Source organism: Rivibacter subsaxonicus, from assembly GCF_004217215.1.
Lineage (GTDB): Bacteria > Pseudomonadota > Gammaproteobacteria > Burkholderiales > Burkholderiaceae_C > Rivibacter > Rivibacter subsaxonicus.
Genome location: NZ_SHKP01000009.1, coordinates 1 through 109,797, shown reverse-complemented (window position 1 = coordinate 109,797; position 109,797 = coordinate 1). Strand labels below are relative to the sequence as shown.

Annotated in this window: 103 protein-coding genes, 3 tRNA genes and 1 pseudogene; 32 read left to right on the top strand and 75 right to left on the bottom strand. The window is 68.8% G+C overall.

Annotated features, from left to right (window positions below; all coding sequences use genetic code 11):
* Nucleotides 1-552: 552 nt before the first annotated feature.
* The 4 genes from EV670_RS17765 (at nt 553) to EV670_RS17750 (ending at nt 4,000) form a co-directional block, all read left to right on the top strand.
* The gene (locus tag EV670_RS17765) at nt 553-1,206 is read left to right on the top strand and encodes a glutathione S-transferase family protein (RefSeq protein WP_130434644.1); all 654 of its coding nucleotides are present in this window, start codon (nt 553-555) and stop codon (nt 1,204-1,206) included.
* 483 nt (nt 1,207-1,689) lie between these two features.
* Nucleotides 1,690-2,874: an MFS transporter gene (locus EV670_RS17760; protein WP_130434642.1), complete on the top strand. Its 1,185-nt coding sequence runs from the start codon at nt 1,690-1,692 to the stop codon at nt 2,872-2,874.
* Nucleotides 2,875-3,142: 268 nt separating this feature from the next.
* Complete coding sequence (locus EV670_RS17755) at nt 3,143-3,334, top strand: DUF3606 domain-containing protein (RefSeq protein ID WP_130434640.1); 192 nt, start codon at nt 3,143-3,145, stop codon at nt 3,332-3,334.
* Nucleotides 3,335-3,487: 153 nt separating this feature from the next.
* The gene (locus EV670_RS17750) at nt 3,488-4,000 is read left to right on the top strand and encodes a GNAT family N-acetyltransferase (RefSeq protein WP_130434638.1); all 513 of its coding nucleotides are present in this window, start codon (nt 3,488-3,490) and stop codon (nt 3,998-4,000) included.
* A 111-nt stretch (nt 4,001-4,111) separates the two neighbouring features.
* Here EV670_RS17750 and EV670_RS17745 read toward each other — a convergent pair whose 3' ends face one another.
* Complete coding sequence (locus tag EV670_RS17745) at nt 4,112-4,303, bottom strand: hypothetical protein (RefSeq protein ID WP_130434636.1); 192 nt, start codon at nt 4,301-4,303, stop codon at nt 4,112-4,114.
* 376 nt (nt 4,304-4,679) lie between these two features.
* Between EV670_RS17745 and EV670_RS17740 the strand changes: the two genes are divergently transcribed.
* The gene (locus tag EV670_RS17740) at nt 4,680-5,438 is read left to right on the top strand and encodes a class I SAM-dependent methyltransferase (RefSeq protein WP_130434634.1); all 759 of its coding nucleotides are present in this window, start codon (nt 4,680-4,682) and stop codon (nt 5,436-5,438) included.
* A gap of 255 nt (nt 5,439-5,693) precedes the next feature.
* On the opposite strand, the gene EV670_RS17735 is transcribed toward EV670_RS17740, so the two are convergent.
* Nucleotides 5,694-6,062 carry a DUF1428 domain-containing protein gene (locus EV670_RS17735; protein ID WP_130434632.1) on the bottom strand — a complete coding sequence of 123 codons (369 nt, stop codon included), beginning with the start codon at nt 6,060-6,062 and terminating at the stop codon, nt 5,694-5,696.
* A gap of 399 nt (nt 6,063-6,461) precedes the next feature.
* Here EV670_RS17735 and EV670_RS19025 point away from each other — a divergent pair, with 399 nt between their 5' ends.
* Both EV670_RS19025 and EV670_RS17725 read left to right on the top strand, forming a co-directional pair.
* A complete protein-coding gene (locus tag EV670_RS19025; protein ID WP_479725212.1) occupies nt 6,462-6,650 on the top strand; it encodes a hypothetical protein in 189 nt (62 codons plus the stop codon).
* A 30-nt stretch (nt 6,651-6,680) separates the two neighbouring features.
* Nucleotides 6,681-7,754 carry a DUF2252 family protein gene (locus EV670_RS17725; RefSeq protein WP_130434630.1) on the top strand — a complete coding sequence of 358 codons (1,074 nt, stop codon included), beginning with the start codon at nt 6,681-6,683 and terminating at the stop codon, nt 7,752-7,754.
* A 448-nt stretch (nt 7,755-8,202) separates the two neighbouring features.
* Here EV670_RS17725 and EV670_RS17720 read toward each other — a convergent pair whose 3' ends face one another.
* Nucleotides 8,203-8,982 (bottom strand): alpha/beta fold hydrolase, encoded by a 780-nt coding sequence (locus EV670_RS17720; RefSeq protein WP_130434628.1) that lies wholly within the window; start codon nt 8,980-8,982, stop codon nt 8,203-8,205.
* A gap of 126 nt (nt 8,983-9,108) precedes the next feature.
* Nucleotides 9,109-9,840, bottom strand: coding sequence for an oxygen-binding di-iron domain-containing protein (locus EV670_RS17715; protein WP_130434626.1), 732 nt, complete (start codon nt 9,838-9,840; stop codon nt 9,109-9,111).
* A gap of 98 nt (nt 9,841-9,938) precedes the next feature.
* On the opposite strand from EV670_RS17715, the gene EV670_RS17710 reads away from it, so the two are divergent.
* Both EV670_RS17710 and EV670_RS17705 read left to right on the top strand, forming a co-directional pair.
* Nucleotides 9,939-10,520: an RNA polymerase sigma factor gene (locus EV670_RS17710; protein WP_130434624.1), complete on the top strand. Its 582-nt coding sequence runs from the start codon at nt 9,939-9,941 to the stop codon at nt 10,518-10,520.
* Nucleotides 10,517-11,092 carry a hypothetical protein gene (locus EV670_RS17705; RefSeq protein WP_130434622.1) on the top strand — a complete coding sequence of 192 codons (576 nt, stop codon included), beginning with the start codon at nt 10,517-10,519 and terminating at the stop codon, nt 11,090-11,092. The genes EV670_RS17710 and EV670_RS17705 overlap by 4 nt, the downstream gene beginning before the upstream one ends.
* 387 nt (nt 11,093-11,479) lie before the next feature.
* Here EV670_RS17705 and EV670_RS17700 read toward each other — a convergent pair whose 3' ends face one another.
* Entirely contained in the window at nt 11,480-13,231 is a 1,752-nt protein-coding gene (locus tag EV670_RS17700) for a carboxypeptidase-like regulatory domain-containing protein (RefSeq protein ID WP_130434620.1), read from the bottom strand.
* Nucleotides 13,232-13,872: 641 nt separating this feature from the next.
* Between EV670_RS17700 and EV670_RS17695 the strand changes: the two genes are divergently transcribed.
* Together EV670_RS17695 and EV670_RS17690 are read left to right on the top strand one after the other, a co-directional pair.
* The gene (locus EV670_RS17695; RefSeq protein WP_130434618.1) at nt 13,873-14,571 is read left to right on the top strand and encodes a TetR/AcrR family transcriptional regulator; all 699 of its coding nucleotides are present in this window, start codon (nt 13,873-13,875) and stop codon (nt 14,569-14,571) included.
* A 338-nt stretch (nt 14,572-14,909) separates the two neighbouring features.
* Complete coding sequence (locus EV670_RS17690; protein ID WP_130434616.1) at nt 14,910-15,404, top strand: methyltransferase family protein; 495 nt, start codon at nt 14,910-14,912, stop codon at nt 15,402-15,404.
* 677 nt (nt 15,405-16,081) lie between these two features.
* Here the strand turns inward: EV670_RS17690 and ggt are convergent.
* Nucleotides 16,082-17,806, bottom strand: coding sequence for a gamma-glutamyltransferase (gene ggt / locus EV670_RS17685; RefSeq protein ID WP_130434614.1), 1,725 nt, complete (start codon nt 17,804-17,806; stop codon nt 16,082-16,084).
* 435 nt (nt 17,807-18,241) lie between these two features.
* Between ggt and EV670_RS17680 the strand changes: the two genes are divergently transcribed.
* From EV670_RS17680 to EV670_RS17670, 3 genes and pseudogenes are all read left to right on the top strand, one after another.
* Complete coding sequence (locus tag EV670_RS17680) at nt 18,242-18,631, top strand: hypothetical protein (protein ID WP_130434612.1); 390 nt, start codon at nt 18,242-18,244, stop codon at nt 18,629-18,631.
* A 46-nt stretch (nt 18,632-18,677) separates the two neighbouring features.
* Nucleotides 18,678-19,241, top strand: coding sequence for a metallophosphoesterase (locus EV670_RS17675; RefSeq protein WP_130434610.1), 564 nt, complete (start codon nt 18,678-18,680; stop codon nt 19,239-19,241).
* Nucleotides 19,151-19,501 (top strand): annotated as a pseudogene (locus EV670_RS17670) (site-specific integrase); the annotation flags it as partial. The gene EV670_RS17675 and the pseudogene EV670_RS17670, both read left to right, overlap by 91 nt.
* A gap of 3 nt (nt 19,502-19,504) precedes the next feature.
* Here the strand turns inward: EV670_RS17670 and EV670_RS17665 are convergent.
* The 9 genes from EV670_RS17665 to EV670_RS17625 form a co-directional block, all read right to left on the bottom strand.
* Nucleotides 19,505-19,580: transfer RNA gene (locus EV670_RS17665), tRNA-His, on the bottom strand.
* Nucleotides 19,581-19,645: 65 nt separating this feature from the next.
* Nucleotides 19,646-21,568 carry a SurA N-terminal domain-containing protein gene (locus tag EV670_RS17660; RefSeq protein ID WP_130434608.1) on the bottom strand — a complete coding sequence of 641 codons (1,923 nt, stop codon included), beginning with the start codon at nt 21,566-21,568 and terminating at the stop codon, nt 19,646-19,648.
* A 183-nt stretch (nt 21,569-21,751) separates the two neighbouring features.
* Nucleotides 21,752-21,827 (bottom strand) — tRNA-Val (locus EV670_RS17655).
* A gap of 40 nt (nt 21,828-21,867) precedes the next feature.
* The gene (locus EV670_RS17650; RefSeq protein WP_130434606.1) at nt 21,868-22,137 is read right to left on the bottom strand and encodes an HU family DNA-binding protein; all 270 of its coding nucleotides are present in this window, start codon (nt 22,135-22,137) and stop codon (nt 21,868-21,870) included.
* 250 nt (nt 22,138-22,387) lie between these two features.
* Nucleotides 22,388-23,272, bottom strand: coding sequence for a DMT family transporter (locus tag EV670_RS17645; RefSeq protein ID WP_130434678.1), 885 nt, complete (start codon nt 23,270-23,272; stop codon nt 22,388-22,390).
* Between the two features lie 11 nt (nt 23,273-23,283).
* A complete protein-coding gene (gene pgsA / locus EV670_RS17640) occupies nt 23,284-23,850 on the bottom strand; it encodes a CDP-diacylglycerol--glycerol-3-phosphate 3-phosphatidyltransferase (protein ID WP_130434604.1) in 567 nt (188 codons plus the stop codon).
* Between the two features lie 46 nt (nt 23,851-23,896).
* Nucleotides 23,897-24,418: a hypothetical protein gene (locus tag EV670_RS17635; protein WP_242617037.1), complete on the bottom strand. Its 522-nt coding sequence runs from the start codon at nt 24,416-24,418 to the stop codon at nt 23,897-23,899.
* The gene (gene uvrC, locus EV670_RS17630; protein WP_130434674.1) at nt 24,405-26,420 is read right to left on the bottom strand and encodes an excinuclease ABC subunit UvrC; all 2,016 of its coding nucleotides are present in this window, start codon (nt 26,418-26,420) and stop codon (nt 24,405-24,407) included. Before uvrC ends, EV670_RS17635 begins: the two co-directional genes overlap by 14 nt.
* 25 nt (nt 26,421-26,445) lie before the next feature.
* Nucleotides 26,446-26,937: a DUF2214 domain-containing protein gene (locus EV670_RS17625; protein ID WP_130434602.1), complete on the bottom strand. Its 492-nt coding sequence runs from the start codon at nt 26,935-26,937 to the stop codon at nt 26,446-26,448.
* A gap of 61 nt (nt 26,938-26,998) precedes the next feature.
* Between EV670_RS17625 and earP the strand changes: the two genes are divergently transcribed.
* The 4 genes from earP (at nt 26,999) to mnmC (ending at nt 31,763) form a co-directional block, all read left to right on the top strand.
* Complete coding sequence (gene earP, locus EV670_RS17620) at nt 26,999-28,117, top strand: elongation factor P maturation arginine rhamnosyltransferase EarP (protein WP_130434600.1); 1,119 nt, start codon at nt 26,999-27,001, stop codon at nt 28,115-28,117.
* A gap of 103 nt (nt 28,118-28,220) precedes the next feature.
* A complete protein-coding gene (gene efp / locus EV670_RS17615; protein WP_130434598.1) occupies nt 28,221-28,772 on the top strand; it encodes an elongation factor P in 552 nt (183 codons plus the stop codon).
* A 67-nt stretch (nt 28,773-28,839) separates the two neighbouring features.
* Nucleotides 28,840-29,778: a heme-dependent oxidative N-demethylase subunit alpha family protein gene (locus tag EV670_RS17610; protein WP_130434596.1), complete on the top strand. Its 939-nt coding sequence runs from the start codon at nt 28,840-28,842 to the stop codon at nt 29,776-29,778.
* Nucleotides 29,775-31,763, top strand: coding sequence for a bifunctional tRNA (5-methylaminomethyl-2-thiouridine)(34)-methyltransferase MnmC2/FAD-dependent 5-carboxymethylaminomethyl-2-thiouridine(34) oxidoreductase MnmC1 (mnmC, locus tag EV670_RS17605; protein WP_130434594.1), 1,989 nt, complete (start codon nt 29,775-29,777; stop codon nt 31,761-31,763). The genes EV670_RS17610 and mnmC overlap by 4 nt, the downstream gene beginning before the upstream one ends.
* On the opposite strand, the gene EV670_RS17600 is transcribed toward mnmC, so the two are convergent.
* The 17 genes from EV670_RS17600 to rpsB form a co-directional block, all read right to left on the bottom strand.
* Nucleotides 31,760-32,407 carry a hypothetical protein gene (locus tag EV670_RS17600; RefSeq protein WP_130434592.1) on the bottom strand — a complete coding sequence of 216 codons (648 nt, stop codon included), beginning with the start codon at nt 32,405-32,407 and terminating at the stop codon, nt 31,760-31,762. The two genes, mnmC and EV670_RS17600, sit on opposite strands and share 4 nt — an antisense overlap.
* 3 nt (nt 32,408-32,410) lie before the next feature.
* Complete coding sequence (locus tag EV670_RS17595; RefSeq protein ID WP_130434590.1) at nt 32,411-33,205, bottom strand: TrmH family RNA methyltransferase; 795 nt, start codon at nt 33,203-33,205, stop codon at nt 32,411-32,413.
* Nucleotides 33,202-33,843: a ribonuclease HII gene (gene rnhB / locus EV670_RS17590; protein ID WP_130434588.1), complete on the bottom strand. Its 642-nt coding sequence runs from the start codon at nt 33,841-33,843 to the stop codon at nt 33,202-33,204. The genes EV670_RS17595 and rnhB overlap by 4 nt, the downstream gene beginning before the upstream one ends.
* Nucleotides 33,836-34,966 (bottom strand): lipid-A-disaccharide synthase, encoded by a 1,131-nt coding sequence (gene lpxB / locus EV670_RS17585; RefSeq protein WP_130434586.1) that lies wholly within the window; start codon nt 34,964-34,966, stop codon nt 33,836-33,838. The genes rnhB and lpxB overlap by 8 nt, the downstream gene beginning before the upstream one ends.
* Nucleotides 34,967-34,992: 26 nt before the next feature.
* On the bottom strand, nt 34,993-35,784 hold the full coding sequence (lpxA, locus tag EV670_RS17580; RefSeq protein WP_130434584.1) for an acyl-ACP--UDP-N-acetylglucosamine O-acyltransferase: 792 nt from the start codon (nt 35,782-35,784) through the stop codon (nt 34,993-34,995).
* A 17-nt stretch (nt 35,785-35,801) separates the two neighbouring features.
* Nucleotides 35,802-36,242 (bottom strand): 3-hydroxyacyl-ACP dehydratase FabZ, encoded by a 441-nt coding sequence (fabZ, locus tag EV670_RS17575; protein WP_130434582.1) that lies wholly within the window; start codon nt 36,240-36,242, stop codon nt 35,802-35,804.
* 17 nt (nt 36,243-36,259) lie between these two features.
* Nucleotides 36,260-37,354, bottom strand: a complete 1,095-nt coding sequence (lpxD, locus tag EV670_RS17570; RefSeq protein WP_130434580.1) for a UDP-3-O-(3-hydroxymyristoyl)glucosamine N-acyltransferase — start codon at nt 37,352-37,354, stop codon at nt 36,260-36,262.
* Between the two features lie 41 nt (nt 37,355-37,395).
* Nucleotides 37,396-37,917, bottom strand: a complete 522-nt coding sequence (locus EV670_RS17565; protein WP_423213594.1) for an OmpH/Skp family outer membrane protein — start codon at nt 37,915-37,917, stop codon at nt 37,396-37,398.
* Entirely contained in the window at nt 37,914-40,247 is a 2,334-nt protein-coding gene (gene bamA, locus EV670_RS17560; protein ID WP_130434578.1) for an outer membrane protein assembly factor BamA, read from the bottom strand. Before bamA ends, EV670_RS17565 begins: the two co-directional genes overlap by 4 nt.
* A 10-nt stretch (nt 40,248-40,257) precedes the next feature.
* Nucleotides 40,258-41,676: an RIP metalloprotease RseP gene (rseP, locus tag EV670_RS17555; protein WP_130434576.1), complete on the bottom strand. Its 1,419-nt coding sequence runs from the start codon at nt 41,674-41,676 to the stop codon at nt 40,258-40,260.
* Entirely contained in the window at nt 41,673-42,863 is a 1,191-nt protein-coding gene (gene ispC / locus EV670_RS17550; RefSeq protein ID WP_130434574.1) for a 1-deoxy-D-xylulose-5-phosphate reductoisomerase, read from the bottom strand. The genes rseP and ispC overlap by 4 nt, the downstream gene beginning before the upstream one ends.
* Nucleotides 42,860-43,729, bottom strand: coding sequence for a phosphatidate cytidylyltransferase (locus EV670_RS17545; protein WP_130434572.1), 870 nt, complete (start codon nt 43,727-43,729; stop codon nt 42,860-42,862). Before EV670_RS17545 ends, ispC begins: the two co-directional genes overlap by 4 nt.
* A gap of 8 nt (nt 43,730-43,737) precedes the next feature.
* Nucleotides 43,738-44,481, bottom strand: coding sequence for a polyprenyl diphosphate synthase (gene uppS, locus EV670_RS17540; protein ID WP_278044433.1), 744 nt, complete (start codon nt 44,479-44,481; stop codon nt 43,738-43,740).
* Between the two features lie 44 nt (nt 44,482-44,525).
* On the bottom strand, nt 44,526-45,086 hold the full coding sequence (gene frr / locus EV670_RS17535) for a ribosome recycling factor (protein ID WP_130434570.1): 561 nt from the start codon (nt 45,084-45,086) through the stop codon (nt 44,526-44,528).
* A 32-nt stretch (nt 45,087-45,118) separates the two neighbouring features.
* Entirely contained in the window at nt 45,119-45,829 is a 711-nt protein-coding gene (gene pyrH, locus EV670_RS17530; RefSeq protein WP_130434568.1) for a UMP kinase, read from the bottom strand.
* Nucleotides 45,830-45,918: 89 nt separating this feature from the next.
* Complete coding sequence (tsf, locus tag EV670_RS17525) at nt 45,919-46,797, bottom strand: translation elongation factor Ts (RefSeq protein WP_130434566.1); 879 nt, start codon at nt 46,795-46,797, stop codon at nt 45,919-45,921.
* A gap of 138 nt (nt 46,798-46,935) precedes the next feature.
* Nucleotides 46,936-47,679: a 30S ribosomal protein S2 gene (gene rpsB, locus EV670_RS17520; protein WP_130434564.1), complete on the bottom strand. Its 744-nt coding sequence runs from the start codon at nt 47,677-47,679 to the stop codon at nt 46,936-46,938.
* A 213-nt stretch (nt 47,680-47,892) separates the two neighbouring features.
* Between rpsB and EV670_RS17515 the strand changes: the two genes are divergently transcribed.
* Genes EV670_RS17515 through EV670_RS17505 form a run of 3 tightly spaced genes read left to right on the top strand, consistent with a single transcriptional unit; the run spans nt 47,893 to nt 52,155 of the window.
* Nucleotides 47,893-49,251 (top strand): amidase, encoded by a 1,359-nt coding sequence (locus tag EV670_RS17515; RefSeq protein ID WP_130434562.1) that lies wholly within the window; start codon nt 47,893-47,895, stop codon nt 49,249-49,251.
* On the top strand, nt 49,248-50,600 hold the full coding sequence (locus EV670_RS17510) for an FAD-dependent oxidoreductase (protein WP_130434560.1): 1,353 nt from the start codon (nt 49,248-49,250) through the stop codon (nt 50,598-50,600). The genes EV670_RS17515 and EV670_RS17510 overlap by 4 nt, the downstream gene beginning before the upstream one ends.
* A 34-nt stretch (nt 50,601-50,634) precedes the next feature.
* Nucleotides 50,635-52,155 (top strand): NAD(P)H-hydrate dehydratase, encoded by a 1,521-nt coding sequence (locus EV670_RS17505; RefSeq protein WP_130434558.1) that lies wholly within the window; start codon nt 50,635-50,637, stop codon nt 52,153-52,155.
* 12 nt (nt 52,156-52,167) lie between these two features.
* Here the strand turns inward: EV670_RS17505 and rnr are convergent, their stop codons facing one another.
* Nucleotides 52,168-54,474, bottom strand: coding sequence for a ribonuclease R (rnr, locus tag EV670_RS17500; RefSeq protein ID WP_242617040.1), 2,307 nt, complete (start codon nt 54,472-54,474; stop codon nt 52,168-52,170).
* A 70-nt stretch (nt 54,475-54,544) separates the two neighbouring features.
* Here rnr and EV670_RS17495 point away from each other — a divergent pair.
* Nucleotides 54,545-54,629, top strand: a tRNA-Leu gene (locus EV670_RS17495).
* A 149-nt stretch (nt 54,630-54,778) separates the two neighbouring features.
* Here the strand turns inward: EV670_RS17495 and EV670_RS17490 are convergent.
* The 20 genes from EV670_RS17490 to EV670_RS17395 form a co-directional block, all read right to left on the bottom strand.
* Nucleotides 54,779-55,300 carry a phosphoribosyltransferase gene (locus EV670_RS17490; protein WP_130434553.1) on the bottom strand — a complete coding sequence of 174 codons (522 nt, stop codon included), beginning with the start codon at nt 55,298-55,300 and terminating at the stop codon, nt 54,779-54,781.
* Nucleotides 55,301-55,327: 27 nt separating this feature from the next.
* Nucleotides 55,328-56,665, bottom strand: coding sequence for an adenylosuccinate synthase (locus EV670_RS17485; RefSeq protein ID WP_130434551.1), 1,338 nt, complete (start codon nt 56,663-56,665; stop codon nt 55,328-55,330).
* 47 nt (nt 56,666-56,712) lie between these two features.
* On the bottom strand, nt 56,713-57,879 hold the full coding sequence (locus tag EV670_RS17480) for an ATP phosphoribosyltransferase regulatory subunit (protein WP_130434549.1): 1,167 nt from the start codon (nt 57,877-57,879) through the stop codon (nt 56,713-56,715).
* 90 nt (nt 57,880-57,969) lie between these two features.
* Entirely contained in the window at nt 57,970-58,158 is a 189-nt protein-coding gene (locus EV670_RS17475) for a DUF2065 domain-containing protein (RefSeq protein ID WP_130434547.1), read from the bottom strand.
* A 44-nt stretch (nt 58,159-58,202) separates the two neighbouring features.
* On the bottom strand, nt 58,203-59,087 hold the full coding sequence (hflC, locus tag EV670_RS17470; protein WP_130434545.1) for a protease modulator HflC: 885 nt from the start codon (nt 59,085-59,087) through the stop codon (nt 58,203-58,205).
* 26 nt (nt 59,088-59,113) lie between these two features.
* On the bottom strand, nt 59,114-60,436 hold the full coding sequence (hflK, locus tag EV670_RS17465) for an FtsH protease activity modulator HflK (protein WP_242617036.1): 1,323 nt from the start codon (nt 60,434-60,436) through the stop codon (nt 59,114-59,116).
* 2 nt (nt 60,437-60,438) lie between these two features.
* A complete protein-coding gene (gene hflX, locus EV670_RS17460) occupies nt 60,439-61,722 on the bottom strand; it encodes a GTPase HflX (RefSeq protein WP_242617035.1) in 1,284 nt (427 codons plus the stop codon).
* A 49-nt stretch (nt 61,723-61,771) separates the two neighbouring features.
* Entirely contained in the window at nt 61,772-62,020 is a 249-nt protein-coding gene (gene hfq, locus EV670_RS17455) for an RNA chaperone Hfq (protein WP_130434543.1), read from the bottom strand.
* 68 nt (nt 62,021-62,088) lie between these two features.
* Complete coding sequence (gene der, locus EV670_RS17450) at nt 62,089-63,435, bottom strand: ribosome biogenesis GTPase Der (protein ID WP_130434541.1); 1,347 nt, start codon at nt 63,433-63,435, stop codon at nt 62,089-62,091.
* A 39-nt stretch (nt 63,436-63,474) separates the two neighbouring features.
* Nucleotides 63,475-64,605 (bottom strand): outer membrane protein assembly factor BamB, encoded by a 1,131-nt coding sequence (gene bamB, locus EV670_RS17445; RefSeq protein WP_242617034.1) that lies wholly within the window; start codon nt 64,603-64,605, stop codon nt 63,475-63,477.
* Nucleotides 64,602-65,288, bottom strand: coding sequence for a YfgM family protein (locus EV670_RS17440; RefSeq protein ID WP_130434539.1), 687 nt, complete (start codon nt 65,286-65,288; stop codon nt 64,602-64,604). The genes bamB and EV670_RS17440 overlap by 4 nt, the downstream gene beginning before the upstream one ends.
* A 53-nt stretch (nt 65,289-65,341) precedes the next feature.
* On the bottom strand, nt 65,342-66,658 hold the full coding sequence (gene hisS / locus EV670_RS17435) for a histidine--tRNA ligase (protein ID WP_130434537.1): 1,317 nt from the start codon (nt 66,656-66,658) through the stop codon (nt 65,342-65,344).
* 42 nt (nt 66,659-66,700) lie between these two features.
* Nucleotides 66,701-68,146 carry a flavodoxin-dependent (E)-4-hydroxy-3-methylbut-2-enyl-diphosphate synthase gene (gene ispG, locus EV670_RS17430; RefSeq protein WP_242617033.1) on the bottom strand — a complete coding sequence of 482 codons (1,446 nt, stop codon included), beginning with the start codon at nt 68,144-68,146 and terminating at the stop codon, nt 66,701-66,703.
* Nucleotides 68,143-69,060 (bottom strand): helix-turn-helix domain-containing protein, encoded by a 918-nt coding sequence (locus tag EV670_RS18950; protein WP_130434660.1) that lies wholly within the window; start codon nt 69,058-69,060, stop codon nt 68,143-68,145. Before EV670_RS18950 ends, ispG begins: the two co-directional genes overlap by 4 nt.
* Nucleotide 69,061: 1 nt before the next feature.
* On the bottom strand, nt 69,062-69,895 hold the full coding sequence (gene pilW / locus EV670_RS17420; RefSeq protein WP_130434535.1) for a type IV pilus biogenesis/stability protein PilW: 834 nt from the start codon (nt 69,893-69,895) through the stop codon (nt 69,062-69,064).
* The gene (gene rlmN, locus EV670_RS17415) at nt 69,892-71,121 is read right to left on the bottom strand and encodes a dual-specificity RNA methyltransferase RlmN (protein ID WP_130434533.1); all 1,230 of its coding nucleotides are present in this window, start codon (nt 71,119-71,121) and stop codon (nt 69,892-69,894) included. Before rlmN ends, pilW begins: the two co-directional genes overlap by 4 nt.
* Before the next feature lie 47 nt (nt 71,122-71,168).
* Nucleotides 71,169-71,594 carry a nucleoside-diphosphate kinase gene (ndk, locus tag EV670_RS17410; protein ID WP_130434530.1) on the bottom strand — a complete coding sequence of 142 codons (426 nt, stop codon included), beginning with the start codon at nt 71,592-71,594 and terminating at the stop codon, nt 71,169-71,171.
* A gap of 82 nt (nt 71,595-71,676) precedes the next feature.
* Entirely contained in the window at nt 71,677-73,788 is a 2,112-nt protein-coding gene (locus tag EV670_RS17405; protein WP_242617032.1) for a pseudouridine synthase, read from the bottom strand.
* A complete protein-coding gene (gene scpB / locus EV670_RS17400) occupies nt 73,785-74,441 on the bottom strand; it encodes an SMC-Scp complex subunit ScpB (RefSeq protein ID WP_423213593.1) in 657 nt (218 codons plus the stop codon). The genes EV670_RS17405 and scpB overlap by 4 nt, the downstream gene beginning before the upstream one ends.
* A 315-nt stretch (nt 74,442-74,756) precedes the next feature.
* Nucleotides 74,757-75,788: an RluA family pseudouridine synthase gene (locus tag EV670_RS17395; protein ID WP_130434526.1), complete on the bottom strand. Its 1,032-nt coding sequence runs from the start codon at nt 75,786-75,788 to the stop codon at nt 74,757-74,759.
* 110 nt (nt 75,789-75,898) lie between these two features.
* Here EV670_RS17395 and EV670_RS17390 point away from each other — a divergent pair, with 110 nt between their 5' ends.
* Nucleotides 75,899-76,696: an outer membrane protein assembly factor BamD gene (locus tag EV670_RS17390; RefSeq protein ID WP_130434656.1), complete on the top strand. Its 798-nt coding sequence runs from the start codon at nt 75,899-75,901 to the stop codon at nt 76,694-76,696.
* Nucleotides 76,697-76,741: 45 nt separating this feature from the next.
* Here EV670_RS17390 and yoaA read toward each other — a convergent pair whose 3' ends face one another.
* Nucleotides 76,742-78,769: a DNA repair helicase YoaA gene (gene yoaA, locus EV670_RS17385; RefSeq protein WP_130434524.1), complete on the bottom strand. Its 2,028-nt coding sequence runs from the start codon at nt 78,767-78,769 to the stop codon at nt 76,742-76,744.
* A complete protein-coding gene (locus tag EV670_RS17380; protein WP_130434522.1) occupies nt 78,766-78,969 on the bottom strand; it encodes a YdcH family protein in 204 nt (67 codons plus the stop codon). Before EV670_RS17380 ends, yoaA begins: the two co-directional genes overlap by 4 nt.
* 95 nt (nt 78,970-79,064) lie before the next feature.
* Here EV670_RS17380 and EV670_RS17375 point away from each other — a divergent pair, with 95 nt between their 5' ends.
* Nucleotides 79,065-79,832, top strand: coding sequence for a PP2C family protein-serine/threonine phosphatase (locus EV670_RS17375; protein ID WP_130434520.1), 768 nt, complete (start codon nt 79,065-79,067; stop codon nt 79,830-79,832).
* Here the strand turns inward: EV670_RS17375 and EV670_RS17370 are convergent.
* From EV670_RS17370 to EV670_RS17335, 8 genes are all read right to left on the bottom strand, one after another.
* On the bottom strand, nt 79,829-80,410 hold the full coding sequence (locus EV670_RS17370; protein ID WP_130434518.1) for a hypothetical protein: 582 nt from the start codon (nt 80,408-80,410) through the stop codon (nt 79,829-79,831). The two genes, EV670_RS17375 and EV670_RS17370, sit on opposite strands and share 4 nt — an antisense overlap.
* Nucleotides 80,407-81,504: a cell division protein ZapE gene (zapE, locus tag EV670_RS17365; RefSeq protein ID WP_130434516.1), complete on the bottom strand. Its 1,098-nt coding sequence runs from the start codon at nt 81,502-81,504 to the stop codon at nt 80,407-80,409. The genes EV670_RS17370 and zapE overlap by 4 nt, the downstream gene beginning before the upstream one ends.
* A gap of 669 nt (nt 81,505-82,173) precedes the next feature.
* On the bottom strand, nt 82,174-83,601 hold the full coding sequence (lpdA, locus tag EV670_RS17360; RefSeq protein ID WP_130434514.1) for a dihydrolipoyl dehydrogenase: 1,428 nt from the start codon (nt 83,599-83,601) through the stop codon (nt 82,174-82,176).
* 55 nt (nt 83,602-83,656) lie between these two features.
* Nucleotides 83,657-83,974, bottom strand: coding sequence for a PspC domain-containing protein (locus EV670_RS17355; protein WP_130434512.1), 318 nt, complete (start codon nt 83,972-83,974; stop codon nt 83,657-83,659).
* A 14-nt stretch (nt 83,975-83,988) separates the two neighbouring features.
* Nucleotides 83,989-85,260 (bottom strand): 2-oxoglutarate dehydrogenase complex dihydrolipoyllysine-residue succinyltransferase, encoded by a 1,272-nt coding sequence (odhB, locus tag EV670_RS17350; RefSeq protein WP_130434510.1) that lies wholly within the window; start codon nt 85,258-85,260, stop codon nt 83,989-83,991.
* Nucleotides 85,261-85,324: 64 nt separating this feature from the next.
* On the bottom strand, nt 85,325-88,183 hold the full coding sequence (locus tag EV670_RS17345; RefSeq protein WP_130434508.1) for a 2-oxoglutarate dehydrogenase E1 component: 2,859 nt from the start codon (nt 88,181-88,183) through the stop codon (nt 85,325-85,327).
* 189 nt (nt 88,184-88,372) lie between these two features.
* On the bottom strand, nt 88,373-89,347 hold the full coding sequence (hslO, locus tag EV670_RS17340) for an Hsp33 family molecular chaperone HslO (protein ID WP_130434506.1): 975 nt from the start codon (nt 89,345-89,347) through the stop codon (nt 88,373-88,375).
* A 41-nt stretch (nt 89,348-89,388) separates the two neighbouring features.
* Nucleotides 89,389-89,913, bottom strand: a complete 525-nt coding sequence (locus EV670_RS17335; protein ID WP_130434504.1) for a gamma carbonic anhydrase family protein — start codon at nt 89,911-89,913, stop codon at nt 89,389-89,391.
* A gap of 39 nt (nt 89,914-89,952) precedes the next feature.
* Between EV670_RS17335 and EV670_RS17330 the strand changes: the two genes are divergently transcribed.
* Nucleotides 89,953-90,750, top strand: coding sequence for a ferritin-like domain-containing protein (locus EV670_RS17330; protein WP_242617031.1), 798 nt, complete (start codon nt 89,953-89,955; stop codon nt 90,748-90,750).
* Here the strand turns inward: EV670_RS17330 and EV670_RS17325 are convergent.
* The 5 genes from EV670_RS17325 to EV670_RS17305 form a co-directional block, all read right to left on the bottom strand.
* Nucleotides 90,747-91,349, bottom strand: coding sequence for a MarC family protein (locus EV670_RS17325; RefSeq protein ID WP_130434502.1), 603 nt, complete (start codon nt 91,347-91,349; stop codon nt 90,747-90,749). The genes EV670_RS17330 and EV670_RS17325 overlap by 4 nt on opposite strands.
* 42 nt (nt 91,350-91,391) lie before the next feature.
* Complete coding sequence (locus tag EV670_RS17320) at nt 91,392-91,835, bottom strand: phage tail protein (RefSeq protein WP_130434500.1); 444 nt, start codon at nt 91,833-91,835, stop codon at nt 91,392-91,394.
* 1 nt (nt 91,836) lies between these two features.
* The gene (locus EV670_RS17315; RefSeq protein WP_130434498.1) at nt 91,837-92,280 is read right to left on the bottom strand and encodes a phage tail protein; all 444 of its coding nucleotides are present in this window, start codon (nt 92,278-92,280) and stop codon (nt 91,837-91,839) included.
* 84 nt (nt 92,281-92,364) lie between these two features.
* Complete coding sequence (xerD, locus tag EV670_RS17310; protein WP_130434496.1) at nt 92,365-93,297, bottom strand: site-specific tyrosine recombinase XerD; 933 nt, start codon at nt 93,295-93,297, stop codon at nt 92,365-92,367.
* Nucleotides 93,298-93,376: 79 nt separating this feature from the next.
* A complete protein-coding gene (locus EV670_RS17305; RefSeq protein WP_423213592.1) occupies nt 93,377-94,375 on the bottom strand; it encodes a tripartite tricarboxylate transporter substrate binding protein BugE in 999 nt (332 codons plus the stop codon).
* Between the two features lie 495 nt (nt 94,376-94,870).
* On the opposite strand from EV670_RS17305, the gene EV670_RS17300 reads away from it, so the two are divergent.
* The gene (locus EV670_RS17300) at nt 94,871-95,761 is read left to right on the top strand and encodes an AEC family transporter (RefSeq protein WP_130434494.1); all 891 of its coding nucleotides are present in this window, start codon (nt 94,871-94,873) and stop codon (nt 95,759-95,761) included.
* A 78-nt stretch (nt 95,762-95,839) separates the two neighbouring features.
* Here the strand turns inward: EV670_RS17300 and EV670_RS17295 are convergent, their stop codons facing one another.
* A complete protein-coding gene (locus tag EV670_RS17295; protein ID WP_207225099.1) occupies nt 95,840-96,499 on the bottom strand; it encodes a TOPRIM nucleotidyl transferase/hydrolase domain-containing protein in 660 nt (219 codons plus the stop codon).
* Between the two features lie 118 nt (nt 96,500-96,617).
* Nucleotides 96,618-97,676: a tRNA epoxyqueuosine(34) reductase QueG gene (queG, locus tag EV670_RS17290; protein WP_130434650.1), complete on the bottom strand. Its 1,059-nt coding sequence runs from the start codon at nt 97,674-97,676 to the stop codon at nt 96,618-96,620.
* A gap of 57 nt (nt 97,677-97,733) precedes the next feature.
* Between queG and tsaE the strand changes: the two genes are divergently transcribed.
* The 4 genes from tsaE to EV670_RS17270 all read left to right on the top strand — a co-directional run bounded on the left by tsaE (nt 97,734) and on the right by EV670_RS17270 (nt 100,923).
* A complete protein-coding gene (gene tsaE, locus EV670_RS17285; protein ID WP_130434490.1) occupies nt 97,734-98,255 on the top strand; it encodes a tRNA (adenosine(37)-N6)-threonylcarbamoyltransferase complex ATPase subunit type 1 TsaE in 522 nt (173 codons plus the stop codon).
* A 68-nt stretch (nt 98,256-98,323) separates the two neighbouring features.
* A complete protein-coding gene (locus EV670_RS17280; RefSeq protein ID WP_130434648.1) occupies nt 98,324-99,652 on the top strand; it encodes an N-acetylmuramoyl-L-alanine amidase in 1,329 nt (442 codons plus the stop codon).
* 124 nt (nt 99,653-99,776) lie between these two features.
* The gene (locus EV670_RS17275) at nt 99,777-100,457 is read left to right on the top strand and encodes a hypothetical protein (protein WP_130434488.1); all 681 of its coding nucleotides are present in this window, start codon (nt 99,777-99,779) and stop codon (nt 100,455-100,457) included.
* Between the two features lie 94 nt (nt 100,458-100,551).
* Nucleotides 100,552-100,923: a VOC family protein gene (locus EV670_RS17270; RefSeq protein WP_130434486.1), complete on the top strand. Its 372-nt coding sequence runs from the start codon at nt 100,552-100,554 to the stop codon at nt 100,921-100,923.
* 37 nt (nt 100,924-100,960) lie between these two features.
* Here the strand turns inward: EV670_RS17270 and EV670_RS17265 are convergent, their stop codons facing one another.
* From EV670_RS17265 to EV670_RS17255, 3 genes are all read right to left on the bottom strand, one after another.
* Nucleotides 100,961-102,919, bottom strand: coding sequence for a serine hydrolase (locus EV670_RS17265; protein WP_130434484.1), 1,959 nt, complete (start codon nt 102,917-102,919; stop codon nt 100,961-100,963).
* 166 nt (nt 102,920-103,085) lie between these two features.
* A complete protein-coding gene (locus EV670_RS17260) occupies nt 103,086-104,876 on the bottom strand; it encodes an NAD(P)/FAD-dependent oxidoreductase (protein ID WP_130434482.1) in 1,791 nt (596 codons plus the stop codon).
* Between the two features lie 114 nt (nt 104,877-104,990).
* Nucleotides 104,991-105,641 (bottom strand): DedA family protein, encoded by a 651-nt coding sequence (locus EV670_RS17255; RefSeq protein WP_130434480.1) that lies wholly within the window; start codon nt 105,639-105,641, stop codon nt 104,991-104,993.
* Between the two features lie 225 nt (nt 105,642-105,866).
* On the opposite strand from EV670_RS17255, the gene EV670_RS17250 reads away from it, so the two are divergent.
* A complete protein-coding gene (locus EV670_RS17250) occupies nt 105,867-106,481 on the top strand; it encodes a dihydrofolate reductase family protein (protein WP_130434478.1) in 615 nt (204 codons plus the stop codon).
* A gap of 53 nt (nt 106,482-106,534) precedes the next feature.
* Entirely contained in the window at nt 106,535-106,927 is a 393-nt protein-coding gene (locus EV670_RS17245) for a YybH family protein (protein WP_130434476.1), read from the top strand.
* 366 nt (nt 106,928-107,293) lie between these two features.
* Here EV670_RS17245 and EV670_RS17240 read toward each other — a convergent pair whose 3' ends face one another.
* Nucleotides 107,294-108,247, bottom strand: coding sequence for a LysR family transcriptional regulator (locus EV670_RS17240; RefSeq protein ID WP_130434474.1), 954 nt, complete (start codon nt 108,245-108,247; stop codon nt 107,294-107,296).
* A 166-nt stretch (nt 108,248-108,413) separates the two neighbouring features.
* A complete protein-coding gene (locus tag EV670_RS17235; protein WP_242617030.1) occupies nt 108,414-109,190 on the bottom strand; it encodes an alpha/beta fold hydrolase in 777 nt (258 codons plus the stop codon).
* Between the last annotated feature and the right edge of the window lie 607 nt (nt 109,191-109,797).

The window sequence follows — 109,797 nt, the reverse complement described above, 5'->3', positions numbered from 1 at the left end:
GCGCCCACGATGAATCTCGACATCACAAACCCTCCTGCGGCTTGCTATGTCGTAGCAAGAATCAAGCAGGATTCAAGGCGTTTTCACACGGCCTCCAGCGATTGCAGTCGCTGACCGCCGCGGTCTGAACGCACGGTGTCGGCCACACAGCTGTCGTCCGGTGGCCCGCGATAGCCCTGACGCGAGGTTCCACTTCTGCTCCACCTGCGGATCGACCGTCTACTACGAGCCGCTGGGACTGCAGGCGTACCTTGCAATTTCATCGGGGCATTCGCTGATCCCAGCTTTCCCTCGCCGACGTTCTCCATCTATGAAGAGCGCATGCACTCCTGGGTGGGCCTGCCAGAAGGCATCGAGCACCTGGCGTAGACAGCGACGTCTGAGGAGAAAGGCGACCGCGAATCGGGCGGCACCATGCGCTGCCTAGGGCGTAGGAATCTGCGCCAGGTCATTCGTCCCAAGCTGACAAAACACTTGGCGTCCACGTCGAAACGGCACCCTCCCGTTCGTCGTGAAAATAGGCCAACGAACCTGCCTTTGGAAGACTTCTACATGCAGCTCTACTACCACCCGTTCTCGTCGTACAGCCAGAAGGCGTTGATCGCCTTCGACGAGTACGCCATCGACTTCGACCCGCGATCGCTTGACGGTCCCGACAACCCAGCGATGCGCGAGCTGGCGGCGCTGTGGCCGATGAAGCGCTTCCCGGTGCTTGTCGACGGCGCTCGCACCGTTCTTGAGGCCAGCTGCATCATCGAATACATCGGCCTAAGGGTGCCGGCTGCAGAGCGCCTGATCCCAGAAGATCCTGTGCTTGCGCTCGAGGTTCGCATGCTGGACCGTGTGTTCGACAACTACGTTTCAACGCCGCAGCAGAAAGTCGTCTTCGATGCCTTGCGCCCGCAACACCAGCGCGACGCACATGGCGTCAATGAGGCACGCCGTACCCTTGAGACCGCCTATGCCTGGCTCGACGCGCGGATGGCGATGCATACATGGGCAGTTGGCGAGCGCTTCACCCTTGCAGACTGCGCCGCGGCCCCGTTTCTCTTCTACGCGCACTGGACGCACCCCATCGCACCGGAACACACACACCTGCTCGCATACCGGCAGCGGCTGCTGCAGCGTTCGTCGTTCGCTCGAGCTGTCGATGCCGCGCGACCTTACAGGTCGTACTTCCCGTTGGGCGCGCCCGCCGAGGACTGACAAGCGCAAGGCGCGGCATCCCAGTGGTCCAAAGCGGTGGCGGCAGCCCTGGCGCGATGCCATGCCTACAGCGGTCACTCGTGAACGGCTCCTCATGGCCGACTCGAGCCGTTCGCGAAGTGCGCCCACAGCAGCCGTTGCCCAACCAGGCGATCCACTCGAGGGACGACCGGCCCGCTCAGCCTCGGATCTGCGGTCCCGGCCATCAACGATCGTTGCTGAAAGGCGGCTCGCGGGCGTCTCCTCTGCCAGCCGTGGGCCGAGCCACAAGGCGTTGACCACAGGGCCGAGCCGGATGCGAAGGGGAAGTGCCTGGCGCGCTGCGGCGGCTGCAGGACGCAGCGGTCACCGATTGGATCGCCTCGGCCCTCGTGCTTGCCACTGCGTCTTGACCCAGCGAGCGCGATCCCGCGCGGGTCGCCGCCTCCCTCGTACGCGGCGCTTGAACTTCCCGTCCGTTGTGGGCGGTCAGAATGGGCGCCGATGAAATCCGAGGCCCCAGCCGCACCGCAGCGCGTGCTGCCCGCCATCGTGATCGCGCAGCTGTTGGGCGCGTCGCCGTGGTTCGCGGTCAACGCGGTCATGCTCGACCTACAGCGTGCCACCGGCTGGGTCGACACCGCCGTGGCCACGCTGACCTCGGCGCTGCAACTGGGATTCATCGCCGGCACGCTGGTGTTCGCGCTGCTGGCGGTGGCGGACCGATTCGCCACGCGCAGCGTGTTCCTCTGGTGCGCCCTGGCTTCGGCCGCCTGCACGCTGGCAGCGGTGCCGGCGGCGGCATCGTTCGAGGCGCTGTTGGCCAGCCGTGCCCTCACTGGTTTCTTCCTGGCCGGCATCTATCCCATCGGCATGAAGCTCGCCGCGCAGTGGTTCCCGCGCGGCCTGGGGACGGCGCTGGGCTGGTTGATCGGGGCCCTCGTGCTGGGCAGCGCCAGCCCGCACGCCTTGCGCGCGCTGGCGGCATCGGGCGCGGCCTGGCCCTGGCACAGCGTGTTCTTCGGCGCGGCACTGGCGTCGGTGGTCGCGGGGCTGATGGTCATCCTCGCTGTTCCGGCGGCGCCGAAGACGGTCGGCCGGCCGGCTGGCCTGCACCTGAGCGCGCTCGCCTCGGTGTGGCACGACCGCCGCTTGCGCGCCTCGGCGTTCGGCTACTTCGGTCACATGGTCGAGCTCTACACGATGTGGGTGCTGGTGCCGCTGATCCTGGCGACGCGACTGGCCGGTGCTGCCCTGTCATGGTGGGCCTTCGCCGTTCTCGGGGCTGGGGCGCTGGGCTGCGTTGCCGGCGGTGTGCTGGCTCGGCGTTGCGGCAGCGCGCGGGTGGCCGCCGCGCAGCTCGCCACCAGCGGCCTGTGCTGCCTGCTCGCACCGCTCGCGCTGGCGGCACCGCTCGCGCTCTTCCTCGCTTGGCTGTTGCTGTGGGGGGTGACGGTCGCTGGCGATTCGCCGCAGTTCAGCGCGCTGACCGCGACCAACGCCCCGCCCGCGGCCGTGGGCAGCGTGCTGACCTTGGTCAATTCGATCGGCTTCGCAATCTCGGTGCTGTCGATCGAGTTCTTCGTGCGGCTCGCGGCTGCACAGCCGCTGGCGGCAACCTTGCCGTGGATCGCGATCGGGCCTGCGCTCGGGCTCGTGATGCTGCGGCCCTTGCTGCGCCGACGCTGAATCTGCGGCGCCACCACTCGGCCTCCCAGACGCCAGTTCCCCCAAAATGCGCGACACCGGTCGGTGCCGCCGCCAAGGTCAGCTGCCGGGCTTGACAGCGACCTGACAGCCCCGGCCTAGAGTAGAACTGCGCCCCCGACCGCTGTATGGCGTCATACTTCCCTGGCGCCACGCGCTGCTGGGTGTGGCTGCTCTGACGAGTCACAGCGTTTCTGCCGGTCAAGCGCGGTGACACCAAGGTGCTGCTAGGTGGCTTCAGGAGGCAACCATGCACGACGATCGCTCAGGCTTCAAGCCGCTGGATCCAGGGCGGATCCATGCCCTCGACCCGCTCGAGGTGGAATATTGGTGCAAGGAGTTGGACTGCACCGAGCGAGATCTGATGGCGGCCATCGAAAAGGTGGGCGAGCATGTGACCGAGGTCAGGCAGGCGCTGAAAGAACTGCAACATCGCCGGTGACGCGGGGCTTGGGGCCGGGAGCCATCACCGGGGGCGGCTTGCTGCGTACCGTTCGGCGCGCCGCTACAAATACGGCATTCAGACCTCGCAGGTCACGCCATCGTGCGTCAACGATGGGCGCCGTACAGGAGTCCCTTTGCTTCGTTAGACGGCATGTTGATCGAGCCTGCCACTTCGGAAGACTGTCACGCCATAGCAGAGGCACACGTTGAATCGTGGCAGCATGCCTACAAGACCCTGCTCCCCGCGCCGTACCTTGCCTCGTTGTCTGTGGCCGAGCGTGAGGCTATGTGGCGTCGCTTGCACGAGCGTCAGCCCTCGCATCTTCTGGTGGCCCGCAGCGCTGGCCAGGTTGTCGGCTTCGTCGCCTTCGGTGCTTCCCGTGACGAAGTCGCGCCTTCTGATCGTGCTGAGGTGTGGGCTATCTACGTTAGGCCTGCCTTCTGGTCAGTCGGGGCTGGCCGGCTGCTGTGGCTGGCCGCGCTGCAGCAGGCTCTCGCGGAAGGCTACAAGACAGTCAGTCTCTGGGTCATTGCCGGCAATGAGCGCGCGATCCGGTTCTACGAGCGTGCGGGCTTTGTCGCCGAGCCACAGTCACGCAAGCAGTTCGAGCTTGGCGGCGCGACGCTCGAGGAGGTTCGGTATGTCCTCACGCCTGCCGTCTAACCCTTTACAGGGACTTCCCCGCGCGTCAAGCCGGTGATCGCATGTTGATTCTTCGCACTTGAATGACGTGGCAGTTTGAAGACCTGCCGAGACAGAGAACAGACTGCCCCTCTAGAGACGGCCTTGGTCGAGCGGTCGGCGGATTCCGCGAGCCTTGACGACCGCTGGCCAGCGGGCCGGCTCCTTCGCTTCCGTCGGAATCGCGGGATCGTCGAGCGTCCAGCGCAGGATGCCGGACATCTCACTGTCCGGGAGACACAGCGGTGGGTAGTGGGTGATACCCAGGCCAAGGATCTCTGCCATGGTTCTTCCCCTCCTCAACGATCAGGCTCGATTCGACCCATGTCCGACAGCCGCCGACGTCTAGCTGTCGGGGGCGCACGCGCGCAAGACAGGCTCGCGGAGCCGGGCAATTGTGGGCCCTGGCGCCTAAAGCTTCCGCTGACGAGGTCGCGCACGATCGTCCGTTCACGGCCGGGACCGCGAGCTCTCGAGCGCACCGGGAAGCTGACTTTGGACGCGCGCGGGCCTGACCTGCCAAGCGCTGTCAGCGAAGACCGGGACCTCACACTACCGACCGTTCGACCGCTCGGCGCCATGCCCGCAGCCATGGCCGGTTGACGGGGCGGTCTGCTGTCGGGCGATACGAGTTGGCGTTGGGCAAGCCTATATTCGAGCCATGAGCTTCGATGTAGCTGCCGATGCCTACGATGGTTTCATGGGCCGCTACTCGCGCCTGCTCTCCAGCCAGATGGTGGACTTGGCGTCGGTGTGCGCAGGGCAACGGATCCTCGACGTCGGCTGCGGCACCGGCGCACTCACGAGCGAACTGGTCGCCCGGTTCGGACCTGCGGCGGTGGCGGCTGTCGATCCGTCCGAGCCGTTCGTTGCGGCGACCCGGGAACGCCATCCGGGCGTCGACGTCCGCCGATCGGTAGCCGAGCAACTGCCTTTCCCGGACAGCGCGTTCGACGCCACATTGGCTCAGCTCGTTGTTCACTTCATGAAGGATCCGGTGGCGGGGCTCACCGAGATGGGTCGCGTGACCCGGCGGGATGGTGTCGTCGCCGCATGCGTCTGGGATCACGGCGGCGGCGAAGGCCCGCTCCGGATCTTCTGGGACGCGGCACGGACACTCAACCCGGAGATCGACGATGAGTCTCACCTCCCCGGCGCCCGCAAAGGCCACCTGGCCGAGTTGCTCGAGGCTGCTGGGCTGCGCGAGATCGAGGCGACCGCGCTCTCCGTGACCCTCGAGCACCCGACCTTCGACGCGTGGTGGGAGCCGTTCACGCGCGGTGTGGGCCCGGCGGGCGCGTACCTGGCCAGCCTCGACGCGGACCAGGGCACGAGGCTACGCGAGGACTGCCGGCGGCGGGTGCCCTCCGAGCCATTCACCGTCACCGCCATCGCGTGGGCCGCACGCGGACTGGCATAACGGGCAACGTCGACCCGCTCGTGGCTTGTTTTCCTCGCGCGTCGAGGGCCGCTGCTGGCCGCAAGTGTGAAGCCATGCGGGATCCCAAGAGCCGACATACGCGACTGTGTCGGGGAGGTGCGCGGCGTCTTGCTGGTCCCGGAGCGCGCGCCCTGCGCGACGTCCCGGGGCCACCTGCCTGCGGGCCGACAGAGTTTGCGCCAGACGCCCGCCGTGACGCGTGGCGCGTCCAGGGGGCGGCGTCGCCCCCGCCGCTCAAGCCTTCACTTCGACCACCTGTTCGAAGCCGCCGAAGATCATGCGTTTGCCGTCGAAGGGCATGGGCGGGTTGCCGGGTGTGGACGGATCCATGCGCGGGTCTTCCATCATCTTCTTCATGCCGGCGTCGCGCGTGGCCTTGTCCGGCCATTCGATCCACGAAAACGCTACCGTCTCTTCGGCCGTGGCCTGGACGGCGCGACGGAAGTCGGTGACTTTGCCGTCGGGGACGTCGTCGCCCCAAGCCTCGATCACACGGATCGCGCCCAGCTCGATGAATATCGGGTCGAGCTGGCGCGCGTGCTCGATGAACTTCTGCTTGTTGGCGCTGGGCACCGCGATCACGAAACCATCGATGTATGACATGTCTTCACTCCTGTTGGGTTGACCGGTCGGCGCGCCCGCCTGAGAGCGCCTCGTATCCCATCCCATCGACGAACGACAGGTAGCCAAATCGACATGACCTGCCCGGCAGGAGCACACGCGCCCTGTGGCGGCGCTGGAGCAGCATCGTTGCAGAATGCATGCCGGGTCAGCCGCTGCGGCGCTCTCAGCGTAGACCCCTTGGCCCCGCAGGTCGCTGGAGCAACCCGAGCACTTCCTTTCAGCAGTGCCCGCTCCTGGCCGGGACTGTGAGTTTGCGAGCGCCTCAGAGAGCTGGCGTCCGATGCCGATTGCTGGCCGGCGATCGGGCTGAGCGAAGGCATGGGACTCTGCATCGACGAGGCGCATGTTTGTGGTCCCTCAATTCGATGGGAGACCATCATGGGAATCCCAGCCAGCGCCAATCATCGCGAGCCATGGAACAAGGGCAAGCTCGTGGGCCAGAAAGCGCCGTTCAAGCTCAAGGACATCTGGGCACTTCGAGCGCTGGATCCGGAAGGGCCCGAGGAAATGTTTGAGGCGTTCACCAAGCGCGGTCTTTTCCGCGGGCTGCTGCGCACGCGCCTTTGAGACTGCTTCTCCATCAGCGGGAATCCTCACATGACCACCGTCAAGCAACACATTGCGGCGTATGAAGACTGGCTGCGCGAGCAGTGCGAAGTCGTCGAGGACGATCTGGACAAGAAGCATCAGCGCATGCGTCGCAGTGCCTTCGACTTCCTGCGCGCCAGCTTCTTCCGCTGGGCCGCGACCATCGAGGGCATTTGCCCCTCACTTCTGGACGCACCGAAAACGCGATGCGTCGGTGACATCCATGTCGAGAACTTTGGTACGTGGCGGGACGGGCAGGCACGCTTGGTCTGGGGCATTAACGACTTCGACGAAGCGGCCTCGATGCCTTACGTGCTGGACCTCGTACGGTTGGCGACCAGCGCCCGTCTGGCACCAAGGCTTCGCATCGACAGCGTAGATGCCGAGCAGGCGCTGCTCGAAGGCTACTGGCAGGGGCTTGAGCAGCCGCGGCCGCTGCTGCTGGATGAGCACGAACCCTGGTTGAAGCCGCTGGTCTCTGGGGGACGCAATGCCGCCCGCGAGTTCTGGAAAGACATCGATGGATGCGCGCAGACGACACCGCCGGCGCCCGTTCGCAAGGCACTGATCCGAGCACTCCCGAAGGAGGCGCGCGTCTTCGGGTTTGCCAAGCAAAGCAAGGGGAGCGGCAGTCTCGGGCGACCGCGCTTCATCATCACGGCTGAGTGGCAGGGCGGCCGCATCGTGCGAGAGGCCAAGGCGGTCGTGCCGTCGGCGTGGCACTGGGCCCATTCGCGAAAGTCGCGCCCTTCCCGGCTCCTCGATCTCGCGTTCGGCGAGTTTCGTGCCGCCGATCCGAGCCTGACGATCAGCGCAGGATTCGTGCTGCGCCGCGTCGCGCCGGACGCACACAAGGTCGAACTTGACGATGTGACTGGCCGGCAGCTCGGCGCCGATCTGTTGGCGGCGATGGGTCGAGACTTGGCCGCGGTGCACGCAGCACATAAGCGGCGCGGCCGGACAATCCTCGACGACTTGAGTTCGCGCGAGCCGGGTTGGCTTCATGCCGCGACGGATGCTGCGGAGAGCGCGCTCCAGCGAGACTTCGACGTTCTTCGGCTTGCTGGCGTTGACGGCGCATAGCACCGAGACCCTAGGCCCGCAGTTCTCCAGGTCGACCGCTCAGATCGACTCGCGACCGTTGGAAGCCAGCGTCCGTGCGGCGGCTTTAGGCCCCTGATGAGCGCGCGCCTGAATTCGGCTGTGTCCGAAGTGCCCCGGGACCTGTCGTCAGAGCTGCGACTCGCCGCTCGTTTGCACGTCAGCAGTGCAACGAAGACCGACATTTCAGGATGCGACGGTGACGTATCGCAACCGCTGCATCGCTCACGCTCGGGCGCCGCGACGATGGACAGTAGAAGGTCGGGAGTTCTAGGTGGCACCCTCGGTCAGCAGACGTTCGGGCGACCCCAACCTGCTGTCGCGCCGGCAAGGTCAGGTGTACCCTGAAACCGGCCATCGGGCTCAAGAGGTCGCTGACCCGGTCGATCGCCGTGGCCAGACAGTCTCAGTTCACGGCGAGCGCCAGCACTTAGACCTGCAACAGGAATCGCGACACGGCGTCGCAATACAGTTCGGGAGCAGTGGTCATGCCTTCGTGCGCCTGGCCCGGCAGGGCTTCGACGCGCACGTCGGGCAACACCGCCGCGAGCGCATCGGTGACGTAGATCTCGCGCGGGCTCTCGCTGCCGGTCTGCAGCAGCACCGGCACACGCAATGCACGGAAGCGCTCGGCGTCGAACGCGTACCGGGTCAGGGCACGAAGGTCACCGAGCGTGGCCTTGGCATCCGCGATGATCGGCGGCCACAACTCGCTGGCTCTCAGGCCCTCCAGTTCCGCGGCTGGCACGGCCAGCAGGTCGCCGAAGAAGGTCAGCGCGAAACGCTCCCAGTCGCCGGCCCGGCCCAGTGCTTCGAGCCCGGCCATTGCCTGCGCGTCGATGGCGTTGGGCCAAGGCGCTTCGTAGAGCACCAGCTTGCGCAGGCGACCCGGCAGTTCGAGTGCGGCGGCGAGCGCCACCTGTGCACCGTAGGAATGGCCCAGCAGAAACACCGGCTCGTCGATCGAGCGCACGATCGCCGCCACGTCCTGCGCTTCGTCCTCCAGGCGATGGCCGATGGTGGCATCGGTCTGCCCGCGACCGCGTCGCGCCACGGCATGCACCATGAACTGCCGTGAGAGCAGCGGTGCCACGAACTCCCAGTTGCTGCGCTGGTCGCTGAACGAGCCGTGCACGAGCAGCAGAGGCGGCCCGCTGCCGTAGACCTCGAACGTTACGCGGGTGCCATTGGTCGATGTGACGTGTCGCATGCTTCGATCTCCAATCAAGTGGTGGGATCGAATCTTGGGCGGGCCCGACCTGACCGGCCGCTTTGGGTCGGTCTGAGCCCCTTGGTCGACGGACGCTGACCAGAGGCCACCTCCCCTGCGGCTCGGTCAGCGCGCTGCAGAGACCGCCTCGGCCAAATGTCGCAGCAGGACGCTGCCGTCCCCGCGCCAAGCGCTGCCATGCATGCAGGCCAGGGTACGCGGCTTCAGCTGTGCCAGACGGGTGAGGATCGTCGCCGTCTGCGGCGCGTGCGCAAAGTAGTCCATCGGCTGGCGGAATGCCTCGCTCGGGCCCAGGATGTCGGCCTCGGTCAGTGCCTGCTCGCCGTGGCCCGGCTGGGTAAACAGATCCCCACAGAAGAACGTACCGGTCGCCGAGTCCATCAGCAGACCGCAGTCCCACCCGTGCGGCACATGCGGCGTGTCGAACCATTGCACGGTGTGGCGGCCGAGCGCGAGCTGTTCGCCGTCGGCCAACGCACGTGGCGGTCGGTCGGCCAGGTCGTTGATCGACACCATCGCGGCGATCTGGCTGCACAACGGAACGGCCGTGGGCGCCACCGCCAGCCATTCATTGAGCGACCCGCACTCGTCGGCCTCCACGTGTGACAGGCCAACGTAGCGCAGCCGCTCGACCGCCATGACGGAAGCCACCGCTTCGCGCACCAACGGGAACATGGCGCGGGGACCGGTGTGGAACAGCAGGGGCTCGTCGTCCACCAGAAGGTACTGGTTGAAACTGAAGGGCTGCCCGCCGGGCAACTCGACGGGAGTGCTGATCCGGTAGATGCCGTCGGCGATTTCGTGGACGTTGGTGCCGGTCTGCGGGTTGGTGATCATGGGAACGCCTCGCGTGGTGGGTGGAAGGAAGCAGGTTGTGGCGTCACCCGGGCTGGCGTTACAAGACTTTCTACGTTTTGCTTGGGTATGCTCGCCGCATGGAAGCCTTGGACGCGTCCGCCGCCGACGGACCGGAAGTCCGAATCGCGCGGCAGATCGCCGGGTCGGCGCCCGGCGAGGCGCGCGACGCAGAAGCCGAGCTCTACCGGCTGCTTGCGCCGCGAGCCCGCCGCTACGGCCTGCGCCACCTGCGCGATGCCAATGCCGCGGCCGACCTGATGCAGCAGGTCATGGCACTGACGATCGAGCAACTGCGCGGCGGCCAGATGCGTGAGCCAGAGCGCGTGCTCTCCTTCGTGCTCGGCGCGTGCCGGCTCACCGTAATGGACCAGCGCCGCGGCGAACGTCGACGCGAAGAACTGCTGCAGCGCTATGCGGACGCCCTGCCGATGGCCGATCTACACATCGCGCCCCGTTTGGACCACCAGCGCGTGGCCGCGTGCCTCGAGCGCCTACCAGCGCGCGAACGTTCTGTGCTGGTGATGACCTTCTACGATGACCAGCCCTCCGAAGCGGTGGGGATGCAGTTGGGCCTCTCGCCGGGGAATGTTCGAGTGATCCGCCATCGTGGCATCGACAAGCTCAGGCGATGCGTCGATGCGGGCAGGAGATTCCAATGAACGCAAACCCGAGTCATCCGTCGCTCGACGCGCTGTTGGACTATTGGCTGGATGACATCGATGCCGCCGCCGTCGACGCGATGGACGAGCATCTGATGCGGTGCGATGCCTGTGGCCAGGTGCTCGACGGGCTGGTCACCCTGCGCGACGGAGTACGGGAGGCCTTTCGCGCCGGTGCTGTGTCGGCCGTGACGACCAGCGCCTTCGTGCAGCGCTTGGTCGGACAGGGGCTGAAGATTCGAGAGTACCGACTGCCATTCAACGGCAGCGTGAACTGCACCGTGGCGCCTGAGGATGAGCTGCTGGTGAGTCGCCTCGAAGCGCCGCTGCTGGGGGTAGAACGGCTGGACGCAGTGGCGCAGCTGTCGACCGAGCCCGACGTGCAGCACCGGCTGGAGGACATTCCCTTCGACCCGCAATCGGGCGAGGTGCTCTACCTCCCAAGACTTGCAGAGGTTCGGCGCATGCCAGCTCACACCATGCAGGTCACGCTGCTGGCAGTTGAGCCCGGCGGCAATCGCGAGGTGGGGCGATACACCTTCTGCCATCGGCCGTGGCCCGGCCAGGGATGACGTTGACAGCGTCCTTCCGAAGCGATCGCTCGGTTGCCCAACGGCAGGTTTAAGCGCGCATGGGAATGGGCGTTCCCGGCCAGTTTCGGCCATTCAGGGCCTGACTGCGAAAGCAGACGCTCAATTGACAGTCTCCTGCCAAGACTAGAGGCAACAAATCGCACCTGATCAGCCGCGTGGCGCACGGCGCCGCATCGGCTGCTCTGGCGCGAGCGCTCAGGGGGACCTGGTAGAGGCCGCGCCACGGAAAGTCCTGGATGAGTGCATGCGTTTGTGCATGTACTCATCCAGGATGGCCCCTTCGTGCTGGCGGTACTCGTGGTCGTCAGCGGCGTCAGGCCCGGCACCGGTGTGCCGACCGAGGCGGGCCTGAGAGCGTCTCGGGATCTACTGGCGGACCGACAGCGCGAAGAAGGCCGGTGCTGCCGCGGTGGCGGGCATGTAGAGCGCCGTCAGGCCGACACCCAGCAGCGGCAGGGCGTGGAAGGGGCGCACCGTGGCGCTGCCGGTACGGGTCAGGTAACCGATACGCGCGTCGTTGTAGACCAGGGTCTCCGGGTGCGTGGCCGCATCGCCAGGCGCTGCGCTGTTGCGCACCACGGTACTTCCGTCGACGCTCGCAATGGTGTGCGACGACGATGACATGGCCGGGCCTGCCACCAGGTTCGGATCGACCAGGACCGTGTAGGTGGTGCTGGAGGCAGCCACCGCCGGCAGCGGTAGCGCGCGCTGGCGGGTACCGAACGAGAACTCGCCGAAGTTGTTGATCTGCAGCAGCATCAGCTCGCCGTTGCCTGCCTTGACGGCGTAGATGCGGTCGACCCAGGGGTCGGAAGCATCGCCAGACGACAGGGTGAAACCACCATCAGCGTGAGCCGCGATCGTGGGGAACGGGCCAGACTCGGGGGTGCAGTTCGCGTCTGCAGTGGCGAGAGTGTTCTCGAAGCAGCGTCCGCCGGTGATCGTGCCGTTGGCAGCGATCGTCGCGGTGCCCGCGACCGGGATGGTCGTGACTTCGCGGTCCATGCCCATGAAGTTCCAGGTGCCGGCCAGGTCGCCGACCGTCAGCGTCGATTGCACCGGCAGGCCGACGATCAAGTGGTAGCGGCCTCGGTCACTCGTGCCCACGGTGTCGTCGTCCGCGCCGACCATATGGCGAATGACCATCACACCGGCGGGAGACACCGCAGCATCGCCCTCGGGCAGCGTGTAGCGGCAGTTGCCATTGGCCACCAAGGTCATCGTCGACTGGTCGCCGAAAGTGGCCGTGAGCGTCGTGGCGTTGATGCTCATCGTCTCCGTGGCGGTGAACGGCGAGGTGTCGGTGGCGTTGGCCGAGCTGGCGATCTTGATGAGGCGGTAGTTGGTGCTGCGCAGTGCCTCGCAGTTGCTCGCCTGGGGAAGCAGCAGCAGGTTGGCGGGCAGCGGGTTGCTGCTCTCGGCCACGGGGGTGTTGCTGCCTTGCGAGCCAGCGGAGGTGTTGGCCACCGTGGTGGTGAGTTCGGTCAGCGTGGTGCCGGCCGTGGTGAGCGTGGCGGCCAGTGTGTCGAGCACGCCGTCGTAGCCGGTGCCGGAGCCCGCCACGAGCGGGCCGGTGAGCATGCTGGCGCTGCTGAGGGCCGAGGTGTCGATACCAGCGGCGGTGAGCGTGCCCAGCACGGCGGTTTGCGCCGAGCCGACCTTGGCGGGCGTGATAGCCGTGGCCAGGCTGCTGGCGGGCGCGCTGGTCATGTAGGCAGCGGGATCCTGGCCGGTCAGCTGGGCCACCAGCAGTTCGGTGAGGGGGGTGATGTTGGCCGTGGTCGTGGTGGCGCCGGGGGCGGCCACCGAATGCAGCACCATGCCGCCATCGGCGGCGCTGGCGACGGCTTCCAGAACGCAGGGCAACGCGCCGTTGGTGATGGTGATGGTGTAGCTGCCGGTGGAGCCGGTCGTCACGGGCGTGGCCGTGCTACCGGTGGCGCACTTGGCGGTGACGCTCGCACCCGCCAGGGCCGCGCCCTTGGCCACCACGCCGGTGAGCGTGATCGAGTTGGTGGTGCCCACGCTCGAAGTGGGAGTGGTGTCGGTCGAGCCACCGCCACAGGCGACGAGCAGGCCAGCACCGGCAAGAGCGACAACGAGAGATAGACGACGCATGGATTGTCTTTGTTGCTGAAACGAGGTTGAAGATCGAACTGAAACGAGAACGGGGAAACGCTGGAATGGAGACGCAAGCCTTGCGGATGGGCGCATCGCGGAAGAACTACTACTTATAAGCTTACACGTACGTTTACGCGCACGCAGAGCGATAAGTGCCAACGAAGTCTCAACGCAATGGTTCCCGTGGCAGCTCCGCTATTGCGCTCGACCTTTGCAGGGGCGCGCCAGAGCCTCAAAGCAATGGAGCCGACAAAGAACGCAAGGAGGCTTGTATTGCTGCCGCGAGTTGGACTCGGCAAGTCGGGCGATGCCCAGCGAATGCGCGGCGTGACCGACGCAGCCTTTGCGTCCTTCTCGGAGGACGGGCTTGACGCGGCGCCTAGTCTTGCCAAGAGGTCTCAGCGCGGGTGGTTTGGTCGGCTTTGGGCTGTTCGGCACCTCGCGCGCGAAGGCGGCGCTGCTGCGCGCCGCGAAGGGACGTCTTCGACAGTGGCGCCAGAAGGACGCTGCCGTGACTCGGTCAGGTGCCGCATGGCCCACCACGCACAAGGCGGCGATGTGTATGTCTACGCGCAAGTTGTTCTGGAGTGCCGGGCGGCGCCGGATCGAAGTCAGCCCGCCATAGACTCTGTGCACAGATGGTGACCAAGACTGCCCGCGCCAAGAAGCCGATGACCTTGCCTCGCGTGAGGCGCGGCAACGTGGAAGACGCTCAGCGAATGCGCGCGGCGCTGACCGAAACGGCCTTGACCCTATTTTCCGAGGGCGGACTCGACGCGGTGTCCATGCGCGGCCTGTCGGCACGGCTGAGCATCTCTGCGATGACGCCGTACCACTACTTCGCCGACAAGGCAGAGCTTCTGAGCGCGCTATGGCAGCACGTGCTCAAGGATCTCCACGAGGCCGTGTCCCGAGCCATCGCCGCGCGGGTCGGGGCGCGGGCTCGGCTGAGGGCGTACATCGACGCCTTCCTCCTCTACTACGAGTCTCATCCCGACGAATACCGCCTCGTCTTCCTGACGCAGCACGCGGCCCACCATTCCGAAAACCCCGGTGCGGATCAGGCGAGCATCTTTGTCGAACTGAGAAGTCTCTTCCGACGCGTTACGAGCGAGTTTGCCGCCGACCTTGGGGCGGGCGTCACTCACCTGAAGATCGCGGAAGACCTCGTGTTCATTGCCCAACTGGGCTACCTGCAGGCTGCGCTGCTCAACAGACGCTACCCGTGGAGCGAGCGCGCCGTGTTGCGTTCGGCCTGCGTAGCCCAGGCATTGCTGATGGTCGAGCGGTGTCTGGTTGATGGTGCCGACGGTACCGAGGCGGCATCTCGTTCCTGAGCCGGAACGGAACTCGCCACAGGTATTCGCCGCTCAACCGAGATCGCACTGGGTCGCCTGGCCGGATGCTTCTTCTCGGTTGAGGGAAGCGAGTGGTCGGCAGCGTGAGGTCGCCGGCGCGCAGTGAGCTGCGCTTCGGCATGACGGCCTGGCTGACGAATGGCGGCTTTCCGCGGCCATCGGTGAGTGACGCTCACAGCCAGGAGCGGCCAGTCGAGCCGGAGGACTGAACCAGACGTCTCAGCTTCGTTCTCCACGGCAGGTCAACCGTAATAGTCCGACGACGGCCCTTGTTGACTGAGCCGCGCCAGACGTCTACGAGGTTGTAAGCTCCCATCGTGCAGCGCGCCGCCGCGATCATCGGTTCAGCGATCTTCCTGGTCATCGCTCCGGGCACGCTCGCCGTGTACGTCCCTTGGTACCTCACGCACTGGCACTTCGCGCCTCCGCTATTCCCGATCGCGCGCGTGCTCGGCACCGCCCTGATCGTCGCCGGGTTGCCCATCTTGCTCGATTCGTTCGCGCGCTTCGCGCTGCAGGGCCTCGGCACACCGGCGCCCGTGATGCCTCCCAAGCGCCTCGTCGTCACCGGGTTCTATCGCTACGTCCGTAATCCGATATACGTCGCAGTCACGGCGTTGATCGCCGGCCAGGGCCTCCTGTTCGGGAGCGTCACGGTGCTGGGGTACGGCGCGATCGTGTGGGCCGGATTCTTTTTGGTCGTTGTCGCCCAGGAAGAACCTGCGCTGGGCGAGCAGTTCGGCGACGAGTACAAGCGCTACCGGGCGAACGTGAGGCGATGGTTACCGCGCATCACCCCATGGCGCGGGTAGGTGGCAAGAACGCTGCGTGCGCGTCGTCGTCCAGCATCGCAGCCGCTACCACTATCCGAGACTCTACGAGGTGGTGAAGCAAGCCGAAGGCAACGCGCCAAGTCTGGCCCTCGCAGTCAAGCGTTGCCGTTCGCATCATGGCGAGCTGGTTGGTTTGCGTTGATCAGTCACAGCTCGTTGCGATGTTGGATGCACACCGTGCTTAGATGCCGCTCTGTGCCCATCTCGCTCATCGCAACTGACGACCGAGTCCATTTCGACTGAGCGTGCGGCGTGGCGGGAGCGTCACATGGTCATCTCACCGGTGTCCGCTCTTGCCCTGGTTGAATCTCGGGTCCATTGCGGTCATTGAGCCACTCAGCTTGCAGCGGCGCCAACGCCCGGCATCCAAGGTGCTGCTGACATAGCAAGTCGGCGCTGGGCCGCCCCCAGCACCATCCACGGCCTGTCAATGGCCGCTGCTCACGGCGCCGAACTCACGCATCCGAACCGAACCTGACGTGCCTGACCGCAGAGCCGCAAACCTGCCGTTCGCGCGACTCCGTGAACGGACGTTCCACAAGGCTCAGATCGCCGCTGACTGGCTGGGCAGAAGGCGGCAACGGCCACTGGGACACCCCAGCACCGTGCTCGGCAGCACGGCCAGACCGAGGCGCGCCTGCGTAGACATTCGCGGCTCAGTACCCGAGGGCCAGCCCCGAATTGCGGCGCGGATCGTTCGCTCCGTAGAATCGGTTGTTACCCACGGGCTGGCCACCCAGCGACGGCGCGCCGACGAGGATCACCGCCAGGTGGTTCGCCGGTTGGGGGTTGCCAAGCTTGTGCCCCATGCCTTCGAGGATCTTGCGCGTATCTGGGCTGAGAGCAAATGCCTCTACGTTGGTGATCTCGGGCAGCCATTGCTGGTGGAACTTGGGCGCGTCGACCGCCTCCTGCGCGTTCATTCCGTAGTCGATCAAGTTGATGATGGTGTGCAGCACCGCGGTGATGATGCGGCTGCCGCCCGGCGTGCCGACAACCATCACAGGCTTGCCGTCCTTGGTGACGATGGTCGGGCTCATCGAGCTGAGCGGGCGCTTGCCCGGGGCGATCGCGTTCGCCTCACCCTGCACCAGGCCGTACAGATTGGGCACGCCGATTTTCGCGGTGAAGTCGTCCATCTCGTTGTTCAGGATCACGCCGGTCTTGGCCGCGGTCACCTTCGCGCCGAACCAATCGTTCAGCGTGTAGGTCACCGACACCGCGTTGCCCCATTTGTCGACGATGGAGTAGTGCGTCGTGTTGCTGCCTTCGTGCGGCGCGACGCCAGGCTTGATGTCCTTGGACACACCAGCTCTGTTCGGATCGATCACGGCGCGCAGTTTCGCGGCGTAATCCTTCGAGAGCAGACGATCGAGCGGGTTGTCGATGAAGTCCGGGTCGCCGAGGTAACTGTTGCGATCGACGTAGGCGTGGCGCATCGCCTCGATCTGGTAGTGCACGGCCTGCGCCGAGCGGAAGCCGAGGTCCTTCAGCGGATAGCCTTCCAGCACGTTCAGGATCTCGCAGATGATCACGCCGCCCGAACTCGGCGGCGGCGCGGACACGATGCCGTAGCCGCGGTAGTTGCACTCCACCGGCTTGAGCTCGCGGGTCTTGTATTGGTCGAGGTCGGCCTGAGTGAGGATGCCCTTGCCGGCCTGGCTGGATGCGGCGATCGCCGCGCCGACCGCGCCCTTGTAGAAGCCGTCCTCGCCCTTGTCGCTGATGACCTTCAGCGTCGTGGCGAGGTCTTTCTGGATGAGCTTCTGGCCGGGTGCGAACGGCTCGCCCTTGCTCAGGAAGATGGCGCCGGTGGCCGCGTCTTTCTTGAAGTCCTCGGTCGCGGTGTGCAGCATGTCGACGTCGCCCTGTTCGAGCACGAAGCCATCCTGCGCGTACTTGATGGCGGGCGCCATCAGCGTCGCGCGCTTTTGCGTACCGTACTTAGCCAGCGCCATCTCCAAGCCCGACACCGTGCCGGGCACGCCGACGGCCAGGTGTCCGGTGGTGCTCGCACCCTTGATGACGTTGCCGTCCTTGTCGAGGAACATGTTGGCGGTGGAGGCCAGCGGGGCCTTCTCGCGGAAATCGAGGAAGGTCTTGCGCCCGTCGGCGAGCTGGATCGTCATGAAGCCGCCGCCGCCGAGATTGCCGGCCGCAGGATAGACAACGGCCAGCGCATAACCGACTGCCACCGCCGCGTCGACCGCGTTCCCACCATCCTTGAGCACGTCGACGCCGACTTTGGTGGCCAGGTGCTGCGCACTGACGACCATGCCGTTTTCCGCCGCGACGGGTGCCTGCGAAGCGGCCTGGGCGATGGACAGTGCAAACGTGAGCGCAGCCGCCAGCAGTGTCCGACGATGAGCTTGGCTGGACATGGTTCTGTCTCCAGTGGATCGTTGTCAAGAACCGAACTGTGGAGCAGATCGCCTTGTGGGCAGAACGTTGCAGCATATACACCCCGCCCCAGCTGAGCGACTGCAGTCGTTCGACCGCCGAACCTGACCGGCCGCACCCAGCCTGGAGCAGGCATTAGCCAAGGGGGCTCTGGTCGTCGGCCTATGGCCGTGAGCGCCAATTCCCGGCCGCGCCCGGAAGCCGCCCTTCAGGCTAAGCGCACGGCAATCGAAGCTGTCCGGCCGGCCTTGATTGATTGGACGCCCGGACAGCCCTCAGTGAACGACGGCTGAACGCTCACGACCGGCTCTTTGTGACACCGCCGGCTGCCGGCAGCCATCGATGGCTCACTCTGCGAGCCCCAGACCGACGATGCTCAAGACATGGGCATCCCGCCCGCTTTGGGGAGAGAGAAGATGATGCGCAAGGAATGGGCCTTCGACTACGCCGCCGGCACGCTGGCCGAGGCCGCCAGCAAGAAGCTCGCGTTTCACCACGAGCGGCTCGAGTTCTGGAAGCAGAGCAAAGACGAGACGATGACCACGATCCGGTCCGAGGGCCTGGAGATCGACGAAAAGCTTGCCCTCGGCTACCGTAGTCCGAAGTCTGCCGACTGGGAGCGAGGTGCCAAGGTGGTGGTGCGCAACGACTTGCGCGACCGGCTCGACGAGTGCCTGTCCAAGCTCTCGCACCACAGCGACTTGATCCAGCAGTACGACGGATGGCTCCAGGCGCTCCTGGCCAATCCGCAGGCACGCATGCAACTCGACATCGAAGACTGGCTGTTCTTCTTCGGCAAGCATTGAACGGCCTTGCGCCACCAGTCGATTCATCACGAGGCAAAGGACCGCAATGGGCTATGACCTGATCGGCGACATCCACGGTCACGCGGCCAAGCTCGACGCATTGCTTGCGCGCCTCGGTTACTCGAGGCGCGGTGAGCGCTGGATCCCGCCGACCGGCCGTCAAGCCATCTTCCTCGGCGATCTCGTCGACCGGGGGCCGCAGCAGATCCCCGTGGTGCGCACCGTGCGCGCGATGGTTGAGGCCGGCGATGCGCAATGCGTCATGGGCAACCACGAGTTCAATGCGATCGGCTTCGTCACCGAGCGTCGTGGTGAGTCTGGCGCCTTCCTGCGCCGTCACAGCGCCAAGAACCGCACTCAGCATGCCGAGTTCCTGCAGCAGGTTGGAGAAGGTTCGGCATTGCACCTGGAGCTGATTGGCTGGTTCCGAACCCTGCCGCCGGCGTTGGACCTGGGCGGAATTCGCGTTGTCCACGCTTGGTGGCATCAGCCGCATGTGGATCTGATGACCACACGCTGGCCGGCAGGCACGTCTGGCTCGATCCGCGCTACGGCGAGCCGTGGGTCGAGGAGCGGGCGTTTCGGCGCAGCCACTGGACCCCGACCTTGAAGCGCCTGGGCATCCGCTACCGGCGGCCCTACAACATGCGCCACACCTACGCGACGATGATGCTGATGGCCGGGATGGCGCCGGCCTTCTGCGCCGGCCAGATGGGGCACAGCGTCGAGGTGTTCCTGGGCACCTACGCGAAGTGGCTCCCTGGGGCGGGCGATGCGGCGGAAATGGCGAAGCTGGAAAACGCCATCGGCCCCGATTCTTCCCTGGTTCTTCCCCGGCGCCATGAAAAACGCCCCTTGTCCGGGGCGTAGAGGTGGGGTGGCTGATGGGACTCGAACCCACGACGACCAGAATCACAATCTGGGACTCTACCAACTGAGCTACAGCCACCGCTGAAGAGGCGAGAGTATAGCGGAGGACGCGGCCCTTTTCGGGCCGCGCCGCCGCCATGTCGATCAGTTCGACGCGCCGCCGGCAGCGGCCGGGTCGACCGGCGGCTTGGCCTCGATCTTGACCTTGTAGCGCTGCTTGAGGGCCTCGTAGTAGCCAAGCGCCTCGGCCTGGGCCCAGGCTTGCGTCAGTTGTCCGCGCGCCTGCTTGGGGTCGATGCCGGTCGCGTCACGCGGCAGCACCTTGTCGATGCGCGCCACCGAGTAGCCACCGGCGCCCAGATCGACGCCGACCCAGGCCGGCAGCGCCTGACTCGGCGCACGCAGCACCGCGTCGATCAGCGCGCGCGGCAGGCCGGCGGTCTGCTGGCGCGAAACCACCAGCGGAGCGTCGAGCGCGGCGGCGTCGCCGCCCTGCTTCCACTCGGCCAGCCTGGCTTCGCCTTCCTTGCGCGCCAGCGCAGCGGCGCGCTGCGCCACCAGCAGCGTGCGGGCCTGGTCCCTGACTTCGTCGAACGGGCGCTTGCGCGCCGGTTCGTACTGCGTCACGCGGCCCGCCACCAGCTGGTTCGGCGCGATCTCGAGCGCCTCGGTGTTGCGCTTGTTCTTGAGCGTCTCGGCGCCGAACAACGCCTCGATGAACTTCGGGTTGGCCAGCGCGCCCTGCGCATCGGGCGCCGGGCTGCGGCGCACGCCGGCGGCGGTGCGGATCTGCAGGCCCAGCTTGTCGGCCACCGGCTTGAGACTGTCGGACTGTTCGTAGACCAGGTTGCTGAAGGTCTCGGCGCTCTCGGCGAACTTGCGCTGCGCGAGTTGCTGCGCGACCTCGGCACGGATCTCGGCCTGCACCGCCTCGAAGGGCTTCTTCTCGCCGCCGCGCACGTCGGCGAGCTGGATGATGTGGAAACCGAAGTCGCTCTCGACCACGCCCGAGATCTCGCCCTTCTTCAGCGCGAACACCGCATCCTCGAAGGGCTTGACCATCGCGCCGCGGCCGAACCAGTCGAGGTCGCCGCCCTTTTGCGCGGAGCCGGGATCGTTGGAGTTCGTCTTGGCCAGCTCGGCAAAGCGCTTCGGGTCGGTCTTCAGCTCGGCGAGCAGGCTCTCGGCCTTGGCGCGCGCCTGGTCGCGCTCGGCGGCCGGCTTGGACTTGTCGGCCGCGATCAGGATGTGGCTGGCGCGCCGCTCCTCGGCCGCCATGAAGCGCGCCGCGTTCTGCTGGTAGTAGCTGCGCAGCTCTTCGTCGCTGACGTTGATGCCGCCCTTGATCGAGTCGATGTCGAGCAGCACGTACTCGACGCTGGCCTGCTCGGCGGCCTCGAAGGCGCGGGCGTTGGCCGGGTCCTCGTAGAAGGCCTTGAGCTCCTCGTCGGTGGGCTGGACCCGGGCCGCGAAGCTGGTCGGATCGAAGCGTGCCACGCGCACCTCGCGCCGCTGCAACAGCGCGTCGAGCGCGGTACCCACGCTGGCCTCGGGCACGAAGGGCGTGCCGGCCACGCCGAGCATCACCTGGCGCACGCCGATGTCCTGGCGCAGGCGCTGCTCGAACTGGGCCACGCTCATGCCCTGGGCCTGGATCAGGTCCTTGTTGATGGTGCCGTCGGGCTTGCGCAGCACGGCGAACTGCGGGTCGTCCTGGAACAGGCGCGCGATGCGCTCGTCGCTGGCGCCGAGGTGTAGCTTGTTGGACGCGACCAGCATGACCCGCTCGCGCACCAGCTCGTCGAGCGTGCGCTGCTTCATCTGCGGGGTATCGAACAGCTTCATGTCGAGACCCGGCGACTGGGCGCGCACCCGCTCGGCCTGGTTGCGGTGCGCCGCGTCCCATTCGGCCTGCGTGATCGACTGGCCGTCGACCTTGGCAACGGACTGGCGGCCCTCGGTGAAGCCGGTGTAGCCCTGGATGCCGAAGAACACGAACGACGGCACGATCAGCACCATCAGGACGAACATGAAGATCTTGTTGTGCGATCGAACGAAATCAAACATCGAGGGCCTCGAAACGACAGGGGGCCGAAACGGCAGAAGCGACCAACCCAGATGCGACAAAGGCGAACCAGGGTTCGCCTTGTAGGGTTGCCTTGCTGGGCCGGCGCGCTTGCGGCAAGCGCCGCAAGGCAGTGATTCTATCGGCCGGCTGCAGCGACGCGCGATCTGCGGGTGCGGCGACGGTGGTGGGCGCTGAGGGGCTCGAACCCCCGACCTACTGCGTGTAAGGCAGCCGCTCTACCAACTGAGCTAAGCGCCCGCGCCACGTGCCATGTGTACCCGAGAGTCGCGCAAGAAGATCAGAGCGCTTCCTTGAGCGCCTTGCCCGGACGGAACTTGGGCACCTTGGCCGCCTTGATCTTGATCGTGGCACCGGTGCGCGGATTGCGGCCGGTACGAGCGGCGCGCTTGGTCACGGCAAAGGTGCCGAAACCGACCAGCGAGACGCTGTCGCCCTTCTTGAGCGTCTTGGTCACACCACCAATCAGCGCCTCCAGCGCGCGGCCGGCCGCGGCCTTGGAGATGTCGGCTTCCTTGGCAATGTGTTCGATCAGATCAGTCTTGTTCACGTAGGGGCCCCTCAAAAATGGTATCGGTTCGGGTTCGAGCGGTCTCGACAAAGCGGTCACGCGAATGCGAGCGGGCGGGACTGCTGGTTTCCGCACTCGGAGCAATCACTGCGCGACCTCGAAGCGGAAGCGGATTCTATGCCCGCGGATGCCGTGCGCCGGGGCACCACGCCACGTGAATTCCACGCTTGACAACACGAGCCGAGCGTTCGCTTTCACCGCTCGTGACACATGACACACGGCGCTCACTTCAACGTGTCGATGCACCCCGCACGACCAGCGCCACGCCGGTCGCGCTCAGCGCGAGGCCGGCCAGAACCAGCGGTCCGAGCGACTCGCCGAACAGCGCCCATGCCATCAGCGCGGTGCATGGCGGCACCAGGTACAGCAGGCTCGTCACCTCGGTGGCGGCGCCGCGCTGGATCAGCATGTAGAGCAGCGAACTGCCGCCAAGCGTCAGCACCAGCACCGACCAGGCCAGCGCGCCCACCAGTTCCGGATGCCAGTGCATCGGCTCCTGCTCCAGCCACGCCAGCGGCAGCATCACGACCAGTGCGGCGAGCAGTTGCACCAGGCTCGCCGCGCGAACATCGCACGCGTGCAGGTAGTGCTTCTGGTACAGCGTGCCGGCGCTGATCGACAGCAGCGCCAGCAGGGCCAGCCCGAGGTTGGCCGCGTTGACCTCGCCCGCACCGAGGCGAGGCCCGACCACCAGCAGCAGGCCCGCCACGCCGCAGGCCAGCCCGGCCCACTGGCGCGGGCGCACCGCGCCGACACCCAGGCTGGCGCTGAGCCAGACCGCGGTCAGCAAGGGCTGCAGCCCGACCAGCAGCGCCACCGTGCCGGCGCCGATACCGAGCTTGACCGCGGCCCAGACGCCGCCCAGGTAGCCGGCATGCATCAGGACGCCGGTCACCGCGAGGTGGCCGAGTTGCGCCCGGTCGCTCGGCAGGCGCACGCGCGCCAGCAGCATCCACAGCGCGAAGCAGGCGATCGACAGCGCAAAGCGCAGCGCCAGAAACTTGAAGGGCGGCGCATGCGGCATGCCGTAGCGCGCGACCACGAAGCCGGTGCTCCAGATCAGCACGAACAGCGCCGGCATCGAAGCGAGCCAGCGGCTCGGCCGCTCGGCCATGGTGGCGTGGTTCAACGGGCTCTGGCGCGGATCTCCGGCAGCGCCTTCTGCAGGTAATAGACCATCGACCAGATCGTCAGCAGCGCCGCCAGCAGGATCAGCACCGTGCCCCACAGGTGGGTGTCGATCAGCCCGAAGAGCTTGGCGTCGTAGAGCAGGAACGGGATCGCCACCATCTGCACCATGGTCTTGAGCTTGCCGACCATGTGCACCGCGACGCTCGACGACGCGCCGATCTGCGCCATCCATTCGCGCAGCGAGGAGATCGCGATCTCGCGACCGATGATGACCAGCGCGATCAGCGCATGCAGCCGTCCCAGGTGCACCAGCACCAGCAGTGCGGCGCAGACCAGGAACTTGTCGGCCACCGGATCGAGGAAGGCGCCGAAGGACGAGGTCTGCTTGAGTCTGCGCGCAAGGTAGCCGTCGGCCCAGTCGGTCATGGCGACGACGATGAACAGCACGGTGGCCAGCAGGTTCTGCAGGGCCGGCTCGATCGGCAGGTAGAACACGCCGACGATCAGCGGAATCGCGACGATTCGGGCCCAGGTCAGCAGGTTCGGCAGCGTGAAGAACATGGGGCCATTGTGCCTGCCGATGCGGCCCCGGCCCGGCATGCCCGGATCACTGGTCCAGCGTGCGCAACTTGAACTTGCGATCCTCGGTGAAGAGGAAGGTCTCGGTGAACTTCCAGGGCCGCGGCAGCTTGGACACGTCGCCGTAGGGCGCGCCGCGGCGCACCGCATCCGACGCCAGCTTGATGGTGTCCTGCGCCTGCGGGTTGCTCGGCTTGCGCAGCACGTCGATGCGACGCACGCTGCCGTCGGCGTTGAGCTCGACCTCGAGCACCGGAATGCCGAGCAGCATGTCCGGCACCGTGCCGTCGTAGTGGCGATCGGCATTGGCGGCGCGGATGCGCATGGCCGCCAGCGCGCGCAGCTCGCTCAGGGACTTCGGCGTCGCCGGCGCCATCCAGCGCGCGCCGGTGTCGGGCAGCGCGGCCGGCCGCGCCGGCGCGGGAGCCGGGGCCGGTTGGGGCGCAGGCGCCTGGGTCGGCGCGCAGCCGCTCGTCAGCACGCCGGCCAGCAGGGCGGCGGACGCCGTCAGCGCGGCAGCACGAGTGCTAGTTCGTTCAATGAAGCGCACGATAGATCTCCTCCGCTAGTTCTTTTGAAATGCCTTCGACCGTGGCCAGGTCGTCCACGCTGGCCGCTCCCACCCCGCGCACGCCGCCAAAGCGCTGCAGCAGCCGGGCCCTCTTCTTCGGACCGACGCCGGGAATCTCCTCGAGCCGGCCGCCGCCGACCCGCACGCTCGCCCGCTTGGCGCGCATGCCGGTGATCGCAAAGCGATGCGCCTCGTCGCGGATCTGCGCCACCAGCATCAGCGCCGCTGAGTCGTGGCCGAGCCAGATCTTCTGGCGGCCGTCGGCAAAGACCAGTTCCTCGAGCCCGACCTTGCGGCCTTCGCCCTTCTCGACGCCGACGATCAGCCCGAGGTCGAGCCCGAGTTCCTCGAAGACCTCGCGCGCCATGCTGACCTGCCCGCGACCGCCATCGACCAGGACCAGCCCGGGCAGCCGCTCACGCCCCGAGCCACCGCCGTTGGCGGCGGCCTCGGCCAGCTTCGAATAGCGGCGCGTCAGCACCTGGCGCATCGCCGCGTAGTCGTCGCCAGGGGTGATGCCATCGATGTTGTAGCGGCGGTACTGGGCCGATTGCATCTTGTGGTTCTCGAACACCACGCACGATGCCTGCGTCGCCTCGCCGGCCGTGTGGCTGATGTCGAAACACTCGATACGGAAGGTATCGAGGTTCTCTACGGCCAAGTCGAGCGCATCGACCAGCGCCCGTGTGCGCGCCTGCTGCGAGCCCTCCTCGGCCAGCAACTGGGCCAGCTTGAGCTGGGCGCCACGTTGCGCCATGTCGAGCCAGTGGCGATGCTCCTCGCGCGGCTGGACCAAGTTGCGCACCTTGAGCCCGGCCTGTTCGCTCAGTGCCTCGAGCAGCGCCGGCGCGACCGGGTGGCTGCTGATCAGCAACGGCGGCACCGCGGCGTCGAGGTAATGCTGGCCGATGAAGGCCTCGAGCACCTGCAACTCGATCGGCTGGTGCAGCTCGCGCTCGTCGGCCTCCTCGCTGCTGAGCGCCTCGCTAACGGTCTCGCTAACGGCCTCGGCCCCGCCCTCCACCAGCGTCGCGGCCTCGACCACATGCGCAGGAAAGTACGGTCGATCGCCGAGGTGGCGACCGCCGCGCACCATCGCCAGGTTGACGCAGGCGCGGCCGCCCTGCACCACCACGGCCAGGATGTCGGCGTCCTTGTCGAAGGCGCCGCCGGCGTTGCTCTCCATCGTCTGCTGGTGCAGCACGCGCGACAGCGCGCCGATCTGGTTGCGCAACTCGGCCGCCTGCTCGAACTCGAGCCTCTCGGCGTGCGCCAGCATGCGCTGCTGCAGTGCGGCCAGCAGTTCCTCGCTGTCGCCGCGCAGGAAGGCCTCGGCGTTGGCCACGTCGCGCGCGTAGCCCTCGGCATCGACGAGCCCGACGCAAGGCCCCGAGCAGCGCTTGATCTGGTAGAGCAGGCAGGGCCGCGTGCGGTGGTTGAACACCGTGTCCTCGCAGGTGCGCAGCCGGAACACCTTCTGCAGCAGCTGGATCGACTCCTTCACCGCCCAGGCGCTCGGGAACGGCCCGAAGTAGCGATGCTTCTTGTCGACCGCGCCGCGGTAGTAGGCCATGCGCGGGTAGGTCGAGGAAGCGCTGCCTCCGATGCCAGCGGTGCCGGTGATCTTGAGGTACGGGTAGCTCTTGTCGTCGCGGAACAGGATGTTGAACTTCGGGTTCAACGTCTTGATCAGGTTGTTCTCGAGCAGCAGCGCCTCGGCCTCGCTGCGCACCACCGTGGTCTCCATGCGCGCGATGCGGCTGACCATCTGGCCGATGCGGGTGCCGTCGTGGTTGCGCTGGAAGTAGCTCGAGACGCGCCGCTTGAGATGGCGCGCCTTGCCGACGTACAGCACGCCACCCTGGGCGTCGAAGTAGCGGTAGACGCCGGGCTGGCCCGGCAGCGCCGCGACCTCGGCCAGCAGGCGTTGCCAGTGCTCGTTGACCGGCGGCGCTTCGGCGGCGGCCGGCGACTCGATCATGGGTTCCTCGGGTCTCATCGCCGGCTCAGAGGAAGGCGATCGCGCGCCCGGCCAGCATCACGCACCACCACAGCAGCAGCGAGGCGGCGGCGCTGATGCGCACGCCGAGGCTCACCGGCCGCAGCCCGCGCAGCACGCCGGGGAATCGGGCGTGGAAGAAGGCCACGTTGGCAAAGGCCAGCGCGATCAGCACGAACTTGATCGCCAGTGCGGGGTTGGCGATGTATTCGGTCGGCTTGGTGATCAGCAGCAGCGGCCCGGTCACCAGCGCCAGCGCCAGGCCCGCGACGGCCACGGGCCAGGCGCAGCGCGCGATCGCCGTCAACGGCACGTTGCGGTGCAGCCCGAGCAGGCGCAGGTCGAGCACCAGCAGGCTGCCGAACAGCGCCGCGATGCCGCTGATGTGCAGCGCGCTGACCAGCGGATAGAGCCAGCGCGACTCGCGCAGCAACACCGCCAGCGGCCATTGCTCGACGGCGGTGGCCAACAGGGGCAGCGACAGGACGCTCGGGCTCATCAGCCGGCATTGTGGCGCGCCGGCCGGGTGCGCCGCGCCGGCCGGCTTCGATAATCGCTCGATGAATTCACGCCAGGCGCCGCTGCGCTGGGACCTCTTCTGCCGCGTGGTCGACAACCACGGCGACCTCGGCGTCTGCTGGCGACTCGCGCGTCGCCTGATCGCACTCGGCGCCGCCTCAGTGCGCCTGTGGATCGACGATGACTCGGCGCTCGTGTGGATGGCGCCGACCGCCGAGCCTGGCGTGACGGTCGAGCGCTGGCGCGAGCCGCTTCCGCACGAGGTGGCCGGCGACGTGGTCGTCGAGGCCTTCGGCTGCGACCCGCCGGCCGGTTTCGTGGCGGCGATGGCGGCTCGGGAGCGGCCGCCGGTCTGGATCAACCTCGAGTACCTGAGCGCCGAGCCTTACGTCGCTCGCAGCCACGGCCTGGCCTCGCCGCAGCAGGGCGGTCCGGCGCGCGGGCTGTTGAAGTGGTTCTTCTATCCGGGCTTCACGCCGGACACCGGCGGCCTGCTGCTCGAGGACGGGCTGCCCGAGGCGCGTGCGGCGCACGATGCGCAGGCCTGGCTCGGCGAGCGAGGGCTGGCGGCGCTGCCGGGTTCGCGCCGCGTCAGCCTGTTCTGCTACGAGCAGCCGGCGCTGGCCGGCTGGCTCGACGCCTGGAGCGCCGAAGGGGCGCCAACGACCACGCTCTACCTCACGCCCGGCCATGCCACGCGCCAGGCGATCGCCTGGCTCGGCGCACCGCTCGAGCCAGGCCGACGCGCCAGGCGCGGCCCGCTCGAGCTCTGCGCACTGCCCTGGCTGCCGCAACCCGACTACGACCGCCTGCTGTGGTCCTGCGACCTCAACCTGGTGCGCGGCGAAGACTCGCTGGTGCGCGCGCTGTGGGCGGCGCGGCCGCTGGTCTGGCAGATCTACCCGCAGCACGATGGCGCCCACCTCGCCAAGCTGGACGCCTTCTTCGATCTGCACTTCGGCGCCACGGCCGATGCGCGATTGCGCGTGGCCTGGCGCCACTGGAACGACCCGGGCGCACCGGCCGCCACCAGCGACGCGCTGTTCGAGCCCGCCGGCCGCGCCCTGGCGGCCGACGCTGCCAAGCGCCTGGCCGCGCAGCAGGTCTCGCTGGGCGACCTCGGCAGCCGCCTCTACGCTTTCGCGGTTGCCAAAAGGTAGAATCCAAGGCTTTGCGCGAGCCGCCTGACGGATCGCGATCAGCGCGCATCCAGTGGGCACAGCAAAGTGCGCACGGCGCGAACGGGATCTGAAAGGCCTGAAGATGAAGATTGCTCAAGAAATCCGCGCCGGCAACGTGATCATGCACGGCACCGCCCCGATGGTCGTGCTGAAGACCGAATACAGCCGCGGCGGCCGCAACTCGGCCACCGTGCGCATGAAGCTCAAGAGCCTGCTCAACGCCACCGGCACCGAGGTCGTCTTCAAGGCCGACGACAAGATGGACCAGATCGTGCTGGAGAAGAAGGAGTGCACCTACACCTACTTCGCCGACCCGATGTACGTGTTCATGGACACCGACTACAACCAGTTCGAGGTCGAGGCCGAGAACATGGGTGATGCCATCAGCTACCTCGAAGACAACATGGGCGTCGAGGTCGTGTTCTACGACGGCAAGGCGATCTCGGTCGAACTGCCGACCAGCGTGGTGCGCGAAGTGACGACCGAGCCGGCCGTCAAGGGCGACACCTCGGGCAAGGTCATGAAGCCGGCCAAGCTGGCCACCGGCTTCGAGATCCCGGTGCCGCTGTTCGTCGAGAACGGCGACAAGATCGAGATCGACACCCGCACCCACGAGTACCGCAAGCGCGTCTAAACGCCGCACGGATCGTGCACGATCGAGGGGCGCCGCTGGCGCCCCTTTTTCTTGCCTGCCAACCCCGATGTTCGACTTCGACAGCGCCGTCACGGCCCCATTTCGCATGCAGCCCGGCCTGCGCCGGATCGCGCCCGGCGCGCCGCAGCTGACGGCGCTGGCACCGGCGCATCCGGCCTTTGCCGAGAAGCTGTCGGTGCTGCGCGAGCATCCTTTCGATGCCCTGCTGCAGGCCGATGGCTTCGATGCCGGCCCGGCGCTCGATGCACTGGTTGCAACGGCGCAGCAGCAATGCCCGCAGGCGCTGCGCCGGGAAGGCACGCGACTGCTGGCGCCGGCGCTGGCCATCGCGCTCGATGCCGACGCCGCGCTGCATCCGCTGGTCGGCGCTCACGATGAAGCACTCCGCGTACTGGCCGCCTTGCCGCCGTCCTGGCGCCGCGCCGGCCTGTTGTGCCTGGCGCTGCACGAGGACTTCGCCATCGTCGACGGCGCCGCTGCCGCGCTGCCGTGGATGGCGGTTTGCCTGCCCTCGCACTGGGCGCCGGCCACCAAGGTGGGCCGCTCCTTTGCAGAGGTCCATGCGCCGGTCGCCGACAACGCGCTGATCGTCAATGCCGCACGCCAGCTCAGCGCGATGGTCTGTCGCGAACCGCGCTGGGAGCGCTTCGTCTGGACCCTCGGCCCGCACGGCGGCCATGACCAGCATCCGCAGCGCCGCGCGCCAGGCGTCTGGCCGGAACCGGCCGACTTCGGCCGCGGCGTCCATTTCCGCAGCGAGCACCAGAGCTTCATCCCGCTGCCCGAGCGCACGCAGGCGATCTTCACGATCCATGTCGCGGTGCGGCCGTTGCAGGAAGCCGTCGACACGCCGGCGCGCGCACGCGCGCTGCACGATGCAGTGGCCTCGATGAGCCCGGCGGTGCTCGAGTACCGCGCGCTGGGCGAGGTGCGCACGCCGCTGCTGGCCTGGCTGGCGGCACGCGCAGGGCCGGCGCCGGCATGAAGACCGCGCCGGTCGTTGCCGCTTCCGTCGAGATCGGCGCCGACGGCCTGCCGTGGTCGGCCGGCTTCGGCGATCGCTATCACGCGGCCGGCGGCGCGCTCGCGCAGGCGCGCCATGTATTTCTCGGCGGCAACCGCCTGCTCGGGCCGGCGCCGCGCTGGGCCGGTCGCGCGGACTTCACGCTGCTCGAGACCGGCTTCGGTCTCGGCCACAACTTCCTCGCGACCTGGGATGCCTGGCGTCGTGATCCTCGTCGCAGCACGCGGCTGCACTTCGTCTCGATCGACAAGCATCCGCCAACTCGCGCCGACCTGCAGCGCCTGCTCGCCGACTCGGAGCTGCCCGAACTCGCCCGCCAACTCGTGGCCGCCTGGCCACCGCTGACGCCCGGCCTGCACCTGCTCGACTTCGAGGGCGGCGCGCTGCGCCTGATGCTCGGCTTCGGTGACGTCGAGGCCCTGCTGCCCGAAGTGCTGGCGCGGGTCGATGCCTTCTATCTCGACGGCTTCGCGCCGGCGCGCAATCCGGCGATGTGGGAGCCGCGGATGATGGAGCGACTGGCACGGCTGGCCGCACCGGGCGCCACCGTCGCGACCTGGAGCGCGGCCCATCGCCTGCGCAAGGGGCTCGCGGCGGCCGGCTTCCGGGTCGAATCGGCCCCTGGCTTCGCCGGCAAGCAGGAGATGACGGTGGCCGAGTACGCGCCGCATTTCCAGTCACCGCCCCCGCCCGGTGGCCTGCTGCCGGCGCCGAGCCACGAACATGCGGCGCTGGTCATCGGCGCCGGCCTGGCCGGCTGCGCGACGGCGGCGGCGTTGGCGCGCATTGGCTGGCACTGCACCGTGCTTGATGCGCTGTCGGCGCCGGCCCGATCGACCTCGGGCAACGCGGCCGGGCTGATGCACGCGACGCTGCACGCCGACGACGGCCCGCACGCGCGGCTGCTGCGCGCCGGCGCGCTGAGGATGGCACGCGCGATGGCGCCGCTGCTCGCCAGCGGCGAGGTGCACGGCGCGCTCGATGGCTTCCTGCGCCTGGAGCCGCGGCTCGACGATGCGGGCGCGGCCGGCCTGCTCGGCGCCAGCGGCCTGCCAGTGGAGTTCGTGCGCTGGCTCGGGCGCTACGCCGCGTCCGCGCGTAGCGGGCTCGCGCTCGCCACCGGCGGCTGGTACTACCCCGAGGGCGGCTGGCTGGCGCCGGGCGAGGTTGCCGCAGCCTGGCTGCGTGCCAGCGGCGCGCGCTTCATCGGCGACCTTCAGGTCGCGCGGCTGGCGCCAACGACCGAGGGCTGGACGGCCTTCGATGCCGACGGCGCTGCCATTGCCTCGGCGCCGGTGGTCGTGCTGGCAAACGCACTGGCCGCGGCGCCGCTGCTGCGACACAGCCTCGGCGACGCGGCCGTCACCGCGCTCGGACCGCTGGCCGCGGTGCGCGGCCAGGTCAGCGCCTGGCGTTGGCAAGCGGGCATGCCGAACCCGCGCTGCGCGGTCTCGGGCGCCGGCTACACCTTGCCGCCGCTCGACGGCTGGCTCTGGGCCGGCGCGACCAGCCAGCACCACGACGCGGCGACCGAGCTGCGCGCCGCCGATCACGTCTACAACCGCGATCGCCTCGCGCAACTGGCCGGCATCGGGGCCGAGTCAGTCGGCACCATCGACGCGGCGATCGGACGCGTCGGCTGGCGCGCGGTCGCGCCGGATCGACTGCCGATGGTCGGCGCGCTGCCGGACCTGGCCGCGCTGGCACCGCTCACGCGCGCCGACGCTGCGCGCCTGGTGCCGCGCTGGCGCGACGAGGCCCGTGGCCTCTACGTCTTCACCGGCCTCGGTTCACGCGGCCTGACGACGGCGGCGATCGGTGCCGAACTGCTCGCCTCGTGGATCGGCGGCGTGCCCTGCCCGCTCGAGGCCGACCTGCGCGATGCGCTCGATCCGGCGCGCTTTGCGCTGCGGGCGCGGCGGCTCTCGCAGGAGCTATCCGCCTAGTCTTCGTCCGGCTCCGCCGGGCGCAGCGGACGCGCCCTGAACAGGCGCTGCTCGGCATCCCAGCGAATGCTCAGGCCGTCGCGGCAACCCAGGCAGGCGAGCCAGCGGAACACGTCCTCGCTGACCGGCTGCAGCACCGTCAGCGCCGAGCCGTCGAAGGGTCGCTCCTGCAGGAAGCGCAGCTTGAGCCCGCGCGGCGTCGGGTCGAGCACGACCAGGAAATGGCCAAGTTCGCCGTCGCAGCGCATCGACACGCCCACCAGCGCGATCAGTCGCCGCCCCTTGGCGATCTGCGGGCCTTCGAGCGTGAAGCGGTAGTCGCCAGCCTTGAGCTGGTCACGCCCGCCGGCGTCGATGAACACGCCGTCCGGAAAGCGCTCGCGGCTCAGTTCGTCGGCCGCGCACCACTCGGGCTGCAGCCGCTCGATCGGCAGGCCGCGCACGCGGGTACCGCTGGGCTGGATCCGGGCGCGGCGCCACCAGGCCAGGTAATCCGGCCCCGGCTCGACGACCACCAGCGGTGGCGGCACCAGGGGCGGCGGGCCCTGCCGCACCGCCGACTGAGCGAGCGCCGCGCCGCCAAGACCGACGAGGCACCAAGGCAGGACCCACCGGCGCGCCAGCTCGAGGCCGCGAACCCGCATTGCTCAGGAGGCGGCCGGCCTGCGCGCCAGCTCGTAGAGACAGATCGCCGCCGCCGCCGCGACGTTGAGCGACTCCTCGCCACCCGGCTGCGGAATGCGCCGGGTCTGCGCGCAGCGCGCCAGCAGCGCGGCACCGACGCCGCGGCCCTCGTGGCCGAAGACGAAGGCGCAAGGCTGCGGCAGCGGTGGCGTCTCGGCCAGGCTCAGCGTGGCGTGCGAGCTGGTCGCGACCAGCGGTACGCCGAGCTCGTCGAGCTGCGCCTCGCTCGCCTGCTCGACCAGGTGCAGCGCGAAATGCGCGCCCATGCCGGCCCGCACCACCTTGGGCGACCACAGGGCCGCGGTGCCCGTCAGCGCGATGACCTGGCCGACGCCGAGCGCGGCGGCGCTGCGCAGGATGCTGCCGACGTTGCCGGCGTCCTGCAGACGGTCGAGCACCACGCTCGCCATGCCGGCGCGGATCGGCTCGCGCTCGGCCGGCAAAGCCAGCAGCGCGCCGATAGGGGCCGCCGATTCCAGCGACGACAGGCTCTTCATCAGAGCATCGTCGACGATCACGGCGCGAGCGCCGGTCTGCAGCGCCAGGTGACGCAACGCCGGATCGTTCCAGGCCGACTCGCTCAGCAGCAGGTGGGCCAGCGGCCGCCCGCGCGCCAGCGCGGCGCGCACCAGATGGTCGCCCTCGAGCCAGACCAGGCCTTCCTTGCGGTAAGCGCCCGGATCGGCAGCCAGCTTGCGCACCCGTTGCAGCAAGGGGTTGTCGCGCGAGCTGATGTGCGCCGGTTCGTGCGTCGTCATGCGCGCTCCTCGTTCGTCATCGACTCCCGCACCGGCCCGAAGCTCTGGCGATGCGCGGCGCAAGGGCCGTGCGCGCGCAGCGCCGCCAGATGCGAGGGCGTCGGGTAGCCCTTGTGGACCGCGAAGCCGTAATCAGGGTACTCGTCGTGCAGCGTGGCGCAGAGCCGGTCGCGATGGACCTTGGCCAGGATCGACGCGGCCGAGATCGCCGCCACCTTGGCGTCGCCCTTGACGATCGCCTCGGCCGGCACCGCCAGCACCGGCAACCGGTTGCCGTCGACCAGCACCTTGACCGGGCGCAGGCGCAGGCCGTCGACCGCGCGCCGCATCGCGATCAGCGTGGCCTGCAGGATGTTGTGGCGGTCGATCTCGTCCACCGTTGCCTCCGCAATGCTGCAGCACAGTGCGCGCGCGCGGATCTCGTCGAACAGCCGGTCGCGGGTGCGCGCCGACAGCGCCTTGGAGTCGCCGAGGCCCTTGATCGGCCGGTCGGGATCGAGGATCACCGCGGCCGCCACCACCGGTCCGGCCAGCGGGCCGCGGCCGGCCTCGTCGACGCCGGCAATCAGGCCGGGCACGTCCCAGACCAGGCCGAGCTGTTCGGGTGCCCGCGGGCGCGTCGAGCGACGTTCAGGCACCGGCCACCTCCGCGATCGCCGCGGTCGCGGCCCGGGCCGTGTCGCGCCGGAGTTCGTGGTGCATCGCGAGGAAACGCTGCGCCACCACCTCGCAGGCGGCCGGATCGTCGAGCCAGGCCAGCACGGCGTTTGACAGCGCCTCGGGCGTCATCGCCTCTTGCACGAACTCGGGCACGACGAAGGATTCGGCCAGCACGTTCGGCAGGCCGATCCACGGCTGGTAGCGCATGTGACGCATGATCTGGTAGCTCAACGGGGCAACGCGGTAGCCGATCACCATCGGCCGCTTGAACAAGGCGGTCTCGAGCGTGGCGGTGCCGCTGGCGACCAGCGCCACGTCGCAGGCGGCCAGCACCTCGTGCGAGCGTCCGTCGACCAGTTCGACCGCGGCCTGGGCGCCGGCCACCACGACGGCCGCATCGACCAGCGCGCGCACCCCTGGCGCCACCGGCAGCAGGCAGCGCAACTCGGGCCGCGCGGCCTTGAGGCGCACGGCGGCGCGCAGGAAGTCGGGCGCGATGTGGGTGACCTCGCCGCGGCGGCTGCCGGGCAGCACGGCGAGCACGACATCGCGCTCGCCAAGGCCGAGCGCGGCACGCGCATGCGTCCGCGGCACCTCGAGCGGGATCGCATCGGCCAGCGGATGGCCGACGTAGCTCGCGCGCACGTCGGCCTTGGCCAGCAGCGCCGGCTCGAAGGGAAACAGGCACAGCACGTGGTCGGCCGAGGCCGCGAGCTTGTGGACGCGGCCGCCGCGCCAGGCCCAGATCGACGGGCAAACGAAGTGCACCGTCTTGAGCCCCTGCGCCTTGAGGCGCGCCTCGAGGCCGAGGTTGAAGTCCGGTGCATCGACGCCGACGAAGACCGCTGGCCGTTCGGCCAGCAGGCGGTCGCCGAGCTCACGCCGCAACTTGAGCAGCGAGAAGTAGACCTTGATGACCTCGGAGTAGCCATGCACCGCGAGCCGGTCGCTCGGCCACCAGGCCTCGAAGCCCTGCTCCACCATGCGTGGCCCGCCAATGCCGACGCTCCGCGCCTGCGGCCAGCGCGCGTTCACGCCCTGCAGCAGCAACCCGGCGAGCAGGTCGCCCGAGGCTTCGCCGGCGACCAGTCCGAGCTTCATGCGGGTGTCGCGGTCGTCGTGCGCGTTCAGCGAACGATGCCGCGCGTGCTGGCGGCGAGAAAGCCGAGCATCGTGTCGATGTCGACATCGGCTTGCGGCTCCTGGCCGCGCAGTGACTCGATCGCGGCCACGGCCTGCTCGAGGCTCAGGCCGTCGCGATAGAGCAGCTTGTGCATCCGGCGGATCGTGGCAATGCGCTCGGCGCTGAAGTCGCGCCGCTTGAGGCCGGTCAGGTTGACCGCGCGCACGGCCAGCGGGTTGCCGTCGACCGTGAGGAACGGCGGCACGTCCTGCGCCACATGGCCCTGGAAGCCGATCATCGCGTGCGCGCCGACATGCACGAACTGGTGAACGCCGCTGAGGCCGCCGATCACGGCCCAGTCGCCCACGTGCACGTGGCCGGCCAGCGTCGCGCTGTTGGCGAGCACCGTGTGGTTGCCCAGACGCACGTCGTGCGCGATGTGCACGTAGGCCATGATCCAGTTGTCGGAACCGACCCGCGTGACGCCCTCTTCCTTGGCCGTGCCAAGGTTGAGAGTGCAGAACTCGCGGATCGTGTTGCGGTCGCCGATGACCAGTTCGGTCGGTTCGCCGGCATAGCTCATGTCCTGCGAGATCGCGCCGATCGAGGCGAACTGGAAGATGCGGTTGTCGCGACCGATCGTCGTGCGGCCCTCGATCACCGTGTGCGGGCCGACCGTGGTGCCGGCGCCGATGCGCACATGCGGACCGATGATCGCGTAGGGGCCGATCGTGACGCCGTCGGCCAGTTCGGCGGCCGGGTCGACGATCGCGGTGGGGTGGATGGTGCTCGACATCGGAACCCGTCTTGGAGTCAGGCCACGCTGCGCATCGTGCACATCAGCTCGGCCTCGCACACCACGTCGGTGCCGACCAGTGCCCGCACCTTGTACTTGACGATGCCGCCACGGGCCCGGTCGAGCTCTGACTCGAGGATCAACTGGTCGCCCGGCTCGACCGGCTTCTTGAAGCGCGCGTTGTCGATGCCGACGAAGTAGATCACCGCGTCCTTCTCGATGCCCTTGCCCTCTTCGGCCAGCGACAGCAGCGCCGAGGCCTGGGCCAGCGCCTCGAGGATCATCACGCCCGGCATCACCGGCCGGTGCGGGAAATGGCCCATGAATACCGGCTCGTTGATCGAGACGTTCTTGAGCGCGCGGATGCGCTTGCCGGGCTCGACCTCGAGCACCCGATCGACCAGCAGGATCGGGTAGCGGTGCGGCAGCTTCTTGAGAATCTGGTGAATGTCCATCATGGTCGTGACGTGCCGTTTCAGGCCGCCTCGTTGTCGTTGTTCGGGCCGGTGGGCGCACCGGGCTGGCGCTCGAGCTGCTTTTCCAGCGTGCGCACGCGCTCCCGCATTTTCTGCAACTGGCGCACGACGGCGGCGTTGCGCTGAAAGTTTTTTGCCTCGTCGAGCGGGAAATAGCCGCTGTAGACACCCGGCTCGGTGACCGAACTCATCACGGTCGCGTGGGCACCGATGTGCACGTCGTCGCCGATCGTCAGATGACCGGCCACGCCGGCCTTGCCGCCGATCGTGCAGCGGGCACCGATCTTCGCGCTGCCGGCGATGCCGACCCCGCCGGCCACCGCGCTGTGCTCGCCGATCTGCACGTTGTGCGCGACCTGGACCAGGTTGTCGAGCTTGACGCCGTTGCCGATCAGCGTGTCCTCGAGCGCGCCGCGGTCGATGCAGGTGTTGGCGCCGATCTCCACATCGTCGCCGATGCGCACCGCGCCGAGCTGTTCGATCTTGACGTAGCCGCTCTTCGTCGGCGCGAAGCCGAAGCCGTCGGCGCCGATCACCGCGCCGCTATGGACGATGCAGCGCGCGCCGAGCACGCAGTCGAAATGCACGGTCGCGCGCGGCGCCAGTTGGCTGCCGGCGCCGATGCGCGCATTGCGGCCCACGAAACCGTGCGCACCGACGACGACGCCGGCTTCGAGAACGGCACCGGCCTCGATCACGGCATGCGGCCCGACGCTCACGTCGGCGGCGAGCACGGCATCCGAGGCGACCACCGCGCTTGCGTGGATGCCGGCAACCGGCGCCGGTCGCACGCGCCGCGCCCACCATTGCGTCAGTCGGGCAAAGCACAGGTAGGGATCGTCGACCACGATCGCGGCGCCGCGCCCGCCGGCACGTGCCAGCGCCTCCTCGCGCAAGGCCGGCGCCACGATCACGCAAGCCGCGGCACTGCTCGCGAGCTGCGCGCGGTAGCGCGGGTTGGAGAGGAAGGCGATGGTGGCGCCGTCGGCCGATTCGAGCGGGCCGATGCCTTCGATCGGCCGCTCGGCCACGTTCGAGGGGCCGAGCAATTCGACTCCAAGGGCCGCTGCGATCTCGCCGAGGGTGGCTCGCATGGCTGCAACTTCGAGCGGGTCGCTGGCGCGGCCCGCCCCGATCACTTGGGTACCGGCGCGGCGTTGAGCGCCTTGATCACCTTGTCGGTGATGTCGACCTTGGGGCTGGCGAACACCGCTTCCTGCAGGATCAGGTCGTACTTCTCGCCTTCGAAGACCTGCTTGATCACGCGATTGGCGCGCTCGACCACCGCCGAGAGCTCCTCGTTCTTGCGCTGGTTCAGGTCTTCCTGGAATTCACGACGCTTGCGCTGGAACTCGCGATCCTGCTCGACCAGTTCGCGCTGGCGACGCACGCGCTCGCCCTCGGGCAGCGTCGGCGCGTCCTTCTCGAGCTTGTCGGACGCCGCCTTGAGTCGACTGGCGACCTCCTGCAATTCCTTCTCGCGCTTGGAGAACTCGGCCTCGAGCTTGGACTGCGCCGCCTTCGCGGCATTGGACTCGCGCAGCACCTTCTCGCTGTTGACGTAGCCGATCTTCAGCTCCTGGGCCGACGCGGCCGCCATGCCAAGACCAAGCGCGCCCGCGGCGAGCAGCGACGGAAGGGAAATCAGCTTCTTCAAAACGCGGTCCCGATCTGGAATTGGAACTTTTGGATTCTATCTTGCGGAAACTTGCGCAGGGGCTCGCCATAGCTGAGCTTGAGCGGGCCCACCGGCGAGATCCAGCTCAGGCCGATGCCCGCGGACGCACGCAGATCGGACAGCGAGGCCTTCTCGTACTCGCCCCACACGTTGCCGGCGTCGGCCCACAGGAAGACACGCAGCGTGCGGTCGTTGCCGGTGCCGGGAACCGGCACGTAGAACTCGCTGTTGAGGCTGAGCTTGCGGTTGCCGCCGATGTAGGCGCCGGTGACGTCGACCGGGCCCAGCGAGCCCTGGTCGAAGCCGCGCACCGAGCCGAGACCACCACCGTAGAAGTTCTTGAAGATCGGATACGGCCGGTCGTTGAGGCCCTTGCCGATGCCGGCGTCGGCGTTGAGGCCGAGGGTGAACTTCTTGCCCAGCGGCAGCCAATACTGGACGTTATAGGTGGCGCGCACATAGCGGGTGTCGAAGGCGACACCCCAGTCGGCGAACACGCGCTGGTAGAAGCCGGAGGTCGGCACCAGCGCCGAGTCGCGCCCGTCGCGCTGCCAGCCGACCGACAGCGGCAGGCTGGTGCTGGTGTCGCCGAACTGCTCGCGATAGAGGAAGTAGTTGTTCGGGATCGTGTTGCCGGCCTTGATCTCGGTGCGCTCGAGGCCGATGCCGAAGTACACGGTGTCGAACTCGGTGAACGGAACGCCGAAGCGGATGTTGGCGCCCGGCGTGACCAGCGTGTACTCCTGACCCTGACTGTTGATCGGCTTCTGGGTGCGGTAGAAAACGTCGATGGCACGCGAGACGCCATCGTTGGTGAAGTACGGGTCGACCGTGCTGATCACGAAGCTGCGGTTGTACTTGCTGGTGTTCAGGTCCAGCCCGAGGTAGTTGCCGCTGCCGAAGATGTTTTCCTGCTTGATGCCGAAGTTCAGGCTCAGCTTGTCGGCACTCGAGAAGCCGGCACCGAGCGAGATGTTGCCGGTGGGCTTTTCCTTGATGTTGGCCGTGAGGTCGACCTGGTCGTTGGCGCCGGCGACCTCGGCGGTGTCGATGTTGATCTCGCTGAAATAGCCGAGGCGGTCGATGCGGTCGCGCGAGAGCTTGATCTTGCGACCGTCGTACCACGAAGACTCGAACTGGCGGAACTCGCGCCGCACCACCTCGTCGCGCGTGCGCGTGTTGCCGGCGACGTTGATCTTGCGCACGTAGACCCGGCGCGTCGGGTCGCCGACCAGCACCACGACCACCTGCCCGGTCTCGCGATCGATCTCGGTTCGCGGCTCGACGCGCGAGAAGGCGTAGCCGAACTGGCCGTAGAGCTCCTGGAAGCGGCGCGTCGTGTCGGCCACCGACTCGGCGCGGTAGGCCTCGCCGGGCTTGATCGTGATCAGGCGCTTGAACTCGTCGTCCTTGCCGAGGAAGTCACCCTCCAGGCGCACCGCCGTCACGGTGTAGGGCTGGCCCTCGGTGACGTTGACGGTGACCGAGATGTTCTGCTTGTCGGGCGAGATCGCGACCTGGGTCGAGTCGACGTTGAACTCGAGGTAGCCACGGTTGAGGTAGTAGGCGCGCAGCGTCTCGAGGTCGGCGTTGAGCTTGGCCCGCGAGTAGCGGTCGGTCTTGGTGTACCAGGTCAGCCAGCCGCTGGTCGTGCTCTCGAGCTGCCCCAGCAGCGTGCCTTCGGAGAAGACCTTGTTGCCGGTGATGCGGATCTCGTTGATCTTGGCGACCTCGCCCTCGACCACGCTGAAGGTCACCGCCACGCGATTGCGATCGACCGGCGTGATGGTCGTGACGACCTCGGCGCCGTAGTAGCTCTTGCCGAGGTACTGGCGCTTGAGCTCCTGTTCGGCGCGGTCGGCCAGTGCGCGGTCGAAGGGCTGGCCCTCGCCGATGCCGACTTCCTTGAGCGACTTCTGCAGTGCTTCCTTGTCGAATTCCTTGAGGCCGGTGAATTCGACGCTGGAGATGATCGGCCGCTCCTCGACGATGACGACGACGACGTCGTCGACGATCTCGAGGCGGACATCCTTGAACAGCCCGGTCGCGAACAGCGCACGCAGCGCCGCGGCACCCTTGTCCTCGGTGTAGGAGTCGCCGATGCGAAACGGCAGCGCGCCGAAGACGGTGCCGGCATCGGTGCGCTGCAGGCCCTCGACGCGGATGTCCTTGAGAGTGAAGGGATCGATGGCCCAAGCCGGGGCACCGAGCAGGCCGGCAAGTGCTGCAGCCAGCAGATGGGGACGGAAGGGGGCGACGCGGCTAAAGGCGCGACGCGGCGCGGCAGCGCGCGCTTTGGAGAGCAACATGCGACGGGAGTCAGTACAGCCCGAACAAGCGGGCCAGATCGTTGTAGAGAGCGAGCGACATCATCAGGACCACGATCGCCAAGCCTCCGCGCTGCAGCCTTTCGAGCCACACCTCGGACACCGGTCGTCCCGTCACCGCTTCGAAAAGATAATACATGAGGTGCCCCCCATCGAGCATCGGCAACGGCAGCAAGTTCAGCACGCCAAGGCTCACGCTGACGAGTGCCAGGAAGCCGAGGTAGTAGACAAGTCCGAGTTGGGCCGATTGCCCGGCGACCTCGGCAATCGTCAGCGGGCCGCTGAGGTTCTTCAGCGAGGCCTCGCCGATCAGCATCTTGCCGAGCATGCGCAGGCTCAGCACGGAAACGTCCCAGGTCCGCTGCACGCCGAGCCACAGGCCCTTGACCGGTCCGTGGCGAACCAGGACGCTGGCGGCCGGCTGCCCGATGTAGGCCTCGATGCGCGCCAGGTACTGGCCGCGCTCGCCTTGCACGCCGGGCAGCACCTCGATCTCGACTCGCTCCGTCGCCGCACCGGGCGCTTGGCTGCGTTCGACCAGGAAGCCCAGCGGCTGGGCCTGGCCCTCGGCGTCGACCGCGGCGCGGATGCGCTCGCGCAACCGGCTCGCATCGTCCACCGCCTGGCCATCGACCGAGATGACGCGATCACCTTCCTTCAGGCCCGCACGGCTGGCCGGCCCGTTCTCGATCACGCGACCGATGACCGGCTCGGCAAAGGGCGCACCCAGGCCGATCCGCCTGAGTAACTGGGCGTCGACCTCGCGCACGCCGAGCGTGCCCAGCGGCAGCATCAACTCGCGCTGGTGCGCGCCGTTGACGTCGCTCACCCGCAGGAGCAGGTTGCGCTCGCCGAGCGCGGCATCGGTCAAGGCCCAGCGCAGCTCGGAGTAGCTTTCGATCGGCTCCCAGTCCGGCGTCGTCAGGCCGTCACCCGCGTCGCCGGTCTGCGCCAGCTCGCGCACCCAGTCGCCGGCCCGCTGGCCGGCCGCATCGGCCATGCTGCCGGCCACCGGGGCACCGAGCAAGGACTTCGGCTCCTCGATGCCGATCCAGAACGTTGCCGCGTAGAGCAGTGCTGCCAGCACGAGGTTGGCCAGCGGTCCGGCGAAGACAATGAAGGCGCGGGCGCGCAGGCTCTGGCGGTTGAAGGCGCGCGCGGCGTCTTCGGCCGGCAGTGCCTCGCCGGGTCCGAGCTCGCGTTCGTCGAGCATCTTCACGTAGCCGCCGAGCGGCAGCGCCGAGATCACGAACTCGGTCTCGCCGCGCTGCCAGCGCAGCAGCGGACGGCCGAAGCCGACCGAGAAGCGCAGCACCTTGACGCCGCAGGCCACCGCGGCGCGATAGTGGCCCCACTCGTGGACGACGATCAGCACGCCCAGCGTCAGCAGGAAGGCAAGCACCGTGGTCATCGCTGGAACCTGCGTAGCTGTTCGCCGGCGACGCGGCGCGCCTCGGCGTCGAGCGCCAGCAGCGCAGCCACCGACGCGGTCGCGCCAGCGCCCGGCTGCAACGCCTCGATCGTGGCCTGGTTGAGTGCGTGGATCCGGTCGAAGCCGATGCGACCGTCGAGGAAGGCCTCGACCGCGACCTCGTTGGCCGCGTTGAGCACCGCCGTGCTGCCCTCGGGGCCGCGCAGCGCGGCCCAGGCCAGTTGCAGGCCGGGGAAGCGCCGTGCGTCGGCCTCTTCGAAGCTCAGCCCGCGCAGTTGCAGGAAGTCCAGTGTCGAAGCGCCGCTCTCGATGCGCTCCGGCCACGCCAGCCCGTAGGCGATCGGCACCCGCATGTCCGGCGTGCCGAGCTGCGCCAGCACCGACTGGTCGCGACACACGACCATCGAATGGATGATGCTCTGCGGATGGATCACGACGCGGATCTGCTCCGGCGCCAGGTCGAACAGCCAGCGCGCCTCGATCACCTCGAGCGCCTTGTTCATCATGGTTGCCGAGTCGACCGAGATCTTGCGGCCCATGACCCAGTTCGGATGCGCGCAGGCCTCGTCGGGCGTGACGCCGGCGAGCGTGGCCGGATCGCGATCGCGGAACGGCCCGCCGGAGGCCGTCAGCACGATGTGATCGATGCGCTGGCGCCAGGTGCTGCGGTCTTCGGGCAGGCACTGGAAGATCGCCGAATGCTCGCTGTCGATCGGCAGCAGCGTCGCGCCGCCGGCGCGCACCGCGTCCATGAACAGCGCGCCACCGACCACCAGCGCCTCCTTGTTGGCCAGCAGCAGGCGCTTGCCGGCACGGGCCGCGGCCAGGCAGGGCTCGAGGCCCGCTGCGCCGACGATCGCCGCCATCACCGAATCGACCTCGGGGTGCCCGGCCAGCTCGACCAGCGCGGCCTTGCCATCGAGCACCTCGGTGCGGCTGCCGGCCAGCAGCTCGCGCAGCTGGCGCGCGCGCGCCGCGTCCGGCATCGCGGCAAAGCGTGGTGCAAAGCGCCGGCACAGCTCGGCAAGCTCCTCGACACGGCTGGCGGCCGTCAGCGCGAAGACCTCGTAGCGATCCGGGTGGCGCGCGATCACGTCGAGCGTGCTGAGCCCGATCGAGCCGGTCGCGCCGAGCACGCAGACGCGTTGACGCGCGACGGCGTTCATCGCGCCCACTCCAGCGTCGCGAGCAGCGCCAGTGCGGCCGGCAGCACCGGCAGCAGCGCGTCGATGCGATCGAGCACGCCACCATGGCCCGGCAACAGCGCGCTGCTGTCCTTGGCGCCTGCGGCACGCTTGACCAACGACTCGAACAGGTCGCCGACCACGCTCAGGGACGAGAGGAAGATCACCGCCACCACCAGCAGCACCGGACCGCCGGCCAGCAGCAGCCGCGAATAGAGGCTCGGCGCGCCGAGCGAGAAATGGCGGTCCAGCGCGATCCAGACCACGGCCAGCAGCAATGCACCGAGCATGCCGCTCCAGACCCCTTCCCAGCTCTTGCCGGGGCTGATACCGGGCGCCAGCTTGCGCCGCCCCAACGCGCGACCACCGAAGTAGGCCGCGATGTCGGCCGCCCAGACCAGCGCGAAGGTCGACAGCAGCAGGTTCACGCCCTGACGCCAGGCGCCGACCATCGCCAGCCAGGCCACCGCGAGCAGCAGCGCGCCGATCAGCAGCCGCAGCGCGCGCGGCAGTTGCGGCCAGCCGGCCACGCCCTGCGCCAGCACCAGCGCGCCACCGAACACCCAGGCCAGCGTCGCGACACTCCAGAACAGCCGTTGCGCAGCCGGCGCGTGGGCCTCGGCATGGCCGAGCAAGGCCCAGCCGAGTGCCAGGCCGAGTGCCGCCACCGCTGCTCCGAGCGCCACCGCGGCGGCGCCCTGCAGGCCGTTCAGACGCGCCCATTCCCAACCCGCGCAGGCCACCGCCAGCAGCGACAGCGCCGCGAAGGGCCAGGCCATCGGGGCCAGTAGTGCCGGCAACAGCACCGCCAGCAACAGGACCGCGGTGATCACACGCTGGCGCAGCATCGACGCGCTCAGCTGCTGGACGTCACGCCATGCACGTCCGGTGCCGGCACCGGGGCGGGCTTGACGCTGCCGAAACGGCGATCACGCGCGGAGTAGGCCGCGAGCGCACGGTCGAGTTCGGCGCCATCGAAGTCGGGCCACAGGCAATCGGTGAAGAAGAGCTCGGCGTAGGCGACCTGCCAGAGCAGGAAGTTGGAGATGCGGACCTCGCCCCCGGTACGGATGAACAGGTCAGGGTCGGGCGCATGGGCCAGCGACATGAACTCGGCCAGCCGCTCCTCGCTGAGTTCGGCGGCCGGCGTGCCGGCGGCGATCGCGCGCCGGCAGGCCTGCACGATGTCCCAGCGGCCGCCGTAGTTGAAGGCGACCGAGAGCGTGATGCGCGTGTTGTGGCGGGTCGCGGCCTCGGCCTCGTCCCAGGCGGCACGCACCTTGTCGGACACCGCGGCACGGTCGCCGACGATGCGGATGCGCACGCCTTCGGAAGCCAGCTTCTGCAGGTAGCGCGAAACTGCCACCAGCACCAGACCCATCAGGCCGGAGACCTCTTCTTCGGGGCGCTTCCAGTTCTCGCTCGAGAAGGCGAACACCGTGAGGTACTCGACGCCGCGGTCGGCGCAGGCCTGCACCGTGCGCACCAGCGCATCGACGCCATGCTTGTGGCCGACGAAACGCGGCATGAAGCGCCGGTTGGCCCAGCGCCCGTTGCCGTCCATGACGACGGCGATGTGGCGCGGTACGGTGGGCGTCACCTTATTGCTACTACTGCTGCTGGGGCGAGGAAACCGCACGGCGTTCAGACCGCGAGGATCTCGGCTTCCTTGCCCTGCACCAGCTTGTCGATCTCGGCGATCGTGCGGTCGGTGAGCTTCTGGATCTCGTCGATCGAGCGCCGTTCGTCGTCTTCGCTGATCAGCTTGTCCTTGGCCAGCTTCTTGGCATGGTCGTTGGCATCGCGGCGCAGGTTGCGCACTGCGATCTTGCTTTCCTCGCCGGTGTGGCGGACGACCTTGGTCAGCTCCTTGCGACGCTCCTCGGTCAGCGCCGGCATCGGCACCCGGATCAGGTCGCCCTGCGAGGCAGGGTTGAGACCGAGATCACTCTCGCGGATCGCCTTCTCGATCTTGGCGCCCATGCCCTTTTCCCAAGGCTGGACGCTGATGGTGCGGGCATCGATCAGGGTCACGTTGGCGACCTGGCTGATCGGCACTATCGAGCCGTAGTAGTCGAGGTGGACCTGGTCGAGCAGGCCGGCGTGGGCGCGGCCGGTGCGGATCTTGGTCAGCTCGTGCTTGAGCGCCTCGATCGACTTGGCGGTCTTCTGCTCGAAATTCTTCCTGATGTCGGCAATGCTCATTGCTGCTCCCAATGCGGCGATGCGGTCACGCTTCAGACGTGTACCAGGGTGCCTTCGTCCTCGCCCAGCACGACGCGCTTGAGCGCGCCCGGCTTGTTGATCGAGAACACCTTGATCGGCAGCTTCTGGTCGCGGCACAGCGCAAAGGCGGTCGCGTCCATCACCTGCAGGTTGCGGCCGATCGCCTCGTCGAAGCTGATCTTCGAGTAGCGCGTGGCCAGCGGATCCTTGTGCGGGTCGGCGCTGTAGACGCCATCGACCTTGGTCGCCTTCAGCACGATCTGGGCGCCGATCTCGGCGCCGCGCAGCGCAGCGGCAGTGTCGGTGGTGAAGAAGGGGTTGCCGGTGCCAGCGGCGAAGATCACGACCTTGCCCTCTTCGAGGTACTGCAAGGCCTTCGGCCGCACGTAGGGCTCGACCACCTGCTCGATGCTGATCGCGCTCATCACGCGCGCGGTCATGCCTTCCTGGCGCATCGTGTCGGCCAGTGCCAGCGAGTTCATCACGGTGGCCAGCATGCCCATGTAGTCGGCGGTCGCGCGGTCCATGCCGACCGAGCCGCCGGCGACACCGCGAAAGATGTTGCCGCCGCCGATCACGACCGCCACCTCGCAACCCAGCCGCGTGACGTCCTGCACCTCGCGCACCATGCGCACGATGGTGGCGCGGTTGATGCCGTAGGCATCGTCGCCCATCAGGGCTTCACCGGACAGCTTGAGCAGGATGCGCTGGTAGGCGGGCATGCAGTTCTCCGGCCGCCTCGAGTGGCAGCCCTCAGTTGGGGGCGAAGTGTAGAAGATGCGGCCGCGCCTGCGGCGCGGCCGCGGCGCCTTTACTGGCCCTTGGCAGCAGCGACCTGGGCCGCCACTTCGGCCGCGAAGTCGTCGGTCTTCTTCTCGATGCCTTCGCCAACGACGAACATCGTGAAGCCCTTCACCGTCGTCGCGCGCTCCTTGAGCATCTGCTCGACCGTCTGCTTGTCGTTCTTGACGAAGCTCTGGTTGAACAGGCTGACTTCCTTGAGGTACTTCTGGACCGAGCCTTCGACCATCTTGGCGACGATGTCGGCCGGCTTGCCCGATTCGGCCGCCTTGGCGGTGGCAACGCTGCGCTCGGTGGCGATCAGCGCGGCCGGCACGTCGGCCGAAGACAGCGCGACCGGCTTCATCGCCGCCACGTGCATCGCCACATCCTTGGCGGCGACGTCGTCACCGCTGTACTCCACCACCACGCCGATGCGCGTGCCGTGCAGATAGCTCGCAAGCTTGGCCTCGCCGGCGAAGCGCTTGAAGCGGCGGATCGCCAGGTTCTCGCCGATCTTGCCGATCAGCGCCGAACGCGTCGCCTCGACGGTGGCGCCGTCGATCTCGAGCGCCGACAGCGCGGCCACGTCGGCCGGGTTGCGCGCGGCGACCAGTTCGGCCAGCTTCTTGCCGAAGGCCAGGAAGTCGTCGTTCTTGGAGACGAAGTCGGTCTCGCAGTTGACTTCGATCAGCGCACCGATGGTGCCGTCGATGTGCGCGGCAACGATGCCTTCGGCGGTCACGCGCGAGGCGGCCTTGCTGGCCTTGCTGCCGAGCTTGACGCGCAGCAGTTCCTCGGCCTTGACCATGTCGCCGGCGGCTTCGGTGAGTGCCTTCTTGCACTCCATCATCGGGGCGTCGGTCTTGGCGCGCAGTTCGGCGACCATGCTGGCGGTGATTGCGGACATTGCTTACTCCGTTTTCGGATGCGGCTGCGCGCGGGTGGCGGCGCAACCGGCTGGGGGATTTGCGGAAAAGGATGCTGAAAGGGGCTGATGAATCAGCCCCTTTCGATGTGCGTTCGGCGGGGCGCCGAGCGAGCGGCTTCAGGCCGCGTCGCTGACTTCCACGAATTCGTCGCTGTTCTGCACGGCCAGCACGGTGTCGTTGACCGCGTTGGCCTTGCCTTCGACGATCGCGTCGGCGATCGCGCGGGCATACAGCGCCACGGCCTTGGCCGAGTCGTCGTTGCCGGGGATCACGTAATCGATGCCTTCGGGCGAGTGGTTGGTGTCGACCACGCCGATGACCGGGATGCCGAGCTTCTTGGCTTCGGCGATCGCGATCTTGTGGAAGCCAACGTCGATCACGAAGATCGCGTCAGGCAGCGCGTTCATGTCGGCGATGCCGCCGATGTCCTTCTCGAGCTTGGCGATGTCGCGCTGGAACATCAGCGCTTCCTTCTTCAGCGAAGGCTGGGTGCCGGCCTCGACCTGGGCCTGCATGTCCTTGAGCTTCTTCAGCGAACCCTTGACGGTCTTGAAGTTGGTCAGCATGCCGCCGAGCCAGCGCTGGTCGACGAAAGGCATGCCGGCGCGCTGCGCCTCGGCCTTGATGACCTCGCGCGCCTGGCGCTTGGTGCCGACCATCAGGATCGTGCCGCGCTTGGTCGCCAGCTGGCGAGCGAACTTCATCGCCTCGTCGAAGAGCGGCAGCGTCTTCTCGAGGTTGATGATGTGAATCTTGTTGCGATGACCGAAGATGAACGGGGCCATCTTCGGGTTCCAGAAGCGGGTCTGGTGGCCGAAATGCACACCGGCATCCAGCATCTCGCGCATCGTGCTCGACATAGAGAAATCTCCAAAAAGGTTGGGTCTAGAATTCGGCACTGAATTGCAAGCGACGCTTGCAACACCTTTTGGTGGCCGAACTCGCGATTTACGACTGTTGCTCGCCCTGCAGGCGCCGCAGATCGTGATGACTCGAGCGGTGCTTGCGGGTAAACCCAAAGAGTATAGCACGCCCTCCTGTGCCGGCCCAATTCGCCCCGACCCCGCCCGCTCATGCCTGACGACCTGATCGCCACGCGCGAGCGCATCACCGCCGGCAGCACCGACGCGCCCACCGAACTCGAACACTGCCTCGAGCGCCTGCGCGACCCCGGCCTGGCAGCGGCCTTCCTCCAGCTCGACCCGGCCGCGGCACGCACCTCGGCGGCAGCGGCCGCGGCCTCGACGCTGCCGCTGGCCGGACTGGCAATCAGCGTCAAGGATCTCTACGACGTGGCAGGCCAGGTCAGCAGCGCCGGCTCGACCGTGCTCGCCGACGCCGCGCCGGCGGCGGCAGATGCGCCGGCCGTGGCCCGCGTGCGCGCCGCCGGCGCGACGCTGCTGGGCCGCACCCACATGAGCGAGTTCGCGTTCTCCGGCGTCGGCCTCAACCCGCATCACGCCACGCCGGCCAACGTGCCGATGCGCGCGCTCGATCCCGCCCGGCCCTGCGTCCCCGGCGGATCGAGTTCCGGCGCCGCCACCAGCGTGGCCGGCGGCATCGCCTTCGCCGCGCTCGGCTCCGACACCGGCGGCTCGATCCGCATTCCGGCGGCGTTGCAGGGCCTGGTCGGCTTCAAGAGCACCGCGCGCCTGGTGCCGACCACCGGCATGGTGCCGCTGTCCACCACGCTCGACACCGCCTGCGCGATCACGCGCTCGGTCCGCGACGCGGTGCTGCTGCACGAGATCCTCGCGGCCCGCCGCGTGCGCATCGCGCCGCGTGCCCCGGATACGCTGCGAGCGCTGGTGCCCACCACGCTGATGCTCGACGAGCTTGAACCGGCCGTCGCGCATGCCTTCGAGCAGGCGCTGAGCACCCTGCGCACCGCCGGCATGCAGATCGACCAGAGGCCGCTGCCGGCACTCGACGAGGTGGCTCGGATCAACGCCCGTGGCGGCTTCAGCGCGGCCGAGGCCTGGTCCTGGCATCGCGAGTTGATCGAGCGGCACGAATCCCGCTACGACCCTCGCGTGGCGCTGCGCATCCGCCGCGGCGCCGCGATCGACAGCGCCGCCTACGCAGAACTGCAGCACCAGCGCACGCGCTGGATCGCGTCCATGACCTCCAGCCTTGCCGCCTACGACCTCGTGCTGTCACCGACCGTGCCGATCCTCGCCCCCGCCCTCGCCCCGCTGCAGGCCAGCGACGAGGCATTCTTCCGCCACAACGCGCTGCTGTTGCGCAACCCGAGCGTGGTCAACCTGCTCGACGGCTGCGCGCTGTCGCTGCCCTGCCATGCGCCGGGCACGCCGCCGGTCGGCCTGATGCTGTGGGCCCCGGCCATGCACGACGACGCCCTGCTGTCGACCGCGCTGCAGATCGAGGCGCTGCTGGCGCCGACGGTCGTGCCGGAGCGGGCCGCAGCATGAAGATCGCCGTCATCGGAGCCGGCATCGCCGGCGTGGCCACCGCGCATGAGCTGGCGGTCGCCGGGCATCGCGTCTGCGTCTTCGAGCGCCGCGGCGGTGTCGCCGCCGAGGCGAGCTTTGGCACCAACGGCGTGCTGTCGCCGGCGCTGCGCCCGCCCTGGGCGACGCGCCCGCTGCCGCGTCCGCCGTGGCGCAGCATGCCGACACTCGGCTCGTGGTGGCTGCGAGCACGTCGGGCCGCGGCGGCCGGCAGCGCCCACGACGAGGCCTTCTGGGCGCTGGCCCGGCGCAGCATCGATCGCCTCGCCCACTGGCGCAGCCGCTGGCCCGCCGAGTACGAACGGACCGACGGCGTGCTCTACCTCTGGCGCGAGCCGGCCGCCTTCGAGCTCGCGCTGGCCGCCTCCGATCGGCTGCGCGCGGCCGGCGTGCGCGTCAATGCGCTCGACGCCGATGCCTGCCGCCGCCTCGAACCCGGGCTGTCTGCCGCCGCCTCGATCAGCGGCGGCCTGCTGCTGCCGCAGGCCGAGGCCGGCAACTGCCGACTCGCCGCCCACCTGTGGCGCGACGCCGCCGAGCAATTGGGCGCCGAGTTCCGCTTCGGCACCTCGGTGCGGGCCATCGAAGGCGGCCCGGGCGGCGCAGCCGTGCGCTTCGAACAGCTCGCGCTGACGACCGGCTTTGCTCCTGCGCGCGAAGGCAACGAGGCCGGGCGCAACAGGGCCGGCGGCGTCGGTACCGAGCGCGGCGGCGCGCAGGCGCTGCTGCGCCAGCGCGCGCTGGCCGCGGCGCGCTATCTCGCGCCGGTGGGCAGCGAGACCTTCGATGCCGTCGTCATCTGCGCCGGCACCGAGGCCGCGGCCTTGCTGGCACCGCTCGGCTTGCGGCTGCCGCTGCAACCCCAGGCCGGCCAGTCGCTGACCTTGCCGCTGCGCTCGCCCGAGCGCGGCCCGCGCTCGGCGCTGGTCGACGTCGAGCGCGAGGTCACGCTGACCCGACTCGGAGAGCGGGTTCGCGTCAGCGGCGGCTCCGAGCTCGGTCCGGCGCGCAAGCAGCCGAGCGAGCGCAGCATGCAGCCGCTCTACCGCGCGCTCGACACCTGGGTGCCGGGCTGCGCCCATCTCGCGCGTCCGCAGGCCTGGCATGCGGCACGCGCCTGTCTGCCGGACGGACTGCCGATGATCGGCGCCGTCCCCGGCCACGCCGGCCTGTGGCTCAACATCGCCCACGGCAATGCCGGCTGGACGCTGGCCGCCGGCGCCGCGCTGCGCATCGCCGAAGCCCTCGACGGGCGTGGCGTGGTAGACCCGGCCAGCGATCCCTTCGCACCGACGGCGGCGCGTTTCTGAGCCGCGGCCCGGGCGTTCGGCTAGTCTGGATGCCATGGCCCTGACTCCAACCCGCGTCCCCTTCGTTGTCGACGGCAGGCGCCAGCTGCCGTTGCACGACGGCGCCGGCTCGCGCGCGATCGAGTCCACCGCCGCCGCATCGCTGCCGCCGAACACGCTGATGCAGCGCGCCGGCGAGGCGCTGGCGCGGCTGGCGGCGGCGCTGGCGCCGCATGCCTCGCAGATCTGGATCGCCGCCGGTCCTGGCAACAACGGTGGCGACGGACTCGAGGCCGCGCTGCGCCTGCATCGGGCCGGGCGTCGCGTGATGCTGAGCCTGCTGGCCGAGCCGAGCTCGCTGCCGGCCGATGCCGCTGTCGCGTTGCAGCGCGCGCAGCAGGCTGGCGTGCGGATACAGGCCGAGCTTCCGGCCACGGCGCCCGGCCCTGGTCAACTCGCGATCGATGCCCTGCTCGGCCTCGGCCTGAGCCGCCCGCCCGAAGGTGCGCTGGCCGCGGCGGTGGCGCTACTCAACCGTGGCGCAGCGCCGGTGCTGGCCGCCGACCTGCCCTCCGGCCTCGACGGCGACAGCGGCCAGCCGCTCGCAGCCGCAAGCTGCGTGCGGGCACGCTGGACGCTGTCGCTGCTGACACTCAAGCCCGGACTGTTCACCGCCGGCGGCCGCGACCACGCAGGCGAGGTCTGGTTCGACGGTCTGGGCGTCGACGTCGCCGGCGTCGCGCCATGCGCCTGGTTCGGCGGCGACGACTGGCGCGGCCTGCGGCTGCCGCGGCGCCACGCCCAGCACAAGGGCAGCTTCGGCGACCTGTGGGTGGTCGGCGGCGCACCGTCGATGGGCGGAGCCGTGCTGCTGGCGGCGCGCGCTGCGCTGCATGCCGGTGCCGGCCGCGTGTTCCTGCGCCCTCTCGATCCGGCCGCCCCGCCGGTCGACGCGCTGCAGCCGGAGCTGATGATCCGACCCGCGCTGCCGCCGGCGGCGGCGCTGGGCGCGCTGACCGTGGTCTGCGGTTGCGGCGGCGGCAGCGAGGTGGGCGCCGAGTTGCCGGCACTGCTGAACCGCGCCGGCCGCCTGCTGCTCGACGCCGACGCGCTCAACGCGGTGGCGGCCGATCCGGCGCTCGAACGCCGCCTGGCGGCACGCGCGAGCCGAGGCCTGGCCACGGTGCTGACGCCGCATCCGCTCGAGGCGGCGCGCCTGCTCGAGTGCGACACCGCGGCGGTCCAGCGCGACCGGCTCGGCACCGCGCAGCGCCTGGCCGATCGCCTTGGCACCGTCGTCGTGCTCAAGGGCTCGGGCAGCGTGATCGCCGCACCCGGCGAGTTGCCCTCGATCAACCCGAGCGGCAACCCGGCGCTGGCCGGCCCCGGCACCGGCGACGTGCTGGCCGGCTGGATCGGCGGGCTGTGGTCGCAGGGACTGAGCGCGGCGGATGCCGCGCGGCTCGGCGTCTACGAGCACGGCGCCATCGCCGATGCCTGGGCCGCCGATCATGGCGGCCCGACGCCGATCAGCGCTTCGACACTGATCAGCCGACTCGCGGCCGCCGCGCGCTGAGCGCGGACGCGCTCAGCGCCGGCTGCGCTTGGCCCCCGGACCGCCGCGCGTCGTGGCCGACTTGGCCGCAGCGCCCTTGGCAGCCGATTTGCCGACGCCCTTGCCCCCGCCCTTGGCGCTGGCGCCACCGGCCTCGCGCACCGCGCGCGGCGAGGCCGTGGCGCGCTTGCCGGCCTTCTTGAGCGCCCGATCGGCAGCTTCCACCGCCTCGAGCTTCTCGCTGGCCGAGCCCGCCGCAGCCGCCTTGTGGCGCTCGCGCACCGGACGCGGCGGCTCGGCACCGCCCTCGCGCACGAGCCGGAAATCGATCTTGCGGCCGTCGAGGTCGACCCGGCTGACCTGCACCCGCACCCGGCTGCCGACCGCGTAGCGCACGCCGGTGCGCTCGCCGCGCAGTTCCTGGCGCGCCTCGTCGAAGCGGAAGTACTCGCCGCCGAGCTCGGTGATGTGGACCAAGCCTTCGACGTAGAGCTCGTCGAGCGTGACGAAGAGGCCGAAGCTGGTGGCCGCGGTGACCGCGCCGCCGTACTCCTCGCCGAGATGCTCGCGCATGAACTTGCACTTAAGCCAGGCCTCGACGTCGCGCGAGGCCTCGTCGGCGCGCCGCTCGTTGGCGCTGCAGTGGGCGCCGGCGCCCTCCCACATCGCCAGTTCGGCGAGTGCCGGCTTGAGCGGCTTGCCGTCGGCACGCTCGGCCTTCTTGTCGCCGCGCCGCGCCGGGCGCGTGTGCACCGCGGAGGTCGCGAGCTCGGTCACCTGCAGGTGATAGCGCTTGCCCGCCAGGATCGCCTTGATCACGCGATGCACCAGCAGATCGGGATAGCGCCGGATCGGGCTCGTGAAGTGCGTGTAGGCCGGGTAGGCCAGGCCGAAGTGCCCGCTGTTGGCCGGCGTGTAGATCGCCTGCTGCATCGAGCGCAGCAGCATGGTGTGGATCTGCAGCGCATCGGGCCGGTCCTTGGTGGCCTTGGCGATCGCCTGGAACTCGCCCGGCTTGGGGTCGTCGCTGATCGACAGGCCGAGGCCCAGCGCCCGCAGATAGGTCTGCAGGATCGTCCGCTTCTCGGGTGTCGGTCCCTCGTGCACGCGGTACAGAGAGGGCTGCTCGGCACCGGCAATGAACTCGGCCGAGCAGACGTTGGCCGCCAGCATCGCCTCCTCGATCAGCTTGTGCGCGTCGTTGCGGGTGCGCGGCACGATCTTCTCGATGCGGCCGTTCTCGTCGCAGACGATCTGCGTCTCGGTGGTCTCGAAGTCGACCGCGCCGCGCTTGCCGCGCGCCTTGAGCAGCGCGCGGTAGGCCTCGTGCAGGTGCAGCAGATGCGGCACCAGTTCCTTGCGCCGCTGCGCCTCGGGGCCACGCGTGTTGGCCAGGATCGCCGCCACCTCGGTGTAGGTGAAGCGCGCGTGAGAGTTGATCAGCGCCTGGTAGAACTGATAGGCGTGAATCTCGCCCTCGGCGTTGATCACCATGTCGCAGACCATCGCCAGCCGGTCGGCGTTGGGGTTCAGCGAGCACAGGCCGTTGCTGAGCTTCTCGGGCAGCATCGGAATCACGCGGCGCGGGAAGTAAACGCTGGTGGCGCGCTCGTAGGCATCGTCGTCGAGTGCCTCGCCCGGCTTCACGTAGTGGCTGACATCGGCGATGGCGACGATCAGCCGATGGCCGTTGGGCTTCTTGACGCGGCCGATCGCGACCGGTTCGCAGTAGACGGCGTCGTCGAAGTCGCGCGCGTCCTCGCCGTCGATCGTCACCAGCGGCACGTCGCTGAGATCGACCCGATGCTTGCGATCGACCGCACGCAGCTGCTCGGGCAGCTTCGCCGCCTGAGCCATGGTCTCGGCGCTGAAGCGGTGCGGCACCTCGTACTTGCGCACCGCGATCTCGATCTCCATGCCGGGGTCGTCGATCTCGCCGAGCACCTCGGTGATCCGGCCCACGGGCTGCGAGTAAAGCGACGGCGGCTCGGTCAACTCGACCGCCACCACCTGCCCGGTCTGCGCCTTCGCGGTCGCGTTCTTCGGGATCAGGATGTCCTGGCCGTAGCGCTTGTCTTCCGGTGCCACCAGCCAGACACCGCCCTCGAGCAGCAGGCGGCCGATGATCGGCGCGCGCTTGCGCTCGAGGATCTCGACCACGCGGCCCTCGGGCCGGCCCTTGCGGTCGTAGCGGATCACGCGCACGCGAACGCGGTCGCGGTGCAGCACCGCGCGCATCTCCTGCGGCGAAAGATAGATGTCGGATTCGCCGTCGTCGCGGACCACGAAGCCGTGTCCATCGCGATGGCCCTGCACCGTGCCGTCGACTTCACTCGTCAGAGCGGTTGCGACTGCGGCGGCTGTTGTGTTGTTATCTTTTTTGATGCTAGAATCTCCGGCTTCGGTACCTGCCCAGGTGGCGGAATTGGTAGACGCACTAGTTTCAGGTACTAGCGCTTAACGGCGTGGAGGTTCGAGTCCTCTCCTGGGCACCAAGACAAGTAGCAAGATGATAGGGGCCAGCATGAAAATGCTGGCCCCTTTTTGCTTCCCGGTGTGCTTGCAGCGGACTCGGACGAGAGATCGAATGCGGCGGCGCGCAAGGCGCGCCGCATGATGGGGCTCGAGAGTTGTCGACCAAGCCTCAGACCGCGAGCTTCCTGGCCAGACCCTCGGGCCGCAGCGAGTCGTAGTCCTCGAAGGGCTGATGGATCCAGGGGCTGCTCGGCAGCATCTCGACGAAGTAGTCCGGCGTGTAGCTCGACACGCCCTTGACCCACAGCACCGCCGAGCGCAGCTCGGCGATCGACGGAATGCCGCGCAGCCGCTCGACCACCGCCCTGAGCGTGACGCCCGAGTCGGCCAGGTCGTCGACCAGCAGCACACGCCCGGCCAGTTCGCCCTTGGGCATGGTGATGTACTTGGCCATGTCCAGGCGACCCTGCAGCGTGCCTCCGTCGTCGCGGTAGGAACTGGTCGACATGATCGCCAGCGGCTTGTCGAACACCCGCGAGAGGATGTCTCCGGGCCGCATGCCGCCACGCGCCAGGCACAGGATCTGGTCGAAAGCCCAGCCTGAGTGGTGCACCTTGAGTGCCAGCCGCTCGGTCAGCAGGTGGTACTCGTCCCAGGACACATAGAGGTGCTTGCCGTCGTCGGTGAGCATGTTGCTTTCTCCGTGTCGTGACCGGCTTCAGCCCAGGTAGGGATGACGCAGCAGGATCGTGTGATCGCGGTCGGGACCGGTCGACACCATGTCGATCGGCGCGCCGATGAAGGCCTGCACCCGCTCCAGGTAGCGACGCGCATTGAGCGGCAGCGCGTCCCACTGCGTGACGCCGAAGGTGGTCTCGGTCCAGCCCGGGAAGCTCTCGTAGATCGGCTTGCAGCGAACGATCTCGTCGGCGTCGAGCGGCAGGATGTCGGTGCGCTGGCCGTCGAGCTCGTAGCCGACGCACATCTTGATCTCGGCCAGGCCGTCGAGCACGTCGAGCTTGGTGATGCACAGGCCGGAGATGCCGTTGATCAGGATCGAGCGCTTCAGCGCCGCGCCGTCGAGCCAGCCGCAGCGGCGCGGGCGGCCGGTCACGGTGCCGCGCTCCTGGCCGACGGTCGAGAGGTGATGGCCGACGGTGCCCGGCTCGTCCATCGGCAACTCGGTCGGGAACGGTCCCGAGCCGACGCGCGTGGTGTAGGCCTTGGTGATGCCGAGGATGTAGTGCAGCTTGTCCGGCCCGACGCCCGAGCCGGCGGCGGCGTTGCCGGCCACGCAGTTGCTGGAGGTGACGAAGGGGTAGGTGCCGTGGTCGATGTCGAGCAGCGTGCCCTGCGCGCCTTCGAACAGCACGTTGCCGCCGGCGCGGTTGACGCCGTCGATGCGCACGCCGACATCGGCCAGCATCGGCTTGATCTGCTCGGCCACCCGCATCGCCAGCTCGAAGATCGGCTCGAAGGCCAGCGGCGTGCCGCCGAGATAGCCCTGCAGCACGAAGTTGTGCAGGTCGAGCAGTTCACGCAGCTTGGCGGCAAAGCGCTGCGGATGCTTGAGGTCCTGCGCGCGCAGCGCGCGGCGCGCGATCTTGTCCTCGTAGGCCGGCCCGATGCCCTTGCCGGTGGTGCCGATCTTGCCGGCGCCGGAACTCTCGCGCTGCGCCTCGCGGGCACGATCGAGCTCGTTGTGGAAGGGCAGGATCAACGGGCAGCTCTCGCTGATGAACAGGCGCGAGCGCACGTCCAGGCCGGCCGCCTCGAGGCGTTCGATCTCGCCAAGCAGATGGGTCGGATCGACCACCGTGCCGTTGCCGATGAAGCACTGCACGCCGGTGCGCATCACGCCCGACGGGATCAGCTGCAGCGCGGTCTTCTTGCCGTTGATCACCAGCGTGTGGCCGGCGTTGTGGCCGCCCTGGAAGCGCACCACGGCACTGGCGTGGTCGGTCAGCCAGTCGACCACCTTGCCCTTGCCTTCGTCACCCCACTGGGTGCCGACGACGACCACGTTGCGGCCTCGGCCTGCGTTGCTGCTGCTCATGTCAAACTGCTTTCTGAATGTTCCTGATGAGGCTTGGTGCCGCGGTCTCAGCGCGGCCGCACGAGCCAGTGATCGTCGACCAGTGCGAGTTCGCGGTCGCAATCGAATTCCTGCACCTCGTGCTCGTGGCCCGGCAGCACGCAGACCACCGTCTCGCCCTGCTGGCGCAGCGCCCGCACCGCATCGCGCAGCGCCCCGCCCTCGCCGGTCCATGGCGCCAGCACGGCGCGCTTGCGACCATCTTCGCGAACATGCTGCACCAGCAGCTTGAGGTCGGTGCTGAAGCCCACCGCGGGCCGGTTGCGGCCGAAGGCGGCGCCGACCTCGTCATAGCGTCCGCCGCGCAGCAGCGAGTCACTGGCGCCCTGCGCGTACAGCGCGAAACGCGCGCCGCTGTAGTAGGCATAGCCGGACAGGTCGGACAGGTCGTAGCCGACGCCGATCTCCGGGTGGGCGGCGCGAGCATGCTGCGCGAGCCGGGCCAGGTCGTCGAGTGCCGCCGTGATCAGCGGTCGCGCCGGCAGCAGGCGCCGCGCCGCGTCCAGCACCTCGTCGCCGCCGTACAGCGACAGCAGCGCGCGCAGGCCGTCACGCAGTTCGGCGCCGAGCGGCGCCGTGATCTGCTTCAGCTCGGCCGCGTCCTTGGCAGCGAGCGCCGCGTAGAGCATCTCCAGCCGAGCGGTGTCGAGCACCGCGCCGGCGAGCAGGCCACGCACGATGCGTGCGTCGGCCAGGTCGAGCACGAGCTTCTGCACGCCGACCCGACGCAGGCTGTCGAGCGCCAGATCGAGCACCTCCAGATCGGCCTCGAGCCCGGCATGGCCGTAGAGCTCGGCGCCGAACTGCAGCGGCTCGCGCGTGGCGTGCGGTGCCGCCGGACGCGCATGCAGCACCGGGCCGCAGTAGCAAAGGCGGGTCAGGCCGACGCGATTGAGCAGGTGGGCGTCGATGCGCGCGACCTGCGGCGTGGTGTCGGCGCGCACGCCGACCAGACGGCCGCTGAGCTGGTCGACCAACTTGAAGGTGCGCAGATCAAGCGCCGTCCCGGTACCGGTGAGCAGCGACTCGAGGTGCTCGAGCAGCGGCGGCATCACCAGTTCGTAGCCATGTGCGCGAGCCGCGTCGAGCAGCGAGCGACGCAGTTCTTCGATGCGTCGTGCCTCGGACGGCAGCACATCGGCAATGTGCTCGGGCAGCAGCCAAGCAGACGTCATGAAGCAGACAAGCCGGGTTAAAGAACCATTGTACGGGCGGCCAAGCGTCAGCCTCACCGGCGACGCAGGCCGCGCGCCGCGGAACCGGGCTCAGGCTGCGACGAAGACCAGCACGAGCAGGCCGAGCAGCATGCTGCTCAGGCCGATGAAGCGCAACTGGCCATCGCTGAGTTGCAGCGCCTGCTCGAACACCTGCCGCCACAGGCGCGGGCTGAAGAAGGGCAGCAGGCCCTCGATCACCAGTACCAGCGCGAACGCGCTCCACAGGATCTCGCTCATCGGCGTGTCCGGGCCCGAATTCGCGAACCGTCAGCGCCGGAGCTTCACTTGCGCGGCGCCGGCGCGGCGCTGCCGTTCATCGCCTTGAAGAACTCGTTGTCGGGCTGGACGACGACGATGTCGCTCTTGCTGCGGAATACCGAGCGGTACGACTCGAGGCTTCGGTAGAACTGGGCGAAGGCCGGGTCGCGGCCGAAGGACTCGGCATAGATCGCGCTGGCCTTGGCGTCGCCCTCGCCCTTGACCTTTTGCGCCTCGCGGAAGGCCTCGGCGACGATGACCTCACGCTGGCGGTCGGCATCGGCGCGGATCTTCTCGCCCTCGGCCTGGCCGGTCGAGCGCAGTTCGTTGGCCACGCGCTGGCGCTCCGACTGCATGCGCCGGTAGACCGAGTCGGTGATGTTGGAGACGAAGTCGACCCGCTTGATGCGCATGTCGACGATCTCGATGCCGAAGCTCTTGGCATCGGCGCTGACGCGCTGGATCACGCCCTGCATGATCTTCTCGCGCTCGCCCGACAGCACCGCCTGCACGTTGCGCCGCGTCACCTCTTCGTTGAGCGCGGCCTGCACGATCGGGCTGAGCCGGGTTTCGGCGTTGCGGATGTCGGTGCCGTTGTTGCGGATGAACTGGCGCGGGTCGGTGATGCGCCACTTCACCAGCCAGTCGATCACCAGGCTCTTCTTCTCGGCGGTGAAGACGGGCTTGCTGTCGGGGCTGTCCAGGCTCTGGATGCGCTTGTCGAGGAACACCACGTTCTGCAGCGGAGGCGGCGCCTTGAACTGCAGGCCAGGCTTGTCGATCACTTGCTTGATCTCGCCGAACTGGTAGAGCACGGCGAACTGCCGCTGGTCGACGACGTAGAGCGTCGACGCAAGAATCATCAGCGCGAGCAGCGCGCCTGCAACGATCATGCCGATCTTGTTCATGTTGTTGTTCTCCTGTCGGCGCCGGCTCAGCGGCCCTCGCGGTCGCGACCGCGCTGGTTGTCGCGCGAGCGCGCGTCGGCCGCGGCCGCGGCGGCCGGCGCGCTCGGACTCGGCACGCTCTCGGGAGCCGCCGGTGCCACCGTCACCGGCGTGCCGGCGCCGGTGGCCTGGATCAGCTTGTCCAGCGGCAGGTAGAGCAGGTTCGAGTTGTTGCGTACGTCGATCATGACCTTGCTGACGTTGCTGTAGACCTCGCGCATGGTGTCCACGTAGAGGCGGTCGCGTGTGACCACGGGTGCCTTCTGGTACTCGGCCAGCACCTGCTTGAAGCGCGAGGCATCGCCGACCGCCTGCGCGACGACGCGTTCGCGGTAGCCCTCGGACTCCGCACGCAGTCGCGACGCCGTGCCCTGCGCGCGCGGAATCACGTCGTTGGCGTAGGCCTGGCCTTCGTTCTGGAAGCGCTGGCGGTCGGCCGTGGCCTTGACGGCGTCGTCGAAGGCGGCCTGCACCGCCTCCGGGGGCTGCACGCTCTGCACATTGACATTGGTGACCAGGATGCCCGATCGCAGTCGGTCGATCTGGGTCTGGAGCGACTTCGAAAGCTCCACCGCGAGTTCGTCGCGCCGCTCGTAGAGCACCGAGTTCATGTCGCTGCGGCCGACGATCTCGCGCACGGCCGACTCGGCAGCCAGCACCACGGCCTCGTCCGGGTTGCGGTTCTCGAACAGGAAGTCGCGCGAGTCCTTGAGCCGGTACTGAACCGTGAAGCGGATGTCGACGATGTTCTCGTCCTGGGTCAGCATCGAGGAGTCGCGCAGGCCGGTCGACTGCACCGTCGCCGAGCGACCGATCTCGACCGAGCGCAGCTGGGTGAAGTTGACCACCTCGTGACTCTGGAAGGGATAAGGCGCGCGCCACTGGATGCCTGCGTCGACCGTGCGGTTGTAGCGGCCGAAGGACAAGATCACGCCCTGCTGGCCTTCCTGGACGATGAAGAAGCCGCTGCCAGCCCAGATCAGCAGCACCACCAGCCCGATCACGCCGAGGCCGATGCCGGCGCTCTTCATGTCAGGCTGCGGGCTCTGCTCGTTGCCGCCACGCGGCCCCTCGCCCTTGCCGCCACCGCCGAACAGGCCGCTGAGCTTGCGGTTGAAGTCGCGCCAGAGTTCGTCGAGGTCGGGGGGGCCGTCGTTGCGGCCGCCGCTGTTGAGCACCAGCGAGTCGCGTCCCGGGCGCAACCGGCGGATCAGCCCCGCAGTCAAGGCAGCGGCGGCACGGGCGAGCGCGCCGATGCGGGCCATCGGCGGGAAAGGCTCGGGCGGCAGGGCCACGGCGGGGTCGGGCATGGTCATGATCGGAGGTGGCTGTCGTTGGTGCCGGTGCGCAGCGTGGCGATCGGCGCTTGATCCGGCAGGGTCGGGGTACAAAGTGGGGGCGCCGCAGCCAGGTCACAAGAGGCGGCAACGGCATTCGGTGTCAGTTCGCCGCCATCCAGTGCCTGTTCGAGCCGGCCTGCAGCGGCCATGGCAAGCAGGCCGCGCAGCGCCGGGAGGCCTTCGGCGGTCAGCGCACTGAGGAACACGCGCGGCACCCGCACGCCGCCCTCGAGTTCGAGCACGTCGAGCGCCGCGCGCGGTCGCTGGTCGGCCGGTAGCAGGTCGCTCTTGTTGTAGACCAGCACCTGGCCGATGCCATCGGCGCCGATCTCGGCCAGCACCCGCTGCACCTCGGCCATCTGCTCGGTGAGCACCGGGCTCGAGGCGTCGATCACGTGCAGCAGCAGGTCCGCGTCGACCGCCTCCTGCAGCGTGGCCTCGAAGGCCTCGACCAGCGAGTGCGGCAGGTCGCGGATGAAGCCCACGGTATCGGACAGGCTGACCGAGGTCTGCACGTCCTCCAGGTAGAGCTGGCGAGTGGTGGTGTCGAGCGTGGCGAAGAGCTGGTCGGCGGCGTAGGCGCGCGCCTTGACCAGCGCATTGAACAGCGTGCTCTTGCCGGCGTTGGTGTAGCCGACCAGCGAGACGCGGAAGGTGCCCTGGCGCTCTCGCGCCTTGCGCTGGGTGCCGCGCTGACGCTTGAGCTTGACCAGGCGACCCTTGAGCTGCTTGATGCGCTCGCCGATCATGCGCTTGTCGAGTTCGATCTGGCGCTCGCCAGGACCACCGCGATGACCGACGCCGCCGCGCTGGCGCTCGAGATGGCTCCAGCGTCGCACCAGGCGGGTGCTCAGGTAGCGCAGCCGGGCCAGTTCGACCTGCAACTTGCCTTCGGCGCTCTGGGCGCGGGCACCGAAGATCTCGAGGATCAGGCCGATGCGGTCGAGCACCTCGACACCGAGGTGGCGCTCGAGGTTGCGCTGCTGCGCCGGCGATAGCGCCTGATCGAAGATCACGCCGTGGGCCTGCGTGGCGGCGACCAGCGCCTTGATCTCGTCGGCCTTGCCGGAACCGACGAAGAGCGCGGCGTCGGGCGCCTTGCGGCGCGCGGTCAGTCGCGCCACCGGCGTGTCGCCGGCCGATTCGGCCAGCAACGCCAGTTCGTCTAGCGTCGGATCGAAAGAACTCCCGGGGCCGAGGTCGACGCCGACCAGCACGGTACGGGCCTGATCGGCCGGGTTCGGGGCAATGCTCAAGGTGGCGTACGCGGTGCTGCCGGTGCGGGCGCACCGGCAGCGCCAGTCCTCAGGGGGTGCCGCCTTCGACCGGTTCGCTGGCGTGGAAGTTCACGGCGCGGCCCGGTACGACAGTCGAGATCGCGTGCTTGTAGACCATCTGGGTGACGGTGTTGCGCAGCAGGACCACGTACTGGTCAAAGGATTCGATCTGCCCCTGCAGCTTGATGCCGTTGACGAGGTAGATCGAGACCGGAACATGCTCCTTGCGCAGCAGGTTCAGGAACGGGTCTTGTAGGAGTTGCCCTTTGTTGCTCACGATATGCTCCGTGTTGGAAGAGAGTTCGGCGAAAGGTATCACACGCGCGACACTCTTCGCCGCGGCGACTACGAGTCACCCTCTGCAAAGGGGTTCTTCGAGCTGCGCAGTTCGATGCGCATCGGCGTGCCGCTGAGCTTGAAATGGGCGCGGAAGCGCCCCTCGAGGAAGCGCTTGTAGGCGTCGGTGATGTGATCGAGCGCGTTGCCGTGGATCACCACCAGCGGCGGATTCTGGCCGCCCTGATGCGCATAGCGCAGCTTGGGGCGGAAGGCGCCGGCCCGCTTGGGCTGCTGGAACTGCACGGCCTCGAGCAGGACGCGCGTCAGCTGCGGGGTCGGCATCTTCTTGGTGGCCGAAGCCCAGGCATCGCCGATCGCCTGCCATAGCGGACCCAGCCCCTGGCGCTTGAGCGCCGAGATGTGCAGCACCGGCGCGAACTTCAGGAAGGCCAGCCGCGACTCGATCGAACGCTCGAGCATCTCGCGCTGGTAGCTGTCGATCGCGTCCCACTTGTTGATCGCGATCACCACCGCGCGGCCGGCATCGAGGATGTAGCCGGCGATGTGGGCGTCCTGTTCGGACACGCCTTCCTGGGCGTCGACCAGCAGCACCACGACGTTGGCGTCCGAGATCGCCTGCAGCGTCTTGACCACCGAGAACTTCTCGATCGCCTCGAAGACCTTGCCCTTGCGGCGCAGACCGGCGGTGTCGATCAGCTGGAAGCGCTGGCCGTTGCGCTCGAAGGGCACCGAGATCGCGTCGCGCGTGGTGCCCGGCATGTCGAAGGCGACCAGGCGCTCCTCGCCGAGCCAGGTGTTGATCAACGTGCTCTTGCCGACGTTGGGGCGGCCGGCCACCGCCAGGCGGATCGGGCGATCCTCGCTGCCGTCGGCCAGTTCATCCTCCGGCTCGTCCTGCGGCAGCAGTCCGTCAAGCGCGAGTTCGACCAGGCTGCGGATGCCCTGTCCGTGCGCCGACGAGATCGGGTGCGGCTCGCCCAGGCCGAGCTCGTAGAACTCGCCCAGCAGCGGCGACTCCTGCATGCCTTCGGCCTTGTTGGCGGCCAGCACCACCTTCTTGCCCGAAGTGCGCAGGTAGCTGGCGATGTCGTGGTCCTGCGCGCTCAAGCCCCCGCGCACGTCGACCACGAAGATCACCGCGTCGGCCTCGGCCACCGCCTGGCGCGTCTGCTTGGCCATCTCCTTGATGATGCCGGTTTCGGCCGTGGGCTCGAAGCCGCCGGTGTCGATGACGATGAACTCGTGCGCGCCGAGCTTGCCGTCGCCGTAGTGGCGATCGCGGGTGAGACCGGCAAAGTCGGCCACGATCGCGTCGCGGCTCTTGGTGAGCCGGTTGAAGAGCGTCGACTTGCCCACGTTGGGGCGGCCGACGAGTGCGATCACCGGTTTCATCGGGGCCCGTTCTGGTTGCTGACTGGCAAGAGGTTCTGCCTACTCTGGGCGGAAGGCGTAGACACCGCCGCCCGAGGTCACGACCAGGATCGTGGTGCCGCTGGCCACCGGCGCGCTGACGATCGCCTTGCCGTCGGTCGGCAGGCGCAGCAGCACGGTGCCGTTGGTGCGGTCGAGGAAGTGCACGTAGCCCTCGCTGTCGCCGAAGATCACCGTGCGGCCCACCGCCAGCGGTGCCGACAGGCCGCGGTAGAGCAACTGGTCGTTGTTCCACGCCACCTCGCCGGAGGCGCGCCGCCAGGCGGTGATGCGATCGCTGGCGTCGGCGCCGAACACATAGTCGGCATCGGCAGCGATGCCTTCGGTGCCACCGACGTTCTTGGTCCAGTTCAACACGCCGCGCTCGGCCGCGACGCAACCGACCGCGCTCTGGAAGGCGCGCGCGCAGACCATGTCGCCGACCTTCACCGCGGGTGCCACCAGATCGGCCAGGCGCTCGACCTCGTTGGTGCCGCGCGGCGAGGCGACCGCCGTGTCCCAGCGCAACGAGCCGAGCAGCGGGTCGATGCCCACCATGCGCGGGCCCTGCCCGGCCACCAGCGTATCGCCCCAGGCCATCAGCACGCCCGGCTGCAGCAGCGTCAGCGGGTCGCCGCCGGGGCGCCTGAAGGTCCACAACGGGCGGCCATCGGCCGCATCGAAGGCCTGCACCGCGCGATCGACCGAGAGCACGAACACGCGCTCGCCCGCCACCAGCGGCGGTGTCACGACGCGCGAGTTCAGGCGCGTGCGCCACGCAGCCTTGGTGCCATCGAGCACGACCAGTTCGTTGCTGGTCGTGACCAGTGCCGTGAAGCGACCGTCGGAGCCGACCCCGGCCGACGGTGAGCCGCCGGCCTCGGCGCGCCACAGTTCCTTGCCACCGTCACGCGCCAGCGCGATCACGGTGCCATCGCTCTGCGACAAGGTGAAGCGGTCGGCGCCGGCCTCGATCCGCAGCGGAAACTTGAGCGTGCCGATCGAGGCGCGCCAGACTTCCTTGCCGGCGATCTGCGGGGTGAAGCTCTTGAGCGGCGTCGGGTCCGGCCGGTTGCTGCTGGCGCAGCCGGCCAGCGCCAGCACCGACGCGAACAGCGCCGCCGCCAAGCCGCGTGCGCGGGCCGCGCTCAACGCGAGGCTCCCGTGGCCGGTGCCGATGCGGCGGCCGCCGGCGCGCCGAGCGCGCCCAGCTTGGCGTCGATCAGGTTGCGATAGTCGAGCGTCGGATCCATCGCGTCCCAGGCCTGCTGGTAGGCGGCGCGGGCCTCGTCGGCGCGGCCCAGCACGAGCAGGATGTCGCCGCGGCGGTCAGCCGCCAGCGCCTGCAATGCCTTGGGCAGATCGGAGGCAAGCCCCTCGGTCGCCTTCAGGGCCTCGTCGTACTTCTTCTGGTCGAGCAGCAGGCCGGCCAGGCGAATCTGCGCGATCGCGCGGTACTCGGCCTCGCCGGCATTGGCCACCACCCAGTCGAGGCTGGCGCGGGAGGCATCGAGTTGCCCCTGCTCGGCCTGGACCCGGGCCGCCAGCAGGCCAGCCTGCTCGGCAAAGGCGCTCGCGGCGTAGCGCGCCTTGATGTCGGCAAACACCCGGCCCGACCTCTCGGCATCGCCGGCCTGCGCGGCGCGCTCGAGTTCGTCGAACAGCACGCTGGCCTTGGAGGCACGATCGCGCTGGTACCAGTTCCAGCCGTTGAAGGCCGCGAAGCCGCCGAGCACAATGATCAGCACCCAGGTGATGAGGTTGCCGTACTGCTTCCAGAACGCTTTCAGCGAATCGAGCTGTTCTTGTTCTTCGAGGTCGAGATGGGTGGCCATGCGGGGATTCGATCAGGGATTGCGATATCGGCTGCCAATGCGGCAAGCCGGAATTATGCGGGGAGCAGTTCGCCGGCCCAGTCGGCGATGCCTGCGAGCGGCTTCAGGGCCTGCGCCGCCGCGGCGTCGGCGCCGGCGCGCAGCGGCTTGAGCGCCACCTGGCCCCGGGCGATCTCGTCGGCACCGAAGATCAGCGCGAAGCGGGCGCCGCTGGCGTCCGCCTTCTTGAACTGCGACTTCATGCTCGCCGGGCCGCCCGCGCCCAGCGGATGCAGCAGCACCGACACGCCGGCCGCCCGCAGCGCGTCGAGCGCGACCAGCACCTGCGGCAGCGCGCCAGCCTCGGTCACGACGGCGTAGGCGTCGGGCGCCGGCGGCGCCGGCAGCAGCCCGGCCTCCGCCAGCAGCAGCATCAGGCGTTCGACACCGATGCCGAAGCCCACGCCCGGGGCCGGCTTGCCGCCGAGCTGTTCGACCAGGCCGTCATAGCGGCCACCGCCGCAGACCGTGCCCTGGGCGCCGAGCCGCTCGGTGACCCACTCGAAGACGGTGAGGTTGTAGTAGTCCATGCCGCGCACCAGGCGCGGGTTGACGCGGTAAGGCAGGCCGGCCGCGTCGAGCACCGCGCGCACCGCGTTGAAGTGCGCGAGCGAGGCCTCGCCGAGGAAGTCGATCAGCTTCGGCGCCGCCTCGACCACGGGCTGCATCGCCGGATTCTTGGTATCGAGGATGCGCAGCGGATTGCTGTGCAGGCGGCGGCGTGCATCCTCGTCGAGCAGCGACGCGTGCGCCTCGAAGTGCGCCACCAGCGCGGCGCGGTGCGCCTGACGCTCGGCCACCTCGCCCAGGCTGTTGAGCTCGAGCCGCAGGTAAGCGCCATCGCCCTCGCCGACCACCAGACCGAGTTCGCGCCAGAGCGCGCGCAGCAGCAGGATCAGCTCGGCATCGACGTCGGGGCCGGCGTGGCCCATCACCTCGGCACCGACCTGGTGGAACTGGCGATAGCGGCCCTTCTGCGGCCGCTCGTGGCGGAACATCGGGCCGGCGTACCAGAGCCGCTTGCCGCCCTCGTAGAGCAGGTTGTGCTCGGTCACCGCGCGCACCACGCCAGCGGTGCCCTCGGGCCGCAGCGTGAGGCGGTCGCCGTTCATGCTGTCCTCGAAGGAGTACATCTCCTTCTCGACGATGTCGGTGACCTCGCCGAGCCCGCGCACGAACAGCGCCGTCGGCTCGACGATCGGCGTGCGGATGAACTGGTAGCCGTGGCGGCGCATCACGCGCCGCACCGCTTCGTCGAACCACTCCCACGCCGCCGAATCGGGCGGCAGCAGGTCGTTCATGCCTTTGACGGCCTGGATCTTCTCAGCCATGGAAATTCAGGGTTGTTGGGGCCGCTGGCGGCCCGCGTCCGCTCAGTGCGAGGGAACCGAGGCGCCGAAGCGGCGCTCGATGTAGTCCTCGACCAGCTTGTGGAACTCGGCCGCGATGCCTTCGCCGCGCAGCGTCACGGCCTTCTCGCCGTCGATGTAGACCGGCGCCGCCGGCGCCTCGCCGGTGCCGGGCAGGCTGATGCCGATGTCGGCATGCTTGCTCTCGCCGGGACCGTTGACGATGCAGCCCATCACCGCGACACGCAGGTTCTCGACGCCCGGGTACCTGAGCTTCCAGACCGGCATCTGCGAGCGCAGGAAGTCGTCGATCTGCTTGGAGAGTTCCTGGAAGGTGGTGCTGGTGGTGCGGCCGCAGCCGGGACACGCTGTCACGCTGGGATTGAAGGCGCGCAGGCCGAGCGACTGCAGGATCTCGGTGGCGACCACCACCTCCTGCGTGCGCGCCTCGCCCGGCTGCGGCGTCAGGCTCACGCGGATCGTGTCGCCGATGCCCTCCTGCAGCAGCAGCGCCAGCGCGGTGGCGGACGCCACCGTGCCCTTGGTGCCCATGCCGGCCTCGGTCAGGCCCAGGTGCAGCGGGTGATCGCAACGCGCGGACAAACCACGGTAGACGCTCACCAGGTCCTGCACGCCGCTGACCTTGCAGGACAGGATCACCTGCGCCGGATCCATGCCGAGCTCGACCGCATACGAGGCCGAATCGAGCGCCGACTGCACCAGCGCCTGGTACATCACCTGCTTGGCGTCCCAGGGCTCGCGACGCTGCGCGTTGGCGTCCATCAGCGCGGCCAGCAGTTCCTGGTCGAGGCTGCCCCAGTTGACGCCGATGCGCACCGGCTTGTCGTGCCGCAGCGCGGCTTCGATCATCATCGCGAACTGGCGATCGCGCTTGTCGCCCTTGCCGACGTTGCCGGGGTTGATGCGGTACTTGCTGAGTGCGGCCGCGCAGGCCGGAAACTCGCTCAGCAGGCGATGGCCGTTGTAGTGGAAGTCGCCGATCAGCGGCACGTCGACGCCCATCCGGTCGAGTTGCTCGCGGATCGCCGGCACGGCCGCCGCTGCCTCGGGCGTGTTGACCGTGATGCGCACCATCTCGGAGCCGGCCTGCGCCAGCTCCTTGCACTGGATCGCGGTCTCGATCACGTCGACCGTGTCGGTGTTGGTCATCGACTGCACGCGCACCGGCGCATCGCCACCGACCGTCACGACATTCGAGCCCCAGGCCACGCGTGCCTGGCGGCTGCGGCGGGCAGCCGGCCGGCTGCCTCCGATCGGCTCGTTGGCCAGGGCCTGCAGCACTGCCGGATCGATGCTCACACCGGCGGTGCCCGGCCGCCCGAAACCGCCGGGCGTCCCCTCGGGCGGGGCGACGAGCCGCGGCTCCGAACCCGCCTGCGCGGGTTCGGACGGCTCGAGCGCCACGAGCTCTGCGAGTGGCAGCGAACGCAGTGAGCTTGGGGGCTTCATTTCAACTCCAGTCGCGCCACGTTGTCCTTGGTGGCGGCGCCCAGCGGCACCGGCTGGCCGCGAAAGCTCAGCTGCATGACGTCGGCATTGCCGATCACCAGCTTCAACGGCAGCGCGCCGTCGACGCCGATGGTCTCGCCGGCGTTGAGCGTGCGCGACAACAGCGCACGGCCGCCGCGATCGCGGATCTCGACCCACGACGCGCCTGATGCCCGCAGTTCCACCAGCGCGGTGGTCGCCGCTTCGCTGGTGCTGACCGGCGGCGCCGAGAACACGGTCTCGGTCACCGCGCTGGCTGCTGGAGCCACCGCCGAGGCCGCCACGTCGAGCGTCGGCACCACGGTCTCGGTGACCATCGCGGCCGGCGCCGGCCCCGGAGCCACGACTACCGCCGAGGCCGCCTCGCCAACCGATGCCGAAGACCAGATGGAACTCAGCGAGGCCAGCGCCATTGGCCGCTCCGGCATCAGGTAGACGACTGCGGCACCGATCAGCAGCAACACCGCCGCGATCACCGGCAGGCTCAGAATGCGCCCCCAGTCGGCACCCTCTTGATGAGCAGAGCGGTCACGAAAAGGCTGATTCAGCCCTTGCGCAACATGCTCGAGTCCATGCTCGACGGTCTGCGGCAGCCGAACCAGCACCGGCGTCGCGTCGATCTTGAGCACCCGGCACACACTCAGCGCCAGGGCCCGGGTGAAGGTGGCGTCGGGCAGTTCGTCGAAACGGTTGGCCTCGAGCAGTTCGAGCTTGCGCGGCGTGACCTTCAGCGAGGCGGCCAGCGCGGCCAGATGCAGGCCTTGTTTCTCGCGCGCGGCGCGCAGCAACTCGCCGGCGGTTGCCACCGGGCTGACCGCCGCGCCGGACTCGGCGCGCGGCGCAGCGCCGTCACGCAGATCTGACGAGGAAGACATCTCAGTCATCGAAGGCGCCTCGCTCGAATGCCGCAGCCTCGCGCGAGGTCGGATAGCGTTCGCGCAGCTGGGTGCCAAGCTCCCTTGCGCCGGAATCGTTGCCCAACTTGCGCTCGACGCGGGCCGCCAGCCAAAGCGACTCGACGTTCTTCAGCTCGGCCTGGTTGTTGACGCGCCGCACGTAGAAGCGCGCACGCTCGTAGTCGCCCCGGCGGTACAGGACCTCGGCCAGGTTCATCGCGATCGCCGGATTGCCGGCGTCCATCTCGTAGGCCTTGACCAGCGTCTTCTCCGCCTGCTCGAGGTTGCCGCTGCGCGCCTGGCACACGCCCTGGAGCAGCAGGCTGCGGCTGGCGCTGCGATAGCCCGGTACCGCCAGCGCGCGATTGAACAGATCGTCTGCCTCGGCGTAGCGGCGCCGCTCGCAGTTGAAGAAGCCGTAGTTGTGCAGCGTGTCGCCGTCCTGCGGCTTGAGCTGCAAGGCGCGCCGGAAGCTCTCGTCGGCCAGCTTGTCGTCGCCGAGCACTGCGTAGATCAGGCCGCGCAGGTTGTAGCCCTCGGCCAGGTCAGGCACGGCCTGCAGAGCCTGCTTGACCTCGTCGAGCGCGGTCGTCATCTGACCCTGGGCGTAGTAGTTGGCCGCCAGCTCCATGCGGATGCGGGCGCGCCGCTGCACATCGCTCTCGTCCGACGCGGTGGTGCGCTCGCGCCCGTCCTGCGCCGCGACGGGCGCCGGTGCGACGTAGATCGCCCCCATCAGCAACGCCGCCGCCATGCCGGCGAGCACCCGCCGTACCTGTCCCGAGGCCCCAACGGCCGTATCCCAACAACTCATCGACGTGTCTCCCTTGTGGCACCCGGTCGATCTGCCGGGCTGCTGCTGGCCATCATTGTGTTCGCGCTCGAGGTCGGCGTCTGCAACGGCGCGGCTACAAGCGGTATCTGCACCGCCCGCTCGCGCGCCCCGGCCAGGCGCCGGGCGGCGTTCGTGCGATCCTGCACCTCGCCGGCCAGCTGGCCGCAGGCGGCGTCGATGTCGTCGCCACGTGTCTTGCGCACCGTGGTCACCAGCCCGCCTTCGATCAGCACCTTCGCGAAGGCCTGCACCTGGGCCGGCTTGGAGCGGACCAGCCCCGAAGCCGGGAAGGGGTTGAACGGGATCAGGTTGAACTTGCAAGGCACGCGCCCGGCCGGCCCGCGCGGGCCGACCAGCGCCAGCAGTTCGCGCGCCTGCGCCTCGCTGTCGTTGACGCCGTCGAGCATGCAGTACTCGAAGGTGATGAAGTCGCGCGGCGCCGCCTCGAGGTAGCGCTGGCAGGCTTGCAGCAGCTCGGCGATCGGGTACTTGCGGTTGAGCGGCACCAGTTCGTCGCGCAGCGCGTCGCTCGACGCATGCAGCGAGACGGCCAGCGCCACCGGGCAGTCCTCGCGCAGGCGGTCGATCATCGGCACTACGCCCGAGGTGCTGACCGTCACCCGCCGCCGCGACAGACCGTAGCCATGGTCGTCGAGCATCACGCGCAGCGCCGGCACCAGGGCCGAGTAGTTCTGCAGCGGCTCGCCCATGCCCATCATCACGACGTTGCTGATGACGCGCTCGGAGCCGGTGCCCAGGCGCGCCCGCAGCGCATGCTCGGCATGCCAGAGCTGGGCCAGGATCTCGCCGGTGCTCAGGTTGCGGCTGAAGCCCTGGTGGCCGGTCGAGCAGAAGCGGCAGCCGACCGCGCAGCCGGCCTGCGAGGAGATGCACAGCGTGCCACGATCATCCTCGGGGATGAAGACCGTCTCGACCGCGTCGCCACCGCCGACATCGAACAGCCACTTGACGGTGCCGTCGGCCGAGACATGCTCGCTGATGATCGCAAGCGCCTGGATTTGCGCACGGCCGGCGAGCTTGTCGCGCAGCGACTTGGCGAGGTCGGACATCTGCGCGAAGTCGCGCGCGCCCTTCTGGTGGATCCAGCGGAACAGCTGCGTCGCGCGAAAGCGCTTCTCGCCGAGCTGTTCGCAGTAGGCGGCCAGCGCGTCGAGGTCGAAGTCGAGCAGGTTGACCGCGGTCATGTCTTGGGTGGGAGGCCGGACATGCCGGCCCCCTGTCTCAGGCTGGATCAGCGGCTGTAGACGTTCATGCCGGGGAAGAAGAATGCCACCTCGACGGCAGCGGTCTCCGGCGCGTCCGAGCCGTGCACCGCGTTGGCATCGATGCTGTCGGCGAAGTCGGCGCGGATCGTGCCCTTCTCGGCCTTCTTCGGGTCGGTCGCGCCCATCAGCTCGCGGTTCTTCGCGATCGCGTTCTCGCCCTCGAGCGCCTGGATCATCACCGGGCCCGAGATCATGAAGCTGACGAGATCGTTGAAGAAGGGGCGTGCCTTGTGCACCGCGTAGAAGGCCTCGGCCTCGCCGCGCGACAGGTGAGCCATCTTGGCCGCCACGACCTTCAGGCCGGCGCCTTCGAAGCGGGCGTAAATCTGTCCGATCACGTTCTTCGCGACGGCATCGGGCTTGATGATCGACAGGGTGCGTTCAACGGCCATGTTCTTCTCCGGGAATCAGGGTTTTGGCAAAGCCTGTGATTGTACCAATCAAGGATGACGCCACCATCCGACAATGGCTGTCTCAGCGCCCGCGCTGGCCGCCACCGCGACCACCGCGACCACCCCCGCCGCCGCCTCCGGGGTTTCCACCGCCGCCGGCACCGCGCGGGCCCGAGCCGCGCTGACCGCCGCCGCGCTGTCCACCACCGCCGCCGCCACCGCCGCCACCGCCACCCTGGCCACCACGGTTGCCACCGCGGCCCTTGCCACCGACCTTGTTGAAGTAGGCATCTGCACCGATGTAGCCGACCGAGGTCTTCATCGGGTCGGGCTGCTTGGGACCGCCGCGCGGGCCCTGGCCCTGGTCGCTGCCCTCTTCTTGCGGACGCCCGAAGCCGGAGGAGATTCGCTGCGAACCCTTGGCAAAGCGACGGTCGAAGGTCTGCTCGAGCGGGTTCGGAATCGATCCGCCCGGCCCGACGTTGTCTTCGTTGCGATGTGCGGCGTTGTGACCGAAGCCCTGTGACGGTCCGCGCTTGCCGCTGCTGGCAAAGCGGCGGTCGAAGGTCTGTTCGAGCGGATTCGGAATGCGCCGGAAGTCTTCGTCGAAACCTTCATCGCTACGCTCCGGGCGCGGCGCGCCTGGCTCCTGCGAACGCGGCTCCTGTGCGCGCTGCTGCGGGCGCTCGGGCCGCGGCGGACGCGGCGGGCGCTCACCACGATCGGCGCCCCGATCGGCACCCTCGCCCACCGGCCGCTCGGGACCGCGCTCGCGACCTCGACCGCGCCGGCCGCGACCGCGCTCCTCCTGCGCCGCGCCGCCGTCCTCGGCAGCCCCGGCGGGCTGGGGCCGGCCGCCGCCGCCAGGTTGCGCCAGCCGGCGCAGCGAACGCACGTCCTCTTCGCCGAGTTCGACGCACAGGCCGCGCTTGAGGCCCCGCGGCAGCACCATGCTGCCGTAGCGGATGCGGATCAGCCGGCTGACCGCCATGCCGACCGAGTCGAAGAGCTTGCGCACCTCGCGGTTGCGGCCCTCGGTGATCACGACCCGGTACCAGTGGTTGACGCCCTCGCCGCCACCGTCCTCGATGCTCTTGAATGCCGCCGGCTGGCCGTCGATCTCGACGCCGCTCAGCAGCTTGTCGCGCTGCTCGCGCTCGAGAGTGCCGAGCACGCGCACCGCGTACTCGCGCTCGACGCCGAAGCGCGGGTGCATCAGCTGGTTGGCCAGCTCACCCGAGGTGGTGAACAGCAACAGGCCCTCGGTGTTGATGTCGAGCCGGCCGACCGACTGCCACTTGCCGCTGTTGAGCTTGGGCAGTGCGCGGAACACGGTCGGGCGCCCTTCCGGATCGCTAAGGCTCACGACCTCGCCGGTCGGCTTGTGATAGGCCAGCACGCGTGCCGGCGGCGGCGCGATGCGCACCCGCACCGGCTTGCCCATGATCCGGACCTGGTCGCCGAAGGTGATGCGCATCCCCAGGTGCGCGACCTCGTCGTTCACCGTGACATGGCCGTCGACGATCATCTGCTCCATGTCGCGCCGCGAGCCGATGCCCGACTGCGCCAGCACCTTGTGCAGCTTGGGCGCCTCCGGCTCGGGCCGCAGCACGCGCTTGCCGCTGAGCACGTCGGGCGCGGCCTCCTCGGCCACCGGCTCGCTGTCCCAGTCGGCCGACAGCACCTCGGCGAAACGCTCGGCGGCCAGTTCGACGGGCGCAGGGCGTACCACTTCACCGCCGCCCTCGGCAGCGGCGCGCGGCTCGCGATCGCGATCACGGCCGCGGCGACGATTGCGCCCGCGTCGCTCGCCACCGGCCTCCGCGCCGGCACCATCTGCCGACGACTCGGACGCGTTGGCTTCGCCGGTGGTGGCGACCCAAGCCTCCTGCGCAGCAGCGGGCGCCCCGGGATCGACCTCGACGGCCTCGACGCTCGCCGATTCAGCCGCCACCGGCGCCTTGCGCCGACGCGGAGCCCGCTTGGGGGCCTGCTCATCGGCATCGGCCTGCGCGGCAGCGGGTTGCGCCTCGGTCGGCGCCGCGTCGTCGGTGGCCGCCTCGGCCGCCACCACCTTGCGGCTGCGACGCTTGACGGGCTTGTCGACCGTCACGGCCTCGGCGGAGGCTTCGGGGGCGGCGTCGGCTGCCGGCGGCATGGCCGCGATGTCGGACGGGTCGTTGGTGCTGTTCATGCTTGCGGGGGCGCATCCAGCGCGAGGCTGGGCTCCGGTTCGGGAAGAGGTGCCGGCACGACGCTGACGTCGGTTTCGGCCGTGAGATCGGTATCGGGCTGGTCGTCCGCCGGCAGTTCGGCCGCGACGCCGTCCTGCGCCGCGCCTGCGGCATCGGCTTCGAGCAGCGAGGCCTGGGCCGGCAGCGCTTCGGCAAACGCCGCCATGCCGCCGGCGGCATCGCCTTCGAGCGCCGGCAACTGGTCTAGCGAGGCCAGGCCAAGGTCGTCGAGAAACTGGCGGGTGGTGGCGAACAGCGCCGGTCGACCCGGCGCCTCGCGATGGCCGATCACCTCGACCCAGCCGCGGTCCTCGAGCTGCTTGATGATCTGGCTGCTGACGGTGACGCCGCGGATGTCCTCGATGTCGCCGCGCGTCACCGGCTGGCGGTAGGCCATGATCGCCAGCGTCTCGAGCGTGGCGCGGCTGTACTTCGGCGGCTTCTCGGGGTTGAGCCGGTCGAGGAACTCGCGCAACTCGGGTCGGCTCTGGAAGCGCCAGCCTCCGGCCAGCGCCACCAACTCGACACCACGGTCTTCCCAGTCGCGCACGAGTTCGTCGAGCAGGCCGCGGATGGTGTCCGGTGCCAGCTGGTCGGCGAACAAGGTGCGCATCTCGCGCAGCGGCAGGGGCTGCTGCGCGCAAATGAGCGCGGTCTCGAGGACGCGCTTTGCATCCTGTGTATTCATTGAGTCCGGGTCTGGCCCGCGCATCACGCGGCGGGCGGGTCCAATCAGGAACGGGATCTCGAAGGGGTCTGCGGAGTCGCCGTACTCGGCAACCCGGACGGGCCAATCGCCTCGCCCACCCCGCCGACGCCGCCTCGTTCCCGGCGCGTCAGCCTTGCAATCGTCATGCAGTGCGAGCCGGTTTGCTATCCCGGCTGTTGCGCATTGTAGCCGGCACGCGACGGCAGGGCCGCGCCGCGCTCAGCAATTGACACCCGGCGCGAGCGCCGTGCAGGCCGCGGCCAGGTCCGGCGGCGGCGCGGCCTCGAAGCGCATCGCCTGGCCGCCGATCGGATGCACGAAGGCCAGCCGGCGCGCGTGAAGAGCCTGCCGCTGCAGGCCGAGGGCCGACGCGCCGCCATAGACCGGATCGGCCACCAGCGCATGGCCGCGCGAGGCCAGGTGGACCCGGATCTGGTGCGTGCGCCCGGTGTGCAGCCGGCAGCGCAGCAGGCTGAAGGCACCGGCCGCCGCCAGGCACTCGACGTCGGTGCGCGCCGGCTTGCCGCCGACCACCACCGCCATGCGCACGCGCGAGACCGGATCGCGCCCGATCGGTGCCTCGATGCTGAAGCTCTGCTCGCGCGGCACGCCGTGCGCGATCGCCAGGTACTCGCGCCCGACCTCGCGCGCGGCGATCGCACGCGTCAGCGCGGTCACCGCCTCCAGCGTCTTGCCGACCACCATCAGGCCGCTGGTGTCCTTGTCGAGCCGGTGCACGATGCCGGCGCGCGGCAGGCTGGCGGCGCCGGCATGGTGCGCGAGCAGCCCGTTGAGCAGCGTGCCCGACCAGTGGCCGGCGGCCGGGTGCACCACCAGCCCGGCCGCCTTGTCGACCACCAGCAGATGCGCGTCCTCGAACACGATGGCGAGCGCCATCGGCTCGGCGACGAAGGCCCGGCTCTGCGGCGTCGGTACCAGGCGCAGCTCGATGCGCTGGCCCGGTGCGACCTTGCGCGAGGCACTGCGCTGCACGCTCGCGTTGACCTGCACCTCGCCCGCCTCGATGAGCTGCTGCAGGTAGTTGCGCGAGAACTCCGGCGCCAGCCGGGTCAGCCACTTGTCGAGGCGCTCGCCGAGCTTGGCATCGCTGCCGACCACGCCGGAGCGCGACTCGCAGGCCTCGTCCTCGCCGGGATCGGCCGTGACTTCCTCGGCGTCGAGGGCCGGACTCGGCTCGGCGTCGGCGTCAGCGTGCGGGTCGGGGTGCGGAACAGGTCGTGGGCGGCTCATATACTTCGGCACTGCCTTCGGACAGGCAGTTCAGGCGAATCATCGGGACCGGTGCCCGGGCGAAGAGAGAACAGATGGCTGAGCGTTGGAATGCGGGCGAGCCCCGCGGCATGTGGACGCGGCTCGCCGCAATGGCCCTGGGCCTGGTGGCGGCGGCCCTGCTGGGTGCCTGCGGCACCAAGGATGACACGTCGGGCATGGCCACCGCCAAATTGTATGAAGAGGCGCGCGAGGAAGCCTCGTCGGGCAACTGGGAGCGTGCATCCAAGCTCTTCGAGAAGCTCGAGGCGCGTGCCGCCGGCACGCCGATGGCGCAGCAGGCCGCGCTCGAACTGGCCTACGCCCAGCACCGGGCCGGCGAGAAGGCCGCGGCGCTGGCCACGATCGAGCGCTTCATCAAGCTCAACCCCTCGAGCCCCGGCCTCGACTACGCCTACTACCTGCAAGGCCTGATCAACTTCAACGAGAACCTCGGCCTGCTCGGATCGCTCGCGCGCCAGGACATGAGCGAGCGCGACCAGCAGGCCTCGCGCGACTCGTACCAGTCGTTCAGGCAACTGGTCACGCAGTTCCCGGCCTCGAAGTACGCAGCCGACGCGACGCTGCGCATGAACTACATCGTGAACTCGCTGGCCCAGTACGAGGTTCACGTGGCGCGCTACTACTACACGCGCGGCGCCTACGTGGCGGCGGCAAACCGGGCCAAGAACACGCTGCAGGAGTTCTCGCAGGCACCGGCCACCGAGGAAGCGCTCTACATCATGACCCTGAGCTACGACAAGCTCGGTCTGCCACAGCTGCGTGACGACGCGCAGCGCGTGCTGCTGCAGAACTTCCCGGAATCGCGCTACGTCAAGGAAGGTTTCGCCGCCCGCGCCACCTCCAAGCCGTGGTGGCAGGTCTGGTAGACGACGCGACGGACGACTCGTGCACGGGGCCCGCGGGCCCCGTTTTCATTGGTGGTCCCGCGCGGCGGCAATCTCGCGCAGCCACGCGATCGCCTCCTGCGGCTCGCCAAGCCGCTTCATCGGCGGCAGCGCCGCCAGCAGCGTCTTGCCGTAGCTGCTGGCGCGCAGCCGCGGGTCGCAGATGACGAGCAGTCCACGGTCGGTCTCGCTGCGGATCAGGCGTCCGGCGCCCTGCTTCAGCGAGACCGCGGCCTCGGCCACGAAATAGCTGGCGAAGGCGTTGCCGCCCTCGGCCTCGATGCGCTTGACGCGCGCCTCGACCAGCGGATCGTTCGGCGGCGGAAAGGGCAGCTTGTCGATCAGCACGCACTGCAGCGCGTCGCCAGGCACATCGATGCCTTCCCAGAAACTCTGCGAGCCGACCAGCACCGCGCGCGGCGCGGCCAGGAAGCGCTGCAGCAGGGAACGCTTGGGCGCGGTGCCCTGCACCAGCACCTCGATAGGCGGCACATCGGCCGCGAAGGACTGCACCAGCGCATCGGCCACCTGCTGCAGCGCGCGCAGCGTGGTGGTCAGCACGAAGGTGCGACCACCGGCGGCGCGTGCGCAATCGGCCGCCAGCGCCGCCACCGCGAGCGGATGCGCCGGCTCGTTGGGCCGCGCAAAACTGGCCGGCACATGCAGCCGCGCGTTGGCCGCGTAGTCGAAGGGACTGGCCACGCGCAGCGTGCGCGCCGCTTCCAGCCCCGCCTGCGCCGTGAACCAGCTCAGGCGCTCGTCGGCGCCGAGCGTGGCCGAGGTGAAGATCCAGGCCTTGGGTGCCAGCGCGATCTGGGCCTGCATCGCCTCGCGCACGTCGAGCGGCGACTCGATCAGGCGCGCACTCAACGAGCCGAGGTCGATCCAGCGCACGCGCCCCGGCGTCACCCGCGCGGCGAACAGGTCGACGCGTCGCATCAGTTCTGTGGATCGCTGCGCGAGGCGATCGAAATCGGGCTGCATCTCGCTCACCGCGTCGAGCGCCTCGGCCGCGGTCGCCAGGCGCTGCGACAGCGCATCGAGCACGGCGGCAAAGCCCTCGCGCACGGCGCGCTCCTCCCAGCGCAGGCGCACGCTGCCGCGCACTTCGCGCATCGGCCCGGCACAGGCCAGGCGCAGCTCGCGCGCGGCGCGATCGAGCTCGGCGGCAATCTCCTGCCAGGGCCGCAGGCCGCGCGCATGTTGCAGGCCGGCGGCGAGCAGGTCGCGCGCGAGGTCGATCAACTGCGTCGTCGCCAGCGTCTGGCCGAGGAAGGCAACGCCGGCCTCGGGCAGCTGGTGCGCCTCGTCGAAGATCGCGATCTCGACCGAGGGCAGCAACTCGGCCAGTCCGGTGTCGCGCAGGCTCAGGTCGGCGAAGAACAGGTGGTGATTGACCACCACCACGTCGGCCGCCATTGCCTCGCGCCGCGCCTTCATCACGTGGCAGCCACGGTACTGCGGACACTCGCTGCCGAGGCAGTTCTCGCGCGAGGAGGTCACCAGCGGGATCACCGGCGAGCGCTCGTCGAGGCCCTCGAGTTCGGCCAGGTCGCCGCTGGCGGTCTGCTGCGCCCATTGCTCGATGCGCGCCAGCGCGCGCACCGCGAAGCGATCCGGCAGCTGCGCCGAGTCGCGTGCCTGCTGCAGGCGATGGGTGCAGAGGTAGCTGGCGCGTCCCTTGAGCAGCGCCATCGACACCGGCACGCCGAGCGCCTGCACCAGGCGCGGCAGGTCGCGCAGGAAGAGCTGATCCTGCAGGCTCTTGGTCGCGGTGCTGATCAGCACCCGCTGGCCCGAGAGCAGCGCCGGCACGAGGTAGGCAAAGGTCTTGCCGACGCCGGTCCCGGCCTCGGCCACCAGCACGCCGCGCGCATCGATGATCTCGGCCACCGCCTGCGCCATCTGCTGCTGCTGCACGCGCTCCAGATAGCCCGGATTGGCACGCGCCAGCGCGCCGTCCTCGGCAAAGGCCGCGGCCACGGCAAGTGCGAGTTCGCTGGGTTCTGGGCTGGCGGGAAGCGCGACCGACGGCGTTTGCGTGACTTCGCTCACGCCGGCTCCGGTGGCTGCAGTTGCAGTTCGAGCGCCGCGATCTGGTCACGCAGCGCGAGGCGGCGCTTCTTCAACCGGCGCAGCATCAGTTCGTCGACGCCCGGTTGCGCCGTGGCCTGGTCGATCAGGCTGTCGAGGTCGGCGTGCTCGATGCGAAGCTCGATCAGCAGGCGATGCGGTGAGCGCAGGTTTTGATCCATCGGCTGGTGCAGCGACACCACACTCACATCTCCCGGGCCCGGCGGGCCGACGGCGCGTGGCCGTGGGAGTGAAGGCAGCGATTATAGTTTTCGACATGACCACATCTCCTCCCGGCTACCGGCTCGCCGCCGCTACCGCGCTTCATCGTGGCGACCGCCAGTACCAGCAGGATCAGGTCGAGTTGCTGCCTCATCCGCGCGTGCCCGGTTGCCTGCTCGCGGTGGTCGCCGACGGCATGGGTGGCAAGAGCGGCGGCCGCAAGGCAGCCGACCAGGTGCAGCTGACCGCCAAGCAGCTCTTCGAGCGATTCACGCCGGGCCGCGAGGACAGCGCCGAGGCGCTCAAGCAATTGGTGCTCGAGTCGCACCTGATGATCAAGCTGACCGCGATCACCGCCGAGGAAGAACCGCACAGCACGGTGGCCGCGTTCCTGATCGATGCCAGCCTCGAATGCCACGTGATCCACGCCGGCGACTCGCGGGTCTACCACTTCCGCGGCCCGGAGATGATGTTCCACACCAAGGACCACTCCTTCGTGCAGCGCCTGGTCGACGAGGGCCAGATCAGCGAGGAAGAGGCCAACTCCCACCCGCAGGCCAACCTGCTGACCGGCTGCCTCGGCACCAACCAGGACCCGCCGGTGGCGGTGACGAGGATCGAGCGGCTCGAGGTGGGCGATTCGCTGCTGGCCTGCTCCGACGGCCTGTGGCACTACTTCACGCCGCGCGAGCTCGGAGCGATCGTCCACACGCTGTCGCCGCGCGAAGCCGGCGAGATGCTCATCAGCAAGGCGCGCCACCGCGCCCGGGGCGGTGGCGACAACCTCTCGCTGGCGCTGGTGCGTGTCGAGGCGCTGAGCTAGGGTTTCGACGCCGGCGGCAGCGGCGCGGCCGGCGGCTTGTCGCCGGCATTGCGCCGCTCGACCTCGGCGCGATGCGCCGCCGCCTCCTCCTGCTTGCGCTGATGGCGCTCGCGCGCCTTCTGCTCCTGCGCGGCGCGCTCGGCCGCGCTGGCCGCGGTCGGCGGCGGCGCCGGCTGACGCGGCAACTTGCCGCTCGCCGTCGGCGCCGGCTTGGGCTGGCGCGGGCTTGCAGGCATCGACGCCGCCTCGCCCGCGCGCACGGCCCGCTCGGCCTTGCCGGTCCCGATCCGCTCGAGTCGTTCCTGCGCCCGCCGCGAGCGCTCCGCCTCGTCGAGCGTGGCGATGCGCGCGTCGATCGGCGCCAGCGCCTCGCGCCTTTCCTTGCGTGCGCGCTCGAGGCAATCGGTGACGAAGAAGCGCTGCTCGCATTCGCGCACCCGCCCCTGGTAGCGGGCCTCGACCTCGCCGCGCGTGACCTGCAGGCGCTGGCGCTCGACCGTGTCGGCACCATCCTCGGCGCGAACGCTCGACATCAGGGCGGGCAGCAGGCCCAGCAGCAAGAGCAGTGCTCTTCTCATGTGAGTCGTGTGTCGACCTCGCGCCGCTCGCGCGCCAGGTACTCGGCGGATTGCATCTCGACCAGGCGCGAGACGGTGCGCGGAAACTCGTGCGCGAGCGGGCCCTCGGTGTAGAGCGCCTCGGGAGGCACCGCGGCCGAGATGACCAGCTTGACCTGGCGGTCATAGAGCACGTCGACCAGCCAGGTGAACCGTCGCGCCTCAGAGGCCAGCCGCGGTGGCATCGCCGGCACGTTGGACAGCAGCACGGTGTGGAATCGGCTCGCGATCTCGAGATAGTCGTTCTGCGAGCGCGGGCCGCCGCAGAGCTGGGCGAAGTCGAACCAGACCACGCCACCGGCGCGCCGGCGGGCGCGAATCTGGCGCTGCTCGATGGCCAGCAGCGGCGGCTCGTCGCCCGCCTCGGCCAGGCGCTCGAAGATCGCCGCGAGTTCGGCCTCGGCCGCGGCATCGGCCGGCGTCAGGTAGAGCCGGGCCTGCTCCAGCGCGCGACGGCGGTAGTCGTTGCCGGCGTCGACATTGATCACCTCCAGCCGCTCCTTCAGCAACTCGATCGCCGGCAGGATGCGGTCGCGATGCAGGCCGTTCGGATAAAGCCCGTCGGGATGGAAGTTCGAGGTCGTGACGATGCTGACGCGGTGCGCGAACATCGCGTCCAGCAGCCGGTGCAGGATCATCGCGTCGGTGACGTCGGCGACGTGGAATTCGTCGAAGCAGATCAAGCGGTGCTTGCGCGACATGCGCCGCGCCAGTTCATCGAGAGGATCGGGCGTGCCCTTGAGCTCGTGCAGTTCGCGGTGCACCTCGCGCATGAACTCGTGAAAGTGCAGGCGCGACTTGCGCTGCAACGGCACCGAGCGGAAGAAGCAGTCCATCAGGAAGCTCTTGCCGCGTCCGACCCCGCCCCACAGGTACACGCCGCGCGGCAGCGGCGGAAAGCGCAGTGCGCGCGTGATGGCGTTGCTGCGGCGCGCCTTGTAGTCGATCCAGCCGTTCTCGCAGCGCTCGAGCGCGTCGACCGCCGCCAGCTGGGCGGCGTCGCTGCGATAGCCCCGCTCGGCGAGGGCCTGCTCGTAGAGCTGGCGAACTCCCATATCAACAGCGGAGCATCGGCTTGCGGCGCATTGCGGTCGTTCGTCTTGGTCGCGCGTGACACTCGAGCGAACCACGCCGCGACCGGGCGGCGGTCTCCACTTCACTGCGGCGGTCCTTCCTGCGGTCGGACTGCGCTGCGGTACTCGGGACCGTGGCCGCGTCGCCGAACTCGCTTCGTTCACTGCGCTCTCTACGCTCAAACAGCGGCGACGAGTCAGAGCACGTACCGCGCTTCGCGCTTGGCCACGGCCCCTGCGTTCCTCGCCGCCGCAGAGGCGCTGCATCCGCCGCCCAGCCGCGGCTTGGCAACAGACAGTGGCGGCACGCGTGTCCCCCGGTCGAGCCGCTCCAGCGTCGTTGGCAACGCCCTGGGCGGGCAGTCGGCGCAGCGCCTCTGTGGCGCCGAGAAGCACAGGGCGCGTGGCCCCGCGCGCAGCGCGGATCGTGAACTGACTCGTCGCGGCTGTCTGAACGCAGCGAGCGCAGTGAGCGAAGTGAGTTCCGCGACGCGGCCATGCGCCCGAGCATCGCAGGGGAGTCGGCGCCTTTGGCCGACCGCCGCAGTGAAGCGCAGCCGGCTGCCCGTCCAGGGCGTTGCTCGCCAGAGCGGTGGAGTGCAGGGCCGAACGACCGCGCCGCGCCGCAAGCAGACACGCAGGCCGCCTCGTTCAGAAGTTCAGCGTCCGCTTGTCGACCGCCAGCGCGGCTTCCTTGGTCGCCTCGCTCAGCGAGGGGTGCGCGTGGCAGATGCGCGCGATGTCCTCGCTGCTGGCCTTGAACTCCATCGCCACCACCGCCTCGGCGATCAGCTCGCTGGCGAAGGGGCCGACGATGTGGACGCCGAGGATTTCGTCGGTCTTGGCATCGGCCAGCATCTTGACCATGCCGGTGGTGTCGCCGAGCGCGCGCGCGCGGCCGTTGGCCATGAACGGGAAGGTGCCGGCGCGGTATTCGCGTCCGGCTTCCTTGAGCTGCTGCTCGGTCTGGCCGACCCAGGCGATCTCGGGGCTGGTGTAGATCACCCACGGGATGGTGTTGAAGTTGACGTGGCCATGCTGGCCGGCGATGCGCTCGGCCACCGCGACGCCCTCTTCCTCGGCCTTGTGCGCGAGCATCGGGCCACGCACCACGTCGCCCACCGCCCAGACGCCGGGCAGGTTGGTGCGGCATTCGTCGTCGACCACCACCATGCCGCGCTCGTCGAGCTTGAGGCCCACGGCCTCAACGTTCAGGCCGATGGTGTTGGCGACGCGCCCGATCGAGACGATCAGCTTGTCGACCGCCAGCGTCTGCACCGCGCCCTTGGCATCGGCGTAGGCGACTGTGACGCCCTTTTTGTCGCTCTTCACCTCGGAGATCTTGACGCCGAGCTCGATCTTCAGGCCCTGCTTGGTGAAGGCCTTGTGCGCCTCCTTGGCGATCTGCTGGTCGACCGCGCCGAGAAACGTGGGCAGCGCCTCGAGCACCGTGACCTCGGCACCGAGGCGACGCCAGACCGAGCCCATCTCGAGGCCGATCACGCCGGAGCCGATCACGCCGAGCCTCTTGGGCACCGCCGGGATGCGCAGCGCGCCGTCGTTGCTGAGGATGTTCTCCTCGTCGAAGGCCGCACCCGGCAACGCGCGCGGGTTGGAGCCGGTGGCGACGATCACGTTCTTCGCGATCAGCGTCTCGGGCTTGTCGCCGGCGACCGCGATCTCGTAGCCGCCATCCACTGCCTTCACGAAGGAGCCACGGCCATGGAAGAAGGCCACCTTGTTCTTCTTGAACAGGTAGAGGATGCCGTCGTTGTTCTGCTTCACGACAGTGTTCTTGCGGCCCAGCATCTTGGCGACGTCGATGCTCAGGTCCTTGAGCCCGATGCCGTGGTCGGCAAAGTGGTGGCCGGCATGCTCGAAGTGCTCGCTCGACTGCAGCAGCGCCTTGCTCGGGATGCAGCCGACGTTGGTGCAGGTCCCGCCGGGCGCCGGGCCGCCCTTGTCGTTCTTCCACTCGTCGATGCAGGCGGTGTTGAAGCCGAGCTGCGCGGCACGGATCGCGGCGATGTAGCCGCCAGGGCCGCCGCCGATGACGACGACGTCGAAACTCTGACTCATGGGATCACTCCGAAGCTGTTGGGGCGACGGCGGCCAACGGCCCCGTCGAGATGGATCAGGCGAGCTCTTCCTCGGGAACGAAGATCCACAGCAGGACGTAGATCAGCGCACCGGTGCCGCCAAAGACCAGCAGCACCGAGGCCAGCAGGCGCCAGATCCAGGCTTCGATGCCGGTGATGGCCCCGAGGCCGCCGCAGACGCCGCCGATCCAGCGGTCGCTGCGCGAGCGGCGAAAGCGCTTGACGGCATCGGCCGCCTCGGCCAGCGGCTCGGGTTCGAGCAGCCTGGCCTTGGCGCGCGCGAACTCCTCGTCGCTGAGCGTGCCGCGCGAGCGCAGCTGTTCCAGGCGTTCCAGTTCGTCCGCGATTGGCATGCGAGCTCCTTGCCTCAGATGTCGAACAGCAGGCGCGCCGGATCTTCCAGCGCTTCCTTCATCGTCACCAGGCCGAGCACCGCCTCGCGGCCGTCGATGATGCGGTGGTCGTAGCTCATCGCGAGGTAGTTGATCGGGCGCACCACAACCTGGCCGTTCTCGACCATCGCGCGGTCCTTGGTCGCGTGCACGCCGAGGATCGCGCTCTGCGGCGGATTGATGATCGGGGTGCTGAGCATCGAGCCGAATACGCCGCCGTTGCTGATCGAGAAGGTGCCGCCCGAGAGGTCGTCCATCGACAGCTTGCCGTCCTTGGCCTTCTGGCCGAACTCGGCGATCTTCTTCTCGATGTCGGCAAAGCTCATCTGGTCGGCGTTGCGGATGATCGGCACCACCAGGCCGCGCGGCGAGCCGACGGCGATGCCGATGTCGAAGTAGCCGTGGTAGACGATGTCGTTGCCGTCGACGCTGGCGTTGAGCACCGGGTACTTCTTCAGCGCCGCGACCGCCGCCTTGACGAAGAAGCTCATGAAGCCGAGCTTGACGCCATGCTCCTTCTCGAACTTCTCCTGGAACTTCTTGCGCATCTCCATCACCGGCGCCATGTTCACCTCGTTGAAGGTGGTCAGGATGGCGTTGGTGGCCTGCGATTGCAGCAGGCGTTCGGCGACGCGTGCGCGCAGGCGGCTCATCGGCACGCGCTGCTCGGGGCGCTCGCCCAGGTTCTGGCCGATCGGCGCCGCCACCGCCGGCAGTGGCCTGGCCACGGCCGCCGACTGCGGCACTGCCACCGGCGCGGCAACAGGGGCCGGCGCGGCCTTGGCGCCGCCTTCGAGCGCACCCAGCACGTCGCCCTTGGTCACACGGCCGTCGCGGCCGGTGCCGGCCACGGAGCCGGCGGCCAACGCGTTGTCGGCCATCAGCTTGGCGGCGGCGGGCATCACGACATCGCCCTTGCTGCCACCGGCGGCGGGCGCTGCGGCGGCGGCCACTGCCGGGGCCGCGGCTGCGGCAGCCGCCGCAGGCGCAGCGGCAACGCCCTTGCCTTCGCTGTCGATCTTGGCGATCACCTGGTCCGAGACCACGGTGCCGCCGTCGCCGACCACGATCTCGGCCAACACGCCGGCGCTCGGCGCCGGCACTTCCAGCACGACCTTGTCGGTCTCGATCTCGATCAGGATCTCGTCGATCGCGACGGCCTCGCCGGCCTTCTTCTTCCACGTCAGCATGGTGGCCTCGGCCACCGACTCGCTCAGCTGGGGAACCTTGACTTCTACGATTGCCATTTGAATGCTTTCTTGTCGGTTCGGGCGGCGCGCCGGCCCCACGGGCGGCGCGCCAGCGCAGGGATCACTTGGTCAGCACGAAGCCCTTGAGCTTGCCGTAGGCCTGGTCGAGCAGCGTCTTCTGCTGCTCCTGGTGCAGGTGGGCGTAACCCACCGCCGGCGAGGCCGAGGCCGCGCGGCCGGCGTAGCCGAGCCTCTGGCCCTCGATCAGGTTCTCGTGGATGTAGTGCTGCACGAAGAACCACGCGCCCTGGTTCTGCGGTTCGTCCTGGCACCAGACGACCTCGGTCGCATTCGGGTACTTCTTCATCTCGGCCGCGAAGGCCTTGTGCGGGAAGGGATAGAGCTGCTCGACGCGCATCACCGCCACGTCGAAGGCCTTCTTCTCCTCGCGCCGCTTGACCAGGTCGTAGTAGACCTTGCCCGAGCAGGCGATCACGCGCTTGACCTTGGCGCCCTCGACCTCGGCATTGAGCTCGCCGATCACGGTGCGGAACTCGCCGCGCGTGAACTCGGCCAGCGACGAGGTCGCGTCCTTGTTCCGCAGCAGCGACTTCGGGGTCATGATGACCAGCGGCTTGCGGAACATGCGCACCTGCTGGCGCCGCAGCAGGTGGAAGATCTGGCTGGCCGTGGTCGGCTGGCAGACCTGCATGTTGTTGTCGGCCGCCAGCTGCATGAAGCGCTCCAGGCGCGCCGAGCTGTGCTCCGGCCCCTGGCCCTCGTAGCCATGCGGCAGCATCAGCGTCAGGCCGTTGGCACGGCCCCACTTCACTTCGCCGGAGGCGAGGAACTGGTCGATCACGACCTGCGCGCCGTTGACGAAGTCGCCGAACTGCGCTTCCCAGATGGTCAGCGTGTTGGGGTCGGCCGACGCGTAGCCGTACTCGAAGCCGAGCACCGCCTCCTCCGACAGCAGCGAGTCGATGACGACGAAGGGTGCCTGGCCGTCGGCCACGTTCTGCAGCGGGATGTAGCTGCCCTCGTCCCAGCGCTCGCGGTTCTGGTCGTGCAGCACCGCGTGACGATGGGTGAAGGTTCCCCGCCCGCAGTCCTCGCCCGAGAGGCGCACCGGATAGCCCGAGGCCACCAGCGAGGCATAGGCCATGTGCTCGCCCATGCCCCAGTCGACGTTGATCTCGCCACGGCCCATCGCGGCGCGGTCGGCGATGACCTTCTCGACCAGCGGATGGACCTTGAAGTTGGGCGGAATCGTCGTGATGCGCTCGGCCAGGCGCTTGAACTCGGCCACCGGCAGCGCGGTGTCGGCGGCATCGGTCCACTTCTTGCCGAGGAAGGGGCTCCAGTCGACCGCGTACTTGCTCTTGTAGTTGGTGAGCACCGGGTCGGTGGTGTGCTTGCCGGCGTCCATCGCGGCGCGGAAGGCCTTCATCATCGCGTCCGGGCCGTCGGCCGGCAGCACGCCCTGCGCCACCAGCTTGTCGGCGTAGAGCTTGCGCGTGCCGGGATGGGCCGCGATCTTCTTGTACATCAGCGGCTGGGTCAGGCTCGGCGTGTCCTGCTCGTTGTGGCCGAGCTTGCGGAAGCAGACGATGTCGACCACCACGTCCTTCTTGAACTGCTGGCGGTAGTCCATCGCGAGCTGGGTGCACAGCACCACCGCCTCGGGATCGTCACCGTTCACGTGCAGCACCGGTGCCTCGATCATCTTGACGACGTCGGTGCAGTACAGCGTCGAGCGCGAGTCGCGCGGGTCGCTGGTGGTAAAGCCGATCTGGTTGTTGATCACCAGGTGCACCGTGCCGCCGGTGTAGTAGCCGCGCGTCTGCGCCAGCGCCAGCGTCTCCATCACCACGCCCTGGCCGGCGAAGGCGGCGTCGCCGTGCACCAGCACCGCGAGCACCTGCGAGCCGGTCTTGTCGCCGCGGCGGTCCATGCGGGCCTTGACGCTGCCCTCGACCACCGGGTTGACGATCTCCAGGTGCGAGGGGTTGAAGGCCAGGCTCAGGTGGACCGGGCCGCCAGGGGTCGTGACATCGCTCGAGAAGCCCTGGTGGTACTTGACGTCGCCCGAGGGCAGATCTTCCTTGGCGGTGTGGTCGAACTCGCTGAACAGGTCTCCCGGCGCCTTGCCCAGGGTGTTGACCAGCACGTTGAGTCGCCCGCGGTGCGCCATGCCGATCACGAACTCCTGCACGCCGCGCTCGCCGCCGCGTTGGATCAACTCGTCGAGCGACGCGATGAAGCTCTCGCCACCCTCGAGCGAGAAGCGCTTCTGGCCGACGTACTTGGTGTGCAGGTAGCGCTCCAGGCCCTCGGCCGCGGTCAGCCGATCCAGCACGTGGATCTTGTCCTCGGCCGAGAAATTCGGCTTGCTGCGGATGCTCTCGAGCCGTTCCTGCCACCAGCGCTTCTCGGCCGGCTCGGTGATGTGCATGAACTCGGCGCCGATGCTGCCGCAGTAGGTCTCGCGAAGCGCCTGCACAATCTCGCGCAGCGTCTGCTGCTCGGCGGTCGTGAAGTAGGTATTGGTGGCGCTGAAGGTGATGTCGAGGTCGGCTTCCGACAGGTCGTAGAAGGCCGGCTCGAGCTCGGGGATCTTGGGCCGCTCGGTGCGCTTGAGCGGATCGAGGTCGGCCCAGCGCGCGCCGAGCGAGCGATAGGCGGCGATCAGCGACTGGACATGGACCTGCTTGCGTGCGACCGCCAGTTCGCTGGCGCTGGCCTTGAGGGCGAAGGCATTGGCCTTGGCGCGCTGGGCGAAGGATTCGACCACCGGGGCATGCGCCACGTCGCGGCTGGTCGAGCCATCGGTGGCCGGGACATGCTGGAGCGCGTCGAAGTACGAGCGCCAGTTGTCGGGCACCGAGCCCGGGTTGTCGAGGTAGGCCTCGTACATCTCTTCGACGTACGGAGCGTTGCCCCCGAACAGATAGGAGTTCGAGCGGTACTGCTGCATCATTTCGCTGACCTTTCGCCCAGGTTTCCGGGGCTCATGGCTGGTTGCTGAACCTTCCGCTTTTCGGCTACACCGGCTGGCGGACAAGCGACCCGCCTTGCTGTTTCGCGCTGATGTCGCGTTAATTCAGGAAGGGTCGGGAAGGACAAATGAAGTCGGGCAAGACTGTATCACCCGGCACCCGGCCTTGCTCTACTGCACCGTACCCGTCGACGGCGGCTGGTTGCTGCTCGGCGTGAACAGCTCGCCCACGTCGACCGCGTCGAAGCGGTAGTGCGCGCCGCAGAACTCGCAACCGACGTCGGCCGTGATCCGTTCCTCGATCAGCGACTCGACCTCGTCCCGGCCCAGGCCGCGCAGCATCGCGCTCACCCGCTCGCGCGAGCAGCGGCAGGCAAAGCGCGGGCCGTCGGCGCCGCGCTGCGGCTCGAAGCGCTGCAGCCGCTCCTCCCAGAACAGGCGGCGCAGGATGGTGTCGACGTCGAGCGTCAGCAACTCCTCGCGCTTGAGCGAAGCGGCCAGGATCGCGATCCGGTTGTAGGCCTCGTCGAGGCCTATGCGGTCCTCGCGCGCGGCGCGCTCGAGGTTGCCCTCGCCCTCGACCGGCAGGCGCTGGATCAGCAGGCCGGCCGCGACCTTGTCGTCGGCGGCCAGGATCAGCCGCGTGTCGAGTTGCTCCGACTGCAGCATGTAGTGCTCGAGCACCGCGCCGATCTCCTGCAGCGGCTCGCCCCGGTCGCCGTGCAGCGCCACCACGCCCTGGTAGGGCTGGACGCCGGGCAGACGCTCCTTGGGATCGAGCGTGATCGCGCAGCGGCCCTTGCCGTGCACGTTGACCATCGCCGCCAGGCGCGCCTCGTCGGCCACCTCCGCCGCCGAGCGCACGGTGGCCGTGGCGCGAAACGCGAGATCCGGCTGCACCTCGACCACCGCCAGTCCGACCGGGCCGTCGCCGTGAATCTGCAGCACCAGCGCACCGTTGAACTTGATGTTCGACTGCATCAGCACGCCGGCCGCCGCCATCTCGCCAAGCAGCGCGCGCACCGGTGGCGGATAGCCGCCGGCCGCGGCACGCCGGCCCAGCAGGTCGGTCCACGACTCGGTCAGGCGCACCAGCATGCCGCGCACCGGCAGGCCTTCGAAGATGAATTTGTGGAGTTCGCTCATGTCATGCTCGTCACGGCCGAAGAATCAAGGTCGTCCGGCGCTCAGCCGACCCGCTTCAGGCCCTTGTTGAATCTGCTGCCGCGCTCGACGTAGCTCAGCGCGCCGAGTTTCAGTCGCGCCAGCTCGGCCTCGTTGAGCGGCCGCACCGCCTTGGCCGGGCTGCCAAGGATCAGCTGGCCATCCTCGAAGACCTTGCCCTCGGTCACCAGCGCGCCAGCGCCGACCAGGCAGTCGCGTCCGATGCGTGCCCCGTTGAGCACCACCGCCTGGATGCCGATCAGCGCGCCGTCGCCGACCGTGCAGCCATGCAGCATCGCCTGGTGGCCGACGGTGACGCCCTCGCCGACCGTGAGCGGGAAGCCCAAGTCGGTGTGCAGCACGGACCCCTCTTGCACGTTCGAGCCCTTGCCGATGCGGATCGGCTCGTTGTCGCCGCGCATCGTGACCTGGCCCCACACGCTGGCGCCCTCGGCGATGTGGATCGCGCCGATCAGCTCGGCGCTCTCGGCGACGTAGGCGCTGGCGTGAACTTCGGGGCGGCGGTCGTCGAGCTGGTAGAGGGCCATGGAGCGTCCAGATGGGGTCAGGGAGCGAGAATTCTAGGAATGTCCATGCCCGAACTGCGCGCCGCCGCGCTGCAACTGCTGCGCGAGCCCGATCCGGCCACCAAGGCGGCCGGCACGCGCGCGCTCTGGGCCGCGCGCGATGGCCTGGTGCTGGACGCGGCGACCGAGCTGTCCGACCCCGGTGCCCTGCCCGGCCGTCCGGCCCTGCCGCGCCTGGTGCCGGCCGACAGGGTGCCGCGCCGCTCACCCTTCACCGCCGAGGGCCGCGCGGCGCTGCTGCACGCGATCGCCCATATCGAGTTCAACGCGATCAACCTCGCGCTCGACGCGGTCTGGCGCTTCGCCGGCATGCCGGACGACTACTACCGCGACTGGCTCCAGGTCGCGGCCGAGGAGGCGCTGCACTTCACGCTGCTTCGCGAGCACCTGCAAGGCTCGCTGCAACGCGACTACGGCGATTTCGGGGCCCACGACGGCCTCTGGCAGATGTGCGAGCGCACCGCAGCCGACGTGCTGGCCCGCATGGCGCTGGTGCCGCGCACGCTCGAGGCACGCGGGCTCGACGCGACGCCGCCGATCCAGGCCAAGCTGCGGCGCGCCGGCGACCTGCGCGCGGTCGAGATCCTCGACATCATCCTGCGCGACGAGATCGGCCACGTGGCGATCGGCAACCGCTGGTACCGCCACCTTTGCGAACTCCAGGGCCTCGATCCGCTTGCGCTCTATCCGCAACTGGTCGAGCGCTACGCCGCACCTCGGCTGCGGCCACCGCTCAACATGGAGGCCCGCCGTGCGGCCGGCTTCAGCCAGGCCGAACTGGACTGGCTCAACTCCTAGAGCGGCGCCATGAAGTAGCGCTTGAGGCCGGCCAGGATCATCTCGACCGCCACCGCGGTCAGCACCAGGCCCATCAGCTTCTCGATCGCCGCTACAACTGAACTGCCGAGCCAGCGCCGGATGCGGTCGGCCAACAACAGCACGATGCCGCTGATCAGCATCGCCACCGTCAGCGCGCCGATCCAGTCGAGCACCCGCTCGGGCTGGCGCGAGGCCAGCAGCAGCACCGTGGCCATCGCCGAGGGGCCGGCCAGCAGCGGCACCGCGAGCGGAAAGATGAAGGGCTCGCCGCCGCGATCGTCGTTGGCGTAGATCTCGCTGCCGCTGGAGAAGATCAACTTCATCGCGATGATCAGCAGGATCACACCGCCGGCCACCTCGAGCGAGCGCTCCGACAGGTGCATCAGGTTGAGGAAGCCCTGGCCGCCGAACATGAACGCGACCAGCACGCCGAAGGCGATCAGCACCTCGCGCACCGCCACCATCGTGCGTCGTTCGGCCGGCACCTTGCGCAGCACCGAGATGAAGATCGGCAGGCTGCCGAAGGGGTCGAGCACCAGCAGCAGCAGCACCAGCGCGGAGATGAAACTGTGGTCCATGCACCGATTGTCTCAGCCGCATCGGCGCGCGGCGCTCATCGCTCAGCGCAGCCCGTAGTCGGCCTGCAACGACTCCACCGTCAGCTCCAGCGTCTCGATCACGACCTCGGCGCCGAGCGCGTTGAGGCTCGAGACGTGATAGGCGCAGGGCCGCGCACCGCCGAAGACCCAGCGATTGGCGTCGGCGCCGCGCTCGTCGAGCAGGACCACCGTCACGCTGCGCGCCGACTTCAGTCGCGGTCGGGTGGCGCGCTGCCACCAGTCGAACCACAGCGGGGAGCCGCTCAGGCCGCGCCGCAGCACGAGCGTGCCCAAGCGCAGCGTCGGCTTCGCATCCGGCGCCGCGCCCGCACCATCGAGCCGGCTCTCGGGCAACAGCACTTCGGTGCAGCCCGTCGCCTCGATGCCCTCGATCTCGACCCGAAAGCGCATGTTGAGGAAGGGCCCGCGCTCGCTCGCGCGCGGCTTACCCGTCGATCGGGTCATGTCATTGCACCCGCTCGATGCCCTCGTTGACGAGTTCCAGCAGCTCGATGAAGACCTCGTTGCCCTGGCCCTTGAGGTCGCTCGGGTCGTACTTGACCGGCCAGGCGTTGCTGACCGCGAAGCGCACCGCGTCCTCGCCAGCCTCGGTCATCACGACGATCGCCACGTTGCGGCGGTTGCTGCGCAGCCCACCGGCGGTGATCGCGGCATGCCACAGATAGAGCTCGCGCGAGGCGCCTTCGGTGGTGACGCCGGCCTTGAGCGTGATGTTGCCGTAGCGCGTGAGCCCGGAGAGCTTGCGCACATGGGTCGGGTCGGTGCCCTCGCGGTAGTCGATCGCCGCGGTGGCGGTCTCGCCGATCACCACCTCGCTGAAGCCGGCCTGCTGCAGGCCGTCGATCTCGAGCCGGAAGCGGAAGTTGCGCAGGGGGTCGTTGCGTGCCACGGGGTACTCCTTCGAGGCTTCGACGGCGTCGATTGGAGGTGCCGTCGGGAGGCCGCGCCATCCCCTTGTCGTGGCCGGCCCGGCTCAGCCGCGCGGGTGGTGCTGCGCGTGCAACTGCTTCAACCGTTCGCGTGCCACGTGGGTGTAGATCTGGGTCGTCGAGATGTCGGCGTGGCCGAGCAGCATCTGCACCGCGCGCAGGTCGGCGCCATGGTTGAGCAGGTGCGTTGCAAAGGCGTGGCGCAGCGTGTGAGGCGACAGCGGCGCCGTGATGCCAGCCGCCCGCGCGTGCTTCTTGACCAGCAGCCAGAAGGCCTGGCGCGTCATCGGCCCGCCGCGCGCGGTGACGAACAGCGCGTCGCTCGCCTGCCCGGCCAGGATCTCGGCCCGTGCCCCGGCCAGGTAGCGCGTCAGCCACGCGTGCGCCTCCTCGCCAAAGGGCAGCATGCGCTCCTTGCTGCCCTTGCCGGTCACGCGCAGCGCGGCCTCGTTCAGCCCGACGTAGGCGGTCTTCAGCGTCACCAACTCGCTCACGCGCAGCCCGCTGGCGTACATCAACTCGATCATCGCGCGATCGCGCAGACCGAGCGGCTGCTCCACGTCGGGTGCCGCCAGCAGCGCCTCCACCTGCGCCTCAGACAGGCTCTTCGGCACCCGCAGCGGCTGGCGTGCCGCCGTCAGCCGCAGCGTCGGGTCGGTGCTGGTCAGGTGCTCGCGCAACGTCCAGCGAAAGAAGCGCCTGAACACGGTGAGCTGGCGGTTGGCGGTGGTGGCGCGGGTCTTGGCATGGCGCGCCAGTGCATAGCCGCGCAGGTCGGTCTCGGTGCTGGTGTCGATCGCCCTGCCGCCGCCGGCCTCGCCCGCCAGCCAGCGCGCGTACAGCGTGAGGTCGCGGCGGTAGGCGGCCAGCGTGTTGCCGCTCAGCCCCTCCTCGATCCAGAGCGCGTCGATGAAGCGATCGATCAGCGCCGCGCTAGCGGGCGGCAGGGGCTGAGGTTCGGGCGCGGCGTTGCTCATCTGGGCCGCCAGTGTGCCAATGAAAAGAGCCGCCTCTCGGCGGCCCCCTGGCGATGCCCCGGATCGCGCCGGAGCGGCATCACTCCAGCTTGAGCTTCTGCTTGTCGACCACGTCCTTGTAGACCTTGTACTCGGCATCGATCTGGCTCGTGAACTCGGCCGGCGTGTTGGCGACGATCAGCGAGCCGGTGTCCTCGATGCGCTTCTTCACGTCGGGCAGCGCCACGGTCTGCCTGACCGCCGAGTGGATCTTGTCGACAACGTCCTTGGGCAGGTTCTTCGGGCCGAGCACGCCGTAGTAGGCCATGCGGTTGACCGGCTCGAGGCCGACTTCCTTGAAGGTCGGCACGTTCGGCAGCGTCGCCAGGCGCTGCGGCGCCGCGACCACGATCGGGATCAGGCGCCCGTCCTTGATGAAGGGCAGCGCCGAGGGCAGGTTGTCGAAGATCACCGGCACCTGGCCGGCCACCGTGTCGTTGAGCGCCGGGCCGGCGCCGCGATACGGAATGTGCGTGACGAAGGTGCCCGACAGGTTCTTGTAGAGCTCCATCTGCAGGTGGCCGATGCCGCCGGTGCCCGAGCTCGCGTAGCTGTACTTGCCGGGATTCTTCTTGAGCTCGGCGACGAAGCTCTTGTAGTCGCGCGCCGGGAAGCTCGGGTGCACCGCGATCACGTTCGGCGTGGCAGCGATGTTGATGATCGGCGTGAAGTCCTTCAGTGGGTCGTAGCCGATCTTCGGATTGATCGCGGGATTCGAGGCGGTGGTCGAGACCGTCGCCATGCCCAGGGTGTAGCCGTCCGGCTGCGCGCGGATCACCTCGAGCGCGCCGATCGAGCCGCCGCCGCCGCTCTTGTTCTCGACCACTAGGGTCTGGCCGAGCGGCGCGTTGACCTTCTCGGCCAGCACGCGGGCGATGATGTCGGTGGTGCCACCGGGCGCGAAGGGCACCACCAGCCGCACCGGCTTGGCCGGATAGGCCTGGGCCAGCACGGCAGCCGGGGCGGCGAGCAGGCCCATCAGGCCAAGGACGGGAGGCAGCAGCCGGGCGACGAGGTGGCGGCGGGGCAGTCGGTGCATGTGACGAGGCTCCTGGTGACGATGGTGGGGCGCGTGCAAGCCGCGCAGCGCGATGCTCCGACTCTGCCACGTCCGCGCAAGTGCCCCGACTCATGGAAAGCCCGATGTCGGCCCCCGACGGCGCCCGCTTCGGCGGTTAGGCTAGGGCCTGTTAACGCTACCGGAGGGATCGCGTGACCCAGGAAACAAAGGCCATCAAGGCGCAAAGCGCAGCCGGGGTCGGCCTTGCAGGCCGCGCCCTCGCAGAGCTCGGGCTCCTCGCCAGGCATGACCAGTCCTCAGGACTGTTCATGTCCGGGCTCAGCCCCCGGCGAGCTTTGCAACGCCGAGGGCCGCAGTTTCCTGGGATCACCCTTCGGGCCCGGGTCGCGCAGGCCGCAGGGCGGCGTTGCTCGGTCGTTGCGTGCAAGAGCACGCGTCCTTTCTCGCGCCTACCCCTGCGGCCTGCGCGACCCGGGCGCGAGCCCTCCGGTAGCGTTAACAGGCCCTAGGCGCATGCGCGACATCCTGCTGCTGCTGCCCGACTTCCTGCTGATCGTCATCGGCTACCTCGTCTGCCGCCACACCGCGCTCGACCGCGCGGTCTGGGAGGCGGTCGAGCGCCTCGTCTACTACCTGCTGTTCCCGGTGCTGCTGTTCAGCTCGATCGCGCGCAGCCCGCTCGAACTCGGCCCGAGCGCGCAGCTCATCGGCGGCGGGCTGGCCGTGGTCGGCGTCGGCATCGCGCTGGCCTACGCGCTGCGGCTGCTGCCCGGCATCGACGCCCGGCTACACGCCTCCGGCGCGCAGACCGCGTTCCGCTTCAACAGCTACGTCGCACTGGCGCTGGCCGAGCGCTTTGGCGGCGCCGCCGGCGTGGCCGGCATGGCGCTGCTGGTGGCCTTCTGCGTGCCGGTCTGCAACGTCGCGGCGGTCTGGCCGCTGGCGCGCCACGGCGGCCACCGGGTCGGCCGCGAGCTGCTGCGCAACCCGCTGATCATCGCCACCGTCGGCGGCCTGCTGGCCAATCTCGCCGGACTGCAGCTGCCCGATCCGCTGGCGCTGACGCTGCAACGCATCGGCGCCGCGGCGCTGCCGCTCGGGCTGATGGCCGTCGGCGCCGGCCTGCAACTCGGCGGCGTGACGGCCTCGCCGCGCCTGGCCGCGGCGCTGCTGACGATCCGCCATGCGCTGCTGCCGCTGGCCGCACTCGGCCTGATCGCACTGCTGTCGCTGCCGCCGGCGCAATCCGCGGTGCTGCTGGCCTTTGCCGCGATGCCGACCGCCTCCAGCGCCTACGTGCTGGCGATCCGCATGGGCGGCGACGGCGCCTTCGTCGCCGGGCTGGTGACGCTGTCGACGCTGATCGGCATGCTGACGCTGCCGTTGTGGATGCAGTTGCGCTGAATCGGGGGCCGCTCCAGTCGCCGCAGGACACGGTGTCGGAAGGAAGCAGGAGCACGCGGAGTCGCATGCCCTCGGGAATCACCTTCGATGATGGGTGAGCACGAGGTCGAGGGCGCGCGGTACGCACTCGAGCTGCAGCGCGTCCACCAACAAGGACCCGTAGCGGATCTTTCGTCGTGCACGGGTGCCCATGAAGCGCCGAAGGTGAGCGTGCGTGCTGCGCCCACGTTGCGCCGGCTGGTCCTGAAACCTGCGAAAGGACGCCAGTTCGCCTTCGCCTTCAAGGACGCGCTCGACCGCTGCTGAGCCCAAGGCTCGAATCAGCTCGTCCTCCAGGTCGGCTTCACACGCGAAGAAGCCGAGCGCCTCCCGCTCTTCGCGTGTCTGCGCGCTGCCAAGCTCCATGCGCTGCAGGTTGTGCCTCACATACGGCTCCTCGGCCGCGTCGTAAAGACCCGCCAGGCGCAACCTCAGGCCTCGCGGGCCTAGCGCTTGCGCAAACTTGCCGATGTTCGTGATGCCGCCCATGGGCACGACGCCAATCCCCTCGGCCGTCAAGTCCCGCCCCTGTTTCACAGCAAGTGATTCAAGAGCGGCTTGATCACTCCAGCCTTCGACAAGGATCACCGCGCGCGCATTGGTGCCAGTGAGCAACTCGCAGGCGGCCTCCGTTCCCAAGGGCGGCCGAGGGCCAGATGGAATCTCGTCCAGGTCAAGGCGTCGTCGTGGTTTGCTCATGCTCGAACCCAGCCGGCTAGCGTATCAACGGCAGGCAGGTGGTCTGCGCCATCGCGGCGCTTCTGCGGGATCGAAGCTGCTCGGCGGCCTCCAGGGCACTAGCGTCCATGCCTTGCGTTCAGTCGACCTCGCGCTGCGCAAGCGCCCAGTCGATGTGCTCCTGCACCAGCGGTGTGGCCGCATCGCGCGCACCGGTCAGCGCCTGCGCGATGCGCTCGTCACCACTGTCACGCCAGGCGTTGCCCAGTGCCACCGCCAGGTTGCGCCGCCAGCGGCCGTAGCCGATGCGGCGGATCGCGCTGCCTTCGGTGAGGCGCAGGAAGTCTGCCTCGCTCCAGGCCCAGAGCTGCAGCAGCGTTGGCTCGGCCAGCGTCTCGCGCACGTCGAAGTCGGCCAGCGTGGCGCGCTGCGCGTACTTGTTCCACGGGCAGACGAGCTGGCAATCGTCGCAGCCGTAGATGCGGTTGCCGATCGCTGCGCGCAGCGGTTCGGGGATCGGCCCGTCGTGCTCGATCGTCAGGTACGAGATGCAGCGCCGCGCGTCGAGCCGGTAGGGCGCCACGATCGCCTGCGTCGGGCAGACATCGATGCAGGCGCTGCAAGTGCCGCAATGGGCAACGACCGGCGCGGTCTCGGGCAGCGCGAGATCCACGTAGATCTCGCCGAGGAAGAACATCGAGCCGGCCTCGCGCGACAGCACCAGCGTGTGCTTGCCGCGCCAGCCGATGCCCGAACGCTGCGCCAGCTCGACCTCGAGCACCGGCGCCGAGTCGGTGAACACGCGGTGGCCGAAGGGGCCGACGACGTCGGCCAGTTGGTCGGCCAGCTTCTGCAGGCGCGAGCGCAGCACCTTGTGATAGTCGCGGCCCCGCGCATAGAGCGAGACGCTGGCCGCATCCGGTCGCTGCAGGCGCTCGAAGCCGATGGCCTGCCAGCCCTCGGGCATGGCGGCCGGCAGGTAGTCCATGCGCGCCGTGACCACCCGCAGCGTGCCCGGTACCAGCTCGGCCGGGCGCGCGCGCTTGAGGCCGTGGGCCGCCATGTAGTCCATCGAGCCGTGAAATCCGGCCTCGAGCCAGGCCTGCAATCCGGGTTCGGCCGCGGCGAGGTCGACTCCGGCGATGCCGATCTGTGAAAATCCGAGTGACCTGGCCCACAGGCGCAGTTGCGCGACCAGGACTTCGCCGTTGGTGGCGGGGTCGAAGTCGCGGGGCGATGGCGCGAGCGGTACCGCATGCATGAGCCGATTCTAGGAACGCGACACGAACACTGGCCCGACGAGGCGGCCTGCGCCGCCCGGGCCCACGCCATGGCCCATGCGCTGCAACGCGATGCGTCGCTGCGCGATGCCTGCATCGAGCTCGACGGCCCGCTCGGCGCCGGCAAGACCACCTTCGTGCGCCATCTGCTGCGCGGCCTCGGCATCGAGGGCCGCATCAAGAGCCCGAGCTACGCGGTGCTCGAGCCGCACGAATGGCGCAACGAGCATGGCGCGGCGCAATCGGCCTGGCACTTCGACTTCTATCGCTTCGGCGACCCGCGCGAGTGGCTCGACGCCGGTTTTCGCGAGACCTTCGCCGGCCCAGGCCTCAAGCTCGTCGAATGGGCACAGAACGCCGGCCCGCAGCGGCCGCAGCCCGATCTGCTGCTTGCCATCGAGCCCGGCGCCGATGATTCGCGGCGCGTGGTCCACAGCGCGCTCACGCCGCGCGGGCTCGCATTGCTCGAGGCCGGCTGCCGGCCGCTGATGCTGTGAGCGCGACCAGACCCGAGCGCCGCGCGGCGCTGGCCCGGATCGGCCGCCAGGGCGGCGCGCTGGTGCTGATGCTCGGCGTCGGCGAGCTCGCCTTCGGTGCCACGCTGCTCGCGGTGCGGGTCTGGCCGGCGGCCGACAACACCCGTGTGACGCTCGAATCCGATGCCCGGCTGACGGCCAGGCATTTCCTGGCCGAGAACCCGAGCCGGCTGGTGATCGACATCGAGGGCCTCGAACTGAGCCCGCAGCTGCGCGAGCTGGTTGGCAAGGTGCGACCCGACGACCCCTACATCGCCGGCGTGCGCGTCGGCCAGAACCAGCCGCGCGTGGTGCGCCTGGTGCTCGACCTCAAGCAGCCGATCGCGCCACAGCTCTTCTCGCTCGATCCGGTCGCGGCCTATGGCCACCGCCTCGTGTTCGACCTCTACCCGACGGTGGAGCGCGACCCGCTGCTGGCGCTGATCAACGAGAAGCGCTCCGAGGACCGCCAGACCGCGGCCGGCGCCATGGCCAGCGACAGCGCGGCCGCTAGCGTCAACGACGCGCTCGGTGAGTTCATCGGCAAGGTCGGCAAGGAGCCCGCCGCGCGGCCGGGGGCACCGGCCTCGGCGCCCCCGGTCGTCGCCGCGCCCACTGCACCCTCGGCGCCGGCAACCCCGCCACCGGCCGCGCCACGCGGCACCGAGCGCCTGATCATCGTCGCGCTCGACCCCGGCCATGGCGGCGAGGACCCGGGCGCGGTCGGCCCCTCGGGACTGCGCGAGAAGGACGTGGTGCTGCAGGTCGCGCTGAAGCTGCGCGACCGCCTCAACTCCCGCGCCAACATGCGCGCCTTCCTTACGCGCGACGCCGACTTCTTCGTGCCGCTGCAAGACCGCGTGCGCAAGGCGCGCCGCGTGCAGGCCGACCTCTTCATCTCGATCCACGCCGACGCCTTCTTCACGCCACGGGCGCGCGGCGCCTCGGTGTTCGCGCTGTCCGACACCGGCGCCAGCAGCGTGGCGGCGCGCTGGTTGGCCAACAAGGAGAACGCGGCCGACGCGGTCGGCGGCGTCAACCTCGCCAAGACCAAGGACGCCGCCCTCAACCGCGCCCTGCTCGACATGAGCACCAGCGCCCAGATCAAGGACAGCCTCAAGCTCGGCAGCGAGGTGCTCGGCAACCTCGGCCGCGTCGGCAACCTGCACAAGGTGCGCGTCGAGCAGGCCGGCTTCGCGGTGCTGAAGGCGCCCGACATCCCGTCGATCCTGGTCGAGACCGCGTTCATCTCCAACCCCGACGAGGAAGCGCGGCTGCGCGACGCGGGCTACCAGAACCGGCTGGTCGAGGCGCTGATGAGCGGCATCGAACGCTACTTCGCGAAGAACCCGCCGCTGGCGCGCAACCGGTCGCTGTGAGCAGGGCAGCGCCGGCCCGGTCGCTTGTTGAGGCGGCGGCCGGCTTGCAGAATGCTCCGCGAGCGGGCTGAGCTCGAACGTCGAGCACCCAGCCCCGCTCCACCCCGCGTGAAGGACCTGCACCATGCCCCTGCTCGGATCGGCCGCCATGCTCCTGTCCTTCGACGTCGCCCCCGAGGCCATCGCGGAGCACGACGACTGGCATACCCACGAGCACCTGGCGGAACGCCTGTCGATCCCCGGCTTTCTCCGGGGCACCCGGTGGGTCGCCCTGCGCGACCAGCCGCGCTACTTCGTCCTGTACGAGGTCGCCGAACTCGCAACCCTGACGTCTGCCGCGTACCTCGAGCGCTTGAACAGTCCGAGCGCGTGGACCTCGAAGATGATGCCGCACTACCGTGGCATGAGCAGGGGGTTCTGCTCGGTCAGCGGCAGTTTCGGCCTCGGCATGGGGCACGTCGCGGCCTTGCTCCGCTTCGGGGTGGAGCCGGGTTCCGCCGCGTCGCTGCGCGACTGGCTCCTGCGGGACGTGTTGCCTGATCTGCCGAACCGGCCTGGACTCGGGAGCGTGCACCTCCTGGAAGGCGCGGTCACACCGAGCATGACGGCGGAGCAGAGCATCCGCGGCGCCGACGCTGGAGTCGACTGGGCCCTGGTTCTGGCGGGGTACAGCGAAGAAGCCCTGGCAGGACTGGTGCGGGAGGTGGTCGGACCGGCCCATCTCGCGCAACATGGGGCCACCGGCGTGGTCGTCGCCATGTACAGGATCGACTACTCGCTCACCCGCGGCGAAGTCGAGGTCTGATCCTTCGCTCGAACGGCCCTCAGCGGGCGGCTCAGATCGAACGCAGGCTGGAGCCGGCAGGCGGGCAACGCCTTCGTACCGAAAGGAGCACAGCATGGAACTCGGCAACTTTTCGATCAGCCTCGCCGTCAAGGACCTCGCCGCCTCGCGAAGCTTCTATGAAAAATTCGGCTTCACGGTCTTTGCCGGCGACGCCGCGCAGAACTGGCTGATCCTGAAGAACGGCGATCACGTGATCGGCCTCTTCCAGGGCATGTTCGAGCGCAACATGCTGACCTTCAACCCAGGCTGGGACAGCAACGCGCAACCGCTCGCCTCGTTCACCGACGTGCGCGATCTGCAGCGCCAGCTGAAGGCACAGGGAGTGCAGTTGCAGCAGGAGGCCGACGAGAGCGGCACCGGGCCGGCCAGCTTTGTCGCGATCGACCCGGATGGCAATCCGATCCTCGTCGACCAGCACCTGTGAGCGTGACCGCTCGGGCCCAAGGTCCGAGCCCGGCCCATCAACCAAACGCCGGCATGCCGTACTTGGAAAAGTGATTCGCGCGCGCCGGCCAGGCAAAGGCCTCGATCGCCGCGCGAATGACGGGCCAGCCGGTGGCAAACAGCGCGGTGTCATGGACTCCGGCGTAGCAGACGGCGATGCCCAGGCCGTCGAGGTCGAAGTGGATCGCGTTCTGCGAGCTCCACAGATAGCCGCCCTTGTCGCAGGTGAAGCTGCTGCCGACCGCGACGACGCTGTCGAAGCCGTGGCCGGAGCGCGGTCGCCCCGATGTGGCTGCCAGGCCCAGCATCGCCAGGATGGCCGAGCGACGCAGCATCGGGTTCTTGCGATTGACGTTGAAGGCCGCGATGAAGCGCGCCAGGTCGACGGCGGCGCAGGACAGCCCGCCGGTGGCGGCGCCGTTCTCGAGATGGATGTTGCCGTAGACGTCGGCGACCAGCGGTTGGTCGGCCGTCATCACGCTGCGTCCGACCGCCAGCCTCAACGCGGCTTCGCCGCTGCGGTGATAGCGCGCCTCGTCGGCAAAGCTCGCGCCCGCCAGCGAGGTCGCGGTTCGCATGCGCGTGATCTGCAGCGGCTCGAGCAGGTTCGTGCGAAGCGCGTCGAAGAAGGACGCCGCGCCGCGCACGCGCGCCACGACCATGCCGAGCAGCGCGTAGCCCCAGTTGTTGTAGTCGGGTGCGGCGGCCTGCAGCATCTGACTGCACTTGAAGGACGCGAGCTGCGCCTCGCTGACTGGCAGCTTCGTGCCGAAGGCGGCAGCGACGGCCGCGTCGGACCAGTAGAAGTCCGGCACCAGCCGGCTGCGATGCAGCAGCAGGTCTTCCACCGTGATGGCGGCGAAGCCCGGGTCGGTGGGCGGCAGCCCGGCCGGCGTGGTGAGGCCGAGGATGCCTTGCACGGTGTCGGTCAGCCGCAGGCGCCCCTCGTCGATGAGCTGGTGCGCCGCCACGGCGACGAAGCTCTTGGAGACGCTGGCAAGGCGGAACAGCGTGGTCGGCAGTGCGACCGGATAGCCTGGCTCGGCCCAGGTGTAGCCGCGCGCAAACACGAGCCGCGTGTTGCGGACCACCGCCAGCGAGGCGCTGCGCACTCCGGCGGCCTCGAGCACGCCGCGCATCGCATCGTCGACGCTCTGTGCCGTGCCGGCGCCGCTGACTGTCCATTGCCGCTGCAGGACGGCCTCCTGCTTGGCAAAGATCGCGGCAAAGCGGATGCCGGCGCCGCTGCCGCCGCCCTGCACGCAGATCGGGTAGTAGCCGAGCGGGACCAGCCGATCGAACTCGGCCTGGTAGCCGGCGCTCGTGAGTCCGTGCCGCGCGACCACCGGTCCGATCTGGTCGTCGCGGTAGATCGACAGGTAGCGCTCGTTGCCCGAGACCGCCGCATGGGCGAGCCGGGCGTGGCCGCCGAGCTGTGCGTCGAAGCGCTGCTGGTAGGTGGCGTGGTCGTCGCCGATCCCGTCGGCACTCCACGCGACACGCTCGCTGTTGGCGGGCCAGATGCCGGCGTAGGCCGGCGTGGCGGCGTCGCCGTAGATCGCTCCGCTGGTCATGATCCAGCGGTTGTCGTGGGCTTGCTTGTCCCAGTGCTGGATGGTGCCGGCGTCGGTCTCGCTGCCGCTCCTGAGGCCGACTCGGGTCAGCGGCACCGGGCCTGGGCGTTGCTCGAACACGCCCGCGATCACCGGGTTGGCCAGCGTGCCGGCGACGCTCAGGATGACGGGATGGAATCCGGCCGCCGCCGCATTGTTGAAGGCCGCCTGGTACCCGGCTGCATCGAGCCCGTGCACCGCCGACCAGTCCGGCCCGCCGCGCCGCACCCACACCGCCGCGTAGAGCGGATTGTTCGGCTGGTAGACGCTCAGCGAGATCAGCCGGTAGCCCTGCGGGTACAGGTTGGTGAACTGGGCCTGGTGCTCTGCTCCGCTGCGGTGGTGGTAGGCAACGAAGTCCATGCTTGGCTCCACGGAGTGAGCGCCGAGTGTGCGCGTCGGTTCGCGCGGACTTCTAGGGGGAGCGTGATGCCTGGGCGTCGAGCGCAAACCAGGGCTCGGTGATCTCGTAGAGCCGAAGCTCCACGAGATCAATCAAGGTCGTCAAGCCTGCTCGCCGGCCATCGATTCAGCTCAGGTGATGCACCTCCGCCAGCCCGTACACCGGCGTCGGGATGCCTTCCTTGCGCGCCTTGAGCTGAAGCGACAGGAACTGCGAGTAGTGCCGGCTCTGGTGCAGGTTGCCGCCGTGGAACCACAGCGCCGGCTGGCGCGTCGGCTTCCACATGTTGCGCAACTCGCCCTCCCACGGCCCCGGGTCCTTGCGGGTGTCGGAGCCCAGGCCCCAGCACTTGCCGACCTTGTCGGCGACTTCCTGTGAGATGAGCCGCGCGGCCCAGCCGTTCATCGAGCCATAGCCGGTGGCATAGACGATCAGGTCGGCTGGCAGCTCGGTGCCGTCGGCAAACAGGATCGAGTGCTCCTTGATGCGCTCGATCGCCACGCCGCTCTTGAGCTTGACCTGGCCATTGGCCACCAGTTCCGAGGCGCCGACGTCGATGTAGTAGCCCGAGCCGCGGCGCAGGTACTTCATGAACAGGCCAGAGCCGTCGTCGCCGAAGTCGAGCATGAAGCCGGCCTTCTCGAGCCGCGCGTAGAGCTCGGCGTCGCGCTTCTTCATCTCCTCGTAGACCGGGATCTGGAAGCCGGCCATGATCTTGTAGGGCACCGAGGCAAAGATCAGGTCGGCCTTGTGGTGGTCGATGCCGTTCCTGATGGCCTCCTCCGAGTAGAGGCCGCCAAGCGCCAGCTCCATCAGCGAATCCGAGCGCGCGATGTGGGTGGAGGAGCGCTGCACCATCGTCACGTCGGCGCCATGCTCCCAGAGGTCGGCACAGATGTCGTGGGCCGAGTTGTTGGAGCCGATCACCACGCACTTCTTGCCGCGATAGGCCTCGCCGCCGCCATGCCGGCTCGAGTGGTGCTGCTCGCCCTTGAAGCTGCCGGCACCGGGCAGGTGCGGCACGTTGGGCACCGCCGACATGCCGGTGGCCAGCACCAGCTGCGTCGGCCTCAGCGTCAGCGGCTTGCCCCCGCGCTCGACCTGCACTTCCCAGGTGCCGGCGGCCTCGTCGTACTTCGCGCTCTTGCACTCGGTGGAGCCCCAGTAGTCGAGCTCCATCACGCGCGTGTACATCTCGAGCCAGTCGCCGATCTTGTCCTTGGGGCTGAACACCGGCCAGTGGTCGGGGAACGGCAGGTAGGGCATGTGGTCGTACCAGACCGGGTCGTGCAGGCACAGCGACTTGTAGCGCTTGCGCCAGGAGTCGCCCGGCCGTTCGTTCTTCTCGACGATCAAGGCCGGCACGCCAAGCCGCTTGAGCCGCGCGCCCAGGCCGATGCCGCCCTGCCCGCCGCCGACGATCAGCACATAGGGCTGCTCGCTGATGCCGAACGTGTCGGCGTGCTCGGCCCGCCGCTCGGCCCAGTTCTTCCGGTCCTGCAGCGCGCCATGCTCCACGCCCTTGGGGCGCGCCGCGCCGCGCGGCTCCTCGAATCCCTTGAGCTCGACCATCGTCGTCAGCAGCGTCCAGCACTTGTCGCCCTTGAGCCGGATGTGGCCCTTGCCGCGCGCGACGGCGGTCTCGAAGGTGATCCAAGCCTCGGTGACGCCGTCGGCCGCGCTGGCCTCGCCGTCGATGGCCCAGGCCGAGGGCCGCACCTGGGCCGCCACCGCGTCGAGCATCGCGCGGATCGCGGCGCGGCCCTCCATCGTCTTGATGTTCCAGGTGAAGGAGACGAGGTCGCGCCAGTAGCAGTCCTCGTCGAACAGCGCGGCTGCGGCGGCATGGTCGCCGCGCTCGATGGCGGCGCCAAACGCGGCGAGCCAGGACTTGACCGCTTGGGTGGCATCACTCATCGCCGCGCTCCTTGTCGGTGACAGACCGGAATGCGCAGTGTCAGGCTGCCCGCGCCATCGATGCAAGCGCGGGCCAAAGCCCTGCGCAGCGCAGGTGGGATTGGGTGCGCTGCCTCAGGCGGCGGCCGTCGGCCGCCGGCGGGCCCGGATCGCACCGACCAGCACGATCAGGCCGGGGATCAGGATCATGGCCCAGATGATCTTGCTGAGGTTGCTCTGCACCCACGGGATGTTGCCGAACAGGTAGCCCGCCATCACCAGGCTGCCAACCCACAGCGTGCCGCCGGTGACGTCGTAGAAGGTGAAGCGGCGCCGCGTCATCTCGGCCACGCCGGCAACGAAGGGGGCAAAGGTGCGCAGGAACGGCATGAAGCGCGCCAGCACGATCGTGATGCCGCCGTACTTCTCGTAGAAGGCGTGGGCCGAGTCGAAGGCGCGCTTGTTGAAGAAGCGCGACTGCTCCCAGCCGAAGACCTTGGGCCCGACCATGCGGCCGATCGTGTAGTTGGTCTGGTTGCCGAGGATCGCCGCCGCCGTCAGCAGCCCGATCGACAGCGGCAGGTTCATCAGGCCCACGCCGCACAGCGCGCCGACCACGAACAGCAGCGAGTCGCCCGGCAGGAAGGGCATCACGACGACGCCGGTCTCGACGAAGATGATCGTGAACAGCAGCGCGTAGACCCAGGCACCGTAGTTCTGCACGAAGGTGGCGAGGTGCACGTCGACGTGGAGGATGAAGTCGATGAGGAAGGCAACGATGTCCATGGGCGCAATTATCGGCAGTGGCGAGACCGGTCTCCGGCGTGGCGCGATCGGCGGCCCATGACTTGTGGGTGCGGCCAAGGCCGCTTGAACCGGGACCGAGTCAGGGGTAGCTGATCAAGGCTATGGTCCTGAAGCACCGGCCGAGTTCGAAGGCGAGGTCCTCTTTTGTGCCCGGCATGTCGATTCGGGCCGCTGTGGTTCGTCGTGTTGGTGGAGGACCAACGTATGCCCAAGATCATCGCGAATGCATTCCTGACCCTGGATGGCGTCATGCAGGCTCCCGGTGGCCCCGACGAGGACCGCGAGGGTGGCTTCCTGCATGGCGGCTGGCAGGCCCCCTATGTCGACGATGTCATGGGGCGGCTGGTCACGCAGGGCTTTGCCGACGCCGACGGTTTCCTGCTCGGGCGCAAGACCTACGACATCTTCGCCAACTACTGGCCCAAGGTCACCGACCCCGACAACCCGATAGCGACCGCGCTCAACTCGCGACCCAAGTACGTGGTGTCGCGCAGCCTCGAAGGTGTCAGCTGGAACAACTCCGGCCTGATCAAGGGCGACGTGATCGCAGAACTCCGCAAGCTGCGGGAGCAGCCCGGCCAGACCCTGCAGACCTGGGGCAGCACCGACTTGCTCCAGACGCTGCACCGGTACGACCTGATCGACGAATACCGGCTGTTCATCTTCCCGGTGGTGCTCGGCTCCGGCAAGCGGCTCTTTGGCACTGGCACGGTACCGCTCGCGCTCAAGCAGGTGGAGGCCGTCACGAGCAGCAAGGGGGCGACCTACCACCGCTTCGAGCGCAGCGGGAAGCCGGAGTACGGACAGATGGGGCCTTGAGAATCGCCCTGGCTGTATCGCGTGGTCAGACCCTTGGGCATTGGAGCTTGCAGATGGGACCTGATGAACGAACCATCCGTGAGCTGCACACCACCTGGATTGACGCAGTCAACGCCGGCGACCTTGCGCGCTTGCTCACCCTGATGGCTGACGATGTCGCGTTGCTGCATCCGGGCCACGCGCCGATCGGCCGGGATGAGTTTCCCGCCCGCTTCTCGAGCGCCCACCAACAATCCCGGATCCGTTGCATCAGCGAGCTGGAAGAGGTCGTGGTCTCGGGCCTTGTCGCCTACACACTGTGCCGGGACTCGTTGTCCGTGACACCGCACGCCGGCGGAGAAACAACGGAGCTGGCCGGTCATCGGATCACCATCTACCGCAAGCAGCCCGACGGCCGCTGGCTCCTGGCCCGCGACGCCAACACCTTGTCCCCGGTGGCGAGCTGAGGTTGAGGTCGCGAGAACCGCCCTGCTCGACCTGAGCATTCCCCGAACGACTGCTTGCACCTGGTTTGACCGACCGTTCAGGGTCCAGGCTGTGTGAAAACCTCATCCCTGTCGCCTAGATTGAGGCAGCGCGTTGCCTCGAGGTGGCGAGATGACGCGATTCATCGAAGGCGAGGATCGGCAGCAAGTGACGCGGGTGCCGGAGTGCCTGGACGACTACATCGCTGAAGACAAGCCGGTCCGGGTCATCGACGCATTCGTCGAAGAACTGGGTCTGGCGGCGCTGGACCTAAGCGCCCGCAACGGCAAGAAATGCCTGGCTCGATCGGCCTCGAGGCGTTCGCACGCAGCCTCGGCCGGCGAACGTCACTGCACCAAGGTGCGCACGAAATCTGCACTCGGGATCCATGGATCGTCCTCGACGCCGCCAAACTCGTCGACAAGAAACTCCATGAACGCACGAGTGCTGGCCGGGACATGCCGACGGGTCGGCATGCAGGCCCAGATCGACAGGTCCGCGACGTGCCAGGCGGGCAGGACCTGCTCGAGACTGTGGTTGCGCAAGTCCCCGTCGATCGAGAACGAAGGCAGGCCGGCAATGCCGAGACCGGCCAGCGCGCTGGCGCGATGGAGATCCGGATTCATGCTGTGGAGCTGTGACAGCGTCGGGATGACCGTCACACATTCGCCCGCCGAACAGTCGTCATCGGGCCGACGACTGAAGGTGATCGCGCCCTGCAGCGGCGGGGTCAACAGTCGGTGTCCCACGAGCTCGCTGGGATGGGAGGGGCGACCGAAGCGATCCAGGTACTCGGGCGTCGCGCAGCCGATGACCTCGGAGCGCGCCAGCCGTCGCGCGATGAAGTCCCCATCGAGCGGCGACTGCTTGACCACGATGGTGATGTCTTGGCCCGGATCGAGCGATCTGACCGGACCGGCAGCGGTGACCTTGACCACGACCTTTGGGCAGACCGCATGGAATCGCGGCAGGCGGCGCGCCAACTGATGCGCCGCGAACTCGGGCGAGGCGGCGACTCGCACTTCGCCGTCGGGCTCGGACTGCGTCTGGCGAACCAAGCCCGTGGCCTCTTCGACGTCCTCGAGGATGCCGCGTACGCGATCGAGATAGCGCTCGCCAACCTCCGTCAGTGTCACCCGCCTGGTCGTACGCGTCATCAGGCGAGCGCCGAGGTGCTGTTCCAGCTCTGCCACGACCCGCGTGACGACCGCGGGCGCCACGTCGAGCGCTCGCGACGCGTTGATGAAGCTGCCGGAATCTGCAACCTGCGCGAATGTGCGCATCGCCTTCAGCTCGTTCATCGCCGGATCCTTCGCTGTTGAGAAGTCAGGGCACTGAATTCACTTTAGGAGTGCATAGTTTAGCTGTCAAGCATATGTTTGACACCTCCGACAACGGTAGTGGGCGGCCGCGGGCGATGTGCCCGCGGCCGCCCACTCGAGGCCGTTGCCTCGACCGGCGATGTCGTTACTGCTTGGCCGTCACTTGCTTGCCAGCGGCTTCCTTGGCTGCCACCTCCTTGGCCGCGCGCTCGATGAGCGCGGCCACGTCCTTCGGGCGCGAGACGTAGACCGCGTGGCTGCCGGGAACCTCAACAACCGTCGAGCCAGCGCGCTGGGACATCGCGCGCTGGGCGGCGGGCGGGATCATCCTGTCGTCCTTGGCCACGAGGTACCAACTCGGCTTCGTGCGCCACGACGGCTCGCTGATCGCGCCGGTCAGGGCGTCGACACCCCAGGGCACCTGGGAGTCGGCCATGAAGGCCGCCTTCTCGGCGCTGACGTCGCCCGCGAAGGACGCGGCGAACTTCGCCTTGTCGAGTGCGAGGAAGCCGTTCTGCGGCGGCAGGATCGGCGGCACCGGCGCGCCGGGAACCGGATCCTTGATCAGCGAGGACACCGACTCGCCACGGTCGGGAGCAAAGGCCGCCACGTACACGAGGCCCTTGACGCCCGGATGGTTGCCGGCCTCGGTGATGACCACGCCACCGTAGGAGTGGCCGACGAGGATCACCGGCTTGCCTTGCGCTTCGATCGCGCGCTTCGTGAACGCGACGTCGTCCGCCAGGGATGTCGTCGGGTTCTGCACGACGGTGACCGAGTAGCCATCCTTCGTCAGGATGCGATGCACGTCTTCCCAGCCGGATCCGTCGACGAAGCCGCCGTGAACCAGGACGATCGATGCCAGTGCTTCTGTGATGCCGTTCATTTGAATCTCCAAGTGGGTGATGGTCAGGGTTTGCAACGCGATCGCTGTTGAAAAGTTGCGCGTTGACGAACACAAAGGTAGGTGCCACCACCTCTGAGAAAAACGCGACCTGCGTCAAGCTGACGTTTGCGTCCCGCAAACAATCCAGGCGCCGGGATCGGTGGCCTGAGTTCGCCTTCGAGCTTCTGAGGAGCCAGCAGCGACGCCCCGCATCTCACGGCGTGACACCGCGACGACTCTTGAAGCAGGGCGCCAGAGCCCTGGCTCTCGACCAACCCCATGTAGGCGATGCCGATTGAGCCGCTTGGGCCGAACGACTTCTCACCACCGAGCTGGATCAGCCGACCTTCGGCGAGGCTTGGTTGCCGTGCGGAAGCGACGACGTCCGCGGGACTGCGTTCGAGAGTCGCGGTCACCTGCGTCGAACCGCTACGTCGGCAGTACCGTGAAGCACGTCGTTGGAACTGCGCAAGCGTGTCCGCTTGGATGCCAGCGATTCGGCGGAGAGCGTGAGTTCACGATGCGGCTCAGAAAGACCGCAACCGCTGGAGGCTGTGTGATAACGAGTCGGAAGGTGGCGGTGTCCAACGAGAAGCCCCGGCTTTCGAAGGTTCAACCGGCAATTCGGATTGATTGCCGCCAA

Coding starts and splice junctions, on each gene's coding strand:
- bamA (WP_130434578.1), bottom strand. CDS start 40,247: ATGTTGCTCTCCAAAGCGCGCGCTGCCGCGCCGCGTCGCGCCTTTAGC.
- EV670_RS17505 (WP_130434558.1), top strand. CDS start 50,635: ATGGCCCTGACTCCAACCCGCGTCCCCTTCGTTGTCGACGGCAGGCGC.
- EV670_RS17660 (WP_130434608.1), bottom strand. CDS start 21,568: ATGTTTGATTTCGTTCGATCGCACAACAAGATCTTCATGTTCGTCCTG.
- ggt (WP_130434614.1), bottom strand. CDS start 17,806: ATGTCCAGCCAAGCTCATCGTCGGACACTGCTGGCGGCTGCGCTCACG.
- EV670_RS17735 (WP_130434632.1), bottom strand. CDS start 6,062: ATGTCATACATCGATGGTTTCGTGATCGCGGTGCCCAGCGCCAACAAG.
- hflC (WP_130434545.1), bottom strand. CDS start 59,087: ATGAACAAGATCGGCATGATCGTTGCAGGCGCGCTGCTCGCGCTGATG.
- earP (WP_130434600.1), top strand. CDS start 26,999: ATGAATTCACGCCAGGCGCCGCTGCGCTGGGACCTCTTCTGCCGCGTG.
- EV670_RS17405 (WP_242617032.1), bottom strand. CDS start 73,788: ATGAACAGCACCAACGACCCGTCCGACATCGCGGCCATGCCGCCGGCA.
- tsaE (WP_130434490.1), top strand. CDS start 97,734: ATGCATGAGCCGATTCTAGGAACGCGACACGAACACTGGCCCGACGAG.
- EV670_RS17325 (WP_130434502.1), bottom strand. CDS start 91,349: ATGGACCACAGTTTCATCTCCGCGCTGGTGCTGCTGCTGCTGGTGCTC.
- ispG (WP_242617033.1), bottom strand. CDS start 68,146: ATGAAGCCCCCAAGCTCACTGCGTTCGCTGCCACTCGCAGAGCTCGTG.
- hslO (WP_130434506.1), bottom strand. CDS start 89,347: ATGAGCGAACTCCACAAATTCATCTTCGAAGGCCTGCCGGTGCGCGGC.
- EV670_RS17345 (WP_130434508.1), bottom strand. CDS start 88,183: ATGATGCAGCAGTACCGCTCGAACTCCTATCTGTTCGGGGGCAACGCT.
- EV670_RS17370 (WP_130434518.1), bottom strand. CDS start 80,410: ATGAGAAGAGCACTGCTCTTGCTGCTGGGCCTGCTGCCCGCCCTGATG.
- EV670_RS17295 (WP_207225099.1), bottom strand. CDS start 96,499: ATGAGCAAACCACGACGACGCCTTGACCTGGACGAGATTCCATCTGGC.
- EV670_RS17745 (WP_130434636.1), bottom strand. CDS start 4,303: ATGGCAGAGATCCTTGGCCTGGGTATCACCCACTACCCACCGCTGTGT.
- rlmN (WP_130434533.1), bottom strand. CDS start 71,121: ATGACCGCGGTCAACCTGCTCGACTTCGACCTCGACGCGCTGGCCGCC.
- hisS (WP_130434537.1), bottom strand. CDS start 66,658: ATGGCTGAGAAGATCCAGGCCGTCAAAGGCATGAACGACCTGCTGCCG.
- EV670_RS17380 (WP_130434522.1), bottom strand. CDS start 78,969: ATGGATCAAAACCTGCGCTCACCGCATCGCCTGCTGATCGAGCTTCGC.
- EV670_RS17305 (WP_423213592.1), bottom strand. CDS start 94,375: ATGCACCGACTGCCCCGCCGCCACCTCGTCGCCCGGCTGCTGCCTCCC.
- frr (WP_130434570.1), bottom strand. CDS start 45,086: ATGAGCATTGCCGACATCAGGAAGAATTTCGAGCAGAAGACCGCCAAG.
- EV670_RS17250 (WP_130434478.1), top strand. CDS start 105,867: ATGCCCAAGATCATCGCGAATGCATTCCTGACCCTGGATGGCGTCATG.
- uvrC (WP_130434674.1), bottom strand. CDS start 26,420: ATGATCGAGTCGCCGGCCGCCGCCGAAGCGCCGCCGGTCAACGAGCAC.
- xerD (WP_130434496.1), bottom strand. CDS start 93,297: ATGAGCAACGCCGCGCCCGAACCTCAGCCCCTGCCGCCCGCTAGCGCG.
- zapE (WP_130434516.1), bottom strand. CDS start 81,504: ATGGGAGTTCGCCAGCTCTACGAGCAGGCCCTCGCCGAGCGGGGCTAT.
- EV670_RS17595 (WP_130434590.1), bottom strand. CDS start 33,205: ATGACGACGCACGAACCGGCGCACATCAGCTCGCGCGACAACCCCTTG.
- EV670_RS17490 (WP_130434553.1), bottom strand. CDS start 55,300: ATGCTCACCGACGACGGCAAGCACCTCTATGTGTCCTGGGACGAGTAC.
- EV670_RS17675 (WP_130434610.1), top strand. CDS start 18,678: ATGGGCTATGACCTGATCGGCGACATCCACGGTCACGCGGCCAAGCTC.
- odhB (WP_130434510.1), bottom strand. CDS start 85,260: ATGGCAATCGTAGAAGTCAAGGTTCCCCAGCTGAGCGAGTCGGTGGCC.
- scpB (WP_423213593.1), bottom strand. CDS start 74,441: ATGCGCACCTTGTTCGCCGACCAGCTGGCACCGGACACCATCCGCGGC.
- EV670_RS17355 (WP_130434512.1), bottom strand. CDS start 83,974: ATGCCAATCGCGGACGAACTGGAACGCCTGGAACAGCTGCGCTCGCGC.
- EV670_RS17700 (WP_130434620.1), bottom strand. CDS start 13,231: ATGCGTCGTCTATCTCTCGTTGTCGCTCTTGCCGGTGCTGGCCTGCTC.
- EV670_RS17610 (WP_130434596.1), top strand. CDS start 28,840: ATGTTCGACTTCGACAGCGCCGTCACGGCCCCATTTCGCATGCAGCCC.
- pgsA (WP_130434604.1), bottom strand. CDS start 23,850: ATGTTCTTCACGCTGCCGAACCTGCTGACCTGGGCCCGAATCGTCGCG.
- EV670_RS19025 (WP_479725212.1), top strand. CDS start 6,462: ATGGGAATCCCAGCCAGCGCCAATCATCGCGAGCCATGGAACAAGGGC.
- EV670_RS17720 (WP_130434628.1), bottom strand. CDS start 8,982: ATGCGACACGTCACATCGACCAATGGCACCCGCGTAACGTTCGAGGTC.
- EV670_RS17725 (WP_130434630.1), top strand. CDS start 6,681: ATGACCACCGTCAAGCAACACATTGCGGCGTATGAAGACTGGCTGCGC.
- EV670_RS17280 (WP_130434648.1), top strand. CDS start 98,324: ATGCTCGGCGTCGGCGAGCTCGCCTTCGGTGCCACGCTGCTCGCGGTG.
- rpsB (WP_130434564.1), bottom strand. CDS start 47,679: ATGTCGAGCACGATGCGCGAGATGCTGGATGCCGGTGTGCATTTCGGC.
- rseP (WP_130434576.1), bottom strand. CDS start 41,676: ATGACCACGGTGCTTGCCTTCCTGCTGACGCTGGGCGTGCTGATCGTC.
- EV670_RS17480 (WP_130434549.1), bottom strand. CDS start 57,879: ATGACGTCTGCTTGGCTGCTGCCCGAGCACATTGCCGATGTGCTGCCG.
- EV670_RS17600 (WP_130434592.1), bottom strand. CDS start 32,407: ATGCGGGTTCGCGGCCTCGAGCTGGCGCGCCGGTGGGTCCTGCCTTGG.
- EV670_RS18950 (WP_130434660.1), bottom strand. CDS start 69,060: ATGTCTTCCTCGTCAGATCTGCGTGACGGCGCTGCGCCGCGCGCCGAG.
- EV670_RS17245 (WP_130434476.1), top strand. CDS start 106,535: ATGGGACCTGATGAACGAACCATCCGTGAGCTGCACACCACCTGGATT.
- EV670_RS17765 (WP_130434644.1), top strand. CDS start 553: ATGCAGCTCTACTACCACCCGTTCTCGTCGTACAGCCAGAAGGCGTTG.
- EV670_RS17265 (WP_130434484.1), bottom strand. CDS start 102,919: ATGGACTTCGTTGCCTACCACCACCGCAGCGGAGCAGAGCACCAGGCC.
- pilW (WP_130434535.1), bottom strand. CDS start 69,895: ATGAGTTGTTGGGATACGGCCGTTGGGGCCTCGGGACAGGTACGGCGG.
- hflK (WP_242617036.1), bottom strand. CDS start 60,436: ATGCCCGACCCCGCCGTGGCCCTGCCGCCCGAGCCTTTCCCGCCGATG.
- EV670_RS17260 (WP_130434482.1), bottom strand. CDS start 104,876: ATGAGTGATGCCACCCAAGCGGTCAAGTCCTGGCTCGCCGCGTTTGGC.
- ndk (WP_130434530.1), bottom strand. CDS start 71,594: ATGGCCGTTGAACGCACCCTGTCGATCATCAAGCCCGATGCCGTCGCG.
- lpdA (WP_130434514.1), bottom strand. CDS start 83,601: ATGAGTCAGAGTTTCGACGTCGTCGTCATCGGCGGCGGCCCTGGCGGC.
- EV670_RS17510 (WP_130434560.1), top strand. CDS start 49,248: ATGAAGATCGCCGTCATCGGAGCCGGCATCGCCGGCGTGGCCACCGCG.
- EV670_RS17485 (WP_130434551.1), bottom strand. CDS start 56,665: ATGAGCAGCAGCAACGCAGGCCGAGGCCGCAACGTGGTCGTCGTCGGC.
- EV670_RS17440 (WP_130434539.1), bottom strand. CDS start 65,288: ATGGCCACCCATCTCGACCTCGAAGAACAAGAACAGCTCGATTCGCTG.
- lpxB (WP_130434586.1), bottom strand. CDS start 34,966: ATGAAGCTCGGACTGGTCGCCGGCGAAGCCTCGGGCGACCTGCTCGCC.
- mnmC (WP_130434594.1), top strand. CDS start 29,775: ATGAAGACCGCGCCGGTCGTTGCCGCTTCCGTCGAGATCGGCGCCGAC.
- EV670_RS17330 (WP_242617031.1), top strand. CDS start 89,953: ATGTCCATGCCCGAACTGCGCGCCGCCGCGCTGCAACTGCTGCGCGAG.
- tsf (WP_130434566.1), bottom strand. CDS start 46,797: ATGTCCGCAATCACCGCCAGCATGGTCGCCGAACTGCGCGCCAAGACC.
- EV670_RS17375 (WP_130434520.1), top strand. CDS start 79,065: ATGACCACATCTCCTCCCGGCTACCGGCTCGCCGCCGCTACCGCGCTT.
- EV670_RS17710 (WP_130434624.1), top strand. CDS start 9,939: ATGGAAGCCTTGGACGCGTCCGCCGCCGACGGACCGGAAGTCCGAATC.
- efp (WP_130434598.1), top strand. CDS start 28,221: ATGAAGATTGCTCAAGAAATCCGCGCCGGCAACGTGATCATGCACGGC.
- EV670_RS17645 (WP_130434678.1), bottom strand. CDS start 23,272: ATGGCCGAGCGGCCGAGCCGCTGGCTCGCTTCGATGCCGGCGCTGTTC.
- fabZ (WP_130434582.1), bottom strand. CDS start 36,242: ATGATGGACATTCACCAGATTCTCAAGAAGCTGCCGCACCGCTACCCG.
- EV670_RS17390 (WP_130434656.1), top strand. CDS start 75,899: ATGTGGACGCGGCTCGCCGCAATGGCCCTGGGCCTGGTGGCGGCGGCC.
- lpxD (WP_130434580.1), bottom strand. CDS start 37,354: ATGCGAGCCACCCTCGGCGAGATCGCAGCGGCCCTTGGAGTCGAATTG.
- EV670_RS17715 (WP_130434626.1), bottom strand. CDS start 9,840: ATGATCACCAACCCGCAGACCGGCACCAACGTCCACGAAATCGCCGAC.
- ispC (WP_130434574.1), bottom strand. CDS start 42,863: ATGAACGCCGTCGCGCGTCAACGCGTCTGCGTGCTCGGCGCGACCGGC.
- EV670_RS17395 (WP_130434526.1), bottom strand. CDS start 75,788: ATGAGCCGCCCACGACCTGTTCCGCACCCCGACCCGCACGCTGACGCC.
- EV670_RS17750 (WP_130434638.1), top strand. CDS start 3,488: ATGTTGATCGAGCCTGCCACTTCGGAAGACTGTCACGCCATAGCAGAG.
- EV670_RS17475 (WP_130434547.1), bottom strand. CDS start 58,158: ATGAGCGAGATCCTGTGGAGCGCGTTCGCGCTGGTACTGGTGATCGAG.
- EV670_RS17320 (WP_130434500.1), bottom strand. CDS start 91,835: ATGACCCGATCGACGGGTAAGCCGCGCGCGAGCGAGCGCGGGCCCTTC.
- EV670_RS17760 (WP_130434642.1), top strand. CDS start 1,690: ATGAAATCCGAGGCCCCAGCCGCACCGCAGCGCGTGCTGCCCGCCATC.
- EV670_RS17335 (WP_130434504.1), bottom strand. CDS start 89,913: ATGGCCCTCTACCAGCTCGACGACCGCCGCCCCGAAGTTCACGCCAGC.
- EV670_RS17240 (WP_130434474.1), bottom strand. CDS start 108,247: ATGAACGAGCTGAAGGCGATGCGCACATTCGCGCAGGTTGCAGATTCC.
- lpxA (WP_130434584.1), bottom strand. CDS start 35,784: ATGTCGAGCACCATCCACCCCACCGCGATCGTCGACCCGGCCGCCGAA.
- der (WP_130434541.1), bottom strand. CDS start 63,435: ATGAAACCGGTGATCGCACTCGTCGGCCGCCCCAACGTGGGCAAGTCG.
- EV670_RS17515 (WP_130434562.1), top strand. CDS start 47,893: ATGCCTGACGACCTGATCGCCACGCGCGAGCGCATCACCGCCGGCAGC.
- EV670_RS17695 (WP_130434618.1), top strand. CDS start 13,873: ATGGTGACCAAGACTGCCCGCGCCAAGAAGCCGATGACCTTGCCTCGC.
- EV670_RS17625 (WP_130434602.1), bottom strand. CDS start 26,937: ATGAGCCCGAGCGTCCTGTCGCTGCCCCTGTTGGCCACCGCCGTCGAG.
- EV670_RS17275 (WP_130434488.1), top strand. CDS start 99,777: ATGCCCCTGCTCGGATCGGCCGCCATGCTCCTGTCCTTCGACGTCGCC.
- EV670_RS17270 (WP_130434486.1), top strand. CDS start 100,552: ATGGAACTCGGCAACTTTTCGATCAGCCTCGCCGTCAAGGACCTCGCC.
- EV670_RS17680 (WP_130434612.1), top strand. CDS start 18,242: ATGATGCGCAAGGAATGGGCCTTCGACTACGCCGCCGGCACGCTGGCC.
- EV670_RS17740 (WP_130434634.1), top strand. CDS start 4,680: ATGAGCTTCGATGTAGCTGCCGATGCCTACGATGGTTTCATGGGCCGC.
- EV670_RS17545 (WP_130434572.1), bottom strand. CDS start 43,729: ATGCTGCGCCAGCGTGTGATCACCGCGGTCCTGTTGCTGGCGGTGCTG.
- EV670_RS17255 (WP_130434480.1), bottom strand. CDS start 105,641: ATGGACATCGTTGCCTTCCTCATCGACTTCATCCTCCACGTCGACGTG.
- EV670_RS17705 (WP_130434622.1), top strand. CDS start 10,517: ATGAACGCAAACCCGAGTCATCCGTCGCTCGACGCGCTGTTGGACTAT.
- EV670_RS17755 (WP_130434640.1), top strand. CDS start 3,143: ATGCACGACGATCGCTCAGGCTTCAAGCCGCTGGATCCAGGGCGGATC.
- EV670_RS17300 (WP_130434494.1), top strand. CDS start 94,871: ATGCGCGACATCCTGCTGCTGCTGCCCGACTTCCTGCTGATCGTCATC.
- pyrH (WP_130434568.1), bottom strand. CDS start 45,829: ATGCCCGCCTACCAGCGCATCCTGCTCAAGCTGTCCGGTGAAGCCCTG.